The organism is Arthrobacter sp. ERGS1:01 (assembly GCF_001281315.1).
In the GTDB taxonomy this organism is placed as follows: domain Bacteria; phylum Actinomycetota; class Actinomycetes; order Actinomycetales; family Micrococcaceae; genus Specibacter.
Genome location: NZ_CP012479.1, coordinates 343542 through 458884, shown reverse-complemented (window position 1 = coordinate 458884; position 115343 = coordinate 343542). Strand labels below are relative to the sequence as shown.

Genomic DNA, 115343 nt, shown 5'->3' with positions numbered 1-115343 from the left:
CCAGGCGCCGGCCCACTTCCTCAATGGCCGTTTCGAAGCCGCCATATTTGGCCGGCACCCCACGGGTGCCGATCATCGCGATCCGGACGGGCCGGCCCGTGCGGCGGGTCACTGGACCCTCCGGCGGCCTGCGTCATCCCGGACCGCGGAATCGTTGATCCGCTCGAGGGTCTTGCGCAGCATGGTGCTGGAGGTGTGCAGCGTGTACGGGAAGTACACGATTTCCACTCCGACACTGCCAAATTGCTCCTCCAGGACGGCGCCCTTGGCGGTACCCCGCCAGTCGTCGCCCTTGAAGAAGATGTCGAAGGGGTGCTTGCGCCAGGTGTCCAGCCTGTTGGGCAGGTCCTCGACGACGGCCTCGTCCACGTAGCCGATGTTCTCCACTATCTCCAGCCGTTCCGCCAGTGGAACGATGGGAGCCTGGCCCTTGGAGGTGAGCAGCAGTTCATCGGAGACCACGCCGGCAATGAGGTAGTCGCACTGCGACTTCGCCTGCCGCAGGAGGTTCAGGTGTCCTATGTGGAAGAGGTCGAACGCCCCTGCCGCATATCCAATTCGCTCGTTCATGTCATCCCCCTAGTAGGCGCCGACAGGCGCGTAAACGGCTTTGATGGTTCGCCACAAGATGATGAAGTCGCCGGTCAGGGACCAGTTCTCCACGTAATACAAATCGAGGCGGACCGACTCTTCCCACGGCAGGTTCGACCGGCCGCTGACTTGCCACAATCCGGTGATGCCGGGCTTGATGAGCAGGCGCCGATGGGTTGGCTTCTCATACTCATCCACTTCCTTCTTCAGCGGCGGCCGCGGTCCCACCAGGCTCATGTCCCCCTTGAGCACGTTCCAGAACTGCGGCAGCTCATCGAGGGAGAACTTGCGCATCCAGGTCCCGCAGCGGGTGACGCGCGGATCGTGGGCAATCTTGAAGGTCACGCCGTCGGACTCGTTGGCGTCCGCCAGGTCCGGCAGTTGCGCCTCCGCGTCCCTGACCATGGAGCGGAACTTGAACATCTTGAAGACTTCACCGTTGCGGCCCACGCGTTCCTGACGGAACAGGGCCGGGCCGGTGCTGTCCAGGCGGACAATGACGGCCAGGGCTGCCAGGACCGGTGCCAGGATCAGGAGGGCGGCCGCGGAGAGGCCAATATCCATGGCCCGCTTGAAGACGTGTCGCACGCCGGCGTATTGGGGCAGTTCAACGTGCATCAGCGGCAGTCCTTCCACTGGACGGAAATGGACGCGGGGTCCGGCTACGTTGGTCAGGCTCGAGGCCAGGACAAGTTCGGTGGACATGTCCTCAAGGCGCCAGCCGAGTTCCTGGATCGTCTCGGGGCCGCCCGGGAGCGCCCCGGCCACCACCACGGTGGAGGCCCCGGTCACGCGGACCACGCGGGAGATATCGGCCATGGTCGAGAGGACCGGAATCTTGTACCAGGGCGGGCGAAGCTCCATCTTTTCCTCGAGCGTTGTCAGGGCGACACCTGCCACCCGGTATCCGACGCTGAGGTGGTTCTTCAGCTGGCCGATCACGTATTCGACGTCGACGGCGTTGCCCAGGACCACCACGTCGCTCAGGAACCGTCCGGAGGACCGTTGCCGGGCCAGCCACTGCCGCCAGATCCAACGGGCCGCAACGAGCGAAATCATGCCCAACGGCAGGGCCACGGCGAAGAAGCCGCGGACCACGTCAACCTTGAAGACGAGCATCAGGATCGCGACGGCGCCAAAGACGCGGAGCGAGGATTGGAGCACGCGCCGGTACTCGGCGGCGCCGGCGCCAAACACTTGCCGGTCCCGGCTCCGGGACAGTTCAAGGTCGGCCATCCAGACCAGCAGGATGATTCCGGCGAGCCAGCCGTAGTTGACCGTGCCGTCTCCGTCGCCGTCGACCATGGTCGAGTTGTCAAGGCCGAACCGGCCAAGGAAGGCGACGGCCAGGACGGCGGCAATGACCACGACGTCGGTCAGCCGGATGCACCAGCTGTAGGTCTTCCACCACTCACGGGATGCGGATTGGCTGCGCTGTTCCGAGGCCCAAGTCTTCGCATCCCAAACTGCATGCTTGGGACGGTCCAGCTTGGTTGCCGGGATGGTTTTGTGGGATTTTCCGGTCAGGGTGTTCCGCTTCCCCAGGGGAGCGTGGATCTTGATCTGGGTCATCGTGAGGCCGTCCATTGGATGCCTGCCGGCATCGGCGAGCGAACCGCGCTGCTGCTTTGCATCGCGGAGCGCGCAAGAAATACGGAGGGAGCCGGCGACGGCTGGGGGAAAGCCTTGGTCTCAGAAGGCTTATCCGCCGCCGGCTCCGAATGGGGAGCTTGGTGGCTGCCACCAAGCTGTTTTTGTGACTCGCGCAGGGTTACAGCGATGGGGGTAGCTGGGTACCGGTGCGCTTCGGGGGCCGGCATGCCGGCCCCGGGGAGGTGCACCACCGTTTGCATTGACTGAGACATTTGAGACCAACTCATCCTTCGTATCCGGTGGGATGACTCAAGTTAACGTCTCTCTGACCATTGCCACATCAGTGGCGGGTACCCGTTAAGTGGGTTGATCCGGCCACCCGCAAGCAAGTACTACTTGGTTTTCTACCTACTCGAGTACTTGCAGGTACTTGGTTTAAGGGTGTTTTTTGGCAGAATTTCCCGAGTACAAACGCCGCGGGGCGTTGTTATGGTTGCCATCTGCTTTCCACTCGGATAGTCGATGCGAGTGGTGAGTGGAGTGTTTAGGCGGTGAAAACGAGCGAGAGCTCGCTGCGACCCGCGATGCCGAGCTTGGCATAACTGCGGTACAGGTGGCCCTCGACCGTGCGGACGGACACCTGCAGCTGCTCGGCGATGTCCTTGTCCGTCAGGCCCGTGGCGGCCAGCCTGGAAACCTCGCGTTCACGCGTCGTGAGGTCATCCGGCACGGCCGGTACCTGTACCTGCACGGGCGCGGCGGCGGCAAGGGCTGAGGGGGCGAGCTCCGCGGCGGCCGCGGCGAGCCCGGTCCGTGCGGCCTGGGCCAAGGTACCCTGCCGGTCATGGATGGAAAGGCTGATGCCGTGCCGAAAAACAGCCGCCGCGTGGGCGAACATCCTCGCCGCCAGCAATCGTTCCCCGGCGTCCACGGCCACGGCTCCGTCGCTTGCCGTCATGGCTTTCGCAAAATCCGCCAGCGCCGCACTCCAGCGGCCGTCCACGAGCCCCGCCGCGGCCTTCAGTTTCGGCAGGACGGCGACGGCGTCGAAATCCATGGCCAGCGCCAGCGCGTTCAGTTCGGCCAGGTGGTGCCCGGCCGCCGCGGCCGTGGCGGCGACGGCCATGAGCCGGCCCGCGCCGTCGCCCCTCAGATGCCCCAGTCCCGCGGCCAGGTAGGCGCGTTCATGGGTCGTGACAACGTACATCCCGGTGCTCTCCCGGTACAGGCCGTGCAACCGCTCCGCCTCGGCTTTCCGCCCGAGCACGGCGGCCGAGTAAAACGCCATGGCCGTGCCGTATCCGGCCAGGTGCTGGGGGTCGCTGACCGCCAACGCCTCGATTCCCGGCAGCAGCGCTTCAAGGGCGTCGGAGATCTTGCCCTGGCGCAGCAGGATCATGCCGCGGGCCACGTTCGCGCTGCCGCCAAATGAGACAATGGCCGGCCCCAGGTCCACCTCGGTGGCCCGCAGGACACTTTCCACCTCATCCCATGCCCCGGCCGCAAGGGATGCCGTCAGTGCCCGCCCCAGGATCATTTCAGGCAGGAAGAATACGTCGTGCCCCTCCCATTGCGGGATGGCCAGTGCCTGCCCTGCGCGGGCCATGCCTTCGGCGGGCCTGCCAAGAGCTGTGAGCCGTTCGGCGTCGATGGCCAGGACAATGGCCCGGTTGAGCCAAAAGTCGCCGTCGCCGGCACGCTCCTCCCGGGCGAGCATGGCCCCAATCGCCGCAACCATCTCCTCGCCGTAGTTGCCGGTGCGCGACAGCACCAGGATGTCCAGCACGGTGGCCCGCTCGGCGGACTGCAGCAGGATCTCGGCAGAATGCTCCGGATCAGCCGCGGCAAGCCGTATCCCGGTGGCCCGCAGGGTCTGCGCGTCGCGGTCGATGAGCAGGGCCGGCTCCCCCAGCGCCTCGCGCGTGGCGGAGTGCAGGATGGCGCCAAAGACCAGCTCGGACAGACTCTCCGCCTGTGCCTCGGCACCGTCTAGGAACTTCGCGGCGGCCTCGTACTCGCCCATGTCGTAGTGTGCGCGGGCCTTGACGGCGCGGGCCCGCACCACAAACTCCGTGCCCGTGATTGAATCGGCAAGCGACATTGCCAGTTGTGGCCGGAACAGCTTGCACGCGTAGATGCCGGCCAGCAACAACCGCTCGGGGGCAACATGGCCCCCGCTTTCCAACGACCACACCACGCGGCGGACCACGGCCTGCGGGTTGGAATCGTCGGATTCGAGCCTGTCCATCAGCTGTTGGTGCAGCAACAGGCTCTCGGTGCGCGAGACCATGTTCCGGATGACGTCGCCATAGACCGGGTTGATGAGCTGCAGCTCCCCCGGCCGGCCCGTTGGCTCGTGGATAAGGTGGCGTTCCTGGAGCTCCCGGACCGGATCGTGCCCGAGCATCTCGGCAATGACCGCTTCCGGAACGGGTTCGGACAGCGCCACAAGGTTGAGCGCCTGCCGGGCAACCGGGGAAATCCCGCGCAGCTGTTCGCGCACCACGTCCTGCAACTGGTGGCCGCGCGGCATGGCCGTCATGTCAATCGTCCACGCGCCGCCCTTTTTCCGCAGCAGGCCGCCGGCGTGGGCCTCCGCCATGATCAGCGACATCAGCAGCGGGTTGCCGCCGGCCGTGGACCACAGGTACCAGCTGGTGCCGGCCATGGTCCGCCCGCCCAGTGCCGCATCACAGAATTCCCGGCCCTCCTGGAGCGTGAGCGGGTGCAGGTGGATGCGTTCGGCCAGGCCGGCGTCCCAGAGTTGCGGGAGGGGGTGGACCAGGTCGCGGGCACTCCTGTGCGAGACCACAAGCTTCATTTGACCGGCCTGGACCAGCCTGACCACCAACTCCGCCGTGGCGCCGTCAATGTAGTCGGCCTCGTCGATGATGAAGAGTGGGAGCCCGAGAGGGGTGTCCGGGCCAAGGGTTTGGCGCAGTTCCGCTTCCTTTTCCGCCAGCAGGGCGAGCATTTCCCGGATCGCGTCGACGGCGGAGACAACCAATGCGCTTGAGTCCCGTTGCAGATACGGTGTCAGGACGCCGAACGGCACCCCGGCCAGGGACGGGGTGCCCTGGATGAAGATGACGGCGGTGTTGGGCCTGGATTCCTTCGCCAATTCGCGCAGCAGCGACGTGATGCCCAGTCCCATTTCGGCGCTGAGGAACACGGCCCGGCATTCGTCCCCGTGAAGTTGTTGGGTGATTTGGGCAAGCTCGGCCTTCCGACAAAACGGCGTGAGCGGGCCGGCCCCACTTCCTCCAAATGCCCGGTCCTTAAGCACCATCGATCACAGTTCCGCATCCTGTTCCAGCTCGGAGCGGGTGGTGATTCCCAGCTTGCTGTAGACCTGATAGAGGTGGCCCTCAACGGTACGCACGGAAACACCGATCCTGTCCGCAATGGCCCGGTTACCCAGTCCGCGCTTGGCAAGCTTGGCAACCTGCAACTCGCGCTGGGTCAGTTTGATCCCGGAATTCTGTGGCACCATCGGCATTTTCGCCAGATCGCCCCTGAGCCGGTCAAGGCGTGCCTTCGCTTCCCGGGCCAGCGCATTCTGGCCTTGCTCCCGGGCAAAGTCCAGGGCGACCACGGCGCAACGGGACTCCACGGCGTCGAGCTTGAGCTCCTGGGCGATCGCGGCGGCCTCCAACGCGGCGGCGGGGTCGCGGGTCCGGCAGCTTCTGGCCAGGGCGACGACGACGTTGGGCATGGGTCCCTGGCGGCGCAGCGAGATTTCCTCCAGCAGCGCGTAGTCCTTTTCGCTGGCCTGGACCGTGCCGCCAAACAGGGACATGGAGGCCGTGGTGACCCGCTGCTTGCCGATGTCCGTGGCTGCCGAATCGTGCAGCTTGCCCACGGCACGGGGATCGTCAAGCCAGCGCAGGGCCATGAGGCGGAAGAACTTGGCCATCGCGCGGTTGGTCCACTGTGTGGGTCCGTCGAGGGAGCCGGCAAACGCCAGGCACCGGGCCGCTTCTTCCTCATTGTTGATTTGCGCGTAGGAGAATGCCAGCGCCGAGTAGGCAAGCCCCAGCGCGTTGTCGCTTTCGCGGACCTCCAACTGCGCGGCCGCGGCCAGCAGCACCTCTACGGCTTCGGCGCCCCGGCCGGCGTAGGTGTGGGCGAGTCCCAGGTTCAACTCGATCAGGCCGCCGCGGTACTGCGCCGGTTGCGGCATGTTCTCGAGTTCCTCGCGCAGCATGTCTACGCACTCGACCCACTGTCCGCTCCAGATCAGGGCACAGGCCAGGCCGTCGCGGAAATAGTCGGTGAACAGCGGCGGCACGTCCTCCGCCACCATGGCCCGCTCCAGGCGCCGCGCCAGGGCGATGGCCTCCAATTCCCGGCCCAGGACCGCCAGGGTGGGCACCAGCAGGCATGCACAGTTGATGCCGAATTCACTGCCAAGGTCCGTGCCGGCTCCTTCGAGTTCCCGGGCAATCTCGGCAAACTCGCCGCTGTGCACCTGGTATTCAAAGGTCGCCAGGAGGATACGCCGGCGGGCTACCAGGAGGTCCGCGTGGGTGCTTGATCCTTCCGCTGCCGCAATGTGTTCCTCCGCATCCGCCAGCAATGCCGGGATCCGTTCGTAACCCCGCGGCACCCACAGCAGCGCCCCGGTCAGGGACAGCACCCAGGAGCCATAGTCGGCCACGCCCAACGCCTCCACCACGGTGTCCGGTACGGCGTCGAGCTCTCCCACCGCCCGCCCGTAGTCGGCCGTGATCCGGAAGGCTGCGCTGCGAGCCTGCACGGCCTTGACCCGCAGGGAATGGCCGACGGGGATTTCCGCCGTGCACCGCAGTGCCAGCAGGGGGTCAAAGTGCCGGATGGCCCGGGCCGCCGCGGCAAGCCCAAAGTCGGGGTCCAGGACCAGCCCGGCGTCCAGCGTCCAGGCCGCAAGGGACATGACCTCCTGGGCGTCCAGCTGGTCAAGGTCACGACTGGCATGCGTGGCGATTTCACTGAAGAGTTCGGCCTTGCGGTCGGCGGAGAGCCAGCCGCGCACAATGTCCCCCACATAGCGTTCACTCAGGTAGGCGCGGTGGCGGCCCATGGAGCTGATCTCCAGGAATCCGCGCTCCTCCAACTCGGAGACGGCATCCTGACCGACCACGGAAAGCACCACCGAGAGCGGGGCCGTGCCCAACAGTGCCATCTTCTCGATACCCAGCCGGACGACGTCGGACTCCCGGGCCAGCCTGGAGCGCACAATCCCGGCCAAGGCGCTGCTGGACTCGACGTTGAGCGGGCCGGAAATGACCCACACGCCGCTCTTCGTCTTCAGGTTCCCGTTGGCCACCTGCTCATGGAAGAGGGCCTGCAGGACGAGCGGAATTCCGTTGCTGGCCTTGTACAGGGCGGAGATGGCCGATTCAGAGGCGGGCGTGTTGGTGGCCTTGGTGACCAGGGTGCCCACTTCGGCGCGGCTGAAATAGTTCAGCCGCATTTCCCGCAGCAGGCCGTCCTTGACCAGCCAGACCAGGTCCTCGGGCAGCTGGCCGGCCTCGCGGGCCAGCACCAGCACCTTGGCGGTGCCGCGCAGCAGCATGTGCATGACCACGCCAACGGTGCCCGGATCCAATTCGGGAAGGTCGTCGATCACCAAGAGGACTTCCTTGCCCGCGGCGTCGTTGCGGATGAGGTCGTCGACGCCGTGGATGATGCCGGCCGGGGACTCGGAGGCGGTGGCGGGCAGCCGGGCCATGAGCAGGGCAAGCGCCCCATAAGAGACCTGGGTTTCGGCGGATGAGCCGAAGAGCCGCACCACATGCGTGGTCGGGGCAAGGGCGGTTTCCACGGCGCGGGCCAGGGTGGTTTTTCCAACGCCCCAGGGGCCCACCACAACGACTCCGTAGCTTTCGGCGGCACCAATGGCCCGGACAACGTCGTCGATCTCGGTTTGGCGTACGAACGACGACCAGAGCCGCCTGTCGGCGGCCCCCAAAGCATCGAACGCTTGCGTTTTCCCACCACTCACCCAGGAGCGGGAAACGACAACATTGTCTATCGTCATGCCGAGACCTCAGTATCCTGCCGGCGGCAATGACCTTGGTCACATTGTCGACGGCACCTGTTGAGATCATAACAGGACGAGGACCCGATTTGAACGATTTTTACGCTTCGGGGCTACCCCTTGGCAGGGTGGAATTTCTCCTGTGCCGCCGCGAGGCCCTGGGAAATAAGCAGCTCGGCGGCGTCCGCCGCGGCGTCGATCAGGAACGGCAAATCCTTGGACTCGGTGCTCGAGAAGTCGCGCAGCACGTGGCTTGCGGCGTCGGCCCGGCCGGGCGGGCGGCCAACGCCTGCACGTACCCGGTAGTAGTCCTTGGTGCCGAGCACTTTGGAGATGTCCCGCAGGCCGTTGTGTCCGCCCTCGCCGCCGCCCATTTTCAGCCTGACGGAGTCGAAGGGGATGTCGATTTCGTCGTGGATCGCGACCACGTGGTCCGGGGTGAGGTTGTAGAACTTCGCCAGGGACGCCGTCGGGCCTCCGCTGAGGTTCATGAAAACTGTTGGCTTGGCCAGGATGACCTTGGGTCCGCCCGCGCCCAAACGGCCCGTGGCAACGAGTGCGCGGGCCTTGTGGGTCTTGAAGGAGGCGCCAAGGCGGGAGGCAAGTTCCTCGACCACCATGAAGCCAATATTGTGCCGGTTACGGATGTAGCCGGGCCCGGGGTTCCCGAGCCCGACTACAAGCCAGGTATCACTCATGGAGTGGAGACTACTCGGCAGCCGGAGCTTCTTCAGCAACGACGGCCGGCTCGGCCAGGTGCACGAGCAGCATGGCGGGATCGTTGAGCAGCTCAACGTTGGCCGGCAGGACCAGGTCGCTGGCGTGGATGTGCTGACCGGCGGTGCGGCCGGCCAGGTCGATCTCAACCTTGACGGGCAGGTGCGTGGCGTCGGCGGACAGGCTGACGGACATTTCTTCCTGGTTCACGACGACGGAAGCTGCTGCTTCGCCAACGAGTACGAGGGGAACGTCAACGGTAACCTTCTCGCCCTTCTGGACGGTCAGCAGGTCGATGTGCTCGACGATCTGCAGCAGCGGGTCGCGCTGGACGTCCTTGACCAGGGCCAGGTGCTCGACGCCGTCGACCGTGACGGTCAGCAGGGCGTTGGCGCCGCGGATGGCGCGAACGGTTGCGCGCTCCGGCAGGACGATGTGGAGGGGGGCAACGCCGTGGCCGTAAACGACTGCGGGGATCTGGGCTGCGCGGCGGATGCGGCGGGCAGCGCCCTTGCCGAACTCGGTGCGGAGTTCGCCGGTGAGGTTAAGGTCAGACATAAAAAATGCTCCTTGCGTCTTTGATGGGCGTGGACAAAACAGGTCACACAATCCATCATCAAAGTTCAGGAGCTGCGAGACCCAGTCGATCACGGACATTCCACAAGTGGAGCGTCCCTCGCCAAGGTTTACTGCACAAGTTTAGCAGACCGCCGGGCCGCAAGTTTATGCGCCGAACCCGCACCCGGTTTGGCGCCACCGACGCGACTACGCCACACCCAGCCCCAGTTCACCGCATAACGTTGACCCACCCCGGACCACATGGCTACGCCACGAGTTTATGCGCCCAACCCGCACCCGGTTTGGCGCCACCGACGCGGCTGCGCCACACCCAGCCCCAATTCACCGCATAACGTTGACCCACCCCGGACCACATGGCTACGCCACGAGTTTATGCGCCCAACCCGCACCCGGTTTGGCGCCACCGACGCGGCTGCGCCACACCCAGCCCCAATTCACCGCATAACGTTGACCCACCCTGGACCGCAAGGCTACGCCGCAACCCTATGCGCCGGATTGGCAGACGGCTTTGGTGCAGAACAGATCATTGCAAGCGCTTGGCGCACCCAGCCGAGCATGACGTCCGGCCGCCCCAGGACCACCCTCGCCGGAATGCGAAGGCACCACTGCCCCTTGATGACCAGCAGATTGTCCCGCCGAAGGTCCTCCGCCCATCCCTGGGGCGTGTTGTGGAATTGCTCCCCGTCCGTTTCAACGCAAAGCACGCCCTCCACGAGCAGGTCCAGGTGGCCCACGTCCTTGACGTAGTACTGGCCCTGGACGTTGAGCCCGTCCTTTTTCAGGTAGTACCGTGCCACGGTTTCCGCAATGGACATGGATTGGGGGTCGATCATGTCAATGGTGGCTCGTGCCCGGGCGTCTTCACGTCCGGCAAAGGCAACACGCAGTTCGGGAATGGTGCACAGACCCAGCACGACGGCGGATTCCATCACCGCCAGTCCGTCCACTTCGGAGCCGCACTTGACGCATTGGCGCAGGATGTCCATCAGGGTCTGCGGTCCCTTGACCTTGTGGACCACGCAGCCCGGGACCGGCCGTCCATGGGCCGCGGCCACATGAGGCATGGCGGGCGCCTTGATGATCCACAGGCCCAGTTGCTCTGCCTTGGTGAAGCACGTCCGCCGCGCTTGGTGAAGGGCAAGGCGAACGTCCAAGGGGTCGGCGTCCGGAAGCGCGTAGTAGCCCCGGTCGATCCGCCGAAGCTGCCCCTCGCTGACGGCCTTGCGGATCTGCCACTCGGTGCAGCCGCGGGCCATCAGGTCCTTGCGGCGGGCTACTTTTCCGTACCACGCCACTTCTTCAACAACGGTTCGCATCCTTGTATCGGTCATGCACCCATGGTGTCCCCGCAGCGGGCGCCGCGGCAGCCCCGCCGTCGTAAGTGGGGACAAGTACGTACTCGACGAGGGTTGTGGAGGGACAAACGGGCCCGTTTACGCGAAAAACCCGCCGCGAGTCCCGCGCATAAGCCACTTGGTGGGAGCTTATGCGCGCGACCCGCAGCGGGTTTTGCGCCAGTGACGCGGCAGCGCCACACTCACAACGAGTGTGGCGCATAAACGCGAGAAAGGCAGTTGTTAGGCGTTGCCGTCGAACAGCGAGGTGACCGAGCCGTCCTCGAAGACTTCCTTGATGGCCTGGGCCAGCAGCGGTGCAATGGAGAGCACGGTCAGCGTCGGGAAGCGCTTGGATTCCGGGATGGGCAGCGTGTTGGTGACCACCACTTCGCGGGCGCCACAATTGGCGAGGCGTTCGGCGGCGGGGTCGGAGAACACCGCGTGCGTGGCGGCGATGATGACGTCCTTGGCGCCGGCGTCCTTGAGCACGCGCACGGCGCCGGCAATGGTTCCACCGGTGTCGATCATGTCGTCGATGAGCACACAGGTGCGCCCCTCAACCTGGCCCACCACGGTCTTGGACACGGCCTGGTTCGGCACGGTCAGATCGCGCGACTTGTGCACGAACGCCAGCGGCGCCCCGCCCAGGCGCTCGGCCCACTGCTCAGCCACGCGCACGCGGCCGGTGTCCGGCGAAACCACTGTGACGGCGTCGTCCCCCACCATGTCACGGATGTGGTCGGCCAGCAGCGGGATGGCGAACAGGTGGTCCACGGGGCCGTCGAAGAAGCCCTGGATCTGTGCCGTGTGCAGGTCAACGCTCATGATGCGGTCGGCGCCGGCCGTCTTGTACAGGTCAGCGACGAGGCGGGCGGAGATCGGCTCGCGGCCGCGGCCCTTCTTGTCCTGGCGGGCGTACGGGTAGAACGGGGAGACCACGGTGATGCCGCGGGCGGAGGCGCGCTTCATGGAATCGACCATGATCAGCTGCTCCATGAGCCAGTTGTTCATCGGCGCCGGGTGCGACTGGATGATGAACACTTCCTTGCCGCGCACGCTCTCGCCGGAGCGGACGTAGATCTCACCGTTCGCGAAGTCGTAGGCGGAGATGGGCAGCAGCTCCGTGTTCAAACAGCGCGCCACTTCCTCGGCCAGCTCTGGGTGGGCGCGGCCCGAGGCCACCACCAGTTTCTTGTCGACGTTGTGGCTAAGTTCGCTCATCGGATCGCTTTCTCGCAGGGGGGACGGTAGGTGAGAAGTCTTAGGAGTTTTCGGCATTTTCGGCGGCCTTTGCGGGCACGCTGCCGGGGCGGTTCGCCACGGTCCAGCCGTTCGCGTTGCGCTGCGGTGCCACGGAAAGGGTCAGTGCCCCGGCCGGGACGTCCTTGCGCACAATGGCGCCTGCACCCGTGAATGCACCGTCCCCCACGGTCACGGGTGCCACGAATACTGTGTTGGAGCCCGTGCGCACGCCCGAGCCGATCACCGTGCGGTGCTTGTTGACGCCGTCGAAGTTGGCGGTGATGTTGCCGCAGCCGATGTTGGTGTCCTCGCCGATTTCGGCGTCGCCGGCGTAGCCGAGGTGGCTGAGCTTGGAGCCGCGGCCGATCGTGACGTTCTTGGTTTCGTAGAACGCGCCGATCTTGCCGTCCGCGCCCAGGACGGTGCCGGGGCGCAGGTAGGTGAACGGGCCGACATGGGCGCCCGCGCCGATTACGGCACCGGAGCCGTGCGTGCGGGTCACTTCGGCGCCTTCGGCGATCTGCACGTTCATGAGCGTCGAGTCGGGGCCGACGACGGCGTCGCGCGCCACCGTGGTGGTGCCGTGCAGCTGGGTGCCGGGCAGGATCGTGACGTCTTCGTCGAGGACCACCGTGGAGTCGATCCAGGTGGTGGCGGGGTCGACGATGCTGACGCCGGCGCGCATCCAGCCTTCGACGATCCGGCGGTTGTGTTCGGCGCCGAGGGTGGCGAGCTGGACGCGGTCGTTGGCGCCCTCAACCTGCCAGCGGTCGGTGGTGACGACGGCGGCAACGCGGCCGCCTTCGTTCCGGGCGAGGCCCAGGACGTCGGTCAGGTACATTTCGCCCTGGTTGTTGTCCGTGGTGACATGCTTCAACGCGTCGCGGAGCACCTTGGCGTCAAAGGCGTAGATGCCGGAGTTGATCTCGCGGATTTCGCGTTCGGCGTCGCTGGCGTCCTTGTGTTCGCGGATGCCCAGGACGGTGCCGTCGGTGGCGTGGCGGAGGATGCGGCCGTAACCGGCGGCGTCGTCGAGCACGGCGGTCAACACGGTGACGGCGTTGTTGTCGGTTTCGTGGGTGGCCACGAGTTCGGTGAGGAGCTCGGTGGTCAGCAGGGGTACGTCGCCGTAGGTGACGACAACGGTGCCATCCACGGGGGCGGTGGCGTCGAGGGCGTCCAGGGCCACCTGCACTGCGCGGCCGGTGCCGGGGACGTCGTCCTGGTCAACAATGAGCGCGGTGGCATCCAATGCGGCGATGTGCGCGGCCACGATGTCCCGTTCAAACCTGACCACCACGGCAAGCCGTTCCGGGTTCAGGCCCTGCGCCGCAGCAAGTGCGTGACCCACCATGGACACCCCGCCAATGGGGTGCAGGATCTTGGGTAGCCGAGACTTCATCCGGGTGCCGGCACCGGCGGCCAGCACGATTACGGCGGCAGGATTGAATGGTTTGGTGTCTTGGGGGCTCACTAAGTGGCACTCCTACCCGGACCATGGTCCGTGATCAAACGTACGCAATTGGAAACAAGTCCATGGTACCCGTTCACGGCATGTACTTCAGATCAGGGTGTTCCGCCCATAGGACTCGAACCTATACTCCACAGCTCCAAAGGCTGGGGTGCTGCCATTACACCAGAGCGGAATGTGAGGCCTTGCCCCTATGGGAGACTCACGAGAATATAGTGTGCCACGGAGAGGGCGCATTTCGCGACTTGGCCCCGCCGGCGCGGCCAATTTTCCCGCCCGGCACGTGTCAAAGTTCACACAATTTCCGGCCGCCGGCACGTTCCACGCGGGACTGCGGGCGGGTTTTGCGTGGAACGGATCGCGGCGAGGGCCTGGGACACCCATGCGAGCATCAATTCGGGTTTGTAGAGTGCCACGGCCGCCGGTATGCGCAGCCTCCACACGCCGTTCACCACGAACATGGTGTCGCGCCGCAGGTCCTCTTCCCACCCGCTGGCGGTGTCGTGGAACTCCCGGCCGTCGAGTTCGACGCCGAGCACGCCTTCCACGAGCAGGTCAAGGTGTCCCGCGTCCTTGACATAAGCCTGGCCCTGGACGTTGTAGCCGGCCTTGCGCAGGTGGTAGCGTCCGCAGGTTTCGGCGATCGACATTGACTGCGGGTCGATCAGATCCAGGATTGCCCGGCCCGCAGCATCCTCCCGCCCGGTAAAGGCTTCCCGTAAACTTCCGATCGAGCATTTCCCTTTGACCACAGCAGATTCGACGATGACGAGGGCTTCGAGCTCGGTGCCGCATTTGACGCACTGCCGCAGCAGGTCAAGCAGTGTCTGCCCGCCCATGACCCGGTGCACCACACAGCCGGGAATCGGGTGTCCGTGCGCCGCGGCAACGTGGGGTGCCGCCGGTTCGTTGAGAAGCCACAGACCCAGCTCCGCGACTTTGCTCATGCAGCTGAGCCGGGCTTGGTTCCGGGCCAAATAGATCTCGAGTGCCTCCACGCCGGGCAGCGCGTAGTAGCCGCGGGCAACGCGAACAATGCGGCCATCGTCGAGGGCCAGGCGGATCTGCCGGGTCGACACGCCAAGTTTCAGCAGATCGCGTTGCCGCACCGCCTTGCCCAGACCGGCGATGACGGCTTCGGCGCGGAACTTTTGCGTGCTTTTTGACGTGCCCATGGCACCAGCGTGAGCCACATTGGCGGGCCGCGGCAGCCCCGGTGTCGTAGTTGTGGATGGGAGCCGGGCCGGGCTGCCCTGTGGAGGATTCAGCCGCGAAACGTTCCGCGACAAACCCGCCGCGGGTCTTGCGTGGAACACTGTCCTACGCAAAACCCGCCACGGGTTCGGCGCGGATTACTCCAGGACCTCGGAGGCCTCGAGCCATTCCAGCTCCAGGCCTTCGCGCTCGGCGGAGAGCTTGGCCAACTTGGCATTGAGGTCGGCGAGGGCGTCGTAGTCGCCCACACTGGCGGCCATCTGCGCGTGGATCTTGGCATCCGCCGCCGAGTTCTTGCCCAGCTGGCGCTCCAGGCGGTTCAGGACCTTGCGGGCCTCGCGCTTCTGGCCCTCGGAAGGTCCGGAGGAACCCCCGGCACCGGCGGCGGGGGCCGACTTGGCCGCCATGGCCGCCTCGCGCAGTTCCAGGTACTCGTCCACGCCCCTGACCAGCCCGCGCAGCTTGCCGTCGCCCAAGAGGGCCATCTGGTGGTCGGTGACGCGTTCGAGCAGGTAACGGTCGTGCGAGACCACCACGAGCGTGCCGGGCCAGCCGTCCAGCACGTCCTCCACGGCCGCCAGGGTGTCCGTGTCGAGGTCGTTGGTGGGCTCATCGAGCATGAGCACGTTCGGCTCCCCCACCAGCAGGCGCAGCAACTGCAGGCGGCGGCGCTCACCACCGGAGAGGTCCTTCACGGGCGTCCACTGCTTGTCCTTGGTGAAGCCCAGCTGCTCCACGAGCTGCCCGGCCGTCATGTCCTTGCCGCCCACGTCGAAGGAGCGCTTCTCCCGCTCGATGACCTCCAGGACGCGCAGGTTCATGACGTCGTCCAGCTCGCGCACCTCCTGGGTCAGCACGGCCGTCTGCACGGTCTTGCCGCGCTTGAGCCGCCCGGAGGTGGGCTCCACTTCGCCGTTGAGCAGGCGCAGCAGCGTGGTCTTGCCGGCGCCGTTGACGCCCACGATGCCCAGCCGCTCCCCCGGCGCCAGGCGCAGGGTGATGTTGTTGAAGAGCTCTTTTGAATTGGCACCGTCCCCGTAACTCAGTGAGACGTTCTCTAGGTCCAGTACGTCCTTGCCCTGGCGGGCCGTGGCCATCTTGGACAGGGCAACGGTGTCGCGCGGTTCCGGGACGTCGGCAATGAGCTCGTTGGCTGCCTCGATGCGGAACTTCGGCTTGGCCGTGCGGGCCGGGGCGCCGCGGCGCAGCCACGCCAGCTCCTTCTTGACGAGCTGCACGCGCTTGGATTCGATGACCGAGTTCATCCGGTCGCGCTCGGCCCGGGCCAGCACGTATGCCGCGTAGCCGCCGTCGAACGGGTCCACGATGCCGTCGTGGACCTCCCAGGTGCGGGTACACACCTCATCGAGGAACCAGCGGTCGTGGGTCACGACGACGAACGCGCCTTCGTTGGCCCGCCACCGCTGCTTGAGGTGCCTGGCCAGCCAGGCCACGCCCTCCACGTCGAGGTGGTTGGTGGGCTCGTCAAGCATGATGACGTCGTCGTCGCCGATGAGCAGCTTGGCGAGGGCAACGCGGCGTTTCTGGCCGCCCGAGAGGGAGTGGACGTTTGCGTGCCAGTCCACCTCACCCACCAGGGCGCCCATGATTTCGCGGATCTTCGGGTTGGACGCCCACTCGTGGTCGGCGGCCTCGCCAACGATCGCGAAGCCCACCGTGTGGTCGCCGTCGAGCACGTCGGACTGGTCAAGGTAGCCCACGTGCACGCCGCCGCGGACGGTCACGCGTCCGGAGTCGGCGGTTTGCCGCCCGGAGAGCAGGCGCATGAGGGTCGACTTGCCGTCGCCGTTGCGGCCCACGATGCCGATCCGATCGCCCTCTTCAAGCCCTACCGTCACGCCGTCCAAAACGGTGCGCGTCGCGAAGGCGATGCTGAGATTTTCTCCGCCAAGGAGGTGTGCCACGTCAAACCACTTTCATTAAAAGGAAAATTTGCACTAAGGAATTCATGCGTCAAAAACCAGGTGGGCCCCGTGCACGGGCCCCTCAACGGCTTGTGCCGTGTGCCCGGCGGCGGACAGCGATTCGGCCAGGAATTGGGCGTGTTCGGCGTCCTCGGCCAGCAGGGCGATGGTGGGCCCGGAACCCGAGACCATGGCAGCGAGTGCGCCACGTTCCAGCCCGGCGGCCAGCAGCTTGGCAAGTCCGGGTGCCAGGGAGACTGCGGGCTCCTGGAGATCGTTGGCGAGGAACGGCGCCAGCCCGCGAGGATCCCCGGCCCGCAGGGCGGCCAGGATGTGCGGATCGACGTGCCGCGGCGCGGCCGGCTCGTTCCCGGCCCGCTGCGCATCCAGGGCGCCAAACACGACCGGCGTGGACAGCCCGAACTCCGATTGCAGCAGCACCCAGTGCAGCGGTTCCGGCGCGAGGGCCGCGGTGAGCTTGTCCCCAATGCCAAGTCCGACGGCGGCGCCCCCCAGGAGCGCGAACGGCACGTCGGCGCCCAGTTCGGAGCCGAGAATGGAGAGCTCTTCCCGGGAGAGGCCCGTGTGCCAGAGCGCGTCGGCGGCCACGAGTGCCGCGGCGGCGTCGGCCGATCCGCCGCCCATGCCGCCGGCGATGGGGACGTGCTTGGTGATTTCCAGGTGCACGCCACAGGCATTCTCGCTGATGTCGGCCACGAGCCGGGCGGCACGGACCGCCAGGTTGGTCCCGTCCAGCGGGATGCCGGCGAGCTGCTCCGGGGACAGCGTGCTGTTGGCGCTGACGCTGATGGTGACGTCGTCGGGTGGGGTGCCGGGCTTGGCGGTCGCGGAGACTTCCTCGTACAGCGACACGGCCAGGTACGTGCTGGCCACGGAGTGGTAGCCGTCCTCGCGCAGCGGCCCCACCCGGAAGGAGACGTTGATCTTGCCGGGGGCCTTGACGCGCACGTGCCGGGGCCGGCCGGCCCAGTCGTATTCCTCGCCCAGCAGGCTGCCCGGGGTACTGGACAGGGCAGGCCGTCCTGCGCGGTCGCGGGGGCTCAACGGTTCCATGAAGGCTAGGCCATCAACGGGAGTTTGGCTTCGGCGATGCGGGCGTAGGCGGCCACGTCGATGACTTCGCCGCGCGCAGTCGGGTCGACCCCGGCAATGCGCAGGAAGCGTTCGGCCTCCGCCGCTCCCCCGGCCCAACCGGCCAGCGCGGCCCGCAGCGTCTTGCGGCGTTGGGCGAAGGCGGCGTCGATCACGGCAAAGACTTCCTGGCGGCTGGCCCGGGTGACGGGGGGTTCGCGGCGGGTGAACTCCACGAGTCCCGAGGAAATCTTCGGTGCCGGCCAGAACACGTTCATGCCGATCACGCCGGCCTTGCGCATCTGCGAGTACCAGGCTCCCTTGACTGACGGCACGCCGTACGTCTTGGAACCGGGTCCGGCCACCATGCGGTCCGCCACCTCGTCCTGGACCATGACGAGCCCGTGCTTGAGGGACGGGAAGTGCTCCAGCAGGTGCAGCACCACGGGCACGGCCACGTTGTACGGCAGGTTGGCCACCAGCGCTGTTGGCTCGGCGGGCAGCTCGGTCACGCGCATCGCGTCGGAGAGGACGACGTCGAGGTTGCCCGCCTTCTCCGGGCGGAACGCGGCCACGGTGGAGGGCAGCTTTGCGGCCAGGACGGGATCGATCTCCACGGCCACCACGCGGGCGGCGGCGTCCAGCAGCCCCAACGTCAGCGAGCCCAGTCCGGGGCCCACCTCCAGCACGGTTTCGGCGGGGTCGACGTTGGCGGCGGCGACGATCCGGCGGATTGTGTTGCCGTCGATCACAAAGTTCTGTCCCAGCGTCTTGGTGGGGCGCACGCCGATTTCCTCCGCGAGGCGGCGGATTTCGGTGGCGCCCAGAAGGGGCTGGGTGGCGGGGCTGGGTTGGGGCGAGGTCACTGCACAATCGTATCCGCTATTAAAGAACGCGCTCCCCGGCGACTGTAAAAGTCTTCCGGGGAGCGCGGGCAAAACGAGGGGTGCCAGGTGGCTGCTTATCCGGCAGCGCCGGCGCAACCCCACGGGCCGAGGCCGCGTTCGGCGTAGACCTTGTTGGCGATGGCGATCTGCTGGGCCTTGGTGGCGAGGCTGGCGTTCGGGGCGTACGCGCCACCGCCGGCGCCGATCCAGGTCTGGACGTCGAACTGGAGTCCGCCGTAGTAGCCGTTGCCGGTGTTGATGGCCCAGTTTCCGCCGGACTCGCACTGGGCGATGGCGTCCCACATGCCGGTGTTGGCCATGGCCGGGGCTGCGGCACCGGTGTTGGCGGCCGCTGCGGGGGTGGACGGGGCGGCCGTGGCCGTGGCGGTTGCCGCGGGCTTGGGGGTTGCTACCGGACGGTCCTTGCCGCCCACGGTGACCTGCGCGTCGACTGCCGCGGCGAGGACCTTGGTGCCGGTTTCGGTGCGGCTGACCACGTTGCCGTCAACGGTTACGGTGCGGAACAGCTTTTCCAGTGAACCCGCCACGCCGGCGCGGGTGGTCTTCTTCTGGTCCTTGAACATGGCCGGGTCAACGGTCTGCACTGTGGTGAACGGCACTGCGGACTTCACCGAAGCCGTGCCGGCAGTGTTGACGCGGGAAACCTTGATCACCATGTTCTCGACGACGGTGGCCACCTTGGGGGCGGAGACGAGGTCGTTCTTCCCCAGCTTCAGGCCGGATTCGGCCAGCACGTCGGAGACGGTCTGGGCGGTGGTGGTCTTGACGGTCTTCTTGCCGTCCGCGACCACGGTGACCTGCTTGGGGGTGATGATGCTGATGTCGCTGGAGCTGGCAACGAGGGCGTCCGCGGGAACGGAGACGCGGGCGTTGGCGGCGATGCCCAGCTGGTTGATCAGGCCGCTGATCTTGTTCGAGGTGGTGGTGACCGTGTGCTCTGCGCCGTCGAGGTTGACCGTGACGTGCTTGGCGGTGTTGACGGTGATGGCCGTGCCGTTGCTGACCATGGTGTCCAGTGCGGGGCTGACCTGGTCGGCCGTCCCAACCGCGACGTGGGCCTTGTCCAGGACCTGTGCCACGGACCCGCCAAAGGTGGTTACTGATGATGCCTGTCCATCCACCACGAGGGTGACTGACTTGTTGGCGCCGGTGAAGGTGAGGATTCCCGCCACGAGGGCGATGAGGACCGCAGCCTGGCCGGCAATCTTGAAGACGTTCAGCTTGCCATTGGCGGATAAGAGGTAGGTCACTTGTTCCCGTAACTACTAGAGCACCCGGGCACGGGGAATGAGGAGCATTTGGCAGGGGCATTTTTGCCCGGGTGGTACCTGGGCAAATGTCCCGCAAAATGTTCGTCGCGAACGGTCTCTGCCGGACCCCAATTGAACGGTGGATCCAGCAGCTATTCATCCGTTGGCCTTCCCCGACCACGGCTAATAGTCCTTCAGCGTAACCTAACCGTTATCAACAAGACAAGGTTTGATAACGGTCAGGGGCCTTAATCACACCGCCCAGGACCCGTAAACGGCCTCCGTATTGTTGCGCAGGAGCAACCCCAAATCGGCCAGGTCGCGGCCCATCAATTGACCCATGCTTTGCACCGTGTAGGGCAGCATATAGCTGGCATTCGGGCGTCCGCGGTGCGGATGCGGCGTCAAGAATGGTGCGTCGGTTTCCACCAGCAGAAGCGCCGGATCGGCCACCGCCAGGGCCTCGCGCAAATTCTTTGCATTCTTAAACGTCAACGTGCCCGAAAACGACATGTACCAGCCGTTGTCGTTACAAATTTTGGCCAGTTCCGCATCCCCCGAGAAGCAGTGAAAGACCACTGTCTCCGGGGCGCCTTCGGCAGCCAAAACCTCCACCACGTCGGCGTGCGCATCACGGTCGTGGATCTGCAAGGCAAGCGAGTGCTTTTTTGCGATTTCAATGTGCCGGCGGAAGGAATATTTCTGGTCCGCCACACCGTCGGGGCCTGTGCGGAAATAGTCCAGCCCGGTCTCCCCGATGGCCCTGATGCGCGGGTGCGCGGCCATCGCGTCAATTTCCGCGAGCGCGGCGTCGAGGGCGCCGACGCCGGCCAGCTCGGGTGCGTCGTTGGGGTGGATGGCGACGGCGCCCAGCACGCGCGGATCGGCGTCCACGGCGGCCACGGTGAAACGGGACGATTCCAGGTCGCAGCCCACCTGTACGGCGCCGGCAATGCCCACGGCCTCGGCGGCGTCAAGTGCATCGGCGAGCGCCACGGGTGCATCATCGAAGTCGAAGTGCGTGTGGTTGTCGTACACGGGAACGGGCAACGGCGGCGGCGCGGGGGCGTAGCGCGGGCGCGAGGTGCCGGCGTCGTCCTTCCCGGAACCGGTGTTTTCGGCGTCGATTGGGTCGCGGCGGTAGGGGCGGGGGATGTCCGTGGAGCACATGAAAGTCAACTTTACCCATCCGGAACGGTCACGTTCCTCCGTTCTCGCCGCATACTAGTAGCGTGGGTCACAGACGAACACTTCCGTGGCACCACTTGGACTCGAAAGGTTGGGCATGCACCCGCGAGAGACGCTTATGGCAGCAGATTCCTCCAGCACCCGGCACAGTATGGACGCGGACCGTTTCGCCACGGTCAGCCGCAGCATCATGGCCGCCATGAATACCGTCATTGACGGCAAGGAAGAGGCCGTGACCTTGGCCTTGACCGTGCTGCTCGCCCGGGGCCACCTGCTGCTGGAGGACGTGCCCGGGGTGGGAAAGACCCTCCTGGCCAAGACGCTCGCCCGCACTCTCGACTGCACGGTCAGCCGCATCCAGTTCACCCCCGACCTGTTGCCCAGCGACATCACCGGCGTATCCATCTACAACCAGGCCGCCCAGACCTTTGAGTTCCGGCCCGGCGCCATCTTCGCGAACCTCGTGATTGGTGACGAGATCAACCGGGCCAGCGCCAAGACCCAGGCCGCGCTGCTGGAGTCCATGGAGGAGCACCAGGTCACGGTGGACGGCACGTCCTACGGGCTCCGCGAACCGTTCATGGTGATCGCCACGCAAAACCCGATCGAGATGGAGGGCACCTACCCGCTTCCGGAGGCCCAACGGGACAGGTTCATGGCCCGGATTTCCATGGGCTACCCCGATACGACGGCGGAGCTGGCCATGCTGGAAACCCACCAGTCGGCAAACCCGCTGGACGCCGTGCGGGCGGTGGCCGGCACGGCCGACGTCGCCGCCATGCTGGACGTGGTGGCGGCCACGCATGTTTCCTCGGCCGTGAAGGAATACACGGTGGCGTTGGGGCAGGCCACCCGGTCCAGCGCCCAGCTGCGGCTCGGCGCCAGCCCGCGCGCACTGCTGCAACTGCTGCGTGCGGCGAAGGCGTCGGCGGCGTTGGCCGGGCGCGGATTTGTGCTGCCGGACGACATCCGGGACCTGGCCGAGCCGGTCCTGGCCCACAGGCTGATCGTGGAACGCAAGGCCGCCAGCATGGGCACCACGGCTGCGGGCGTCATTGCCGACGCCCTGGCCCGGATTCCCGTCCCGGCGCAGCCCGGCACCTCCCGGACCGGTGGCGCGGCCCGGCAGGTTCCCCGGGGCAGCTAGCCAATGAGCGCGATTCCCTCCAGGCTCTTCCGTCCCCGTGGCTGGCTTCTCATCGCCGCCGGCCTGCTTTCGCTCTTGTTCGCCCAGGTATTGGGCCGCCGCGACCTGCTCGTGGCGGCCCTGTTCCTGCTGGCCCTGCCCCCTTTGGCGAGCGCCGGGCTGCACCTGTTTGCCCCGGGCTTCACCGTGCGGCGCAGCTGCTCCCCCGCCTTCGTGGAAACGGGCACGACGGCGACCGTCACCCTGGAGGTGCAGGGCAGCACGCCCGGCGGCGCCCGTGCCCGGCTGGCCGAACAGCTCCCGGCACACCTTATTAACGTGCCCCGTTTTGACTACCCCCAGCCCATGGCGCCGCGCAGCCGGATCAGCCGTTACAGCTACCGACTGCACCCCACCCGGCGCGGCGTGCTCACGCTGGGCCCGTTGACGGCCAAGTTCGGCGACCCGTTCGACGTGGCCCTGCTCGAACGCAAGCTCGACGCCGGCGACACGCTCACGGTGGCCCCGGCCGCCGTCGTGCTGCCGGAAATGTCGCTGACCGGCGGGCGCGGCCAGGACGGCTCGCGCACCACCCGCCAGCAGGCGAACCCCAGCGACGACGACATCATGACGCGCGAGTACCGGCACGGCGATCCCATGCGGCGGGTCCACTGGCCGGCCACGGCGCGGCAGGGCAAACTCATGGTCCGCGCCGAGGAATCCGTCACGACCCCCGAGGCGGCCCTGGTACTCGACCAGCGGCTGTGGGCCTACGGCGGCGTCCACAAACCGGGCGGCCGGTCGGACGCACTCCTGACCACGCCCGCCTTTGAATGGGCCGTGGTGGCGGCCGTTTCCATCGCCACGCACCTGGTGGAGCGCAGCTATTCGCTGCGCGTCCTGGACGAGGAGGGGCTGCCGGGCTTCCGGTCCTCCCGCTCCGCGCCGGAACCGGACAGGGAGGACTTTGCCGGCCAGTCGGGCACCCTGGCGGTGGCCCAGGCGCTGGCCGCGCTGGAGCTCCGCACCCCCCAGCAGGCCCCCGGCCGGGGCGAGCCGGCGGCCGTGCTTTCCGACATGCTCGCCGACAAGCTGATCCAGACCCGCCGGCGGGGACCCGTCATTGCCGTCACCGGCATGCTCTCGCACTCCGACGCCATGATGCTGGCCGGCGTCATCGAGGCCACAGAGGGCGCCTACGCTCTGGTGGTCTGCCCGGATCCGGCAGCCATGGAGGAGCCGTTGGCCATTTTGCGCAGGGCCGGCTGGCAGGCTGTCGCCGCAACACCCGACACTCCCCTGCTGCAGGCCTGGTCCGAGGTCGACGCCCCCGCCCCGCTGCCCGCACCGACCACCGGCGGCCCGCACCTGCCGCGCACCCCCCGGAGAATCCCATGACCGGCACCATCCCCGGCTCCCGACCCATGCACGGCGGGTCCGACGACGACGGCCCCGGCGGCTGGCGGGGAGCGATCCGGCACAGCCTGGGCCCGCCCGCCACCGGGCCGGCCCGGTGGGTGCTTGCCCTGGTCATCTTTGGCGCCGTGATGGCCAGCTCGCTGAGCCTGAACGGTGTATTGCTGGACAACAGCTGGTTCCCGCACGCGGCCCTGGTCACGGCGTTCACCGTGCTGCCGCCGGCCTTGCTGCGCCGCTACCCGCGGCTGGCGCCTTGGGCTCCCGTGGGGGCGATTGTCGGCTTGATCATGGGCCTGACGCTGGGGTTCTTTGCCGGCACCGCCTATCTGGGCGTCATCCCGTCCTCGCACTCCCTGGACGCGGCTGCCGCCCTGGCCGGCGACGCCGCCGACACCATCATGGTCAGCAGCACGCCCGTGCCGCTGGATACCGGGATCATCTTTGTCATCTGCGCCGGGCTCGGCTTCGTGGCGATCCTGCTGGACACCCTGGCCATCACCGTGGCGTTGCCGGCGGTCAGCGGGATTGCGATCGTCCTGGTGCTGCTGCCGGCGTCGCTGACAACGGCCGACGGCGTTGGCGCGACGGGCTTTGCCGGTGCCGCCATCGGCTACCTGCTCATCCTGGGCTGCTGCCGCTGGTACGCCCCGGACGGCATCCTGCGCCCGGCCGCCAACCGGCCCCCCAGCGGAACCCTGCGCAGGGCAGCGGCCCTGGGCGCCGCCGTCGTACTGTTGATGACCCTGCTTCCCGTGGTGATCCCCGGCTTCACCCAGGGCGTGTTTCCGCAAGGATCCCGGATCGGCACGGGCGGTGACGTGTCCGGCCTGGATCCGATGATTTCGCTGGGCAACGACCTCCGCTCACAATCGGGCACGGTCACCATGACGTACCTGACCGACGCCGGCGGCGCCCAGTACATGCGCATGAGCACCCTGGAGGACTTCTCCGGAAAGGTCTGGAAACCGTCGGCCGTCCCCAAGGACCTGAGCGCGGCGCTGAGCAACTTGAGCCCCGATTTTGGGCCGAACTCGGCCGTTCCGCACACGGAAACCACCACCTCGGTGTCCATTGTGGGGCTGTCCAGCACCTGGCTGCCCACGGTCCTCTCCGCCTCCAGTGTGGAGGCCCTGCGGGGTCGGTGGACGTGGGACCCGTCCAACCAGACCATCAACGCCACGGGCAACGCCACCACGGTGGACCAGAACTATGTGCTCAAGAGCGATTTTCCGGTGCTGACCCCGGCACTGCTGGAGGCCGCCACGCAAAAACCCGGCAACGGCCTCGATTCCATCTATACGAAGCTGCCCAACAACGTCCCCTCCATCATCTCCAAGACCGCCGAACAGGTCACGGCCGGCAAGAGCACCCCGTACGACCGTGCCATGGCCATCCAGGACTACCTGCGCTCGGGCGCCTTCACCTACAGCGTGAAGACCCCCGTCAAGGAAGGCTATGACGGATCGGGGATGGACGTGCTGGCGAAGTTCCTGGAGGTCAAGGCCGGGTACTGTGTGCATTTCTCGGCCACCATGGCCGTCTTTGCCCGGGAGGTGGGCATCCCGTCCCGCATCGCCGTCGGTTTTGCGCCCGGCACGGCCACGGGCGAGACCGGCGATCTGGACGGGCTGACCCTGACCGGCTATGAGGCCAAGGGCAGTGACGCCCATGCCTGGCCCGAACTGTTCTTTGAGGGACTCGGCTGGGTGCCTTTTGAGCCGACGCCGTCCCGTGGGGACGTTCCCTCCTACGCCCAGACGGCCGTGGCTCCGGGAGGCGGCCAGGGCAACAACGGCCAGCTGAACGGTTCCAACTCCCGGGCCACGGGAACGGCTGCGGCCGCGCCGAGCGCAACCGCCACCGCCTCGGCGGCGCCGGAGAAGAAGGTGGAGCCCACCGCGAAGCCGGCCCGGATCGGCACCTCGATCCTGGCGGCCGTGCTCGTGTTGCTGGCCCTCGTGGCGCCGGCCCTGACCCGGATGGCCGTCCGACGCCGGCGCCTGGCGCTGGTGCGGGGCGTATCGCGGCGGAAATCCGGCGCGGCGTTCGATCCCCGGGACGGACCGGCCATGCTGGCGTGGCGGGAGTTGGTGGCCGACGCCGTTGACTACGGCTACCGGCACGACCCCTCACTGACCCCTGCACTCCAGGCCGCGCGGATGGCTGAGCTGCTGGGCCCCGATGAGAGCCCCGAACTGGCCCTGGTGCGTTCGGCGTACGAGAGCGCCGTGTACGGGCCGCCGGCTGCGGATGAGGCGGCCGGCCGGGACGATCTCGCCGACGCCGTGGAGCGGCTGCGGGCCCGCTTCGACTCGAGGGCCACGGCCATGATGCGGCTGGGCGCCGCGGTGCTGCCGGCGTCGCTCTTCAGGACCCTTCGCTAAGGCGACGCATCACCCCACACACCGTTGAGGGCCCAGATCATCCCCGCCACAAACAGTTGAGGGCCCGGATCACCAAGGGAAGATCTGGGCCCTCAACTGATTTGCCTACGCGTTGTGCGGGGACGGCATGCCGATGTACTGGATGTACTGGTATTCGGCGATGCCCTCGACGCTGCCCTCGCGGCCCATGCCGGACTGCTTGACGCCGCCGAACGGTGCGGCCGCGTTGGAGATGACGCCGGCGTTCAGGCCCATCATGCCAACCTCGAGGCGGTCGGCCATGCGCAGGCCGCGGTTGAGGTTCTGGGTGAACACGTAGGAGGCCAGGCCGTATTCGGTGTCGTTGGCCAGGGCCACGGCCTCGTCCTCGGTCTTGAAGGTCACGATCGGGGCGACCGGGCCGAAGATCTCCTCGGAGAGGATCCGGGCGCCGGGCTCCACGCCCTTCAGGACGGTGGGCTGGTAGAAGTAGCCGGGGCCGTCCACGGGGGCCCCTCCGGTGACGGCACTGGCGCCGTCGGCCAGCGCATCCGAGACAAGGGAGTGGACCTTGTCGCGGCTCTTGGCATCGATCAGCGGGCCCACCTTGGTGTCGGGCTCGGTGCCGCGGCCGGTGGTCATGGCGGCCATCTTGACGGCGAACTTGGCGGCGAACTCGTCGGCCACGGTGTCCTGGACGATGAAACGGTTGGCGGCCGTGCAGGCCTCGCCCATGTTGCGCATCTTCGCGGCCATGGCGCCGTCCACTGCGGCGTCAAGGTCGGCGTCCGCGAACACCAGGAACGGGGCGTTGCCGCCAAGCTCCATGGAGGTGCGCAGCACGTTCTGGGAGGCGTCGGCCAGCAGGCGGCGGCCAACGGGGGTGGAACCGGTGAAGGAAAGCTTGCGCAGGCGGTTGTCCTTGATCAACGGACCGGTCACCTCGCCGGCGGTGGACGTGGCGATGACGTTCAGGACTCCGGCGGGCAGGCCGGCATCCATCATGATCTGGGCGAACAGCTGGCTGGTCAGCGGGGTCAGGTTGGCGGGCTTGAGCACCATGGTGCAGCCGGCCGCGACTGCGGGGGCGATCTTGCGCGTGGCCATGGCCAGCGGGAAGTTCCACGGGGTGATCAGCAGGCACGGGCCCACGGGCTTCTTCTGCACCAGCAGACGGGAGGTGCCTTCCGGGGAGCTGGAGAAACGGCCGAAGGAGCGCACGGCTTCCTCGGAGAACCAGCGCAGGAACTCGGCGCCGTAGGTGACCTCGCCGCGGGCCTCGGCCAGCGGCTTGCCCATTTCCAGAGTCATCAGCAGGGCGAAGTCGTCGGCGCGGGCAATGACCATGTCGAAGGCGCGGCGCAGGATTTCGGCACGGACGCGCGGGGCGGTGGCGGCCCATTCGTCCTGGACGGCGACGGCGGCGTCCAGGGCGGCGGCACCGTCCTCGGGGCCGGCGTCGGCCAGCGTCAACAGGACCTTGCCGGTGGACGGATCCTCGACGTCGAACGTCTTGCCGGACGCGGCCGGGCGCCAAACACCCGCAATCAGCAGCCCGGTGGGGACTTCGGCCAACAGGGCAAGTTCACGCTCGGAGAGTTCGGTGGCAGCGGTCACGGTCATGATGACTCCTATGTCAGTTGGCACGATCCCCGGCGGTGCGCGCGGGGCAGTGCGGGCGCTTGTGGTGCTTTAACGTTCACGGTAGTTCTCCACCGGTAAAAGTGTCTACGCATGCGCGCACTACTGGACACGGATTTGCTGTGCACTTGTACAACGCCATCACCGCCGCCCGGCCCCGAGTCCTGCGCTGAGTTGCCATCGAACTCCGCGCCACTTTCAAAGTGGCGGACGGTTCGTGGCAAACGCCGCGCAGGAATGAACCGAATTTAGGCCCGGGCGGCCAGCACCGCGCTGTAGAGTTCCCGCTTGCTGACGTGGACGTCGTGCGCGATGACCGCCACGGCCTCCTTCAGGCGCATGCCCTGGCCGATGAGTTCGTTGACGGCGGCCACGTGGTCCTCCGGCGTTCCCGGATCCGCGTCCGGCGCGCCGGCCACCACGATGGCGATCTCGCCGCGGATGTCGGCGGCCTCGGCCCATTCCAGCAGCCCGGAGAGCGGCTTGCGGATGACTTCCTCGTACGTCTTGGTCAGCTCGCGGCACACGGCGCCGGCGCGGGCCGGGCCGAAGGCGGTGTGGAGTGCGCGGAGCATGGCCTCGAGACGGTGCGGGGCCTCAAAGAACACCATGGTGCGCTTTTCCGTGGCGAGGTCGTGCAGCCGGGCGGCCCGCTCCCCCGACTTGCGCGGCAGGAAGCCCTCAAAGCAGAAACGGTCGGTGGGCAACCCGGACAGCGCCAGGGCGGTCAGCACGGCGGACGGCCCGGGGGCTGCGGTCACGCGCACGCCCGCGGCGACGGCGGCCTCCACCAAGCGGAAGCCGGGGTCGGAGACGGACGGCATGCCGGCGTCGGTCACCATGAGCACGATCTTCCCGTCCTGGACCTGGGCGAGCAGCTCGGGAGTCTTGGCGGCCTCGTTGTGCTCGTGGTAGCTGACGATGCGCCCGGTGACGGTGATGTCCAGGGAGGTGACCAGGCGGTGCAGGCGGCGGGTGTCTTCGGCGGCGACGACGTCCGCGGTGCCCAGCCAGGTGATGAGCCGCGTGGTGGCGTCGCCCATGTTGCCGATGGGGGTGGCCGCCAGGACTATGAAGCCCTCGCCGGGGGCCACGCCGGGTGCCAGCAGGCGCTCCAACTCCGGCTCCTCCGTTTCGAGGGGTGTTTGTGCGCCGGCGGTATCCAGGTCCAGGTCATCTTCCATGACACCAGCGTAGTAGGCCATGGCTGCGGCGGCGCACTGGGTAGCATTGGCAGGGTGCAACCCAACGCCACGGACTCCGCCGCTTCCGCCCCGGATCTCCCTCCCGCCGACCGCCCCGAACCGGGCAGCGCCGCGGCCGTAGCCACCGATTCCGGCGCCGCGGCCACCATCACCGATGCCGCTCCCGGCCCGCGCTGGCTCCGCGACCCTGTGATCGCATTCACGCAGGGCAGCCTGTATTCGCGGCTGGTTGGCGCACGTGCCTCGTTCTCCGCCACCCCGGCCAGCCTGCGCCTGTGGTTCTGGCTGGCACCGGCGCTGACGGCGTTGATTGGCGGGCTGTTGAGGTTCGTCCGGCTGGGCCAGCCCGGCTCCCTCGTGTTTGACGAGACCTACTACATCAAGGACGCCTACAGCTACCTGCAGAGCGGCTACGAGCGCAACTGGGCCGACAAGGCCAACGACCTCTTTAACAAGGGTGTCTTCACGAGCCTGCAGAACACGCCGGAATACGTGGTTCACCCGCCGGTGGGCAAGTGGATGATCGCGTTTGGCATGTGGCTGTTTGGCCCGTCGAGCACGTTCGGCTGGCGGTTCACGGCCGCGCTGGTGGGCACCATTTCCATTTTCCTGGTGGCGTTGATTGCACAGAAGATGTTCCGCTCCACCATCTTGGGCGCCGTCGCGGGCCTCCTCTTTGCCGTGGACGGGCACGCGATCGTCCAGTCCCGAACCTCGCTGCTGGACATCTTTGTCATGTTTTGGGCCCTCGTGGCCTTTGGCGCGATCCTAATGGACCGTGACGACGGACGACGCCGGCTGGCCGCCCGCCTGTCGAAGCTCGCCTCCCCGGGCGGTACGGTCCCGGGCAAGGAGTTGCTGTACGGGCCGTGGCTGGGCTTCCGATGGTGGCGCCTGGTGGCGGGGATCTCGCTGGGCCTGTGCATCGGCACCAAGTGGTCCGGGTTGTTTTTCCTGGCGGCGTTTGGCCTGATGACAGTGGTCTGGGACATGAGCGCCCGCCGCATTGCCGGCATCAAGTACTGGGTCAGCGGTTCCATCCTCAAGGACGGGATCCTGGCGTTCGTCAGCATGGTGCCGGTGGCCGCCGTGACGTATCTGTCCACGTGGACGGGCTGGTTCCTGTCCAAGGACGCTTATGACAGGAATTGGGCGGCGGCGAACCCGTCAAGTACCTGGGGCTGGATCCCGGGGTCGCTGCGGTCCCTGTGGCATTACCACCTCACCGCCTACAACTTCCATACCGGGCTCGATTCCGACCACCCCTACAAGGCCAACGCGTGGTCTTGGTTGGTCATGGGCCGACCCACGTCGTTCTATGCCCAGTACCCCACCAAGGGCCAGGACGGGTGCACGGTGGACAAGTGCGCCGTCATGGTCACGAGCCTGGGCAACCCGCTGATCTGGTGGGGCGGCACGCTGGCCATCCTGTTCCTGATCGGCGTATGGGTCCTCAAGCGGGACTGGCGCGCGGGGGCGATCCTGGTGGGCTTCGCGGCCGGCTTCGTCCCGTGGCTGCTGTACCCGGAACGCACCATCTTCTTCTTCTACGCCATCGCGTACGAACCCTTCATGATCCTGGCCGTCACCATGGTGCTGGGCATGATCATGGGCAAGGTGGGCAGCCCGCCGTGGCGCCGGGCGCAGGGCGCCTTGTTCGCGGGGATCTTCGTGATCCTGGCCGTTGCCCTCAGCGCCTATTTCTACCCGCTGTGGGCCGCGGAGACCATCCCGTATGACTACTGGCGCCAGCACATGTGGCTGCCCAGCTGGATCTAGCTGTTCCCTTAGGGACGTTCGACGCCGGCCCGTTCGGTCAGGCCCGACAACAAAGGCCCCGCTGGAGCCCAGCGGGGCCTTTTCGCACCATCCACACCCACGCAGATGCCGACGACGTCAAAAATATGACGGTTAGCGGGTGGCCGCTACGGGTTGAAAGCCGTAGCGACCACCCTGGAATTGCTTACTGCGTGTTGAAGAGCTTGAAGGTGCTGAACCCGTGTCCGACATCGGATGCCGTTTGGAAGGCGCCGGCGGCCGTCAACGGGAAGTAGCGGAGTTCGCCGGTAGACCTCTGCATCATCACGCCCTTGGTGCCGCTACCCATGAAGCCCTTTGAAGCGAGGAGCCCCTTGGACGCGAATCCTTGTCCAACCTTGGAGCTTGCACCGAAACCGCCCGTGCCCGTTCCCGGGTAGAGCAGGAGGTCGCTGGCGGCGTTCACGGCAAGGACGTCGGGGAATGCGTCCGAGTTGAAATTCATCGACGTGATGCTCAGGCTGCCCCATCCCGTGCCGATTTTGACCCTCTGGGTTCCGTCAAGACCGGTTCCGGCAGGGTTGGGGTAGTAGTACAGGTCGCCGATGGAGTCCTTGGCAACGAGACCGGGGTACTTGTCGCTTGAGCGCCACTTGGCCGGGGTAATCATGTAGGAGGCCCATCCCTGGCCGATGATGGTGTACGCCCCAAACCCTCCGCTTGCCCGGCCCGGGTAGTAGCGAATGTTTCCATCGCCCCACTGGACGATCAGGTCCAGGACTCCGTCGCCGTTGAAGTCCACGGTCCAGCCGGTCTTCATGCCGGACCAGCCGCTTCCAATCATGACCTTGTCAAGAAATGTCCCGTTGCCCCGTGCAGGGTAGTTCCACAGCACGCCGGTGTCATCGACAGCCAGGATATCGGCGCTTCCAAGGACATTCTGTGAGCCTCCGCCGACTGCCGACTTTGGCCGGAGGTAACCGGCAAGTCCGGCCTTTGGCAGGTTTTGCTTGACGCACGGGCCAGTTGACTGTCCCGGATACGGGTTGCCCGCCAGGGCAGGACTCGAGTTCTGGGAGAAGACATAGAGGTTTGTTCCGGCGTCGCCAAGGACGATTGCCACATGGGAGTACGGGTAGTAGGCCTGGCCGAACTTCCAAATGGCCACATCGCCCTTCTGGGGCGCAGCCGATGCCGAGACTTGGGTGAAATAGGTGGATGCGCCGTTGGACGCATATCCGTCCCACAACCCAATCGCGTACCCCGGGTAGTTCGAATACTGCGTGCTGATTCCCGAGCAGCCAATGACGAGTCGGCAGTATTGCTCCCACAGGTCCCAGCACTGTGCGCCGTAGGACCCGTCAACGTCAATGTACTTGTTTTCGTATTGCGCGACGAAGGAATCGAACGACGTCGTTGCCGCCAATTGCTGGGCCCTCGGCTGGGCCATGGGCGAACGGAGGGTCGGTAACGACTGAGGAGAGCCGTTCGTTGCGCCGTCGAGCAATTCTTGTAGTGCGGATTCGTCGACCTGCGGCGTCATCGTCGCTTTGGTCTCGGTCGCGAATGCAGACGATGCACCGGTCAATGCAAGGCCGCCCGTGACGGCGGCAAGAGAGAGAATCGATCTGCGTGAAATTGTGCTGGTCATTGTCACACCCTTCTTATTTCGAGGTATTGTCCCCATGGATACTTCGTTAGTCTTTCGAGTGGAAGAACTGCGGCTCAGCCTACCGACCACTGGATGCTAAGTTCCACTTGCTTGAGAACATTTTGCGACGATTTAGTAAATTACATGACAGATTTGACAACTTGGATGATTTGATGACATTAAAATTTCAAATCCATGAACTTTCAAGGCCATGTGCGGCTTAAAGTAAACGGTTCACCTATGTGAAATGAATCCTTAGTTAAACAATCTTTGAGCAAAAGACCAGAGGGCCCCGCGTGCGGTGCGGGCGGCAGCGCCCCTGCATGTCGCGTGCCGGCGGCGTCCGTCGTCACCCGTGGAACAAATGGGGCCGTGGCGGTTCCCCCTTAAAGACGTTCGACGCCGGCCCCTTGGGACCGGCGTCGAACGTTTGTTGAGCGTGAAGCCAGGTGTCAGACGGCCGCGGCGCGGCGGCCCGGGTGCTTGGCCCGGGCGGAGGCCTTGCGGCGGTCCTTCGTGGGCCAGGTGAAGGCCAGGGTCAGCGAGGACACCACCAGGACGAACGCTCCGATGAAGATGCCGGCGTCGGACCAGAAATCACTGGGGAACAGCCGGATCAGTGTGTCGTCGGTGTAGAACGTCCAGGTGCCGTTGGCGAAGAACATCTCGTGGAAGTCGGTGAAGAACTGCTCCCAGCCCATCAGTGCCAGGACGCCGAGCCCGATGATCAGCACCAGGGTGGCGATGGAGCCGGCAAACAGCCCGCGCCGCACCCCACCCACGCTGCGGCGGGACAGGTAGACCATCGCGATGATCATGCCGATGGCCAGCACGGTGCCCAGGATGAATGCCAGGTCGATCAGGTGCTTGACGTCGGCCATGTGCGCCACTTCGCGGGCCAGGAACAGCGGGTTGCCCTGGGAATTCACCAGATCCCCCAAATAACGGGGCCCGGCAAAGTTCAGCAGGTAGTCGACGGTGTAGGAACCATAGGTGACCCGGTCGTCGGTGCTGAATCCGAAGGAGTCGGCAGGGAATCCGGGGCGGTGGTATTCCACCCAAAGGAAGACGGACGTGGTGACGAGGCGGATGGACAGCACCAGCAGCACAATCGGGTAGAACGCGGCGAGCAGTACCTGGAAAACGCGCGGCAGCACCGGCTTGGTGTTGGCTGCCTGCTCGCGGGCAGCGAGACGCTTGGCAACCTCGTCTTGCGGCGGGCGCATCTGCAGCATCGTGGTGGGCGAAGCTTCCACGATGACTTCCGGCTCGGGGGCGGGTTCGGGGGTCGCCGGGGTTGCCACAGGGGTTGCCGCGGAGTTTGTCTCTGGAGTTGCCGTTTCAACTGCCGCCGGTGCAGCGCCGGTGTCCAGTTCGGCGTCCGAGGGCAGCTTCGGGAGCCTGCCGGCCGGGCGCATGGGTTCGGGCTTGCTGCCGTCGGCGGGCGCCTCGACCTTGATCTTGGAGGTGCCGGATTCCTGCGGGAGGGCAGGTGTTACGGCGGGGGTCCCGGGACTGTCGGGGGTGCTGGCGGCCTCTGCCGGATTCTGGTTCTCGCTCACGGTTGAAGACTACCGGTGAGCCGCACCGCCGGGACGCTGCCACCCCGCGTCGATATGAAACTGACACCACCTTCACAGGCACACCCCAGCTGTACCCGGGCAGCACCCCATCCGGGGGTCAGACGGAAATCGCGGCAGCCCCGGCGTCGTCCGCGTCGAGGTCGCCGGTCTCCCCCGCCAGCACGGCCCGGCGACCCAACACCAGCGTGTAGCTCCAGTACGCGGCCAGCACCCCGGAGCCGATGGTGAGCTTGAGCCAGACGGGCAGCGGGCTGGGCGTGACGAACGCTTCCACCAGGCCGGAGATGAACAGTACAAAGACCAGTCCGACGGCGGTCGTCACCAGGGAGCGCCCCTCACGGGCCAGCGAGTCGAGGCGGCTGCGCGGGCCCGGGCTCACCCAGGACCAGAAGATGCGAAGACCGGCGGCGGAGGCGATGAAGATGGCCGTCAGTTCCATGAGGCCGTGCGGGAGGATGTAGCTGAAGAAGACGTCGCCGCGGTCGTAGGCAAACATCACCCCGGCCACGATGCCCGTGTTTTGGGCGTTCATGAACAGTGAATAAGGGACAAAGACGCCTGTGATGCCCAGGGCGACGCATTGGGCGGCGATCCAGGCGTTGTTGGTCCAGACGGAGCCGGCAAAGGAGGCGGCCGGATTTTCCGAGTAGTAGTCGACGAAGTCGTGGTTGACCAGTTGCTGCAGTCTCGCGTCGCCGCCCATGGCCGCCAGAACGCCCGGGTTCCCGGCCGTCCACAGCGCAAACAGCCCGCTGATCACCACAAAAACTGCGCCCACAATGATTGTCAGCCAGCGCAAGCGGTAGAACGCGGCCGGCAGGGAGATGACGAAGAACCGGGCCACGTCGGCGAAGACGTTGGATTTTGCGCCGGTGAACCGGGTGCGGGCGTTAGCCAGGACGGCGGACAACGACGCCGACAACGCGCTCTCGGCCGCCACGGAACGGATCAGGGACAGCTGGGCGGAGACGCTTTGGTATAACTCCAGGAGCTCATCCGCTTCGCTGCCGTTGAGCCGGCGTTTCCGGGCAAGCGCGGCCAGCCGCTCCCATTGCGGGCGGTGCACTGCCGTATACGCGTCCAGATCCACACCGCCAGCTTAGCGGTATTCTCGCGGCGGACGGGGTGGGAAGCGCCGCGCAGGGCGGGCTTTTATGGGCTGTGGCTAGACTGTTTTTATGTCCGCGATTATCACTGGTGAAGCCGTTGTCCTGGAACTGCGGCCGGCGTCGTTTGCCGCAAGGTCCCTGGGCGCGCTCATCGACGTGGCGGTCACCATGGCCCTCGTGATTGGCGCCGTCCTCACGGTCAGCGCCATTCCGGCCCTGACTGATTCGGCCGCCGCGAAGACCCTTTTCCTGGTGACACTGGTGGGCATTTTGGTGGTGCTGCCCATCACGGTGGAGTCGTTGTCGCGGGGCAAGTCGTTGGGCAAGCTCGCCATGGGTTTGCGGATAGTGCGCGACGACGGCGGATCCGTCCGGTTCCGGCAGGCTCTGATCCGCGGGTTGCTGGGCTTCTTTGAGATCTACATGTCGCTGGGTTCGGTGGCGTTCTTGGCGTCCCTGTTCAATGACAAGTCCAAGCGGCTCGGGGACATGTTGGCCGGCACCTACGCGATCCGCGACCGGGCGCCGGAGCCAAAGCCGCTGCAGGTCTCCGTGGTGCCCGCGCTGGCACCGTGGGCGCGGCTTGTTGACATTGGCCGCTTGCCCGACCCCCTGGCCCGCCGGATCTCGGTGTTCCTGCGGCAGGGCTCCGCGATGGCGCCGGCCTCGCGGGCAGCCATGGGCACCAGCCTGGCCATGGAGGCCAGTGCATATGTGGCGCCCCAGCCCCCGTATGGCACGCCGGCCGAGGTGTTCCTCGCTGCCCTGATTTCGGAGCGGCGCGACCGCGAGTTCAAACGGCTCACCGCCGCGGCAGAGCAGGCCGGCCGGGTGCACAGCCGGCTCGCCTCCCACGGCGTGGGGCAAAAGTAGGCCTGGCGTTCTGCGCGACTACGCAAAATAGAGTGGTGACCACTCTATTTTGGGGTGTCCTTCTGGTGTTGACTGGCAAACATCGGGCCACTTGGGTGTTGGCCATCGCTACACGCGGGGGAAGCGTTGCACGGAAAGGTTACGACATGCTCAAGCTCCACGAGTCATTGTCCGCAATCGCCGCTGCCGCCAGGACCCGCCTGGGTAATGGCGAGCGTGGCGCCACCACTGGCTGAACCGTCGCCTCTGGCACTGTGAATGTCGGCAATTAGAACGATGTAGTGCCCACAGGTGGAGCCACGCCCCAGCTACAGCAGACAATTTAGATCAGGTGTTCTAGAGATCACTCGACTGCGCCTCGTCATTGCCTCAACTTCGCCGACAATCACCCACCGTCACCGCGACCCGTCCAGCCGCCCCTGACTTCTAGGTACTTAACTCGCGTGACGAAAACACTCATACCAAGTAGCCGGCGGATCACAACCGAGTAGCGAGCGTCCGCGCTTGAAATTCTGTCAAAAAACTTCACCACTCTATTTTGGGAAAGCGCATACCGCCTTTGTTTTAAGGGATTCGGTGATGAAATTCCGTGTGCCAAAAATTAGAGTGTTGACAACTCTAGAGGCAGCCTTGGCGCCGGGTGTTTAGTTGTTCTCAACCGGGGGAACATTCTTACCGGGGGCAAGAACCGAAATAGGCGCACCAACCTTGGCAACGCTGCCAAAGGTAAGCCACCCTTTTTGGTCATTCGAATACCTTTCTGAAAGTAGGAACTTGAAATGTTGAAGATGTATGTGACCCTGCAGACTCTGTTCATCGCCGGGGTCGACCGCTTCACGAGCGAAGACCGCGAAAAGGGAGCCACTGCCGTTGAATACGGCATCATGGTATTCCTCATCGCCGTGGTCATCATCGGGGCCGTCACCCTTCTGGGCACCCAGCTCAAGGGAATTTTCAATCAGGTTGTCGTCGCACTCGGCGGCACCGCAGCTCCGTAACAATCCACCCCCAGGCGGCTCCAGCCACGGCTGGAGCCGCCTCACCGGCTTTCTGATCTAGGAGGGGAAGAGACAATGTTTCGCAGCAATTCGGAACGCGGTGCCGCGGCAGTTGAATTCGCATTCATAGTGCCCGTTCTTCTTCTGCTGGTCATGGGCATCATGAACTTTGGATATCTCTTCAATCAGCAAATCTCGGCCAGCAACGCAGCCCGCGAGGGAGCCCGCTATGCCGCAGTTCACTACTCTGATTCCGGTTTTGGCTATTCAGCAATCGAAGGCGCAGCCACTTCAGCCGCACCATCGCTGAGGATGGTCAAACCGATCAGCGTCACATACAGCGCTGGCGGCGCCTGCGCTGCCGGCACCACGGTGACAGTCAAGGTGCTCGCAGTGAAGGGCTGGCTCATAAACTTCCTTCCTTTTAGCGCACCGCAAATCACGGGTATTGGAGTCATGCAATGCGGCGGTTAGTTATTGGCTACAAGGGAAAATCCCAAGAAAATGAGCGCGGAGCCACGGCAGTAGTCACGGCAATCCTCATGGTCGTGCTCCTTGGATTTGCGGCCATTTCCGTCGATGTGGGCATGCTCTACGCAGAGCGCGCACAACTGCAGAACGGCGCCGATTCCGCGGCCCTGGCTGTGGCCTATGACTGCGCCAAATCCACCACATCAAACGGGTGTGGAAATCCTTCTTCCGCCGCTGCACCATTGGCAAATGCCAATGCCAACGATGGGAAGACAAATACCAACAGTGTGACTGTGGACCTGGTGAATCGGACAGTCAAAGTGAATGTTTCCAGCAAGAGCGTATCCAACCCAAACGGTGTCCAGCTCATGTTCGCCAGTATTTTCGGCATTCGAAGTGCATCGGTGCCGGCAACGGCGACGGCCACTTGGCCCGCCCCCGCGACTTTGACAACCATCCCATGGAGCGTTGGAAGTTGTGCGCTACAGGACTTGCTGACGCCAACCCAAAAAACGGCACTCAATAGCACTGGAAACTTCTCGGTCGACCCGTCAAAGACAGTCATCTACATACGGTCAGATACCAACGCCAACTACGCCGGATGTGACGGTACCCATGGCTATGCCAGCGGAGGGTTTGGGTGGCTAGAAGTTGTCGGCTCAGGGTGCCAGGCCGTCTCGTCTTCAGCGCCCTACATTGTTCAAGGGTGGACCGGAAATAGTTCAAATAAAGTTCTCGGAATAAGCGCCTGCGCAAACATCTTCTCTAATGGCATCGGCAAGGAAATGCTCATTCCGATTTTTTCCGGATCACTGGGTCAGGGTGGAAATAACGCACAGTACACAATCGCCGGATTCGCCGCCTTTTACCTAACCGGGTATCATTTCAACCCGCCGAATTACGACGGCATCACTCCGCCGGCCTGCAACGGGGGAAACAATTGTCGCGGGTTATACGGCTATTTCACGCATTACGTCTCCATAACCGACTACATAGCAATGCAGCCTGGTTCACCAAGCACAACAATCAGATTGATCAAATAGTCTAGGAGAATGAGTTGAAAACACGCCTTCTGGGGGGCGTCTTGGCGCTGGTGCTAGTCATCGTTGGTGCTGTCCTCCTTTCCACATACGTTCGAGCGGCTGACAGCCGCGCCCAAGCCGGGTTGAACCCATCCGAGGTACTGGTAGTCCAACAACCCATTGCCGCCGGAACGACAGTTGAACAAATGGCCTCCCTCGTAAAACTTCAGACTCTTCCCCAAGGAGCAGTGGTTTCAGGTTCCGTCAAAGATTTGTCTGGATTCGCCGGCAAAGTTGCGGCCGTGGCCCTTGTCCCTGGAGAGCAGTTGTTGTCTGCACGCTTGGTCGAGCCACAGAGCCTGGCCACTCCAAATCAGGCCAGCGTTCCCAAAGGAATGGAAGAGATAACCCTCAAGCTGGATCCGGAACGGGTCTTGGGTGGAAATCTCAAAGCCGGGGACACGGTCGGCATCTTCATTTCCTATAACGCCGGCGTCGCCCCCGGCACCTCGGACAATCCTGCTACAAAATTGCAATTCCACAAGGTTCTGGTCACCAAAGTTGGAACCAGCACAGGGACCTCCACCCAGTCCAACGGCGCAACTCAACAAGCCCAAGCTCCGGCTTCAGGCGGCCAAATCTTTGTCACCTTGGCACAGTCCGGGACCGATGCAACCAAGACGGTCCACGCTGTGGAGTTCGGCAAAATCTACTTGTCGAAGGAAAATGCTGATTCCAACACAGCACCGGTGGATACACTGCATAAGGATCAGGTGTTGAAATGAGCCGCTTCATCATCATTACGACCTCCACAGACTTTGAGCAGCGTGTTCGTCTGGCAGTATCCGATGGTCTCCACGGAAGCGTACAGAGACTCCCGGAATCTGCTATCAACGGCGCTCCCCACGACATCATGCATATTGACCCGGCAGAGCCACCCGAGGTGGTTCTTCTCGGCCCAGGGGTATCCACTGACGAAGCACTTAAGTTAGCGACGGTCATGGATCTCCAATTCCCCGAAGTCAGCGTGATCTTGGCGGCAGATTCCTCACCTGACCTTGTCCTGACCGCTATGCGTTCCGGGATCCGCGACATCGTCAGCCCGGGTGCCGACACGCCTACCATCCGCGTTATGTTGGAACGGGCATGCTTGTCATCAGCCGGCAGACGCCGGGGCCTGTCCGTTCAAGGCAATTCCGAGCACGAGACGGGCCGGGTCATTGCGGTCATGTCCCCTAAGGGCGGTGTTGGCAAGACGACCGTGGCTACCAATTTGGCTATGGGCTTAGGAAAAGTCGCACCAATGAGCGTGGTTATCGTGGATCTGGACGTCCAGTTTGGCGACGTCGCGTCTGCGCTTTCGCTGAGTCCCGAGCACACTCTGGTGGATGCAGTCACCGGCGCAGCCGCACATGACGCCATGGTGCTGAAAGCCTTCCTCACGGTTCATTCGGGAGGGGTTTATGCGCTCTGCGCGCCAAGCAACCCGAACGAAGCCGACCTCGTGACGGCCGATCACATCAGCTACCTAATCGCACAGTTGGCTACGGAGTTCAAATACGTCATTGTTGACACCGCACCGGGCCTCGGCGAACTCGCACTCGCAACTCTTGAGCAGGCGACGGATGCGGTGTGGGTTGTGGGAATGGACATTCCAAGCATCAAAGGTTTGCGCAACGGACTCGGAGTACTGCATGAGCTGGGCCTGATTCCCCAGGGGCGTCATGTTGTACTGAACTTTGCCAACCGTCATGCCGGACTCAACATCCAGGACATCGAAGCAACTATTCGAGTTCCCGTGGACGTAGTCATCCCACTCTCATCCGCACTGCCTTTTGCAACCAATAAGGGGGTCCCCCTCCTCCAAGAGGGGCCGCGCAGCCCAGCAAGCAAGAACCTTCGCAAGCTGGTTGAGAGGTTTGAACCAGAGGTGAGCTCTCACATGCGGAAGCAACTCCACCGAAGGGTCGTGGTGTCGTGAACCTCTCTGATCGGCTCAACGTGGCGAGGGGGCTGTCCCCGAACCACGAGACTCCCAGGCCTTCGATCTTGGGAATTCCAGGAAGTCAGGTCCTCGGATCCTCGGACTCCCCGGCTGCCGGAAGTGCCGGCACTGCGCTCGCTGGCCTTAAGCAACGTGCAGGCGAGGCATTGTTCGAACGAATGGGCGCTCGGCTGACCGACCCCAACCTTTCGGAAGAAGATCTTCGCAATTCCGCACGGGAAGAGCTCAGTCAGGTCATTGATGAAGAGCAGGTCCCGCTGACTCCCGAAGAACGCCGCCGCTTGATTCGGGAAATCGGTGATGATGTACTTGGCTACGGACCACTTCAGCGTTTCCTGGACGACGACACGGTTACTGAAATCATGGTCAATAGGCCTGACCAGATCTACATTGAACGCGGCGGGCAGCTTTCGCTAACTGACTCACGATTTGCCACCGAGACCCACCTCCGTCGAGTGATCGAACGAATTGTTTCCAAGGTCGGGCGCCGAATTGATGAGTCGTCACCCATGGTTGATGCCCGGCTCGAGGATGGTTCTCGCGTTAACGCGATCATTCCGCCACTGGCCGTTAGCGGTCCTTCACTCACTATCCGCAAGTTCAGCCGGGTGCCCTTGACGGTCCAGAATCTGGCTGATTTCGGAACACTAACTCCAGATATGGCCGTGCTACTCGATGCTTGTGTGCGTGCCCGGTTGAACATCCTGGTGACGGGAGGTACGGGTACCGGCAAGACCACCCTGCTAAACGTGCTCTCGAGTTTTTTGCCGGCCGAGGACCGGATCGTCACGATTGAGGATGCCGTGGAGCTTCAGCTTCAGCAACGACATGTTGTGAGGTTGGAAAGTCGTCCGTCCAATATCGAGGGTCGCGGCGAAGTCTCCATCCGCGACCTTCTACGAAACTCATTGCGTATGAGACCTGATCGGATTGTGGTCGGAGAGGTCCGTGGGGGTGAAGCATTGGACATGCTTCAGGCCATGAATACCGGCCACGACGGTTCACTTTCCACCGTCCACGCAAATTCACCGCGCGATGCCATTTCGCGATTGGAAACCTTGGTGCTGATGGCCGGCATGGATCTTCCCTTGCGTGCAGTACGTGAACAGATCGCTTCAGCAGTCAATCTAATTGTCCACCTCACCCGGCTCCGTGACGGAACTAGGCGCGTTACACACATCACCGAGGTTCAAGGGATGGAAGGGGACATTGTCACCCTCCAGGACGCTTTCGTCTTTGACTATTCTGCCGGGGTGGATGCGACAGGCAGGTTCCTGGGCAAGCCAATTCCGACCGGCGTGCGGCCCCGATTTGTGGACCACTTCGCCGAAGTTGGAATCCAAGTACCCGCAAACATATTTGGAACTCGAACCCAACCTACGGGGAGGAGGTAGCCATGCCGGTCATTGTGCCGATAATCGGCTTTGTACTCTGTGGTGCGGCAATTTGGGTCCTGCTATTTGTTGTTGTCAGGCCGTGGCGCTCAGCCATTCCGCAGGAACGGCGACGTCCATTCGGGGATTCGAACAAGTCCGCTCTGTCTTCCATCACGGATTCCACGGTAGCGGCCCTGGACAAATCAATTGGCGGCGGTCCGTACAGCCCTAAGCGGCTCGAAGAAGCGGGCCTGCGGATTCCGCCGTCAAACTTCCTCATAATTATGATCGCAGCCACCGGCGTAATGGCACTTCTCGGTCTTGTCCTGGCTGGGGTCGGGCTCGCCGTTATCCTCGCGATAGTGACTCCTGTGCTCGGTTGGCTGGCATTGGCTTTGCTTGCGGACCGCAGACGGGCCAAGTTTGATAAGCAACTTAGCGACAATCTCTTACTGCTCACAGGCGGATTGCGTGCCGGCCACAGTGTACTGGCCGCCATTGACGCCGCGGCAAAGGAAGCCGCTGTGCCATCGTCTGAGGAATTCGCCCGAGTGGTCAACGAGGTCAGGATCGGCCGCGATTTGGAAGCAGCCCTTGCCGACACGGCCATCCGCATGAAGAGCGACGACTTCTCCTGGATCACCCAGGCTGTGCAGATCAATCGTGAGGTAGGCGGGGACCTCGCTGAGGTGCTCGATCACGTCGGCGAGACAATTCGTGAACGTGGGGAAATCAAAGCCCAGGTGAAGTCGCTGAGTGCTGAGGGGCGACTTTCCGCCATCATCCTGGTAGCCCTCCCTTTCGGCATGGTCCTAATGCTGATGTTGGTCAACCCGCAATATTTGAGTGCCCTGACAAGCCACTTGGTCGGCTGGGTGATGCTCGGTATGGGAGTCGTGATGATGATTATCGGCAGCCTGTGGTTGCGCAAAATTGTCCAGATCAAGTTCTGAGAGGAAATGGTCAAGATGTCTGTGCTTCCCCTGATCTTCATAGCGATCATCGTTTTGCCGATTGGTTATCTCGTCTGGTCATTTGTAAGTGTCGACTCCAAGTCGCTACTTATTATCCGAAACAACCTTGGGCGGACAAACGCTCCAGGGCAGTCAGCTCCCGCCTTCAGCGACCGTAGCTGGCTGGCAATTGCACACCGGATCACTCCGGCTGCCTACGTTGCCAAGCTGGACAAACTCCTGGCCCGGGCTGGTAGACCGGCAAGCATTCCGCTTCCACGCCTTCTCATGGCCAAGCCGTTGCTAGCGATGGCGGCAGCGGCTGTCGGGTTACTGTTCATTGCCATTAGGCCGGGAGCCTCTATGGTCTTCTTGGCGATATTCCTCACCGCGCTCTGCTACTTCATTCCAGACTTGCTGATTTACAGCAAGGGTCAGGAACGGCAACAGTCCATTCAACTTGAGCTGCCTGACACTCTGGACCAAATGCTGATCGCTGTCGAGGCTGGTTTGGGATTCGAAAGCGCCATGGCCAGGGCGGCATTGAACGGCAAGGGACCGATGGCAGAGGAACTGACACGCACCCTTCAGGATATGCAGATGGGCCGTCCACGCCGTGAGTCTTATCAGGCGCTTGCCGACCGAACAACTGTTCCTGAGCTTAAGAGTTTTGTACGTGCCGTGGTCCAAGCAGACATTTACGGGATCAGCATCGCCAAGGTGCTACGAACGCAGGCCAAGCAGTTGCGGGTTGGGCGGCGTCAAAGGGCCGAAGAAAAGGCCATGAAATTGCCTGTCCTCGTATTGTTCCCCCTGCTGTTCTTCATTTTCCCGACGCTTTTCATCGTCATCATGGGACCAGCAGTCATCAACATTATTGCCATCTTCTCACCTGGCGGTGTGATGAGCCGTTAGACCTGATTTGCTTTTGTTGGTTTCTAATTAATTGCCAACAAAATAAACGCACCGGCAAGCATAAAAGGCCCAAACGGGATTTGTGTCTTGCCGGTGCCTTTGCGTGAAATCAATAGGACGATCCCCCACATTGCGCCAAGCAGAAATGCAAGGAATGTGCCCCAAAGGAGCGCCGACCAACTGATGTAGCCCAGGTACAGGCCCAGCACAAAGGCGAGCTTTACGTCCCCATAACCCATGCCGGCCGGGTAAACGAGCCGCAGCACCACGTAAATGGCCCAAAGCACCGCTCCCCCAAGTACAGTGCGAACGGCTGCGCCGATGTCGCCCGCCACCAGCGCGGCCAGGATCAGAAGCACGCCGGCAATCGCCGCCGATGGGAACACAATCCGGTTTGGCAGCAGCTGGTGCTTGATGTCGATGACGGCCAGCCAAACCGCCATCACCACGAAGTACAGCCCGGCAAGGAGTGCGAGCCAAAAGGCCAGCGGAGCGTCAACCCACAGGCCGGCAAGATGCGTGATCATAGCCCGATGCTACGGCATCCACGGCCTCAAACCGCTCGGTTACCTACCGGTGCGCGTACTCGGCGAACGGGATGTTCCAGTCGCCAAATCCGTCGGTGGGGGCAATCGTGTTGGTTGGGTCCGGCGTGCCAACTGTGTGGACGAGGTCGCCGGGCTTCATGTTGTTGAACACCCAGGAGGCGCCCTCTCGGTCCAGGCCGATGCAGCCGTGGGAGAGGTTGACCTTGCCCAGGTACGGGATCGCGACGGGGGCTGCCAGGTGGATGAAGATGCCGCTGTTGGCCAGGCGCGTGGCGTATTCGACGTCGAGCTTGCCGTAGTAGGCAGGATCCCCGGGCTTCAAGCCAATGGTGGAGGCGTCGAAGGTTGCGAAGCGCTGCTTGTCGGCCGTGAGCACCAGGTAACCGGCAGCGGAGGGGAAGCGCTCGTCACCCATGGAGGCAAGGAACGTCTTGGTGAGTTTGTCGTTCACGTAAATGTGGACGATGTGGGCGGTCGCGTCGGCCTCCATGACCACCTTGTCACCAATGTTGATGGTGTTGGTCTTGTTGAAATTGCCGATCTGGCCGTTGCCATAGTCGACGCCAAACAGGTTGATGTCTACCTTGAGCTTGGTGTTGGCCGGCCAGTGCTCTGCGGCGCGGTAACGGACCATGGTGTCCGAGTACCAGTGGAAGGCACCCTTCTGGCCGGTGGCGGAGCTGATCTTGATGGCCTTTTCGACGGCGGTCTTGTTGGTCACCGGCTCACTGAAGTGGAATTCCAGAGGCTGGGCCACACCCACGGTGGAGTCGTTGGCCGGGTACATCCACATGTCGGCTTCGTTGGCTTCCGACACCGTGGTGAAGGTGCTGACCTGGTTGCTTTGCTTGCCGTTGTCATCGACAGCGGTGACGTCCAGCGTATAGTCCGTGTTGAATTTCAGCGGCTTGGAAGCGATCCATTTGCTGCCGCTGACGAAGAGTTCACCGTCAGTGCTCTCGCCCGTTGCGGTTTCCTTGAGCACTGCGTTGAAGATGGTGCCGTTCTTGACTTCGGCCACCACCTGGTCCGCGGGGTTCACCAAAGTGGCCCCGGTCTTCGGTGCCAGGGTCATCGAAACGGGCAGCGCGGGAGCCTCGGTGGTGGGAGCCGCCGTCGGCGTGGCCAAGGAGGAGCCGACGAGCGCATCCGCGGCCGGCTTCCAGGTGGTGGCAGTCGCCGCACCAACGCCGCCAACGGCAATGACTGCCGCAACGACGGAAATGACGGCAATCTTCCAGCCCCGGCGAGGCTTCTTGGTTGAATCCAACTCAGGCATCCATACTCCCAATTCGGTGGACTTATTCCACGGTGGAGGCCGGTGCGCAGCACGCGGCTAAGCCTCAATTTTACGGTACTGCCCCGTGATTCCGGGCCAAGTGACGCCGTGGGCCGGTTGCGATTGGGTAACCACTGCGGCATTGGGTGTCCCCAAACATTTCATTCACCGAGCTCTCACGCCATCTTGTGCGATCAGCAAATTCACCGGATTCATACGGTCACCACCAAGGCTGCACCAAGGATGCGAAGGTGTCGGCGGGCAACGTCCCAAAAAAACGTGTTGTTAGGAGAACCCAGGACATTGCGCATTCAAACCGGGCTGGAAACACGGTGATAAAAACGGTCGATATTACAGAACCTCGAAGTTCACCTCGAAAGATGATTCGCGGTCTATGGACCTGAATAATATAAATGAAGTAGGCTCACGGCACATCCTTGACGGAAATGAGCAGAAGAAATGACAAACGTCCCCCAACGACCTGAAAATGGCTGGCCGTCCGAGTACGTGAACGCTCCACTACAACTCCCCCGCCTGCAGAACCGCGCGCCATTCAGCAAGGCCGCCATTGCAGGATTTATCGTCGGAATAGTCGGGCTGATTGTCTTCGCCATGGCCGGTCCGCTCGCTACTGCCCTCTCCGGGATAGGTTTCCGGAACGCCAGGGACAAAGGGTTGCGCGGGCGCGGGCTCGCCATTGCAGGCATGATCCTTGGAGTCGTCGATTTTGCCTTCTACATCGTGGCCCGGTTCCTGCTCCATTCCTAGGTCGGGGACGCCCGACCGCTACTTGAGCGGAGCGGCCCCTGGTAATTAGGCACTAAACGTCGGAACTGGAGCTGCTTGGCGTGCACTCCACCCGCGCATGCCAAAGTACTAGGCTCGGGCAAGGTACCTATAACGCTGCCATTGCATTCGGCCATGGTGAGGCCTTTCGACAATCGTGGCTGCCTGGATCGCTCCAGATACGACAAGGTGCCTAAACTTCTCGAGGGAATCCGCCAAATGACCAGCTGGACATCTTATGTTTTCGCCGGGTTGGTGGGGCTTTCGGCAGCGCACTGGGGCAGGTTCCGCCACCCCCTCAAGCGGGGCTCAAGGATGGACCGGGTTTTTGGACTCATCAACGTCTTCACAAATGCCGCATTGGGTCTCTGGGCAGCGGCGGTGCCAGTCATCAACGGATTCGTTGGAGTGCCGGCCTTTGGGTCCACTGCGGCAGTGCTGTTCCTATCTCCATTGTTCCTCTATCGGGTAATGGCGCAAGATCTGAGAACGGCATTCTCCACCCCTGCAGGGCGCCGGAGTGTGCCAAATGACGAGCTGAGGAAAACGCGATGGCCCTACACACTTGTCTATTCGACGGGGTACTTCTTCCTGCTTGCCTACATCCTTACAATCCATCGCTACATGTGACGGCGAATTTCACAACGGACATGAGGCGTGGATGGGAACGCTGCGACAGTTGGCCCGCAATTGACGGAAATATCGGCGATTTTGGGAGATTGGCTGGCCGAAAAATTGCACAACTGCACGACTGCGATGAGGGGACAATGAAGCCGGAATTCGTTCAACTCACCAAGTCTGTGCGGTTGCGATCCGATGGACGCACGACCGTCAAACCACCAGTGTGGAAAGACCTGCCGCTCCGCCGAAGACTAGGACAGCTCAGGGTCATAACAACTTCTTTTTTCGCCTTTGCAGTAGTCATTTCGGCAATCGCGATCGTGCAAAGCACCCACCCCTATTGGCATGGACACGTCACAGTACCGGCAACCGTGACCAGCCGGCACTTTTACTCCACCCGTGGCGCCCATTGCGATCTGAATGTGAGCTTTACCCTTGCCAGCCAGCTGCACACCGCCACCTACGATCCGGCGACAGACAGCACGGAGCTCCCTATTCCAGGATCGGCAGTCGTCGTCAGTGTTAGCCCAGCAGACCCCAGCAGGGTCGTCATCGTTGGCCTCGATGGATACCGGAGGAGTCTTGATGTTCTCTACTTCTTTGTTTTCGCAGTGTTTCCGTCATTCGCGGGCTGAGTGCTTTGGGTCGTCACATCCACGTACCGGAATCTCCGGGCCTTAGTTGAGAACGAACCCTGGAGACAACTAACCACCGAAGTTGAACTTGTCAGTCTGCGCCCCAAAAGGACAACTCGGCTGAGCCTCCAGGCCTTCGATAGGAATGGGACGAGCCAAACGTTTCAAATCTCCTATCCCGAACCCGGTCCTTGGAATGAAGCGCCCCAGCAAGGGGAGACTCTCAGCTTTTGGATCCTCGCCAATGGCTCCCGACAAGCCTTTCTTGCAAACCAAGAACTCAACTCCATTGCCCGCGCGCAGATATCCGTGCCGAAGTTAATTAAACCGCGCGGCGACTCATCCGGCTGCTCCCTCATAAAACGACGGCGCACCCGCGAGCGCCAGGATTTCCCCGGCCCGGGCACGGGCCCTCTCCGCGTCGGCTGGGACGAACGCCAGCCGGGTGCGCCGCTCCAGCAGGTCCTCCACAGTCGACGCTCCCTCGGCGCGCACCGCGAACAACAATTCGGCGCCGGTAATTTCAGTTCCCTCAAAGAGGGGCGCGGCCAGCAACGGATCCAGCCGCCCCAACGCCAGGACCTCGGCGGCGTCGGTGCCGTATTTCCCCACCAACCGGGCCGGCGCATCAACGGCGTCCAGCTCAGACGCGGATGCGGCGCCCACCAGCGGGAGTTTCCTGGTGCGGCACCGGGCCTCGACGCCAAGCCGCGCAGTCACGGCATCAACCGCGTCCTGCGCCATCCGCCGGTAGGTGGTCATCTTCCCGCCCACAACAGTGATGGGAGCACCCGGGACATCCGTGACCAGGTGCCTGCGGGAGATGTCGGCGGTACCGCCGGGGCCGTCGTCGTGCGCGGCCTCCACGAGGGGCCTCAGCCCCGCGAATGATCCCACCACGTCATCACGCGTCAGCGGAACCGCCAGGGTCGCGTTGACAATGTCCAGGAGGAAGTCGACGTCGTGCGCGGGAACCAGCGGGTAGTGTCCGTCGGCGCTGTGGTCCTCCTGATCCGTCAGCCCTATGTACACGACGCCGGAGGGCTGCGGCAGCACAAACACGTACCGGCCAAAGTGTCCCGGCACGGCCACTGTGTGCGCGGCGTGCGGGTTGCCCAGCCGCTCCGCCCGGACCACCAGATGCGTGCCCCTGCTGGGCGTCACCGTCAGCTTCGGCTCAAAGTCGGCCGCCCACACGCCGGTCGCGTTGACCACTACACGCGCCGCCACCGTCACCGGCTCCCCCGTCCGGGTGTCCACAGCGGAGACCATAGCGTCCGTCAATGAAGTGGCCTTCACATCGCGGAGCACATGCGCCCCCAATCCGGCGGCAGTGCGCACCACGCCCAACACCAGCCGGGCGTCGTCCACCACCTGTCCGTCCCAATACAGGATGCCGCGCCGCAGGGCATCAGCGTCCAGGGCGGGCACCAGGGCGGCCACCGCCTGGCTGGAGAGCAGTTGGGGTCTGGGCAGCACCCGCCCGCGCAGCCCGGAAAGCCGGCGCAGCACGTCATAGATCACGACGCCGGCACCCGCGGCCGCGGCCTCCCACTGCGCGGCGCTGCGGGCATCCGGAATGACGAATCCCAGCGGGTGCACCAGGTGCGGGGCGATCCTGTCCATGAGCCAGCGCCGCTCCATAGCCGATTCCCACGCCACCGCGAAGTCCATCTTGGCCAGGTACCGCAGGCCGCCGTGGATGAGCTTGGAGCTGTAGCCGCTGGTCCCCGAGCCGAAGTCATCACCCTCCACCAGGACCACGCTCAAACCCCGACTCACGGCATCCAGCGCCACCCCGGCCCCCGTGATGCCGCCACCCACCACCGCCACGTCCACGGTGTGCCCGGCCACGTGCTCCAGCGAGCGCCGGCGGGTGGCGTCGTTGATCCAGCTGGGATTTGGCACGCTCATGCCATTATCCTTTCGCTCCCGAACCTGTCGAACTCGATTCTGAAAATTCGGCGCCCGGCGGCGTGAGGTAGCGTTCCAGCATTTTCCGCAGTTCCGCCAGGGCACCGTCGAAAGTGTCCATCTTCAGCAGCACCCGCGAGGACAGGGCCACGCCCTGCAGCGCCAGCAGCAGCGTGATGGCGGAGCCGTCCGAGGCCTCGACGCTGCCGTCCGCGACGCCGTCGTCGAGCAGCCCGCGCAACTGCTCAAGGATGATCTGCTGGCTGGCCCCGAACCGGTCCGTCACGTACGGGATCAGGAACTCGGGGTCGCGCTCGGCAATCGAGGCGATCAGCTCCGAGGTGGCAAACACGCGCACACTCTCGACGGCAAAGTGCACCAGGCGTTCGCGCCCCGATCCGGCGGGCATGTCCGAGCGCATGCTGCCGGCATGGCTGCGGAACTCGTGAGTCAGGGTGGCCAGCACGGCGTTCTCCACTGAGCCCATGCGCCGGTAGAAGGTCATGCGGGAGATTCCGGCACGCTCGGCGATGTCGTTGGCCGTGGTGCGCCGGACCCCGTGCAGCACCACGGCGTCCCGCGTGGCGGCGAGCACCTTCTCGTCAGCCTGGGCGATGCTGTCGGCGTGGGCGCTGTTGTCGGAATGGCCGGTGGTACGTTGTGACGTCATATGTCACACTGTATCTCATGGTGACCCACCTCACAGAAGAAGTCCCCCGGTCCGTTTGGTATGGCTGGGGCGACCCCGCCCGCGCGCGGCCACTGAGTCGCGGCGCCCTGGAGTTCCTGCGCCGCACGCTCCGGCTGGACGCCGTAGCGGTAAACCACCCGCCCGTCAGCCTTGCGGATGTACGGCTGGGCCCCGCCACTCTCGACGACGCCGTCCTGGCGGAACTGGCCGCCATTACGGGCCCCGAGAACGTCGCCACGGATCGCACGGAACGCATCCTCCACGCGGGCGGCAAGAGCACCCCCGACCTGTTGCGCCGCCGCAGCGGGGACGCGCTGGACGCCCCCGATGCCGTCGTCTTTCCCGGCAATAGCGGGGAGGTGGGGCAAATCCTGGCCCTGTGCGTGAAACGGCAGCTTGCCGTGGTGGCCTTTGGCGGCGGAACTTCGGTGGTGGGCGGGGTGGAACCGCTGCGCGGCCGCTTTGCCGGCGTCATCACCCTCGACCTGCGCCGCATGAACCGCCTGCTGCACGTTGACCCCGTCTCCCGCACGGCCAGTTTTGAGGCCGGCATCCGCGGCCCGGCCATCGAGGCGGCCCTGGCCCCTTACGGCTTCACGCTGGGCCACTTTCCGCAAAGCCACCAGGAGGCAACCCTGGGCGGCTACGTGGCCACCCGCTCCGCGGGCCAGGCCTCCACCGGCTACGGCCGCTCAGATGACTTGGTCAAGGCCGTGCACCTGGAAACCCCGGCAGGCCCGTTCGACGCCGGCTCGCCCGCCCCCGGTACCGCCGCCGGACCCAAGCTGCTCGACGTCGTCGTCGGCAGCGAGGGCGCCCTGGGCGTCATCACGAGCGCAACGCTCAAGGTGTCCCCCGCCCCGGCGGAGAAGGTCTATGGCGCCTGGTCCTTCCCGTCCTTTGAGGCCGGCGCGCAGGCCCTGCGAAAGCTCCGGCACGACGGCGGCCGGGGCGACATGCCGCACGTGTGCCGGTTGAGCGACACGGATGAAACGGCGTCGACGTTCAAGCTGGGCGGCTGGAAGACCGGCGCCCTGGCCCGCTACCTTGCGCTTCGCGGCCAAAGGAATCCGGCGCTGGCACTCTTTGTTTGGGAGGGCGACGGACGCCAGGCGCGGGCCCGCATGCGGCGCAGCGCGCGGCTCCTCCGCCGGGCCGGCGGCATCCCGCTCGGCCCGCTGCCCGGAAGGTCCTGGGAACACGGCCGGTTCGCCGGCCCGTACCTGCGCGATGAGCTGCTGAGTCGCGGGGTCTTCGTGGAGACGCTGGAAACGGCCGCCACGTGGAGCCGGCTCGAGGAAACGTACACCAGCGTTCGCCGGGCCATCCTCACCGCCCTCGAGTCCAAGGGCGGGGCCGCGTTCGTCCAGACGCACATTTCCCATGTCTATTCCGACGGCGCCTCGCTGTACTTCACGTTCCTGGCCGGGCTCGAGGCGGACGGACTTGCGCAATACACCCGCGTCAAGGCCGCGGCGTCGGCAGCAATCGTTGCGGCCTGCGCCACCATCACGCACCACCACGGCGTCGGTACCGACCATGCGCCGTATATGGGCGCCGAGATCGGCGAGCTTGGCGTCAAGGTCCTGGCCGGGATCAAGCGCACCCTGGACCCCGAAGGAATCATGAACCCGGGCAAACTCATCCCCACAGCACCCATCCCCGATGAAACCATCCCCACAGCACCGGAGGCACTGCAATGAACGGCACCCTGGAATCCCTGGCCGGCACGAGCGTCCTGATCACCGGCGCCGCCATGGGCATGGGCAAGATGTACGCCCAGCTGGCCGTCCGCGACCATGCCGCGCACGTGGTCCTGTGGGACGTGAATGCCGAGCTCCTGGAGCAGGCCGTTGCGGAACTAGACGGCTGCGGCTCGCAGATCCACAGCTACGTGGTGGATGTGAGCCGGCTCGAGGCGATCGAGGAGGCCGCGGAGAAAGTGCGCAATGACGTCGGCACCCCGGACATCCTGGTCAACAACGCCGGGATCGTGCGCGGCAAGTACTTTTGGGAGCACGATCAGCGCACCGACATTGCCGCGACCATGGCCATCAACTCGCTGGCGCTGATGCACATCACCCGCGAGTTCCTGCCCGCCATGATCGCCGGCGGCCGGCCGTCCCGGATCGTCAACGTGGCGTCGGCCGCGGGGCTGCTGGCCAACCCGCGCATGAGCGTGTATTCGTCCTCCAAGTGGGCCGTGATCGGCTGGAGCGATTCGCTGCGGCTGGAATTGAAGCAGGCCGGTCACGGCCACATCAAGGTGACCACGTTCTGCCCGTCCTACATCAAGACGGGCATGTTCGAGGGGGCCCGCGGGCCCCTGCTGACCCCGCTCATGGAACCGGCCGACGTCACGGAGCGCGTGTGGCGGGCCATGAAGGAGGGCACCCCGATCCTCATGATGCCGTGGACCGTAAAGCTGAGCACGGCCCTGCGCGGGGTGCTGCCGATCGCCGCCTGGGACGTGGTGGCCGGGCGCGTGTTTGGCGTCTACAAGTCCATGGAGCACTTCACGGGGCGGAAGTAGCGCCCCGCAAGTAGTCCAGCTGGGCTTCCACCGAGAGCTGCGCCGCGCCCTGGAGATTTGCCGGCACGTCCCCGTACACCTCCGCCGTCACGGACTCGGCAGTTGCCTCCCTGCCGTCCTTTTCCAAAAGTTCGACGGCGGCGCGCACCTGGGCGAGCCGGTCCTGCCTGTGTGCCTGGTAGGCGGCGGCGATGGCGGCCAAATCCGGCAGCACGGGCCCGTGTCCGGGCAGCACCGTGACGGGAGCTCCCTGGGCTCCGATGGCCCGCAGCTTCTCCAGCGATGCCAAATAGTCGCCCAGGCGGCCGTCGGGGTAGCAGATGACCGTGCTGCCCTGGCCCAGCACGGTGTCGCCGGTCAGCACCTGGACGGCACCGGCGTCGTCGTTCGGGGCGCCGTCGTTCGGGGAAGTGTCCTTCAAGGCGGGGTCCGTGAGGACAAAGCACACGGAATCGGCGGTGTGGCCCGGCGTGGCCAGCACCGTGATCTCCACCCCGGCGGCGCGGATCACCTCGCCGTCGCGCAGTGGCTCTCCCCCATGGCAATAATCGGCACTGGCGGCCCGGACGGGGGCGCCCGTCAACTCGTGGAGCCGGGCGCTGCCCTCCGTGTGGTCGGGATGCTCATGCGTCACGAGGATGAGCTCCACCGGCCCTGCCGCGGCCAGCGCCGCCAGATGGTCCTCCAGGAGTGGGCCCGGATCCACCACGACGGTGCCGGAGCCGGGCGCGCCCAGGAGGTAGGTGTTGGTGCCGTCAAGGGTCATGGGGCCGGGGTTGGCTGCCCGCAGGCTGCGGCTGAGCGGGCCCGTGCGTTCAATGTCTGCCATGGATTTAGTACCTGTAATGTTCGGGCTTGTAGGGGCCGGCGGGGTCAAGGTCGAGGTAGGCGGCCTGGGCGGGCGTAAGCTCGGTCAGTTCCACGCCCAGGGCGGCCAGGTGCAGGCGGGCCACCTTCTCGTCGAGGATCTTGGGCAGCACGTACACGTCCTTGCCATATTCGTCGGTGCCGGTCTTCGTGAAGATTTCAATCTGCGCGATGACCTGATTCGTGAACGAGTTGGACATGACGAACGACGGGTGCCCCGTGGCGTTGCCCAGGTTGAGCAGGCGGCCCTCGGAAAGCACGATGATGGAGCGTTCGGAGCCGGCGCCCTTGTCAAAGCCCCATTCGTGGACCTGAGGCTTGATCTCCACCTTCTCCACGCCGGGCACCCTGGCGAGCCCGGCCATGTCGATTTCGTTGTCGAAGTGGCCCACATTGCCCACGATGGCCTTGTTCTTCATGCGCAGCATGTCGGCGGCCAGGATGATGTCCCGGCCGCCCGTGGTGGTGATGAAGATGTCGCCGCGCTCCAGCACGGAGTCGAGCCGGGCCACCTGGAAGCCGTCCATGGCAGCCTGCAGGGCGCAGATGGGGTCGATCTCGGTGACGATCACGCGGGCGCCCTGGCCGCGCAGCGCCTCCGCCGCACCCTTGCCGACGTCGCCGTAACCGCAAATGACGGCGACCTTGCCGCCCAGCAGTACGTCGGTGGCGCGCATCAGCCCATCGGGCAGGGAGTGCCGGATCCCGTATTTGTTGTCGAACTTGGACTTCGTGACGGAGTCGTTGACATTGATGGCCGGGAAGAGCAGCTTGCCTTCGGCAGCCAGCTGGTACAGCCGGTGCACGCCCGTGGTGGTTTCCTCGGTGACGCCGTGGATTTGGGCCGCGATGCGCGTCCACTTCTGCGGATCCGCGGCCAGCGACTCGCGCAGTGCGGCCAGGAAGATCGCGCCCTCCTCCGAGTCGGCGTCGGTGGTGGCCGGGACGGCGCCGGCAGCCTCGAACTCGGCACCCTTGTGGACCAGCATGGTGGCGTCGCCGCCGTCGTCGAGGATCATGTTCGGCCCCAGCGCAGGGTCGGCATCGGCGCCGGGCCAGCTGAGGATTTGCTGCGCCGTCCACCAGTAGTCGGTGAGGGACTCGCCCTTCCAGGCGAAGACGGGCACGCCCTGCGGGTTCTCGGGGGTACCGTCGCCCACCACCACGGCTGCGGCGGCCTCGTCCTGGGTGGAGAAGATGTTGCAGGAGGCCCAGCGGACTTCCGCGCCGAGGGCCGTCAGGGTCTCAATGAGCACCGCCGTCTGGACCGTCATGTGCAGGGACCCGGCAATCCGGGCACCGCGCAGCGGCTGGCTGTCCGCATACTCGCGCCGCAGGCTCATCAACCCCGGCATCTCAAATTCCGCCAAACGGATTTGGTGCCGGCCGGCCGCCGCCAGCCCAATATTCGCAACCTTGTAGTCGGCGGTGCTGAGGGTGGTGCCTGTGGTGGTGCTCATGGGCTTGTCCTTTGCTGTGCGTTATGCGGCGGAAATGACGGCTGGGATGCCGGTGCAGTTCCTCGCCCACACCGGCTCAAGCGGGGTGTGGATCAGGCGGTCAGCTGTTCGGGTCGCAGGAGCAGGGCGATTCCCTCGTCGATACGGTAGTGGAGGGGCTGGCCGTCGGGTCCGGGATCGGTGCTGAGGAGTTCCTCGCCCACCTGGTGCAGCCGGGAGCCGGTGACCGGGCAGCGCAGCACTTCCATGAGCTCTTCACTGAGTTTCGCCATGATTTTTGTTTCTCCTTGCCGGTGTTGCGAAGGGCAGCTGCCCTTGACGCATCAGTCTAGCCTTGGCGCCCGCAATGGCGCAGGCGGTGTTCGCGGAATTTAGTCGCGCAGCACGTGGAGGTGGGCACGGCGGCCGCTGGCCGTGGTGCGGCTCGGGCCCTGGCCGGGTACCGGCTGGGGTCGTTCGAGCGAGGCGCGGGGTTCGCGCTGGGCGGCGGGTGCGACGTCGTCGGCCTCGGGTTTCGCCGCTTCACGCACGGCGTCGGCCAGGGCCAGCAGGTCATCGGGGCCGGGTCCGGGAGGTGTGTCCGAGCGTGCCAGGCGGATGACGTCCCAGCCCAGCGGGGCCGTCAGCCGGGCGGAGTGTTTGGCACACAGGTCGTAGCAGTGCGGTTCGGCGAAAGTGGCCAGCGGTCCCAGGACTGCGGTGGAATCGGCATAGACGTACGTCAAGGTGGCGACTGCCGACTCGCGGCAGGCCGACCGGGTGCATTGACGAAGGGTTCCCACGGTTCCCAAGATTACCCGCAGTTGACCCATTTCCGCTCCACGGCTCACGAGCATAGAGTGAAATGATGCAGTTCAATGCGCAGGAATCAGGGTTCACCGTCTCGTTCAACGACGACGCCGGCCCACGGGCGGACGCCCCGGGCGGCTCTCCCGGCCGCCCCTTTGCGCAGCGGCGGCGCAACCGCCACGGCCGCGGACTGCGCGGACCCCTGTTGCTGCCGGGGCTGCCCGGCGCCCGCTCGCGCAGCGAAAAGTTCGAGGACCTCGTGGTGGATTCCGCCGAACGCCTGCGCGAACTGTGGGTCGGGGTCCTGGAGAACGTTGAATACCTCGTGGAGGAAGTTCCCGACAACCTGGAGGCGCTGGTCGCCTCCGGTGCCCAGGCACCGCTGGGCAAGTACAGCCCCGCGGTCAAGGGCACGTCCGGCACCACCGCAGAGCAGGCCGTCATCGTCATCTACCGCCACCCCGTGGAGGCGCTGTGCGACGCCCCGTGGCAGGTCCGTGAACTGGTCCACGAGGTGCTCATCGAGCAGGTTGCGGGCCTGCTGAACATTGATCCGGACACGGTGGACCCGCTGTTCCGGCGCTTCCGCGGGCACTAAGCCCGCGAGTCAAGGCCCGCGGGCTCCAACAGGCTCCCGCGGACCTTCCTAGTGCACCGTGCTTAGTAGCCCGTGGTGATGTTCAGGGCGCTGGAATCGGCGGCCGCACCGGCGATGGGCAGCACGGCAATGTTCGCCGAGTCCTTGGCGCCGAGCAGCTCGGTGCCGTAGACGGGTTCGCCCGTGGCCGAGATCAGCACGGCTGCGGCGTCCGGGCCAAGCAGCGCGGTGGGATCCACCAGGGTGGTGATTCCTGCCTTGAGCTCCATGGTCTTCGCGGCACCCAGTGCGCCGGCGGCGGAAACGGGCACCAGGGACACCGTGGCGGCACCCGTGGGTGCCGTGAACGCGAAACTTGAGGTGACGCCGTCGGGCAGCAGGGCCAGGTGGCTGTCGCCGAGGCGGCTGGTGCTCGGGGCAAAGGCAAGATCGACGGCGCTGCCGGGTTTCGTGGCGTTGATGAGCCGGACTCCGGCCGTCACGGCGGAGTCGGCGGTGACGCTCAGCGAATACGTGCCCTGGGCCAGGCCCACAAGCGACAATTCGGTGACCTTGCCGGCCTGCGCGGTGAACACGCCGCCGTTGGGCAGCGCCACCTGCCCGGACGGACCGAACGCCTTGACCTCGACGATGGCGTCGCGGGCTCCGGGAACCGTGACGTCCAGCGCTGTGGTGGCGTCCGAGTAGCCGTTTTGGGCGGAGATCTTGGCCGCGGCGTCCGGCGCCTGGACGCGCACGCCGGGAACGACCTGGGCCGTGGCCGGGGACTGCACGGGCGCCAGGTAGTCCACGCCGCCGGGGGTCAGCCCGCGCAGCACCGACTGCTGGATCACGGCGGAGACCGCGCCTCCCGTGCTCTTTACGTGGACGGCCAGCTGGGCCTGGTCCGGTGCCAAGCCGGCAAGCACCACCGATCGTGACGTTCCGGGAGCCACCACGAGGCCCTTGCCGCCGGGAGCGTTGACGGTGCCGTTGGTGCCAAAGAGGTCGAGGGAGACGGTTGCGGGGCTCTTGGTCGAATTTGTCAGGCTCAGCACGGCGGTGCGGCCAACGGTGGTGCTGGCGCCGGCCAGCCACAGGTCGTTGGAAGGAGCCTGGCAGGTGGCCGCCGCCATGCCCTGGAGGTCGCCGTCGTTGGAGGTGACCACCACGGAGCCGGCGGCAAGGGTGCCCTGCCCGTTCAGCGGCTGGGTTTCAAGCACTGACTGCGCCGTGACGCCCTGGCCGGAGACGACGCCGGCCTTGGACTTGGCCACGCCGGTCACGGGGGCCACCGTGGCCTTGGCTGTGGGGTTGGCGGACGCTGCGGCGGCGGAGTTTGCCGGCGCCTTCGCGATGGTCAGGAACGGGGCGGAACCCTGGCCCAGGGCCCGGACCTCGGAGCCGGGGAGCACGCCGTCGGGGTTGCTGAGCACCACGGCGCCCAGCAGGGCCTTCGTGGAGGAGGAGTTGGGAGAGAATTCGGGATCGGCTCCGGCCGCCGAGCCGGAGAGCAGTTGGGTGGGTCCCACGCAGTTGGCCAGGGACGACCCGACGGGCAGCACCTGGGCGGGCATGTCCACCCGGGCGGTGGCGTCGGCGCCGGGCAACACGGTGCCCGCGGCTACGGCAGCAGCGGCAAGCAACGCCGTGGCCGAACCGGCCACGACCAACGGCCAGCGACGTGCGCGCGTGCGCTGCTTCCGGCGGGGGGCCGCCGCTGTTTGCTTCGGAGCGCCGTCCGGGCCACTAGACGAAATTTGGTCCTCAGACACCACTGCCCACCTTTTTCAATGACGCCTCGTCCCGGTAGGCACCGGTCCGTCCGCGCCGCGCCCGCACCGGGACGGCCAGCAGCACTGTCAGTCCCAGGAGGACGATCTGCACCAGGCTCATCACCGTGTTCCACGGCTGCTCATAACGAATTTCCAATTTTCCGGACGCGGCGGGAAGATCAAAGGCCTGGGCCCAGCCCTGCGCCACCGGCTTGACTTCCTTGCCGTCGAACCAGGCGCGCCAACCGGCGTCGAAGCGCTCGGCCAGCACCACGCGGCGGCCGTCGCTGCCCTTGGGCACGGTCGTGTTCACGCCGAGTCCGTCCGATGCCACGGGGGCAATTGCGGCGCCGCCGGCGTCGACCAGGCGGACCCGGTTCACGACGTCGGTGGTGCCCACGGTCGCATAGCCGGGCTTGACCCGCCAGAGCCAGCCGGAATCGGTGGGCCCCACGGTGTCCAGGCCGGGCACGGCCTCGAGTTCATTGGCCAGCAGCTCCGCGGCGGTGTCGCCGTTTTGCAGCACCACGAAGCCCACACCCAATTGCGTCAGTTGCGGTCGCGGGTCGATGCCCGAGGCGGCCATCATGGCGGCCACGGTTTCGCGCAGCATGGCCGTGGCCGGGTCCGGATCCTTGACGGTTTCCTTGCCCGGGGCCCCGGTGATGCGGTCGGCGGCGGCAATGCCGGAGAGCGTGTCCAAGGTGGTGCCGGCGCCCTGCATGAGGGTGGCCTGCACACCGTTGCCGGGCATGACGCGCAGCACGATGGTGCGGCTCTCCTCGGGTCCGGTGCCGCGGTCGGCCGCGGTGGCCGGAATGGAGCCCACGTTCATGGGCTTGACCGCCTGGCTCCCCGTCAGGGCGGAGTCGGATCCGTTGATGCCGTTGGCGGCCCACAGTCCCAGGCTCGCGGCCGGGGCGGCCACCAACAAGAGTGAAACGGCCACGGCGGTCGCCTTGCTGGCGCGGTGCCGGCCGGCGCCGGGTCCGGCGGGATCGTAGGCGCGGCGGTAGACGGCGTCGAAGCCCAGGAGCGCGGCGGCCAGCAGGGCAAAGAATGCCACGGAGACGGCGGGTCCGTTGAAGGGCGTCACGAGGGTGGTGCCGTCGAGGGCCACCGCGATGAGCTTGGATCCGTAGGAGACGGCCAGGGCCAGCAGGGCAACAAGCCACAGGGTGCGCACGGTTCCGGCCCGGCGCAGCGGTGCCAGCAGTGCGAACACGGCCACCACCACCACGGGGGCACCGATCAGTATTACGGCAATCCAGGTCCACAGCGGCTCGGCCGCCGGCGCACCCGCACCCAGCAGCCCGGTGGCCGGGGTCACCGCGGACGGGAAGCCCAGCAGCTGCTGCCACACGGGCGCCTGGGCGGACGCCAACGGCAGTCCGGGGTCACCGAGCAGTGCGCGCGGATTGGCCATGGCCGACCAGGCATACGGGAAGTACAGTGCCAGCGACGGCACCAGGGACCACCAGAGCGTCTTGCCGCGGCGGCCCAGGAACAACGTGGCGCCGAGGACGGCGACCACGGCCAGCGGGAAGAGCGTGGGCGCGGCGGCCGTGACGGCGGCCAGGGCCAGGCCCGCGGCGGCGGCAGCCGTCCAGGACGGGTTGCCGTCGACGCCGGGGCGGCCCATCTTGGTGCCGGCCGCGGCCCGGCGGGCAGCGGCGCGCGCGCCGTCCTTGGCGCTCACGGCCCCGCCCGCGGCGCGGACAAGTCCCAATGCGACCAGCGGGATCAGCACGTGGGCCAGCAGGGAACCGATCCGGCCCTGGCCCATGGCGGTCTGCAAAACGGGCGCACCGGCCCACACCAGGGCGGCCACGATGCGCGGCCACCTGCTGCGGGAAAACGCGCCGGAGGCCAGCCAGGCCGTCAGGGCGGACAGCGGGATGGCGAAGATGAACAGCCACATCACTGCGGCGGAGCCGTTGCCCAGACCCAGTGCGGCCAGCAGCCACAGCACATAGTTGAAGGGCTCGCCGCGTCCGGGCAGGCCGGAGCCGAGGGAGATCCACCAGTCCGTGGCGTGCTGCCACAGGCTGCCGATCTGGGTGGCCACGGGCAGCAGCGATCCGCCCGTCAGTGCGGGAGCGCCCAACAACCGGGACAGCGTAATAAGCGAAAGCAGCGCCAACACCAGGGCCAGGCCGATGGCGCTGACCACGGGGGAGGTCTTGACGTGGGCCAGCGGCGTGACTGCTTGCTGGTGGACGTCGCCGGTGGGTTCAAGGATCGACGGCGCCGGCAGGGACGCCTCGGACCCGTCGTCGTCGGGGCCCACGGCCTCGCGCAGTTCCTTCAGGTGGTTGCGGGATTCCTCCCGCCCCGCCATCAGGTCCTTGTAGGCGGAACGGGGCTGTACGCGGGTGTGGGCCAAGGCGCGGCGGCTGCGGGCCAAAGCGGCGGGACGCAGCAGGCCGGCGCAGGTGGCGGCAAACATGCTCACGGCATGGCCCGGGGCCTTCAACAGGAAGCCGGCAAAGAGCCAGAAGATGCCGGAAAAGAATGCACCGGCGGCCAGCAGCGGCACCTGCCACAGCGGGGCGTGCTTGAGCCGGAGGAAGACCGCCGCCTTGCGTGCGGCGGTGGGCGAACCCAGCGGGTTGTGCCGGTCGGTGACCTGGAACATCCTGGCGGCCGGAACCACCAGGACCCGGTGCCCGGCAAGCCGGACCCGGGCACAAAAGTCGAGGTCGTCGCCGGGACCGGGCACGGCCGGGTCAAAGCCGCCCAGCTTCTCCCAAACATCCCGGCGCACCAGCATGCCGGCGGCGTTGACAGCGAAAATATCCGAATGGCCGTCGTACTGGCCCTGGTCGAGCTCGTCGAGGCTGATCATGGAATAGCGGTCAAACCATGGGCCCGGTTTCAGGCCCACGTCCACGAGCCGGCGCGGATGGTCCCAATCAAGTTGCTTGCAGCCCACCACCGTGGCCGTCGTGGAGCGCTCCACGGCGTCCAGCAGCCGTTCCAGCGCGTCGGGGCCGGGGCGGCGTCGTCGGTGAGGAGCCAAATCCATTCCTGGGTGGCGGCGGCCGGGCCGGCGTCGAGCCCGGCAGCGGGAACAGCACCCGCAGAAACCGCACCTGCCGGAACCGTGGCCGGCAGGGGGTTCCGGGTCCGCACCTGGTGGGCCAGGGCCGCCTTCACGGCGGCACCGTAACCGCCCTTGCGGCCCTCAAAGGAGATGACGTTGCACTCCCCCAGGGCCTTGCGCAGCATTTCGCCGGACGCGTCGGAGGAGGCGACGTCGGCAGCCACCACTGAGGTGGCCGGCCGCGTCTGCTCCGCCAGGGCGGTTAAGACCGTGGGAAGGTAGGCACTGCCGTTGTGGGCAACCACAACGGCAGTGACGTTTACTGCTTCAAGAATTAGACCGCTCGCTTCCGCAGCCGCCGGCGTTCACGCTCGGACAGGCCGCCCCAGATTCCAAACCGCTCATCGTTCGCCAGAGCGTATTCCAGACACTGCGCCTTGACGTTGCAGGAGCCGCATACCTTCTTGGCGTCCCGCGTGGATCCGCCCTTTTCCGGGAAAAACGCCTCGGGATCGGTCTGCGCGCACAAGGCGTCCGTTTGCCAGCCTAGTTCACCTTCGTCGCTGAAGTCGTCAAGACCGGGCCGCAAACCAATCCATACCGGTGCCGGCGCGCCGGCCACGTCCCCCACAAGGGACGTTTCGGCGTCGTCGAGGTCCGTGCCGTGGGCCGCCAGGAACGCCGTGCCGGCGTCCTCCAGGGACTCCTTGGCGGAGCGCTCAATCGAGTCCGCCGCGTTCGGATCTGCCGGGTCAACGAACCAGTCGTTCGGAACGCCCCGCATGCGGTAACGTGCCGTGGCCTGACCCTCAACAGTGCCGTCAATTTCATTTGTCACACTCAGCTGCGCTTGCCCCATAATCGTCCTCCTGAATGTTGCCGTCTTGGCTGCCATAGATGTGCAGATCCCGCGACGTGCGGTTCCGCATGCCCATGGCAGCGGTTCGTGCGTCTAATTACATCCATGTAAGTCCGCAACGTCAAGCGGCGGGCGATCATAACCACTGGCGGCACCGTTCAAGCTGCGCGCCACGCCAGCGCAATTCATACCGTTATGCACCGCCCTGGAGGGAAATTGCGTCGCATACTGTGAATACTCTGGGAATCTCCACGCAAACCCGCGTATTTCGCCGCATTTCACATGACGTGAATGTGACGCAACTCACCGGCGGATTTGCAATTTGTACATTCGAGGGAATTATCTTTCGAGCCGTTGCGTGGAAAGATCACACCATGGCTCCCCTTCCCAGCACAGTCCCCCTCCTCCTGCAGGCCCTGCGTACCGCCAACCCCACAGTGCCGCGGCTTACCTGGTACGGCCCCGATTCCGAACGCGTGGAACTCTCCGGGCGGGTCCTGGAAAACTGGGTCGCGAAGACGGCGAACTTCCTGGTGGACGAGCTCGACGGCGAACCCGGGACCACCGTGGCCGTGGACATGCCGGTGCACTGGCGTTCATTGGTGTGGCTGCTGGCCACCTGGGCCGTGGGCGGCACCGCGCTGTCCCAGTGCCCCATTTCGGGCGCAAATGTGCGTGAAACGGGCGACGCCGGCGCTTCCCACCCGAACATCGTGGCCACCACCAACCCGGACGCGGCCTTTGCCCGCGCCGAACAGGCAAGCAGGTCACCGTTCATCGTGGCCGTCGCACTGCCCGCCCTGGCCATGCGCTGGACGGAACCCCTGCCGGCGGATGCCCTGGACTACTCCGGCGGGGTGCGGGCTCACGCGGATGTCTTTTATCCCAACGACTCCCCCGAGGACGACGCCATCGCCTGGGAGTCGCCCATGCGCTCGCTCAGCTACGCGGAATTGCTGGCTGCGGCGCCCGTGGCTGCCGACGGCTCCACCGTCACGCTTCCGGCAACCGGCACCGGCGGCCACAGGGTGCTGCTGGCCGCGGCGAACGGTTGGGACGCCGTGGTTCCCGCAGCCCTGCAAACGTGGGCCGACGGCGGCTCGGTGGTGCTGCTGGATCCCTCGGTGGAGGCCACCGAGCACCTGCGCACCATGGAAAACGTCACGAACTAGGACAAGCGCGGCGGACTACGGCGCCGTGGGGTCCGATTCGATCAACTTGCGGTCGTCCGCAAAGGCGGGGTCGGCGTCGAGCTCTTCGGTGAAGACCCAGAAACGGTAGGCAAAGAAGCGGAAGATGGTGCCCAGCACCAGGCCCACCACGGAGCCGGCGATGAAGTCGGCGTAGGCCGAGTCGAAGCCGAGGATCCAGTGCGAGACATACACGCAGGCGCCGGCGATGGCGATACCCACGCCGTTCATGATGATGAACATTGTCACTTCGCGCAGCATGTTGGCCTGGCGGCGGTGGCGGAACGTCCAGTACCTGTTGGCGACCCAGGAAAACACCGTGGCCACGGCGGCGGAAATGATCTTCGCCTTCGTGGGGTGCCCGCTCATGGAACTGCTGAGCAGCCAGATGTAGATGCCGGAGTCGATGACGAACGCGAGACCGCCCACCACGCCGAACTTGGCCACTTCGCGCCAAAACAGGCCAAAGAGCCCCCTGATGCGTGTTGTGAGTGCCTGGTACATGTTCCTCCGTGCTAAGACTTGGCCAATAAACGCGTAAGTCACGTTCCGGCCTGTGCTAATTCTAAGTCAGCCAAGCTACCGGACGAATCTGCGAACGCGCATGGAATGCCCAAAAGCGGGTTTGTGCATACTCTTTCGGTAGTCTGGGGACTGTGACTTTTCCTGTAATCGGCGTCGTAGGCGGCGGGCAGCTGGCCCGCATGATGGCCCCGGCGGCCGTAGCCCTTGGTTTTCATTTGCGTGTCCTGGCCGAAGCGCCGGACGTCTCCGCGGTCTCCGCCGTGGCACAAGCCCCGGTGGGTGACTACCGCGACCTGGCGACGTTGCGGGAGTTTGCTCGCGGCGTCGACGTGCTCACCTTCGACCACGAGCACGTCCCCAGCGAGCACCTGCAGACCCTGATTGCCGAGGGTGTGAACGTCCAGCCACGCCCCGACGCGCTGATCAACGCCCAGGACAAGCTCGTGATGCGCGCCGCCATTGAGCGCCTGGGCCTGCCCAACCCGGCCTGGGCCGCCGTGTCCTCGGTGGCGGACATCACCGCGTTCGGCGACACGCACGGCTGGCCCGTCGTGTTGAAGATGCCGCGCGGCGGCTATGACGGCAAGGGCGTGAAGGTGCTGCGCAGCACCGAGGACGCCGCTGCCGCCGCCGACTGGTTTGAGGCCATGAGCCCGCTGCTGGTCGAGGAGATGGTGACGTTCTCCCGCGAGCTCTCCGCCCTGGTGGCCCGCACCCCGTCGGGCGAGGCCCGCGCCTGGCCCGTAGCCGAATCCATCCAGGTGGACGGCGTCTGCGACGAGGTCATTGCCCCCGCCCCCGGCATCCCGGCTGCCGTTGCCGCCCAGGCCCAGGACGCCGCGTTGCGGATCGCCGGGGACCTTGGCGTCACGGGCGTCATGGCCGCGGAACTGTTCGAGACGCCCGGCCGCGGCGTGGGCTACCTCATCAACGAGCTGGCCATGCGCCCGCACAACACCGGCCACTGGACCATGGACGGGGCCGTGACGGGCCAGTTCGAGCAGCACCTGCGCGCCGTCCTGGACCTCCCACTGGGCGCCACCGACGCCCTGGGCGCCATTGTGGTCATGAAGAACTTCCTGGGCGGCGCCAACTTGGATCTGTACGCCGCCTACGGCCAGGCGTTGGCCGCCGAACCCACCGTCAAGGTGCACAGCTACGGCAAGTCCGTACGCCCGGGCCGGAAGATCGGCCACGTGAACGTGATCGGCTCCCCGGCCGACGACGTCGCCGCCGTCCGCGCCCGCGCCACCACCGTGGCCACCATCATCCGAGACGGACACTAGAGCAAATGAGCGAGAACAGCATGAGCGAAACAACCGCCCAGCCCCTGGTGGGCATCGTGATGGGATCGGACTCCGACTGGCCCGTCATGGAACTGGCCGCCGCGGCATTGTCCGAGTTCGGCATCCCCTTTGAGACCGACGTCGTCTCCGCGCACCGGATGCCCACCGAAATGATCGCCTACGGCACCAACGCGGCGGCCCGCGGCCTCCGCGTCATCATCGCCGGCGCCGGCGGGGCCGCGCACCTGCCCGGCATGCTCGCCTCCGTCACCACGTTGCCCGTGGTGGGCGTGCCCGTGCCGTTGAAGACCCTCGACGGCATGGATTCGCTGCTGTCCATCGTGCAGATGCCCGCCGGCGTCCCGGTGGCCACCGTCTCCATTGGCGGGGCCCGCAACGCCGGCCTGCTGGCCGTGCGCATCCTGGCCTCCGGCACCGATCCACTCGCTGCCGAGCTGGCCGCCAAGCTGGCCGATTTTGCCCGTGAACTGAACAACCAGGCCTCCGCAAAGGGTGCCGCGCTGCGTGAAAAAGCCGGCGCCGACTACCCGTTGGCCGTCCTGCCGGACCGCGGATAACAAGGACATTCATGAGTTTTAGCAGCCCCAAGGTTTCCCGCGCGTCCAACCGCCCTCCCGTGTTAACGGACCCCGTCCGCTACCCTGAGTCGGCGTCGTCGCCCATGCGCTCCCTGCGAGCCTGGATGCTGCTGTTGCTCACCCTTGTCCTGCCCGGCAGCGCCCAGCTCGTGGCCGGCAACAAGCGCCTGGGCCGGCTGGCCCTGCGCTGCACCCTGACGGTCTGGGCCCTGGTGATTGCCGGCGTCGTACTGGCCGCGCTGAACCGGGAAGAATTCCTGAACCTGTTCACGAACCCCGTCTCCTCGCTGGTGATCATCGTGCTGCTGGCCGCCGTGGCGGTGGGCTGGGCCATCATGTTCCTGAACACGCTGGCGATCATCCGCCCGTCCCTGCTGGCGCCGGGCATGCGCGCCTTTGTCAGCGGGGCGCTGGTGGTCCTCATGGTGGTCACGAGCGGCTCGCTGGGCTACACGGCCTACCTGGTGAACTCGGGCCGCAACGCGATCACCGACATCTTTGGCGGCGGCCCGGACATGAAGCCCGTGGACGGCCGCTACAACTTCCTGGTCATGGGCGGCGACGCCGGCGAGGCCAGGTCGGGCCGGCGCCCGGACTCGATCATCGTGGTCAGCGTGGACGCCAAGACCGGCGAATCGGCCACCATCAGCATCCCGCGCAACCTGCAAAACGCGCAGTTCTCCCCCAATTCCCCGCTGTGGAGCGTCTACCCCGACGGCTACAACTGCGGCGACGACTGCATCATCAACTTCCTGTACACGGACGTCACGAACGACCACAAGGACCTCTACCCCAACGCTCCGGATCCCGGCGCCGCGGCCATGATGGACGCCGCCGGCGGCATCCTGGGCCTGACCATCCAGGGCTACGTGCTCGTGGACATGGCAGGGTTCTCCAAGCTCGTGGACGCCCTGGGCGGGGTCAAGATCAATGCCGGCGGCTGGGTTCCGCTGACCGGCGACGACATCCCCGGCACAACGCAGCATGCGCCTCCCACGGGCTGGATCCATCCGGGTGTACAGACCCTCGACGGTTACCACGCGCTCTGGTACGCCCGCTCGCGCCAGTGGGTCCTTGAGTACTCGCGCAGCCAGCGCCAGCAGTGCATCCAGTCCGCCATGCTCAAGCAAATGGACCCGGCCACCGTGCTGACCAAGTTCAACGCCATCGCCGACGCCGGCGCCAAGGTCATCGAATCCGATCTGCCGGCCGGGCAACTGGGCAGCTTTGTCTCGCTGGCCATCAAGGCCAAGGGGCACGACCTCAAGCGCCTCACGATCGGCCCGCCGGACTTCCCGGTGGCGTTCTCCACCTACCCGGACTTCAAGGTCATCCACAACCGGGTGCAGGCGCTGCTGAAGCCGGCCGCCCCCACCCCGGCCAAGACCGCCGCGCCCAAGAAGAGCACCGCGGGCTCCTCCGGTTCTTCGGGCTCTTCGGCGCCCAAGGCCCCGGCCGCGCCCGCCAGCCCCGTCACGCCGGACACCTCGGCGCCAGCCGCGCCCAGCACACAGGCGGACACTCCCCCGATCACCCAGGCGTACCTGCAGCAGTTGGCCGTCAACGGCGACGACGTCACGTTGTCCTCGCTGCTGGCCAACAACGGGACCTGCTCCGCCGGATAGCAACAGAACACAAACCCAACGCTTGCCACCTACCTTGCAGGAGTGAATATGTTTGCGCTCACCAACGTCATGCGTGACTACCCGTGGGGATCCGCCACGGCCATCGCCGAGCTTCTGGGCACGGAGCCCGGCGGCGGCCCCGAGGCCGAACTGTGGATGGGCGCCCACCCGGATTCGCCGTCAACCGCCAACACCCCCGACGGCCCCGTGGCCCTTGATGCGCTCATCGCCGCGCACCCGGACGCCATGCTGGGTGCGGAGGTCCACGCGGCCTTTGGCGCCAAGCTGCCGTTCCTGACGAAATTGTTGGCCGCCGATTCGGCGTTGTCCCTGCAGGTGCACCCCACCCTCTCGCGTGCCCGCGAACGCTTTGCCGACGAGGAAGCTGCCGGCGTGGCCAAGGATGCAACTGACCGCAACTACAAGGACGACAACCACAAGCCGGAAATGCTGTTTGCGCTGAGCAACTTCGAGGCGTTGTGCGGCTTCCGTCCCTGCGCCGAGGCTGCGGATCTCTTCCGCGAGGTTTCCACCGCCATTTCCACGACGGGTGCCGGCATTCCGGAGCTGCTGAACCGTGTGATCATGACGCTGAATTCCCGCATGGTCGAGCCCATGGTGATCCGCGGCGCCTTCGAGGCATTGATCGACGGCGGCGCCGAGGCGCGCGCCCTGGTCGATCTGGCGGCGTCCGCGCTTGCAGACGCACCCGGCGGAGTCGGCGGGCTGTCCGCGCCGCTGCGCACCGTCGTCGACCTTGCCAGGCAGTACCCGTCGGATCCGGGCGTACTGATTTCGCTGCTGCTGAACCGGGTGTCGCTGGCGCCCGGGCAGGCCGTGTACCTGCCGGCCGGCAACATCCACGCCTACCTGTCCGGGTTGGGGCTGGAGGTCATGGCGTCCTCGGACAACGTGATGCGCGGCGGGTTGACGGGCAAGCATGTGGACGTGGCCGAGTTGATGGCCACCGTGGACTTCGCCCCTGTGGCCGTCCCGCACGTGCCGACGCGCACCACGGATCTGGGCCAGTCGGTGTGGGAGCCGCCGTTTGCCGAATTCGCACTCCAGCGCGTGGAGCTTGGCCCGGGTTCGGAGCCGGTGCCGCTGGTGCAGAACGGGCCGCTGCTGGTGCTGGCGGTGTCCGGTTCGGTGCTCCTTGATTCGCCGCGCGGCGATGCGATCCTCGCCCGCGGCGGCTCCGTGTTCGTGCCCGCCGCCGAGAATCCGGTCATGGTCCACCCGCACGTTGGCGACGACGGCGAATCCGCCGTGGTCTTCGCCGTCACCGTCGCCGGGTAGTCCGTCCGAAGACGAGGCCCCCGTTTCGGGGTCGCAGGATCGGTGGGGCAGCTCCTGCGACCTCATGTGGCCGGGGCCCGCAGGAGCTGCACCACCGAATCCAAAGCCGCCCCACAACCCGCAGGAGCTGCACCACGAATCTGTCGCGTGCTGCGTTGACTAGCGGGAATTCCAGCCTTGCCGCAGGAGGGCCTGCCGGAATAGGCCAACCACCCAGTCCTCCCCGCGCCGGATGTCATTGTTAAACACTTTGACCTGGAGCCAACCGCGGGCCGCAGTTCGGGTGTCCCGGTTGCGGTCGTACAACTGCTTCTCGGTCGTTTGGTGGATTTCACCCTCATATTCGCCGCAGACTCGGAATTCTTCGCAGCCAAGGTCGGGGTAGACAATCGGCTCGCCGGGCCCGCCGGGAATTTCATAGTTTGTGCAGAATTCTGGGAGCCCCGCCCTCAGCAGCACGAGTCGAAGCTTGGTCTCCGGCGGTGAGTCCGCACCAACCCGCATCAGTTCCATGGCTTCCCTTGCGTTTGCCAGTCCGCGGAGGAACCGTTTGGACAGGACGTAGGCAGCCAGTTCCGAGTCCTTGACGATTGCCGGCTTGGGTTCCTCGAAGTTCCGGCGATGTTCACAGATGAGGAAGTCTGCGGCCGCCACCAGGTCATCAAGTTCCAGGATTGCGGCCAAATCCAGCAGTGTTCTGGCAGGCGCCGTGACAGGTACGCCATCGATCAGCATCCATTCGCCGGCAGCCAACTCCCGTTTGTGGCCGATGACGCCCTTTCGCCGGGGAATCATGGTTCCTGCCGGCCGGGTCAGGTGGATTGTCTTTGGTTGCTCATGGACGTACGGCATAGGAATCCCATGAATGAGTGCCGCCGTCGTATGGGAGACATAGCTTTCGATTCCGAGCTCGGTGTAGGGCCGGACCCGGTTCAAAAGTGTTTGCGCACAACCAAGTGGGACCCTGATTTCCCTGCTGGGAAGGAATAGGTCCTTGGCTCGCATCCGGCTGGCAGTCAGACCGGACTGGATTCCCTCACGACACGTGAAGGAACGCAAGGCCAGCTCTGGCGGAAGTTCCGGGCGGTTTCCCATGCCCAAATTCTTCGGCAATTGTTGAATTCCTGCCGAAAGTTATCCACAGTTGGTCGATCCACACAGCCGTTGAAAATCGGTGGTGCAGCTTCTGCGGGCCAGCCTGGCCGGAGCCCGCAGAAGCTGCACCACCGAATTGGCAACCCGCAGGAGCTGCACCACCGATCCCGAAACCGCCGGGTTCGGGCGCCGGCTTAGCGCTTGAGCAGTCCGCGCGCCTTCTTGACTGCCTTCCGGGCCAGCGGGAGCGCCTTGGCAAACACCGGGTACAGCGGCGAGAGCCCCTTGTCCCAGGTTCCGGCCAGCATGTTCTCGTGGTCGGCGAAGCCAAACTTGAATTGGGAGACCCCGTCGTTGAGCAGTCCGTTGAAGTCGTAGCGGGTGATGCCGCGGGCCTTCATCTCCTGGATGGCCAGCCATTTGAGTGAGAAGTTGGCACGCAGCCGGCTGCCTTCATCGCTCATGCCGCCGTACAGTTCAAACGCGGTCGCATCGCTCGCCGCGAGCCACAGGAAGGAGACCACGGCGTCGCCGTCGAACGCGGCAAATACGGGCGAACCATTGCCCAGGTTGTTGAAGATGTCCAAGTAGTAGCCGTCCTGGTGGATGCCGAAGCCGGCCCGCTCCGCCGTTTCCTTGTACACGGCCAGGCATGCCGGCAGCTCGGCGGCCGTGACGGCACGGTATTCCAGCGCCTCGCGGCCGGATTTGCGGATGTACTGGCGGGTCTTCTTCGCCATCGGAGCGAGGAGCTCGTCCTCGCTGCGGGAGAGATCGAGGATCAGCGTGCGCGGGATCAGGATCGTGGACGCGCTGCGCTGCCACCCGGCCGCGGGCAGCGACGCCGACGCCACGGTGTCCGCATCCCAGTCAGGTTCAATGCTCAGCGCCACCGACTTGTGGGTTGCCTTCACATAACGGGCGACGGCGTCGAGTACGTCGATCTCCCGGCCCGGCACAGCCTGTGGGCCGCGGGCCAGGTAGGCCAGCGAGCGGAACGGGAACGGCAGCGCCCGCAGCAGGATCTGCGCCGAGCCGACCAGCGTGCCGTCCGCGTCCTTGACAAGGACGCGGTCGACCCGCCAATTGTGCGCCGCCTTCGTTTCGCCCCAACCCCACAGCTGCATGGGGTGCCCCTGCTGGCTGTTGACGGCGGCATCCCACTCGTCGCGGACAGGGCAGGGCAGCACACTCAAAGTCATGCCTCAACCCTACCGGCTGACGATGGTGGAGCCTCATCCGGCGGCGCCCAACCTCGAGAGGTGGCGGGGCCGGCGTTTTTTGTAGTCCGACGTAAAGGAGACCGTAAGGCCGCCCGCGGCCGTCGGTCGGATAGTCGGACGAAAAAACGCCGGACCGCCACCGGAGGTGAGTCAGTCGCCGCCGGGGTGGGTTCTAGCTGCGGCGGGCGTAGCTCTCCCACTTGGCTGCCTGGTGCTCGCCCTCCACGAAACGGACCGTGCCGGACTTGGAGCGCATGACGATCGACTGGGTCAGCACGCGGCCCTTGTCGTAGCGCACGCCCTTGAGCAGGTCGCCGTCGGTGATGCCCGTGGCGGCGAAGTAGCAGTTGTCGCTGGTGACCAGGTCATTCGTGGACAGCACGCGGTCCAGGTCGTGGCCGGCGTCGAGCGCCTTCTGCTTTTCGTCGTCGTCGGTGGGCCAAAGGCGGCCCTGGATGACGCCGCCCAGAGTCTTGATGGCGCAAGCCGCCACGATGCCCTCGGGCGTGCCGCCGATGCCCATGAGTGCGTCGACGCCGGTGCCGGAGCGGGCGGCGGCGATGGCGCCGGCCACGTCACCGTCGAGGATGATCTTGGTGCGGGCGCCGGCGTCGCGGATGTCCTGGATCAGCGGCTGGTGGCGGTCGCGGTCAAGGACCATGACGGTGAGCTGGTTGACCTTCACGCCCTTGGCCTTGGCGATCAGGTGCAGGTTCTGCTTGACGGGCAGGCGCAGGTCCACCATGTCGGCGGCTTCCGGGCCCGTGACGAGCTTCTCCATGTAGAACACGGCGGAGGGGTCGAACATGGTGCCGCGCTCGGCCACGGCCAGAACGGCCAGGGCGTTGTTGATGCCCATCGCGGTCAGCCGGGTGCCGTCGATCGGGTCAACGGCGACGTCGCACTCGGGGCCCGAGCCGTCGCCAACCACCTCGCCGTTGTAGAGCATGGGGGCCTCGTCCTTTTCGCCCTCACCAATGACCACGACGCCGTTGAAGTGGACGGTGGAGAGCAGGGACCGCATGGCGTCAACGGCTGCGCCGTCGGCCAGGTTCTTCTCACCGAAACCCACCCAGTGGCCACCGGCGATGGCCGCGGCCTCGGTGACGCGAACCAGCTCGAGCGCAAGGTTCCGGTCCGGCTCGTCGTCACCGACAGCCAGGGACGGTGACAAGTGCGAATACTGTGCGTGTGATGCTTTTTCAGCCACGTAAAAACCTCATTTTCAAAGCAGGAATAGGGTCTTTGCGTGCGACGGTGCACGCCCCTCCCGTATGGTCACCTACGCACCAATCATAGATGCACGGCCCCCGCAGGCCCCAAGATTGACCCCGCATGACCTGTCACGGACCCCCGGCTGGCACTCGGTCCGCGCCATATCTGGGACAATGGGGGACGTGAGTGAATCCCCCAGAATGCCCCCGTCAAGCCCGTCATCACCGCCGGAGCGGCAAAACGCGCCAACGCATCGATCATTGGCATGCTGCTGGCGCTGCTCTCCACGATTGCCATTGTGATGACCATTGTGTGGCTCAACCCGCAGCAGAAAGCCGATGCGTACCGCCAGCCGATCGACGTCGCCGCGGTGTCCAAGAACGCCGCGGAAGTTGCCGGGTTCACGCCCGCAGCTCCCGTGCTGCCGTCGGGCTGGTACGCGAACTATGCCCGTTGGAACTCCGCGGGGAACGACGGCGTGGCGTTCTGGGATGTCGGCTTCGTCACCTCCGCCGACACCTTCATTGCCGTCAAGCAGTCCATCACGGCGAACCCCACCTGGATTTCGTCCCAGACGCAGGACGCCCCTGTGACGGGAACGCGCAACATTGATGGGCGCACCTGGGAACTGCGTGATAAACCTGAGGGGGATCGCAGCCTGGTGCTCAAGAGTGGCGCCATGGTCATCATCCTGACCGGTCAGGCCGACTTCAAGGAATTTGACCTCCTTGCGGCCGCATCGACCCACAACCTGGCATCATCGGCCATGTCCACCGAGGCAGCAACGAAGGGCGCACCATAAACATGAGCAGCGACGACGACACCACCGGCACGGTTTCCTCCGCCATGAAGTCCCCCTCGGAGGCGTGGACCACGCTCATGGACGGCAACCGGCGTTTTGTGGAAAGCAGTTCCTCACACCCCAACCAGGACGCCGCCCGCCGCACCTCACTGCTGTCGCAGCAAAACCCGTTCGCCGTCATCTTCGGCTGCTCCGACTCCCGCCTTGCCGCGGAAATCATCTTCGACCTGGGCCTGGGCGACGCTTTCGTGGTCCGCACCGCCGGCCACGTGATCGACAACACCGTCCTGGGTTCGCTGGAATACAGCGTTGAATACCTCAACGTGCCCCTGATCGTGGTGCTGGGCCACGACAACTGCGGCGCCGTGACCGCCACCAAGGCCGCCGTCGCCACGGGCGACATGCCGGTCGGCTTCATCCGCGACCTCGTGGAGCGCATCACCCCGTCCGTGCTGACGTCCCTGCGCAAGGACGCCAACAGCGACGTGAGCGAAATGATCGAAGAACACGTCAAGCAGACGGCCGCCCGCCTGGTGGAGAACTCCCCCATCATCGCCAACGCCGTTGCCCGCCAAAAGACCGCCGTGGTGGGCCTGACCTACCGCCTCAGCGACGGCCGCGCCGACCTTGTTTACAGCAACGGCTCCATCACCTCCTAAGCCGCACCGCGGCTGCCCCGCCGCAACCCGGCCACAGCGTGAGCCAAGGGACGACGCCGGAACCCGGGTTCCGGCGTCGTCCCTTGCCGTTTAAGCGTGTTTGGGCCGGGAAACGGGTTTTTGGCTGCGCGGGCGGCGGCGATAAGGTTGAAGCATGACTGAAACTGCCGCGGCCACCGCACAAGAGTTCCGCATTGAACACGACACGATGGGCGAGGTCCGGGTTCCGGTCAACGCCCTCTACAGCGCCCAGACGCAGCGCGCCGTTGAGAATTTCCCCATCTCCGGCATGACGCTGGAACGGGCCCACATCGAGGCCCTGGCCCGCATCAAGAAGGCCGCCGCCACGACCAACGCCGAACTCGGTGTGTTGGATGCCGAGCTGGCCGGCGCCATTGAAGCCGCCGCCGATTTGGTTGCCGCGGGCGATTTCGACGGCGACTTCCCGATCGACGTTTTCCAGACCGGGTCCGGCACGTCGTCGAACATGAACATGAACGAGGTCCTGGCGTCGCTGGCCAACCGCGCGCTTGCCGCGGCGGGCAGCGAGAAGACCGTTCACCCGAACGACCACGTCAACGCCTCCCAGTCCTCCAACGACGTCTTCCCGACGTCCGTGCACGTTGCGGCCACCTCGGCCCTGATCAACGACCTCATCCCGGCGCTGGCCCACCTGGCCGAGTCCCTGGAGCGCAAGGAAGCCGAGTTCGCCACCGTCGTGAAGTCCGGCCGCACCCACCTGATGGATGCCACCCCCGTCACGCTCGGCCAGGAATTTGGCGGCTATGCAGCACAGATCCGCTATGGCATCGAGCGCGTCGAGTCGGCACTGCCCCGCGTGGCCGAGGTTCCCCTGGGCGGCACCGCCGTCGGCACCGGCATCAACACCCCGGCCGGCTTCCCGCAGCGCGTGATCGCCCTGCTCGCCGAGGACACGGGACTGCCTCTGACGGAGGCCCGCAACCACTTCGAGGCACAGGCCAACCGCGACGGCCTCATCGAAGCGTCCGGCCAGCTGCGCAACATCGCGTACTCGATCATGAAGATCAACAACGATCTGCGCTGGCTCGGCTCCGGTCCCAACACGGGCCTGGGCGAAATCGCGATCCCCGATCTGCAGCCCGGCTCCTCGATCATGCCCGGCAAGGTCAACCCGGTCATCTGCGAGGCCTCCATCATGGTCGCCGCCCAGGTCATCGGCAACGACACCACCATCGCCCTGTCCTCCACGAACGGAGCCTTCGAGCTGAACGTCGGCATCCCCGTGATGGCCGCGAACCTGCTGCAGTCCATCCGCCTGCTGACCAACACCTCGCGCGTCATGGCCGACAAGATGATCGACGGCCTCACCGCCAACGTGGAGCGCGCCCGCTTCCTGGCCGAGGCCTCCCCCTCGATCGTGACGCCGCTGAACAAGTACATCGGCTATGAAAACGCCGCCAAGATCGCCAAGCACGCCGTCAAGGAAGGCATGACCATCCGCGAAACCGTGCTGGCCCTTGGCTTCGTGGACCGCGGCGAACTGACCATGGAGCAGTTGGACAAGGGCCTCGACGTGCTGGCCATGACCCGCCCGCCGCAGTAATCCCCACGCCCTCCCAACCTCGCGGTTGTGGGCCCAGGTATTGGACCCGGAACGCGCATCTGAATGCCTGGGTCTCGACAGGCTCGACCACCGGTGGTCGAGCCTGTCGAGACCCAGGCATTCCGCGTTAACAACCCAGTGACAAACGCCACATCCAGAAAACTTTGCACTCTGCCATAAATAGTGCAAACTTTTACTTTGTGACTGAAAGTGCAAAATCTTGCGCCGCGCATGGCTTGCGCGCCCGCAAACGTGAGGCAACCCGATCCGCCATCACCACGGCGGCCCGGCTGGCCACTGCCCAAAAAGGCCTCAACGGCTTCACCATTGAGCAGCTGTGCGAGGAGGTCGGTATCTCCCGCCGCACCTTCTTCAACTACTTCCCGTCCAAGGAAGACGCCATCGTGGGGCACCTGTTGGATGAGTTCCCCGCCGACGCCATGAACGTCTTCCTGGCCGGCGCCGGCGTCGAATCCGGAGCCGAGCGCGGACCCAACGGGCTCACCACCACCTTGTTGCGCGATCTTTTCGAGCTCACCTGCGCCATGGTGGACGAAATGGACTTCACCCGGGAGCACCTCCACGACCTCCTCGCCGCGATGAAGGTCGAGCCGCAACTCATGATGAAGATGATGGGCAGCGCCGTCACCCGCGAACACGAGTTCGCCTCCCTCATCGCCCAACGCGAGGGCCTGCCCCTGGAGGACCCCGTGGCACTCCTGGCCGCCAACGTATTTGGCGCCCTGACCCGCCGGTCCAGCCAGACCTTCTTCTCGGAACACAACACGCGCAGCTACCGCGAAATCCTCTCCGACGATCTTGCCTCGGTCCACCAATTCTTCGTTTATTCGCACTTATCCGCCAAAGGGGCTTCATGAGTACAGCCATCAAGGCAGGGCAACCGCTCCTGCTGACCCAAAAGAGAATTTGGATCATCTTCTCCGCGCTCATCGCGGGGATGCTGCTCTCCAGCCTCGACCAGACAATTGTTTCCACCGCCATGCCCACCATCGTGGGCAAGCTGGGCGGCGTGGAGCACCAGACCTGGATCACCACCGCCTACCTGCTGGCCACCACCATCGTGATGCCCATCTACGGCAAGTTCGGTGACGTCCTGGGCCGCCGCAACCTCTTCCTGGCCGCGATCGCCATCTTCACGCTCGCGTCCATCGGTTGTGCCTTCGCCACCGACTTCTGGGGCTTCGTGATCTTCCGTGCCATCCAGGGCCTGGGTGGCGGCGGTTTGATGATCCTCTCGCAGGCCATCATCGCCGACATTGTTCCCGCCAATGAGCGCGGCAAGTACATGGGCCCGCTGGGCGCCATCTTCGGCCTCGCCGCCGTCGCCGGCCCGCTGCTGGGCGGCTACTTCGTGGACCACCTGACGTGGGAATGGTGCTTCTACATAAACATCCCCGTGGGCATCATCGCCTTCGTAATCGCGTTCTTCACGCTGACCCTGCCCAATAAGAAGGCGGAGAAGAAGATCGACTACATGGGCGTGCTGTTCCTGTCCATCGCCACCACCTGCCTGATCTTCTTCACCGACTTTGGCGGCAAGACCGACGGCTGGACCTCCATCGTGACGTGGACATGGGGTGCGGGCCTGATCGCCGCCGTCGCGCTCTTCATCTTCACCGAGTCCCGGGCACAGGATCCGATCATCCCGCTGTCGCTGTTCAAGAACCCGATCTTCCTGAATTCCACGGCCATCGGCTTCGTGCTGGGCATGGGCATGTTCGCCGCCCTGGCGTTCGTGCCGACGTTCCTGCAAATGTCCGCCGGGACCTCGGCCGCCGAATCCGGCCTGCTGATGCTGCCGATGATGGTGGGCCTGATGGGTACGTCCATCTACTCCGGTATCCGCATGTCCAAGACCGGCAAGTACAAGATCTACCCGATCGTGGGCTCCGTCCTGACCATCATCACCATGTGGTGGATGACCACGCTGACCGCCGACACCCCGATCTGGGTCATCTGCGCCCAGCTGTTCGTGTTCGGTGCGGGCCTGGGCTGCATCATGCAGGTTGTGGTGCTCGTGGTGCAGAACTCGGTTCCGGCCAGCCAGATCGGTACCGCGACTAGCACGAACAACTACTTCCGCGAAGTGGGTTCGGCCCTGGGCGTTGCCGTCTTCGGCGCCATGTTCACCACACGCCTGGCCACGTCCCTGAAGGATGTCTTCGCCGCCGCGGGTGCCAACCCGGAGCAGGCGCAGAACTCGACGTCGTCGCTGGACCCGCAGGCCATGGCGCAGCTGCCCGCGGCCATCCGTGACGGCATCATCAACGCCTACGCCAACTCCCTGGCTCCGGTGTTCTGGTACCTGATCCCGTTCATGGTGGTGGCGCTGATCCTGGCCCTGACCATGAAGGTCATCCCGTTGTCGGACACCTCCGGCATGGTGGCCCGTGGCGAGGCGATTGGCGGCGAGGAGGCCGAGCGCCTCGAGGCCGAACGCCTGGGCGGCACCCCTTCCCCGGCCGCCGCCCTGGATGCCGAAGGCACGGACACGCTGTTGCTGGAGAAGGAAGACTCCGGGGAACCGGCCGAAAAGTAGCCTTGCACCCTTGAGGGCGCGTGCCGCCGTCGTACTGAAAAGTCCGACGCCGGCACGCGCCTTTTGCGTGCTGCGGCCGATTCGGGGATCCCCGGTTGGGAAAAGGACGGCGTTCGCGCTTTCGGCCGGTGGTCTAACGCCGTCCGAATGCGCAAGCGCCGTCCTTTTTTGCGGGGGCATCAGCCCGGCGGGTGGTTGGGCCCACGCCCGCCAGGTTCCCGGAAAATTGCGCCAGCAATTTTGCGGGCCGGCGGGTGGTTGGGCCCACGCCCGCCAGGTTCCCGGAAAATTGCGCCAGCAATTTTGCGGGCCGGCGGGTGGGGATCAGCGCTGGAAGTGCGGCTCGCCGTCGAACGCCAGGGCCCGCTGGATGCAGGCGAGGTGCCCGGGGCGCAAAGGCGGGAGCTCGTCGACGGCGAACCAGCCCACGGCGGTCGATTCGTCGTCATTGACGCGGGCGTCACCGCTGACCTTGCGGCAGATGAATTCGACGTTGAGGAAGTCGCACACGTCCCCGTTGGGGAACGTCACGGGGCCGACGGCGGCCAGGCCCAGCAGCTGCTCGATCTCGGCAACCACGCCCGTCTCCTCCAGGATTTCCCGCAACATGCCGGGGCCCGGCTCCTCGCCGGGCTCCAGGATGCCGGTGATGAGGGCCCAACCGCCGGTGTCGGAGCGCTCGCCCAGCAGCACGCGGCCGTGTTCGTCAAACACCACTCCGCGCACGCCCGGCAGCCACAGGGGGTCGTGGCCGATCTTGTTGCGGAGGTTGACGATGAATTCCGGTGTGCCCATGCCTCCAGCCTAGCGGGGCTTGAATTGACTCAGCCCGCACCCGGCTACGCGGGCAGCAGGAGCATGGCCGCCAGCGCACCGGTCATCATGGACGGGCCAAACGGAATGCTTGATTTGGCCGTGCCCCGCCGAGCAACGATGAGCGCCACGCCCCACAGGCCGCCCACCACGAACCCGGCTGCGGCACCCAGGAGCACATGGTGCCAGCTCAGGAATCCCAAATACAGCCCCAGCACGCCGGCAAGCTTGACGTCGCCAAACCCCATGCCGGCCGGGTGGACGGCCCACAGGATCCAGTAGAGGCCGCCGACGGCCGCCGCTCCCCCGATGCTGCGCAGCAGGTGCACGGGAACGCCGGCCAGCACCGCGCTCAGGCCCAGCAGCAGCGCGGCCACGGGATAGGCCGGGAGCACATGACGATCGGGCAGCTTGTGGGTGCGGATATCGATGATACTGAGCACCACGGCCAGGTACAGCAGGTACGCACACGCCCCGAGCGCGCAATAAAGCGCCAGGGGGTTCAGCTCCCACAAATCCGCCAGTCGTGTGACCATAGGCGTGATGCTACGCCATGGCGGGACGACGTGGGCACGTCCGTGCAGGCTCCGGCGTAAGCTGTGGATATGACCGGCCAATTGCTCACTCCGGATACATTTCGCCACCTGTGCAGGTCCTCGCCTTGGCGCTGGCAGAGCCTGCGTTTTGAACTGCGCCGCCACGATCCGGACGCCGCCGGCGAGTCCGTCTGGGACACAACTCGGGAGGCCGGCGAAGCCCCCAGTGAGCCCGGGAGGCGCTCCGCGGAGCGCCTGATTCCGGCGTCGGAGGTGGCCGCCATGAACTGCTGGGTGCGCCGCCCCGGAGCCCTGCGGGTCGAAACGCTCGATGGCCTGCTGCTGGCCAGCACCACGAAGATCAACAATTCCAAGGACTCGCTGTTCATCAGCGGCAACCGCAAGCCGTGGCTGCTCCCGCCCACCATGGCCAACCCGGTCAAGGACGGGAACGGCTATGTGGTGCGCCGCCCCGAGGCCCTGTACGGCGAACCAGCCTTCGGCTCGGGACGTTTTGCCGCAGCGCTGGACCCCGCGGAGCTGGCCGGCGAACGACCCGTCCCGCTGGAGGTGCCGTTTGCCAACGTCGCCGAGGTCGAGGCCATCAGCATGGTGGAACACAACGGCCGGACCGCAATGGATGCGATCCTGACGCCAAACCCGTCCTACACCCCGCTGTTCCCCGCCGCCCCGCTGCTCTACCCGGGACGGACGGCCGTGCGGATCGACCTGGAAACGGCGGTGTGCGTGGCGAGCCGGTCACTGGACGGGGAAACGGCCGGTGCCGGGCATGCGATCCTGATCCGCGGCATTGACGAGTACATGCTCGATGACCTCTTCGAGGAGGTCAGCATGGGCCTGACGGACGTGCGGGCCCACATCCCCTGGGACCTGGGCCCGCACTCATAAGAATCCAAGCCGCGAGGGCCCCAACAGGAAACGCGCCCGCGGGTCCTGTTGGGGCCCCTCGGCGGGTCAGATTTCGGCCCGCTCCAGCATCTCCGTCACGAGGGCGGCGATGGGTGAGCGCTCCGAACGGGTGAGCGTGACGTGGCCAAAGAGCGGGTGCCCCTTGAGCGTCTCGACGACGGCGGCCACGCCGTCGTGCCGGCCCACCCGGAGGTTGTCGCGCTGGGCGACGTCGTGGGTGAGGACAATCTTGGAGTTTTGCCCGATCCGGCTCATGACCGTCAGCAGCACGTTCTTCTCCAACGACTGTGCCTCGTCGACAATCACGAACGAGTCGTGCAGGGAACGTCCGCGGATGTGCGTCAGCGGCAGCACCTCCAGCAGCCCGCGTTCCATGACCTCGTCCATGACGCGGTCACTCACCACGGAGCCCAGGGTGTCGAAGACGGCCTGCGCCCAGGGGTTCATCTTTTCGCTCTCGGAGCCGGGCAGGTAGCCCAGTTCCTGCCCGCCCACGGCGTACAGCGGCCGGAACACCACCACCTTGCGGTGCTCGTTGCGTTCCAGCACGGCTTCGAGCCCGGCACACAGTGCAAGGGCGCTCTTGCCCGTGCCGGCGCGGCCGCCCAGGGACACGATGCCGACGTCGGGATCCATCAGCAGGTCCAGGGCCAGGCGCTGCTCGGCGGAACGCCCGTGCAGGCCAAACACCTCCCGGTCGCCCTTCACCAGGCGCACCTGCTGGTCGGCGCCCACCCGGCCCAGGGCCGAGCCGCGGTTGCTGGTCAACACCAGCCCCGTGTTGGTGGGCAGGATCGATGCCTCGGGGACGGCGACGGCGTCATGGTTGTACAGGGCGGCCATCTCCGACTCGGTCACCTCGATTTCAGCCACGCCGGTCCAGCCGGAATCCTGCACCAGCTCGTTGCGGTACTCGTCCGCGGCCAGGCCCATGGCGGACGCCTTCACCCGCATGGGCACGTCCTTGGACACCACCGTGACGTCCTTGCCTTCATTCGCAAGGTTCTTGGCCACCGCCAGGATCCGGGAGTCGTTGTCGGTTCCGCGGATTCCCGCCGGCAATACGTCGGCGGAGACATGGTTCAGTTCCACCCGGAACGTCCCGCCCTCGGTGCCCAGGCTGATGGGCGTGGCCAGGCCGCCGTGTTTGGTGCGGAGGTCATCAAGCAACCTCAGCGCGGTCCGGGCAAAATACCCGAGCTCGGGATCGTGCCGTTTGGCTTCGAGTTCGGAAATCACCACGATCGGCACAACCACCTCATGCTCGGCAAATCGCATGATGGCCCGTGGATCCGAAAGCAGCACCGAGGTGTCAATGATGTAGGTGCGCAGTTTTAGCCCCGCACCACCTTGTGTCCGCTGCGAATCCTGCCCCAATTGCGTCATCTCAACCACGTCGGCTCCAGCCTTCCGGGTCAGTGCCACGCCCGGAAATTCATCGGTACGGCGAGCGGAGTTGCCCTCCGTTAGTGCCTAACCTACGCCGTTTTGGGTGGCTGTGATGCATCTTTTGCGCGCGCGTCCGGTGTCCTTTGGGTAAACACTCGATGTTCGACGCCGGTGCCCCGGTTTTGTGGGTCAGCTGCCGAAGCGCCGACTGCGGCCGGCGTAGTCGCGCAGGGCGCGCAGGAAGTCGATCTTGCGGAACGCGGGCCAGAGGGCCTCGCAAAAATAGAACTCGCTGTAGGCGCTTTGCCACATCAGGAAGCCGGACAGCCGTTGTTCGCCGGAGGTCCTGATCACCAGGTCCGGATCGGGCTGGCCGCGCGTGTATAGGTACTTGGAGATGTCGTCGACGCTGAGGCCGTCCGCGACCTCGGCCATGGACCGGCCGGCGCCGTCGGCGTCGTGCAGGAGCTCGCGAACGGCGTCGACGATCTCCCGGCGGCCGCCGTAGCCGATGGCCATGTTGACGTGGATGCGTTCCTTGGCGGGGACCCGGGTGGTCAGCGTGGAGAGGCGGTCGGCCAGGTAGCTGGGCAGCAGCTCGGGGGCGCCCATGGCATGGACGCTGATGTCGGCGTCGGCGTCGAGCAGGTCAAGGGTGTTGGCGATGATGCCCATGAGCTCGTCGAGTTCCTCGGGCGAGCGGTTCATGTTGTCGGTGGAGAGCATGTAGAGCGTGACCACCTTGATGCCCAGGTCCTGGCACCAATCAAGGAATTCCAGGATCTTGTCGGCGCCGGCCTGGTGGCCCTCGCTGGTGGGGGCGTTGAACTGCCTGGCCCAGCGGCGGTTGCCGTCCACCATGACGCCGATGTGCCGGGGCACCGTGCTCAGGTCGAGGGACTTGGTGAGGCGATGTTCATAGTAGTTGTACAGCGCCGCGGGCATCCGGACAGGCCTGGCAAACAACTGCATCAGCGTGCACCAAACCTTTGCGGACAGTGGCCGGGAGGCCGGGGAAAATTGCTAGTCCTAGATTACCCGCCGGTGCCGCGGATTCCTGACAGCCGGACCCCAACCGCTTGTTACCCGCTAGTAACATACCGCTGGCTAAGTTATGCTCATGGCTATGACGAGCACCCTGCCCGCCGATCACAAACCCAGCTGGCGCGGCTGGCTGCACGCGGCAACCGCTCCCCTGGTATTGATTGCCGGAACCCTCCTGGTCCTGCTGGCGCCGGGCACGGACGCCAAAATTACCACCGCAATCTACGCGTTTACGGGCGTCATGCTTTTTGGCACCAGCGCGCTATATCACCGCGGCAACTGGACGCCGCGGACCAAGATCCTCCTCAAACGCCTTGACCACAGCAACATCATGCTGGTCATCGCCGGTTCCTACACACCGTTGTCGGCGCTGCTGCTGCCCCGGTCCACGGCCACGTTGCTGCTGTGGCTCATCTGGTCCGGCGCCGTGGGCGGCGTGCTGTTCCGGGTGCTGTGGGTGGGGGCACCGCGATGGCTGTACGTCCCCATCTATGTGCTGCTAGGCGTGACGGCGCTGTTCTTCCTGCCCCAGTTTTGGGCCGCCGACACCCTCGCCACCATATTGATTTGCCTGGGCGGTGCGTTCTACATCGCCGGCGCCGTCATTTACGGCATCAAGAAACCAAACTTCAGCGCCCGGCACTTTGGCTTCCACGAACTGTTCCACGCGCTCACCGTGGCCGGATTCGCGGCGCAGTTCGTGGCCGTTGCGCTTGCCGTGTTTGCTTAGCGCCTGACTACGGGGACTGCTTGCCGGGATTGCTTGCCGGAGTGCCAAATTTCGGGCCGACACCGTTATTCCTCCACACCGTCACCTAGTTCGAGTGTTGCCCACATCTTCGATTATTACCCGAAAAATGTCGGCGGTCCCGCCTAAAATTAAGGCATGGAAGCAACGGCAAGGATGCCGGGAAGCCCCGGCTCCACACGGCACGGCAACAGCGCCGGTGATCACATTCACCGGCTCCTGGACCTTGCCGAGGCGCTGGCCAGGGCGGCCTCGCACGGCTCCGGCGCCGACTTTGGAGACCACCCCGGCACCCGCGCGGGAGAACCTGTCGCAGCCACTCCCCTGGGCCTTGAACTTGGCTCGCTGCCGGACCGTGAACTTGTGGCCTGGGCCCAAACGGCCGAGCACCTCAACCATTTTCTGCAGGGCGTATTGGTTCAAGCCGCCGGCGAGCTGGCCACGCGGACCCGCGCCGGACGCTTCACCGCCAAGGGGGTCACGGATCCGGCCGGCATGCTCGTCGCAACCCTGAAGCTTGGCAAGGCCGAGGCCTACCGGCGCATGCGCCTGGCCGAACACCTCCTGCCCGTCCCGGATGCCATTGGCCCCGTCCTGGCACCGCCGCGCCAGCCGGCCTTGGGCACCGCGTTCTTCGGCGGGCAGCTGTCCGCCGAGCAGGCCCTGATCGTGTCGGCTTTCACCGACGACGCCGCCCACCTCGCCAATGCCGGCCGCATTGACCCCGGTATGGTCACCGAACTGGAGGAGACGCTCACGGAGTACGCCCGGGACCAGGCCCCCGACTTCCTGCACCGTGTGGGCGTCCGGGCCGTGAACCTACTGGACCCCGACGGGCAACAGCCCACCGACGGCGAACTCCTTGCCAAGCAAGGGATCTTCTTCCGCCGTGCCCGCCGCGGTCTGGTGCACTTCGACGGGCATCTGACGCTTGCCCAGTACGAGCAGATGATGGCAGGCATCGGGCAGGCCACCAACCCGCGCGACCATGCGGACATCAATGACCGGCTGATGCGTGGAATACCGCTCACCACGGCCAAGGCACAGCCGGCCACCGCCCCCGAAACCGAGCCTGCGTGGCCGCACCGGGTGGATGGCATCAGCATTCCGGAACCCGGCTCCGACGCGGAGTTGCCGGGCCTTGATCCGATAGCGCCTGCCGGCATCGATCCGGCGGTAAAAGACCGTCGCACCCACGGCCAGCGGCTCCTCGACGGCATGATCGACTGCATCAAGCTCGCGGCCCGCACAGGCAAACTGCCCTTGAATGGTGGGCTCAAGCCCCAGGTGTTTATCACCATCGCCCGTGAAGATCTCAGCAACGGCAAGGGCACCGCCCTTGCCCCGTACTGTGGCCCTTCCCCACTGGCCGACTTCGAGGAACTCATCTGCGATGCCGAGATCACGGAAATTACCTTCGGCAAGGGGCAGCGGATCATCAACGTCGGCCGTACCCGGCGCCTGTTCACCGCGGCCCAACGCAAGATCCTCGTGGCCCGCGACATGGGCTGCGCCTTTCCTGATTGCACGCGCCCGGCGCCCTGGACTGAGGCCCACCACATCATCGCGTGGAAGGACGGCGGCGAAACGTCCCTCGAGAACGGTGTGCTCCTCTGCACCCCGCACCATCACCTGCTCCACGGCAGTGACTGGCAAGTCGCCATGGTCGACGGGATACCGTTTTTCACCCCGCCACCCTTGCTCGATCCCACTGGACGGGCCCGTCGCAACACCTACCATCACGGATATCCAAGAGCCGGGGCGCCGGCCGGCACGGAGGCTGAAACGGATGCGGGATGAGCGAATTACCGCCCGGACAGCAGTGCGTCCAGGTCCGCGGGCGCCGCCACGGGTCTGGCGCACACCATGTTGCGGCACACGTACGCCAAGGCCGGGCCGGAAGAGGTGCCGGCGGGCGAACCGCCTGTAGGGGCGCGTCCCTCAAGCAACGGCACGGGAGGCGTGCCGTGTCCGTCCCACACGGCGATGACCATCCCGGGCGACGGCGAGGCCCAGGCTCGGCGAACCAGGGCGTCCCTGTCGGGCCCCGGCTCGCCCACAATGGCCACCTCTGCAGGCCCGGCCGTCATGGCTTCGGCAACGGCCAGCATCCCGCCGGCAGATCGCGGGGCCCGCCGGACCAGCTCCGGCAAGGAACCGAGCAGGTTTTCGGCCAGCCGGCGGGACTCCGCAGATCCCGTGTATCCCGAGGCAGTGACCATCACGTCGGCCAACAAGGCCACGGGGCTGGCGGTGGCGTTGTCAAAGGGGTCGGCGAAACGGGCACCCGCCGGAGCGCCGGCCATGGCGGGCTGCTCCCCGGCGCTGCTGGCCACGCTTCCGTCCTTCAGGAACCGCCCCGCAGCATCCACGAGGGTGCCCGCGAAATCGAACCATTGGGAGTCCGCCGTCGCGGCGTAAAGGGCGAAGAATCCGTCCGCGCAGGCCGCATAGTCCTCAAGCAGGCCCTCAATCCCCCGGGGTTCGCCGTGGTGGGACACCCTGCGCAGGGTGGCGCCGTCCCAGTGGACGCGCCGCAGGTACGTCCCCAGTTCGACGGCGGTCGCCAGATAATCTGCCCGCTCCAGCACCATGGCGGCTTCCGCCAGGGCGGCCAGCAGCATGCCGTTCCAGGCTGCGACCACTTTGTCATCCCGGGCGGGCATGGCCCGGCCTCCTCGAATGGTCGTCAGCGCGGGACGCAGCTGCCGCCATAGGGTGCGTTCGGCCCCGGTCAGTTCGCGACCGGGGTGGAACGGTCCGGGTGCACCCGTCGCCGGAAGGTTCATAAACCCTGCCACCCGGGCAGCCAGTTCGCTTGCGTCAAGGCCGTCGGCCGGCGCCAGCTGCCTGGCCGCCTCGAGCAGCTCCGAGGACGCCCACAGGTAGCTGGCACCTTCGTGGTGGACCCCGTCGATCACGGTGTCCGCGTCGAGGGAGGAGGCAAAGGCGCCGTCGGGCAGGCGAAGCTCGTTCAGCAGCCAACCGACCGTGAGTTCGGCAGCCTGCCGCGCATCGCCCGGGGAGATACTTGTGGAAATGGCCGCGGAACTGCCGGCCGGGCCGGGCGGGCCGGCAACCGCCGCGTCGAGCCGGATCCAATGCACCAGGACCCGCAGGAGCCCGGCATTGTCGTAAAGCATTTTCTCGTAGTGCGGTTCGGACCAGTCGGCGGTGACGCTGTACCGGGCAAAACCGCCGCCCAGCCGATCGAAAAGTGCCGAATTCACCATGGCGCCCAACGTCCGCCCGGCCAGACCGCGGGCTGTGTGAGACGATTCTCCGCGCCCTCGGGCGGCGTGCCGGATCAGGAACTCCAGTGCCGGGGTCGGCGGGAATTTAGGGGCCTGGCCAAACCCGCCGTGGACGGGATCCTCGGCGTGGACCATCGCGGCAACGGCGGCCGGCACCAGTACGTCGAGCGAATCCGCCCAGTCCTCGGGGTTACCTGCGCCCGGTGCAATGGCCGCATCCGCGGACGCCGGGGCCCCGGTATGGACCCGCCAGAGCGGGTCGGCCAGCGCCAGGGACAGCGCCCGGGCCGTCGAGAGGACTTCCTCCGGTCGGCTTTCCCACGCATCTGTCACGGCCTCGAGCACCTGCCGAAACGACGGCCTGCCCGTCACGGGGCGGGGTGGGAAATAGGTGCCGGCGTAGAACGCCTGGCCCTGCGGCGTCAGGAAGACACTCATGGGCCATCCGCCCTCGCCGCTCAACGCCTGGGTCGCCGCCATGTAGGCGTCGTCGACGTCGGGGCGTTCCTCCCGGTCCACCTTGATGGCGACAAAGTTACTGTTCAGGTAAGCGCCAATGGCCGGATCCTCAAAGGATTCATGTGCCATGACGTGGCACCAGTGGCAGGCGGCGTAGCCGACCGACAAAAAAACCGGAACATTGCGTTCGCGTGCTTCGGCAAAGGCGGCGTCGTCAAAGGGCTGCCAATTGACGGGATTACCGGCATGCTGGCGAAGGTAGGCACTCGGTTCGCCGGCAAGCCGATTCATCGGTGGAGCCTAGGACTTGTCCGTGTCCGGATCGGCCACGGAAACCGGGCCCAGGGGTGCGCCGCCCGAGAACGAGGCGGGGACGTCGTCGTTCCTGATGGGAATGCCCATGTACTCGGCGTCGGGGCCGTGCGAACCGCCCGTGTGGGCCTCTTCAACCTGGGCACGGTAGCGGACGCGCCGCACGCGCTTGACCATGTCGCGGATCACGAAAAACATGATCGCGACAATGAAGGCCATGGCCAGGAAGCCCAGGAATCCGGGGCCCACCTGATCGTCCGTGAGCCCCGCCTGCAGGGAGGGGGTCGGTACGGGCGTGTTGGCGGCGATCAAAATCAGTGAATGCACAATTCGTCTTTCGTTTCATCCCGGCAGGGAAGGTGGCTCCGGGAAACGTCCACTACCTATCGTAAGCCAGCAAACAGATCGTTTTCTGGGAACGAGGTGGGTACGCGGGATTCAATGAGCGAATAGTCCTCCCACGGCCAGACCTTGCGCTGCATATCGGGGCTGACGGCGAAGAAGAATCCCTCCGGGTCAACCTGGGTGGCATGGGCGCGCAGGGCGTCGTCACGCTTTTCAAAGAACTCACCGCAGTCAACCTGAGTGGTGGTGGGGTGGGTGCCGGCCGGCGGGGTGTGGCCCTCGGAGTCGGCTTCCAGCCAGGCCGCCAGGCGCTGCGCGTACGGCGAGGCAATCCCGGCCTCCTCCAGCGCAAAGTGCAGGGCCCGGAATCGCTGCGGGTTGAACGCCAGGTCGTAATACAGCTTCTGCGGCTCCCAGGCCGGGCCCGCCTCCGGGTAGCGTTCGGGATCGCCGGCAGCGTGGAAGGCCTCCACCGTCACCTTGTGGGCCATGATGTGGTCCGGGTGCGGGTAGCCGCCGTTTTCGTCGTAGGAGACAATCACGTGCGGGCGGAAACGGCGCACCAGGCGCACCAGCGGCGCCGCGGCGATTTCCAACGGCTTCAATGCAAAGCAGTTGGCCGGCAGGGCGGGCAGCGGATCGCCCTCGGGCAGGCCGGAATCGGTAAAGCCCAGCCACTGGTGCTCAATGCCCAGGATCTCAGCTGCCCGGGCCATTTCCAGCCGGCGGGCGCCACCCATGTCGCGCAGGGAGTGGGCGTCGCCCTCCATGGCGGGATTCTGGATGCCTCCGCGTTCGCCGCCCGTGCAGCTGGCCACCATGACGCGGTCCCCTGCTGCGACGTAGGAAGCCATCATGGCGGCACCCTTGCTGGCCTCGTCATCGGGATGGGCGTGGACCGCCAGCAGGCGGAGCGGTTCGGCGGAGTGCCCCTGGTTGACGGTCACGTCGGCTACCTTCGATTCTTTGGTCAGTACCTGCGAAAAAATGTAAGCCGGAATGAACGCTAAACTTGACCTTGTCCGATGCCCCGTTCACGGGGCGGCCAGCCCGCGGCGCAACCGCGGAACAAGACACCAGTGGATGCAGTGACAAATTCTGATTCTCCAGCAGCTACCAGCGTAGCCAATCGATACGGCACGCCCAAGCGAGCGCTCTCCAAAAAAGCCAAAATAATTTGGCTGTCCTCACTCGGCCTCGTGGGTTTGGTCTGGATTTTGTGGGCCACACTGGGCGGGAACACGGGCGTGGACCAAAAACTGATCAGCTACCAAGTGGCGGATCCCACTATGACCACGGTGGATGTGGCCATCACCAAGGACCCCGGAGCCACGGCGCAGTGCGCCATCCAGGCTCTGAATTCCTCCTTCGCCGTGGTGGGTTGGAACGTCCTCACCGTGGGTCCCAACGGCACCGGTACCGGCGACGACAACGGCCGCACGACGACGGTCCGCGGCGAGGTCCGCACCGACTCCCTGGCCGTCACGGGAGTCGTGGACAGCTGCTGGATTGTGCCCGGGACGTAACACGCGCCACATGTGATTCTTGGGTTTATCCGTCTTATTGACTAAACTGTCAATTATTATCTTTTCCCCGCTGGGTCAACCTGCGATGGTTCCTTGCCCGGATGGCGCGCATCGATCGATGTGACCGCCGGCCGTGGACCATCACTGGAAGCGCCGTTAGCGGGGTCTTTGCTTTTTATGTACATTCGAGGAGAACTCCGTGCCTACCACTAACAGTGCGTCCGCTGCCTGGCTGACCCAGGAAGCCTATGATCGTCTCCAGGCTGAACTGACGCACCTTTCCGGCCCCGGCCGTGCCGAAATCGTCAGCAAGATCGAACAGGCCCGCTCCGAAGGTGACCTGAAGGAAAACGGCGGCTACCACGCGGCCAAGGACGAGCAGGGCAAGATCGAGGCCCGCATCCGCCAGCTGACCGAACTGCTGCGCGACGCCCACGTGGGTGAATCGCCGGCCGACGACGGCATTGTGGAACAGGGCATGGTGGTGGGCGCCACGATCGCGGGCGACGAAACCACGTTCCTGCTGGGCAGCCGCGAAGTCGGCGCCGACGACATGGACGTCTTTAGCGAGCGTTCCCCGCTGGGCGCGGCCATCATGGGCCACAAGATCGGCGACAAGCTCAGCTACGTCGCCCCCAACGGCCGCACCATCGACGTGGAGATCCTCTCCGCCACGCCGTACCAGGGCTAAGACCCCCAACGCTTAAACAAAAGTTCCCGCGCTCCGCACCCGATTTCTTCGGGCGCCGAGCGCGGGAACTTTTGGTTTAACTCCCCTAGTGCGTGCGCGTGCGACGGCGGAGCATCAGCAGGGCGCCGGCGCCGGCCAGCAGCAGCGTCCCGGCGGCAAGCCCGGCCGCGGCAACGCCGTTGGCGCCGGTGTTGGCCAGGCTGCCGGCCACGGCAACCTCGACGACGGCCGGTGCCGAGGGGCTAGCGCTCGGAGCGGCGGCGGCCGTCGTCGGCACGACTGCCGCCGGGGCGCCGGCCACGGTGACGTGGACCGTGGTGCCGGTGTTGGCGACGCCGGACAAACTTGTCTGCACCGGAGTCAGCGAATGGCTGCCCGGGCTGAAATCGGCCGCGGCGACGCACGAAAAAGCGCCCTTGACGTCGGCCTTGACCGTGCACACGGTCTTGCCGTTCTCGTCCAGGATGGTCACCGTGGAGAACGCCCCGGCGACGCCTTCAATCATGGGAGAGGCGGGCATGGTGCCGCCATCGACGGGGCTGGTGATCTTCGGGGTGACCCGCACGTCCACGGTGATCATCATCCCGCTCACCGAATCCAACTGTCCCCAGTTCAGTGCCGGGAAAACGTCAAGGCTGCCCACGAGCAACTTGCGGGTCATGGGACAGCTGAACGTGCCGTCCGCCCCGACCTTTGCCGAGCACAGCGAGAGCCCGCTGTGTCCGCCCACAATGTCAACGGCGGCGCCCGGGTAACCGGTCCCGGTGAAGACCGGCAGGTCGCCGATCGCCTCGCCGCCCTGGGGGCTCGTGATGACGGGAGAGGCAATGACCGTCCAGGTGGCGGGATCGCCCTCGACGGCTGCGCCCTCGGTCGGGGTCATGGACGGGGTCAGCGTGAGCGGGCCCAGTGCAAATGACTTCCCGGGAATGCATTGGAAGTTGCCAAACTCATCCGCGGTCGTGGTGCAGACCGGATTGTGTGCGGTGTCGAGCATCCGAACCGTGGCCCCGGGCAGTGCCGAGCCATTGAAGGCCTGCGTGGTCGAGACCAGGGCCCCGGGTGTCGGGAAGGACAGGCTGGGCAGGGTGCCACCGGCATCCTGGACGGCAAGGTCCGGGGCAGCCGTCCCGCTCGGCTCGGCCGTGGCAGTGTCGGTGGCCGTTGAGGTCTCCGTAGCCGAATCGGTAGCTACATCTGTGGCCGTGTCGGTGGCTGCATCAGTGGCCGCTTCCGTGGCGGTCGCGGCATCTGTTGCCATATCGGTAGCCGTATCGCTTGCGGTGGCCGTAGCGTCGGCTGCCGGCAGCGGATTCGCTGCCGCCGGAAGGGCCGCAAAACCGGCGGTGGCTGTGAGGAGTCCGGCCAACGACAGCGCGGCCAAACCGCGCCGTGAACGCCTCAAAGTAGTCATCAACAAAATAAAGTCCCCCTATGCTCTGATGTCCGGCCGGTCTTGGCCTGTTTGAAGTATTCACTGCAGGGGGCAAAAAGGGAAGCCGTTTTCCCGGCAGGGCCCGTGGGAGGGGTCCTGCCGGGCACGCTGCGGTGAACCGCTGCCGGGAAGTACGGGTTAGTGCACCACGATGGGTTGGAAGCCCTCGGCGCGCAGGGCGGTGAGGACCAGTTCGCAGTGGTCGTGGCCCTTGGTTTCCAGGTTCACGGTGATGGAGACATCGCCCATCGAGATGGAGCCGCCCACGCGGGTGTGGTCCACGCCGGTGACGTTGGCGTCGTTCTCGGCGATGATGCGCGAGATCGTGGCGAGCGAGCCGGGACGGTCGTTGAGCATCATGCGCACCGTCATGAAACGGCCCGCGGCTGCCAGACCGCGCTGGATCACCTTGAGCATGAGCATGGGGTCGATGTTGCCGCCGGAGAGGATCACCGCCGTCGTGCCCGGGTTTTCAATCTTGCCTTCCATGAGCGCCGCAACGCCCACGGCCCCGGCCGGCTCCACCACGAGCTTGGAGCGCTCCAGCAGGAAGACCAGGGCGCGGGCCAGCGAATCCTCGCTGACCGTGACGACGTCGTCCACCAGTTCACGGATGATCGAGAACGGCAGCTGGCCGGGGCTGCCCACGGCGATGCCGTCCGCCATGGTCGAGACCTTTTTCAGCGGAACCAGGGCGTCCGCGGCCAGGGAGGGAGGGTAGGCGGCCGCGTTTTCGGCCTGCACGCCGATCACCCGGATCTCACGGCCCAGTTCCTTGGCGCGCGCCTTGACGGCCACGGCCACCCCGGCGAGCAGGCCGCCACCGCCAACGCCCATGATGATGGTGTCGACGTTGGGCACCTGTTCGAGGATTTCCAGGCCGATGGTGCCCTGGCCGGAGACCACGTCCACGTTGTTGAAGGGGTGCACAAACACGGCGCCGGTTTCATTGGCGAAGCGTTCGGCCTCGGCCAGCGACTCGTCCACGTTGTAGCCGTGCAGCACCACTTCGGCGCCGTGCCCGCGGGTGGCGGCAAGCTTGGGCAGGGCCACGCCGACGGGCATGTAGATCCGGGCCTTGATGCCCAGCGCCTTGGCCGCCACGGCGACGCCCTGCGCATGGTTTCCGGCAGAGGCCGCCACCACGCCGCGGGCGCGTTCCTCGGCCGTCAGCCGGGCCATGCGGACGTAGGCGCCGCGGACCTTGAAGGAGCCGGCGCGCTGCAGGTTCTCACACTTGAAGAAGACCTCCGAGCCCGTCATCCGCCCCAGCGCCCGTGAACTTTCAATGGGGGTCAGCGCCGTAATGTCCGCCAACAGCTCCCGTGCTGCTTCAACATCGGCAAGGGTTACGGGCAATTCGCTGCTTGCATTCACGGTGCTTTTCTCTTTCTCTGGGTGTCGGGTGGTGCAAAAATTTGGTGGGGTGCCGCTGTGCTAGGGCGCGGACGACGCCGGCTGGCCGGGTCCGCCGTCGGGCTCGCCCCGGGTGGGGCTCCCCGGGGCGGTGTCTCCGGGAGCCGGTGCTGCTGTGGTGGAACCACCGGAGGCGGCATCGTCGCGGGCGGGGCCGTCCGCCGTCGGGCCTTCGGGAACGGTGCGCGGCAGCCCGTAGACGTCGGGGAGCTCGGGATCGTGTTCCCAACCGCGTCCGGCCACATAGCGGATGAAGGAGTTTGCCACGGCCAGCACGGGCACGGCGAACAAGGCGCCCAGGATGCCGGCGACGGTGGATCCCGCCGCGACGGCCATGATGACGGCCACGGGGTGCAGGGACACGGCCCGGCCCATGATGAAGGGCTGGAGCAGGTGGCTTTCCAGCTGCTGGACGAGCAACACGATCCCGAGCATGATCAGGGCGTTGACCCAGCCGTTGGCCACGAGGGCCAGCAGCACGGCAACAGCCCCGGTGACGAGGGCGCCTACGACCGGAATGAACGATCCCAGGAAGACCAGCACGCCCAGCGGCAGTGCCAGCGGGACCTGGATGATCGCGGCGCCGGCACCAATGCCGACGGCGTCAACGGCGGCCACCAGGATCTGCACGCGCACGTAGTTGCCCAGCGACAGCCAGCCGCGGCGACCGGCACCGTCCACGGCGGGGCGGGCCCGGCGCGGGAAGAAGCGGACGATGAAAGCCCAGATCTTGTCCCCTCCAGCAGGAAGAAGATCAGGATGAAGAGCGTCAGCAACAGCCCGGCGGTGAAATGCCCAAAGCCGCTGCCGATGCCCAAGACCTTGGCGAAGATCGTCGAGCTGTTGTTTTGCAGCGAGTCCAGGGCGTCCTGGAGGTACTTGCTGATTTGGTCGTTGCTGATGCCCAGTGGGCCGGAGGTGACCCAGTCCTGGACCTGGATCAGGCCGGTAACTGCCTGCTTGCCCAGATCGGCGATGCCGGAAACCATCTGCCGGCCCACCAGGAACAGTCCGCCCAGCACCAGGGCAAGGAGGCCGACTTCCGTGACGGCCACGGCCAGTCCGCGCGGCACCCCGGCCTTGGCCAGCCGGTTCACCACGGGCCGGAGCAGGGCGGCAAACAAGGCGGCAACCATGATGGGGACGATCAGCAGGCTCACCTGGCTCAACAGCCAGATCAGCATGGCTCCCACGATGAGGATCACGCCAACCCGCCAGGCCCAGGCACCGGCCACTTGCATGCCAACGGGGACCCCCGGTTGTGCGGTGGCTAGGGGGCGCTCTGGTACCTGCTGCGAGGGCGTCATGACCCAATACTTCCCCATGGGGCAAAAATACGTAAAACCGCGTCCATTTTGGCAGCCCCGCAGGGGTCCGGGACGGCAGCTTTCGCGCGGCCGTCCGCGGGGTCCGCCACCGGCCCGGCCGCGCGGAAACTAGCCGAGTTCGGAGTCGATGCCCCAGTTCATCGTGAACGCCGCACCGGGTTCCAGCCAGCGCAGGCCGTCACCGGAATTGAAGGCGTTTGCCGGGCCCGTCATCGGCTCCATGGCCACGGCCAGGCTCCGGCCGGGGAAATCCGGAGTGACGTAGACGTGGACGTAAGAAACGGTGGCGTCGTGCCACAAGCTCACGGTGCGCCCGTCCGGGGCGGACAGCGTGTGCCGGGCGACACCGTCGTCCGTGGCAAGGTCGGTGAAGGCGGTGTCCATGAGGGACTCCCCCAACGGCCGGCCGCCGCGCAGATCGTATTTGCCGTCCACCGGCACGGCGTCCGTGGGGATCATCCGCTCGGTCGCGGCCAGCCGCGTTGCGGCGTCCACCGTGATCCGCACTTCAGCGGGGGCGGTATCGCCGATCCGGAAGTAGGGGTGCGCGCCCAGCACGAAGGGTGCCTTCGCGGCGGAGTCGTTGAAGAGGGTCTGGGCCACCCGCAGCGAGCCCTCTACCGTGAGCTCGTAGCGGACCTGGTGCCGGGCCAGGAACGGGTAGCCGTGCTGCGGGTAGATGACGGCCTCGAGCAGCACATGGGCTTCGGAGGACTCCAGCACGGCGTAGCCGGTGTTGCGCAGCAGGCCATGGATCGCGTTGTTCCGGGCCACCTCGGTGATGTCCAACTGCTGGGCGGCGCCGTCGAGCTCCCACAGGCCGCCGTCGACGCGGTTGGCAAAGGGGGCCAGCGTGATGCCTGCTGCGCCCGGGGCGATCGCGGCGGCGTCGTATCCTTCCACCAACTCCACGCCGTCGCGCTCATAGTGGCGGATTCCGGCGGCCAGCGAGGCGATGATCGCGACGGCTCCGCCACGGCGCAGGGTGAACTGTGGACCGGTCGCTGCCCGGCCCGCTTCCGTGGTGTTCGAACTGCTCATGGTGCCTACGCTACCTTCTTGCGTGCGCGGATTCCGCGAATTCACAGCTTTGTTACCCCCAAAACCGTCCGCTTAATGTAAGATTTTGTTTGAAACTATTGTTTTTAATCGTTCACAGAGTAGGGGTTTCCCATGTTGGCACCGGAGCGTCAGGCACGGATTCTGAAGGAACTTCAACTCCATGAGGCGGTGCGGGTGGCCGATGTCGCCGCCACGCTGAACGTCAGCGAGATGACCATCCGCCGCGACATCGAGGCCCTTGACCAGAACGGCCTGGCCCGCAAGATCCACGGCGGGGCCATGCGCCTGGCCCGGCTCAGCGCCCTGGAACCGGGCTTCCTGCTGAACGTCGACAAGGAGCTTGACGCCAAGCTTGCCATCGCCCGCGAGGCACTGTCCCTGATCCAGCCGGGCATGACCCTGGCCATGACCGGCGGCACCACCACCTACCAACTGGCCGTTTACCTGGCCGCCGAGCTGGAGCAGATCCGCAGCCTGACCGTGGTGACGAACTCACTGAAGGTGGCGGACCTTTTGTACCAGCAGCAGGGAAATTCCGACTGCAAGGTCATCGTCACCGGTGGCGAACGCACGCCGTCGGAGGCCCTCGTGGGCCCCGTGGCCCGCAGCGCCCTGCGCAGCCTGAACACCGACCTTTGCTTCATGGGCGTGCACGGCATCGACGCGGACCGCGGACTGACCAGCCCCAACCTGCTCGAGGCGGAGACCAACGCCGCGTTCATCGAATCCACGGGCCGCCTGGTGGTCCTGGCCGACAGCACCAAGTTCCAGGTCAGGTCGCTGGCCACCATTGCCCCGCTGAGTGCCGTGGACACCGTCATCACCGACGACGGCGTCAGCGCCTCCACCCGCGAGCTGTTCGCCGCCAAGGTCCCCACGCTCACCGTGGTATCCGCCGGACCGGCCGCCTCGACCCAAACCCAAAGCAGGAAGACTTCATGACAATCGCCACCACCACCCAACTGGCCGATGGCCGGGAGCTGATCTACTTCGACGACGGCGGCCGCGTCCACGATCACTCCGCCGTCGACACCCGTCCCCTGGATCCGCGCTCGGAGGCGAACACCGGCGAGCTGCGCTTTGACGCGCTGACCGGCGATTGGGTTGCCATTGCCGCGCACCGCAACACGCGCACCTATCTGCCCCCGGCCGACCAGTGCCCGCTGTGCCCCACCACGGGTGCCAACCTGTCCGAGATTCCCGGTTCCAGCTACGACGTGGCCGTCTTTGAAAACCGCTTCCCGTCGCTGGGCCCGGCCGTTGGCGCCATTGGCGAATTCCCACAGTGGGGCACCAAGGACCGCGCGTTCGGACGCTGCGAAGTGGTGGCGTTCACCCCGGAGCACACGGGGTCCTTCGGCGCCCTGTCCACCGAACGCGCCCGCACCGTGATTGACGCCTGGGCGCACCGCACCGAGGCGCTCAGTGCGCTGCCCGGGATCAAGCAGGTCTTCCCGTTTGAAAACCGCGGCCAGGACATCGGGGTGACCCTGCACCACCCGCACGGGCAGATCTACGCGTACTCCTATGTTCCCCCGCGCAGCGCCGTCATGGCCGCCGCCGCCCGCACGTTCTACGATGCCCACGACGGCCGCGAGACCCTGCTCGGCTCCATCGTGGCCAGGGAGTCCGAGTCCGGCGAACGCATGGTGGCCCAGGGCCGGCACTTTAGCGCCTATGTGCCCTTCGCCGCCCACATGCCGCTGGAAATCCACATCACCCCGCATCGCCACGTTCCCGACTTTGCCGCACTCACGGGCGAGGAGCGGGACGAGCTGGCCGTCATGTACCTTGACGTGCTGCGCCGCCTCGACAATCTCTACGACACCCCGACGCCCTACATCGCCGCCTGGCACCAGGCGCCGCTGGATTCCCTGCTGCGCCCGGCGGGCCGCTTCCACCTGGAATTGACGTCCCCGCGCCGGGCCGCCGACAAGCTGAAGTTCCTGGCCGGATCCGAGGCCGCCATGGGCGCGTTCATCAACGACACCACCCCGGAACAAACGGCAGCCGTCCTGCGCGACGTGTCCGCGGAGCTGCCCATCCCTACTGCCAAGAAAGTCTCCGTCTCATGACCGAATCCCTGAGCGCCGCCTCCATTTCGGCGGCGTTTGAGTCCGCCTTTGGCCATGCCCCCGACGGCGTGTGGTCCGCGCCCGGCCGGGTCAACCTGATTGGCGAGCACACCGACTACAACGAAGGCTTTGTGCTTCCCTTCGCCATCGACCGGGCCGCCGGCGTGGCGGTGCGGCTCCGCACCGACTCCACGGCGCGCCTGCTCTCCAGCTACGGCAACCAGGGTGTTGTCACGGTGGATCTGGACACCCTCAGCCACGACACCATGACCGGCTGGACCGCCTACCCCCTGGGGGTGGTGTGGGTGCTGCGCCAGATGGGCGTGAAGATCGGCGGTTTCGACCTGTACCTGCATTCCACCGTCCCCACCGGGGCCGGGCTGTCGTCGTCGGCCGCCATCGAGTGCGCCGTTGCGTCGGCGTTCAACGAACTGAGCGGTGCCGCGCTGTCCGCGAACGAGCTGGTCCTGGTCGGCCAGCGGGCAGAGAACGAGGTGGTCGGTGCGCCCACCGGCATCCTTGACCAGTCGGCGTCGTTGCTGGCCACGGACGGCCATGCCGTGTTCCTCGACTGCCGCACCCAGGAATCCACCCTGGTGCCGCTGGACCTGGCCGCCTCCGGGCTGTTGATCCTGGTGGTGGACACGAAGGTTTCGCACGCACACGCCACGGGCGGATATGCGGCGCGCCGCGCGTCCTGCGAGCTGGGCGCCGAGGTGCTTGGCGTGGCCGCCCTGCGCGACGTCGCTGCCGCGGACCTCGCCGAGGCCGCCGGGTTGCTCGACGCCGAGACGTACCGCCGGGTGCGCCACATCGTGACCGAGGACCAGCGCGTGCTGGACACCGTTGCCGTGCTGGGCAGTGAGGGGCCGGCCGCGATCGGCGAGCTGCTCACGGCAAGCCACGCCTCCATGCGCGACGACTTTGAGATCTCCTGCCCCGAGCTGGACCTGGCCGTGGACACGGCCCTGGCCAACGGCGCGTTGGGTGCCCGGATGACCGGTGGTGGTTTTGGCGGATCTGCGATTGCGCTGATCCCGGCTGCCGCTGAAACCGCCGTGCGCGACGCCGTCATGGCGGCCTTTGCCGGCTCCGGATTCAGTGCTCCGGACATCTTCGCCGTCTCCCCCGCGCCGGGAGCCCGGCGGATCGCGTAGCTACCTGAGTTAACGCGAAAGGGTCTCGACGGGCTCGACCACCGGTGGTCGAGCCCGTCGAGACCGTTTTGTCATTCTGTGGGCTCAAATGCCCACGCGATCCCAATGCCGCGGGGCCCGATTGCGAGGGCCCCGGGCCGAGGCACGAGGCCTGGGAGCGATTGGGGACTAGTCGTTGCCGCGGAGGATGGCCAGCAGGCGCAGGATCTCCACGTACAGCCACACGAGCGTCACGGTCAGGCCGAAGGCGGCCGTCCAGGAGTACTTGGCGGGCAGGCCGTTCTTGACGCCCTGCTCAATGGAGGTGAAGTCCACGATCAGCGAGAACGCGGCCAGGCCGATCGCGAGCAGGCCCAGGATCAGGCCGAACGGGATGTTCGTGCCGGGGATGTGCATGCTGTTGATGCCCCAGGGGCTGTTGGTGGCTCCGAAGAGCATCAGGCCTAGGTTGATCAGCGAGAACAGCGCGTAACCGGCCATCGCGATGATGAAGAAGCGGGTGAGCTTGGGGGTGGCGCGGACCTTGCCGTTGCGGAACAGCACCAAGGTCACGACGAACACGCTCAGGGTGCCCAGCACGGCCTGGACCACGATGCCCGGGTACAGTCCTTCGAGGAAGCCCGACAGGCCGCCCAGGAACATGCCTTCAAAGGCGGCGTAGCAAAGGATCAGCGCCGGTGAGGGCTGCTTCTTGAAGGAGTTCACGAGGCCCAGCACCAGGCCAACGATCATGCCCGGAAGCATCAGGACCGGAACGATCCAGCCCAGGGCCGCGCCGGCCAGCACCAGGGCCAGGGTCAGCACGGTCTTGATGATGACGTCGTCGTACGTCATGCGGCCGGTCTGCCCGGCGGTTGCTGAGGGCTTGTTGTACAGGTCCTGCAACTGCTCGGCCGAGAACTGGCCGGTTCCGGCCATGGTGTCCGTGCCGGCGCTCAAGTATCCGCGCTGTACAGCCGGGGAGTCCTTGAAGTTTTTGTTGTTGGCAAAGACCGGGTTTCCACCAAGTGCCATTGTGCTGATTCCTCCAAATTAGGGGGTAAATAGTCTTCTAACCCTACCAATAAAGGACGAACGGCCGCTAAGTTTGGTTCCCTGCGCAGGCACTGCTGCACGATATGCGGTACCCCAGGTCGGACTCGAACCGACACTGAATGGATTTTAAGTCCACTGCCTCTGCCATTGGGCTACTGGGGCGCTAGGACGGTTGTGGCGTCCTGCCGGGTTAACACTACTAGCCCGGCGAGGGTGGCAAAAACCGCCGTTCAGAGGTCGTTGAACGGTTCCGCGTACCTGAAATGCCCGCGAATGCCGGGGTGGAAGCCCGGCAGCGGCAACGCCATGAAGTGCGAGCCCCAGGACGGGTCCGGAGAGATGATGCCCACGGAGTCGGCCGGGACAAAACCAAAGCGCGGGTAGTATTCGGTGCTGCCCAGCAGCACGATGGCCGGCTCGCCCAGCCCGGTGGCGGCGTCGATGCTGGCCCGCATCAGGGCCGAGCCGATGCCCTGGCCTTGAAGTTCGGGCAGCACGCCGATGGGTCCAAGCCCCAGCGCCGGGGTCTCCCCTATCCAGCCGCGGGTGCTGATCACGTGGCCCACGATGCGCCCGTCCGCATCCTCGGCCACCAGGGAGAGCTCGGGGATGTATTCGCGGGTGGCAAACAGCTCCCGCAGCAGCCGCACCTCCACCGGTTCGGGGAAGGCGGCCTCGATCACGGCCTCGATTTCGGGCCTGTCGGCGGCCGTTTCGCGTCGAATGATCATGGCCCCAGTGTATTCCGAGGTCGCTGGCTCCGAATACCCGGTTCGGCGGTGCAGCTCCTGCGGGCTCCGGCCCACATGGCCCGCACTAGCTGCACCATCGAATCCGGCAGTTCCGGGTTTGGGCTTAAACGGCCGACGGCGGCCCTCCCGCAAGTGGGGAGGACCGCCGTCGTGCGTGCCGGAGCGCGCTCACTACTTCGAAGCGGGTGCGTCCTGCTTGGCCTCGGCTGCTGCCGGGGCGGCGGCCGGAACTGCCGGAGCTTCGGCCGGCTTGGCGGCGGGCTTCGGGGCCGGGGTGGCGGCCGTGACGAAGGCGCTGCGCGGGGCCTGCAGGTTTTCCAGTTGGGCCAGGTCGCGGCTCGTGATCATGGTGACGAACCAGTCCATGAGGACACGGATCTTGCGCTCCACGGTGGGCATGGCCAGGCCGTGGTAGCCGCGGTGTGCCAGCCAGGCCGGTGCACCCTTGAGCTGGATGCCCATGATCTTGGCAACGCCCTTCCACTGGCCGAAGCCGGCGACGGCGCCAAGGTTCTTGTGCTTGTAGCCCTTCAGCGGCTTGTTGAAGCGGCTGGCCCACAGGTTCTTCGCGAGGCGCTTGGCCTGGCGCAGCGCGTGCTGGGCGTTGGGAACACAGGTACCGTCGGGCAGCCCGCCGGTGACATCCGGCACGGCGGCAACGTCGCCGGCAGCCCAGGCGTTCGGGATGACGCCGAATTCGCCGGTGATCTGCAGGTTCACGTTGGTGGAGACGCGGCCGCGGGGCTCGATCGGGAAGTCGGTGGAGCGCACCATCGGGTTGGCCATGACACCGGCCGTCCAGATGAGGGTGTCTGCATCGAATTCCTGGGCGACGGACTTGTCCGGCAGGTTGATGAGCTTGAGGTTGTTGTTCTCGGCGTTGTCGAGGGAGGTGTTCAGCAGCACCTCGACGCCGCGGCCGCGCAGGTGCTCGACGACCCACAGCGCCTGGCTCTCGGTGACCTCGGGCATGATCCGGCCCATGGCCTCAACCAGCACGAAGCGCAGTTCGGACTGCTCGACGCGGGGGTTGATCTTGACGGCCGCACGGGCCATGTCCTCGAGCTCGGCGATGGTCTCGATGCCGGCGAAGCCGCCACCGACCACAACGAACGTCAGGTGACGCTTGCGCAGTTCGGGGTCGGTCTCGGTGGAGGCCAGCTCGATCAGGGAGAGAACCTGGTTGCGCAGTGCAACGGCTTCCTCGATGGTCTTCAGGCCGATGCCGGACTCCGCCAGGCCCTTGATGGGGAAGGTGCGGGTTACGGCACCCGCAGCCACGACGACGTCGTGGTAGGGGATCTCGAACGGCTCGCCGCCGTCGGCCGGTGCAATCACGGCCGTGCGGTTCTCGTGGTCGATGTTGGTGACGGAGCCCTGGATGAGCTCGGTCTCCTTGAGGTGCTTGCGGTGGGAAACCACTGCGTGGCGTGCCTCGATGTTACCGCCGGCCACCTCGGGCAGGAACGGCTGGTACGTCATGTACGGCAGGGGATCAACGAGGGTGACGATGCCACCGGACTTCGCGATCTTCTTCTGCAGGTTGAAAGCCGTGTACAGGCCAACGTAACCGCCACCTACAACGAGGACTCGCGGACGGGATGAAAATGTGGGAGTGAGTGCCATATCTCCATGATACAACCGTTTGTGAAAACATTCACTAATGCATTACGAGGCGTGCGTAACGCACTTTGCGGACGTGGGCAGGGCGTGGGTGGGCCGGCAAGTGGTGGGGCCCCGCGCCCGAGGGGCCCCACCCCGGCTCGCTCTGGCGAGCTGGGCTGGGGAGGGCGTGGGGACTAGTGCTTGTGGCCGGATTTTCCGGCCAGGCGGCGTTCGGGCGCCCCGCCGGGTTCGTAGGCGTCCGGGTCACCGGAATCCGTGGCCGGGTCGGCCGACGGCGTGCCCGGGCCCTTCGGCGGCCGCGGCGGGTCCGCGGGGTCCTCGCCGTCGTCGTCCGGGCCTGCCGCGTCGAGGCGGCGCCTGACCAGCAGGAGGTGGGTGGCGCCGGCCACGACGATCAGCACCAATAGTCCCAGGAAGCCCAGCACGATTGCGGCCGGTCCGAAGCCCGTGAGATCGGCGGCGGGCAGCGCCTGGGGCACCTCCCGGTCCTGCAGGGTGGGTTTGGGCTGCGGGACGGTGGTGGCCGGGGCCGCACCTTTCGTGGGTTGCGCTGCCTGGCCGCGTCGGTGCACGCGGATCCAGTCGGTGATGCTGCCGAGCGGGTTCTTCTCCACCAGGGGGACATCGGCCGTGAGGGCTGCGTTGGCGTCGAGGATTCCGTAGCCGTAGATCGCGTTGGGCACGGGGCCGCCCTTGGGCTTGGCCGTGGAAATGATCCTGTTGATGACCTGGGCGGCCGACATATCCGGGTACTTGGCGCGGATGAGTGCCGCGACGCCGGAGACGATGGGGGCCGCGCCGCTGGTGCCGCTCCACCGCGCGTACCCGCCGCCGGGCAGGCCGCCGGCCAGGTCCTCGGCGGGGGCGCTGACGCCGATGCTGATGCCTTGCGAGGAGGAGTCCACGCTGGCGGTTCCGTCCTTGTCCAGGCCGCCCACGGCCAGGACGCCGGGGATCGTGGCCGGGGCTCCGACCTGTTCGCTGCCGGACTTCCGGTTTCCCGCGGCGGCCACAATGACCACGTCCTTGGCTTCGGCGTAGGCAAACGCGTCGTCCCAGCTCTGTGGCCAGGCCGTCGACGTGCTGCCCAGGGACATGTTGATGACCTTGGCGCCATGGTCCACGGCCCACTTCACGGCGGCCGGGATTTGATCGTCAATGTTCTTACCGGACGGGTTTTCGCTGCCCAGCCAGACGGAAATGCTGAGCAGTTCGGCCTTGGGGGCCACCCCGATGACCCCGTCGGGGCCGTTGCCGACGCCCGGGGCCCCGGCGGACGCCGTCGCACTGCTCTTGGCGGACGCGCTGGCCTTGGCGGAAGCGGACGCGGAACTGGAAGCGCTGGCGGAGGAGTCGCTGTGGCCGCGCCCGGCCAGCATGGTGGCCACGAGCGTGCCGTGTTCGGGTTCGGCACCAACGCCCTTGGTGCCCTTGGCGTCGCCGGAGCCGGACATGTCGACACCGCCCACCACGGCGCCCTTGAGGTCCTGGTGGCTGGAGTCGATGCCGCTGTCAATCACTGCAACCTTGACACCGGCGCCCTGGGAGACGTCCCAGGCCTTCGTGATGCCCGACTGGCCGAGCCAGTATTCGCGGTTGCGGATGTCGTCGGCGGACGCTGACGGCGCCGCCACCAGGGCGATCGAGCCGGCCATGGCAACGGCCAGCGCGGCGGCACCAAGGCGGCGCAGGCGTGACGTTGCACGGGGTGTCGCGGGCAGGCGGTTCTTGGGCAACCGTGTCAGTTCCGGCATGGAAGCTCGTTTCCGTCGAGGGCGTCGGTAAGTCAGTTAGTTCCTCCGGCCGCGCCTAGTGCGATTCCATCCAGAATATCGTGCTCGCTGGTGGTTGCCGATTCCAGAGCTCCCCCGGTCAGCACGGCCAGCCTGCGCAGCACCGTCCGCCAAATGAGCGACCCGGCGCCAATCACGTCAACCCGGCCGGGGTGCATATACCCCAGTGCGGCGCGTTGCTCGCGGGTCATGGCCAGCAGATCGCCCGCCGCCCGTTCCAGCGTATCCAGGGGTACGACGGCGGCATGAATCGCGTCCCGTTCGTAGGTCGCCAGGCCGAGGGCGCGGGCCGTGATGGTGGTGATGGTGCCGGCCACGCCGACCACCTCGGTCACGTCCGCCAGTGGAACCTCGGCGAGGACCTCCGTCAATTTTGCCTCGACGGCGGCCTCGGCGGCCGCAATTTCGGCAGCCGTGGGCGGGTCGCTCTTCAGGTAGCGCTCGGTAAACCGCACGCAGCCCATGTCGGTGCTGAGGGCGGCCTGGACCCCGCGGGCGTTTCCGACCACGAATTCGGTGCTGCCGCCGCCCAGGTCGACCACGAGGACAAGGCCGTCGTCGAGCACGGGGAGTACGCTGGCGGCCCCGGCGAACGAGAGCCCTGCTTCTTCGGCGCCCGAGACGACCTCCGGTTCCACGCCGAGGCGGGCCTTGATGCCGTCGACGAACACGGCCCGGTTGCCGGCGTCGCGCGTGGCGCTCGTCGCGACGAAGCGGATCCGCTCCACGGCGTTGGCACGGATGGTCGCGGCGTAGTCTTCGGTGGCCGCGAAGGTGCGCTCCAACGCTTCCGGGGCCAGCATTCCCGTGGCGTCCACGCCGGCACCCAGCCGCACCACGCGCATTTCGCGGTGCACATCGGTCAGCGTCGTGACGCCGGCGTCGGACGTGTCAACGTCGGCGATCAGCAGGCGGATGGAGTTTGTTCCACAGTCGATGGCGGCTACGCGCATGGGTGAGACCTTCCCTGGGCTTAGGCGTTGAGGTGCTTGACGTGGCGGCTGAGATCCTTGTTCGGCACCGGCGCGGCGTCATCCCAGGCGCCGTCGCAGTAGCACTTTTCCGCGGTCCACCAGGGCTCCAGCGCGGCAAGGGCCTCGTCGCCGAGCGGGTTCACGCCGGGGCCCGCGGCCAGGGCGTGGCCCACCAATACGTGCAGGCACTTCACGCGGGTGGGCATGCCGCCGGCGGAGATGCCGGCAATTTCGGGAACGGGACCGGTGCCGGCGCGGTCGCCGATCTCGGTGCGTGCCTGGATGTAGGCCTCATGGGCTTTTTGGTAGGCCGCGGCCAGGTCGGTGTCCTCGGCCAGGCGTGCCGTCATGTCGTTCATCATGCCGGCGGCCTCGAGGCGGGAAGCCGCGGCCGTCAGGACCGGGTGCGTGAGGTAGAACGTGGTGGGAAACGGGATCCCGTTGCTGAGCCGGGGGGCCGTTGCGGCCACGAGCGGGTTGCCGCACACGCAGCGTGCCGGGATTTCAACGACGTCGCGCACCGGCCGGTGGAGCTGGCGGCTGAGGGTGTCGAGATCGTGTTGCGAGGGTACGCGCCCGCTTGTCGCGGAGCTTGCTGATGCGGGCACCGGCGTCCTTCCATGGGAATTCTTCGTGGCCGGCCCCGTGCGACTGCGGGCCGCAATTAAGCGACGCAGGTGCGCGGATGGCCGGACTGTTCAACCATCCATTTTACCGTGCGCAGGCTCCCACCGATTTCGCGCCCGTTTTTTCCCGGCTATTTCCCGGTTGAGGTGGAGCTTCCATTGGGCTTGGCTGCGGCTGGGGAAGGCGCGGTCTTGACCTCGGCGGACTTCTCGATGGACGTCCACAGTGCGTCCAACCAGGGTTCGGTGGTCACCTCGGTGGCGTTCTTGGCCGAGCTCGCCGCGGATGCGGCAACCTTGGCGGCGTCGGCGGGGTTGCCGGTGGACTCCACGCCGTCGGCGCCGTAGACCCAGTAGCCGGTCTCCCCCGGCATCAGCATGCTCACCCTGTCACGGGCCTGCTGCTTGACATAGGCGGGGTCGTCCCAGCGGGCTAATTCCGACTTGAACGCCCCTTGTTGGGCCGATTCGGCGGCAATGCTCGCCTTGAGGTCGGAGATTTCCGCGCGCTGTTCCAGGAACGTGTGCACATTGGGGGCCAGCATGACGGTAATGGCCGCCATGGCCAGGCCCACCACCAGGAGCCGGCCGGAAAACGAGCGGGCCGGGACCGGCGTGCCCGCGGTGCCGTGGATGACGCCCTCGCGGTGGCTGCGCCGGTTCCCGTCGGCCTCCGCCGCCGGTTTGGCGGCTTTGGCCGTGGAGTTCGTTCCGGCAGAGTTTGATCCGGCGGCGTTTGTTCCGGCGGCGGGGTGGGCGTTGTTCCTGTGGCCGTGGCGTCCCGGCTCGTTGTGAACCGACGCCGGCTTCCCTGCGGCCGGCTTGCCTGTCACCGGTTTTCCGGCAGCTGACTTGCCTGACGCGGCGGTGACGGGGGCACCCGGGCCGTGGTCCGGCGTCGTCCGGCCTGTTGATGCGGGCCCGGCGTCATGGACGGCGGGCGTGTTCTTCGTCCCGGCGCTGAACTGTGCGCTGGGCACTTTGGGACGACGCGTGGCCATGATTCTCCTGGTACTTCAGCTGCGGCTGCCCCGTTGGCTTAAACGGAACGGCCGGCAACTCGGCTTTGGTGTGTAACCCACCTTAGCCAGTTGCCGGCCGCCCTGCGTTATTTACGCCTTGAAACGCGGGAAAGCGCTGGTTCCGGCGTAGCGTGCGGCGTCTTCGAGGTCTTCTTCGATGCGCAGCAGCTGGTTGTACTTGGCGACGCGCTCGGAGCGGGCCGGGGCACCGGTCTTGATCTGGCCGGCGTTGGTGGCAACGGCGATGTCGGCGATGGTGGTGTCCTCGGTTTCGCCGGAGCGGTGCGAGGTGATGGTGGTGTAGCCGGCACGCTGGGCCATGGACACGGCGTCCAGGGTCTCGGTCAGCGAACCGATCTGGTTCACCTTCACGAGCAGCGAGTTGGCGGTCTTGGTCTCAATGCCGCGGGCCAGGCGCTCGGGGTTGGTCACGAACAGGTCGTCACCAACAATCTGGACCTTGTCGCCGATGGCGTCGGTGAGGGTCTTCCAACCTTCCCAGTCGTCCTCATCCAGCGGGTCCTCGATGGAAACCAGCGGGTAGTCGCGAACCAGTTCCGCGTAGTAGGCGCTCATCTCGGCGGCAGTCAGGGACTTGCCTTCGAACTGGTAGGTGCCGTCCTTGTAGAACTCGGAGGAGGCAACGTCCAGCGCCAGGGCCACGTCCTTGCCTGCCTCGTAGCCGGCACGCTTGATGGCTTCCAGGATCAGGTCGAGGGCTGCACGGTTGGACGGCAGGTTCGGCGCGAAGCCGCCCTCGTCGCCCAGGCCCGTGGAGAGGCCCTTTTCCTGCAGGACGGACTTGAGGTTGTGGTAGACCTCAACGCCCCAGCGCAGGCCCTCGGAGAACGTGGAGGCACCCAGCGGCACAACCATGAATTCCTGGATGTCGACGTCGGAGTCGGCGTGCGAGCCACCGTTGAGGATGTTCATCAGCGGCACCGGCAGCACGTGTGCGTTGGGGCCGCCCAGGTAGCGGTACAGGGGCAGGTCCGCGGAAACCGCGGCTGCGCTGGCCACGGCCAGGGAGACGCCCAGGATGGCGTTGGCGCCAAGCTTGGACTTGTTCGGGGTGCCGTCCAGCTCCAACATCATGGAGTCGATCAGGCGCTGCTCGGTTGCGTCGATGCCTTCGATTTCCGGGGCGATTGCCTCCAGAACGGCCTCGACGGCCTGCAGGACACCCTTGCCCTGGTAGCGGGCCTTGTCGCCGTCGCGACGCTCCACGGCTTCAAAGGCGCCGGTGGATGCACCGGAGGGAACGCCGGCACGGCCTACCGAACCGTCCTCCAGGAGAACCTCGACCTCAACGGTCGGGTTTCCACGGGAATCCAAAATTTCGCGTGCGTGAATGGCTTCAATAAGTGCCACGTAATGCTCCTCGTCTGAGCTTCTAGCGGATAAATGTCGACCTCGCTGTCGGCACAATCCTAGCCGGTCGGGGTGACGGGGCACTCATTGCGACGGACCGGGCGGCAACTTCCCGGCAAACTTGTGGCGAACTTGCACCAATGCCGCAACGCAGCCTCAACATGCGCGGGCGCCGCCGAGCTGTTAATTGGCTGGGAATCTTGCTTCGGGCCTTCCCCCTGCCGAATATAGCGATATATCTTTAACTATCGAAGCAGCTCGGTGTGGGAACAAGTCCCGACCGCGGCGCACCACCAATCAGGAACCACAAAACAAGGAATAGACACCATGAAAAACTTCAATGAACACGACGACTCCGGCCACTCCCCTCACCCCGGCCACGGGCCCGGCGATGCCCACGGCGGACACGGCGGATTCCCCGGCGAATCCGGCCATGACCACCACGAACACCACCACGGCGGCCCCGAAGAGGGCGGATTTGGCGACGGCGGTTTCGGCCCCGGCGACCGGGGCGAGGGCGGTTTCGGTCCTGGCGGCTTTGGCCGACGCGGGCCGGGATCACGCGGCGGCTTTGGCGGCGGCGGATTCGGTCCGGGATTTGGTCCGGGCGGTTTCGGCCCCGGATTTGGTCCCGGCGGTCGGGGCGGCTTTGGCCGCGGCGGGCGGGTGCGCAAGGGCAATGTCCGCAGCGCCATCCTCTCGCTGCTGAGCCAGCACGCCTTCAACGGCTATGGCCTGATCGGCGCCATCGCCATGCACACCGACGGCGCGTGGCGGCCCAGCCCGGGCTCCGTCTACCCGGCCCTGGCAGCCCTGCAGGCCGAGGGACTCATTGAGTCGACCGGCAAAGGCAAGCGCACCGAATTTGGCCTGACCGAGGCCGGCCGCGAGTACGTCTCCACGCACGCCGACGAGATGGCCGCCGTCTGGGCGGACGTCAGCGAGGAGGCGGGTGCCGGCAGCGATCTGCGCCAAAGCGTCCGCAAGCTCGTCGGTGCCGTGCAACAAATCGGCATGGGCGGTACGGAGGAGCAGGTCAAGGCCGCCACCGAGGCGCTCGACACCGCCCGGCGCACCATTTACAAGCTACTGTCGGACTAGATCACAGCTCCAGCACGGCACGAGGGGGCCGTTGTGGTGATTCGCCCCATGGTGCACCGTGGGCGAATCACCACAACGGCCCCCTCGCGCGTCTAGTGCCCCTCCTGGAAGCGGCGCACCGCCAGGCGCAGGGCACGTTCCGGGTCCAGGCCACGGGAATGGGCGCCCCGGACGACGTCGAACAGCAGCTCCCCGAGCTCGGCCTCGGTCTGCGGGTTCTCACCAGACGAGCGGGGGCCGGACTTGTCGAGGCCCGGGTCCCGGTCCAGGGTCTTGGCCGCCAGGGCAAGGGCGGGCAGCGACGCCGGCAGGCTGTCAAAGACGCCTGCCGAAACGTCAGGAATCCCGGGCCGCTCGGCGGCCTTGGCCGCGGCGTAGTTGCGTTCGATCTCGGCGATGGTCTTCGGAAACGAATCCTGCAGGGACCCGTCGGGGCGGAAAACGTGGCTGTTGCGGCGCACCAGCTTGTTCCGCAGGTGGTCGGCGACATCCGCGAGCGTGAACGCCTTTGACTCCTCCGCCAGGGTCGAGTGCAGCACCACCTGGTAGAGGATGTCGCCCAGTTCACCCTTGAGTTCGGCCATGTCCGCCGGGCCGTCGGATTCCACCACGTCGGCGAGCTCGTACGATTCCTCGATCAGGTACGTGATGAGGGATTCGTGGGTCAGCGCAGCGGTCCAGAGGCAGTGTTCGCGGAGCTCGGCGATGACGGCCACCAGCCGTTCGACGGACTCGCCCGCCGACGCGGATGCGTCGGCGGGCGAGTCGGCAAAGAGCGGCGGATCAGTCCTCGTCATCAACGTCCAGGACGTCGTCGTAGCACTCGATGATGTAGTCGGCCAGCTGTTCGCGGGCCTCGATCGGCAGGAAGGCCGCGTGCACGGCGTTCAGCGTGAGCTCCAGAATGGTTTCCAGGTCGTAGCCAAACGTGTCGCGCAGCAGCTCAAATTCGCCGGTCAGGGTCACGCCGCTCATGAGGCGGTTGTCGGTGTTGACCGTGATGTTGAAGCCGAGCTGGTGCAGCAGGTCGATCGGGTGCTCGGAAATGGTGGTGCCGAACGCGGAGATCGCGCCGGTCTGCAGGTTCGACGACGGGCACAGCTCCAGCGGGATCTGCCGGTCACGCACCCACTGGGCCAAATCGCCCAGGCTGACGGTGCCGACGTCGTGCCCGTCCTCTTCCTGCACGTCAAGGTGGATGTCCTCGGCGATGCGCACGCCGTGGCCCAGGCGCAGCGCCCGGCCGTGCACCAGCGCGTCCTGGATGCTGTCCAGGCCCGCGGCCTCGCCGGCGTGGACCGTGGCGGGGAAGTTGTTCTCGGCCAGGTAGGTGAACGCCTCGGTGAAGCGGGAGGGCAGGAAGCCGTCCTCGGCGCCGGCAATGTCAAAGCCCACCACGCCGTTGTCGCGGTGGCGCACGGCCAGCTGGGCGATCTCGGAGCCGCGGTCGGCGTGGCGCATGGCCGTGACCAGCTGGCCCACCTCGATGTAGCCGCCGGCCTCGTCGACGGCGTCCATGCCGGCTTCCAGGCCTTCCTGGACGGCTTCGACGGCGTCGTCGAGGCTCAAGCCCTTGCTCAGGTGCTGCTCGGGTGCCCAGCGCACCTCGCCGTAGACGACGCCGTCGTCGGCCAGGTCCTCGACAAACTCGCGGGCCACACGCACCAGCGCGTCATGGGTCTGCATGACGGCGATCGTGTGGTCAAACGTTTCCAGGTAGCGCACAAGCGACCCGGAGTCGGCGGAGTCCAGGAACCACTGGCGCAATTCCTCGGGATCGGTGGCCGGCAGGGTGTGGCCCACCTCGGCAGCGAGCTCGATGATGGTTTCCGGTCGCAAGCCGCCGTCAAGATGGTCGTGCAGGGAGACCTTGGGCAGGGATTTCAGGTCCACGGTGGGGGCGGAATTGGACGACTGGGGCTCAGTTAGGTTAGTCACATCCCCACTTTAGGGATCGAAGCGGCGCCCGCGCTAGTTCTGGACGGTCCCGTGCGCTATGGGCGTATCCGTTGCCCCCGGCGCCGTTTTGGTGGAAGGCGCGACGTCGGCCTCCTCGCCCGCCGTTGAGGGGCCGGCTCCGTCGGTGCCCGGTTGGGCGACGGGCGGCCGTGCGGCCGTGGCCGGCTCCGCCGTCTCTCGGGCCTGGGCGGCGAGCTGTGCGGCGGTGACGCCCGGCTCTGCGCGCGGGGCCAGCTTGCCGCGCTTTTCCAGCTCGTGGTGCAGGAATTTCATGGCGTGGTCCACGATGAAGCCGATCACGATGGCAAAGGTAATGGCGATGCCCACGCCCAGCAGGGGGTTGTGGTGCACCCAGCGGCCGGCAAAGGTGCCCACGGCCACCGAATAGCAGGCCCAGGTCACCACGGCCACGCCGTCGAGCGCCACGAAGCGCCGCCACGGGAACCCGGTGGCGCCGGCGGTGAAGTTGACGGCGATGCGGCCCACGGGAATGTAGCGGGCCGTGAAGATCAGGATCGCCCCGCGCTTCTCAAGTTCCCGGCCGGCCCAGGAGAATGCCTTGGCGCCGCGGGGTTTGCGCATCCACTTGAACCGGGTCGTGCCCAATTTCCGGCCCATGTAGTAGGCGATGTTGTCGCCAATCATGGCGCCGATCGTTGCCCCGATAATGAGCAGCCAAATGTTGGGCGAGCCGGTCCGGGCCGAGATGGAGGCCAGCGCCACGATGGCGGTTTCGCTGGGCAGGAAGAGGAAGAAACCGTCGATCAGGCAAAACAAGCTGACCAGGGGGATGATCCACCACTGGGCTGAAGAATGAGCAATGACAAAATTGATCTGATCGATGATGTGCAAAAAATCCACCGGGGATGGTTCCTCTCCTCTGGCGGGGTGTCATTCACTAGTTTCCCACGCCGCAGGGGGTCCGGGTATCCATCTTGCGGGCGACATTTGCCGCGCGCCCTCACACCACGGGATGACGTCCCCCACGCCGTATCACTTTTGGCACACCTTGGCTCAACGCCGTATCACTTTTGGCGCACCCTGAACCAACGCCGTATCACTTTTGGCACACCCTGGCTCTACGCCGTATCACTTTTGGCTCACCCAGAACCAACGCCGTATCACCAAGGGTCGGCCAAAAGCCCACCAAAGGTGATACGTCGTCGGCGAAAAGGGCGCCAAAAGTGATACGGCGTCGGTGGCTAGGAGATCCGGTCGATGATCAACCGGGTCGCCGGGCGGGATCCCTCGGGGGCGATCGTGACGGCATCCGCCAGCGCCTCCTTGGCCCGGTCAAACTTCTCCGGGGTGTCGGTCAGCAGCGTCATGAGCGGCTGTCCGGCACGGACGGTGTCGCCGGGCTTGGCGTGCATGCGCACGCCGGCCCCGGCCTGGACGATGTCTTCCTTGCGGGCGCGGCCGGCGCCCAGGCGCCAGGCTGCGACGCCCACGCCCAGTGCGTCCAGGCCCACCAGCACGCCGTCGGCCGGAGCGTAGACGACCTCGGACTCCCTGGCCACGGCCATCGCGGCGTCGGGGTCGCCGCCCTGGGCGGAGATCATCCGGCGCCAAACATCCATGGCCCTGCCGTCCTTGAGCGCTGCGGCGGGGTCGGCGTCGTTGATGCCGGCGGCCGCCAGCATTTCCTCGGCCAGGCGCACCGTGAGTTCGACGACGTCGGCCGGGCCGCCGCCGGCGAGCACCTCCACCGACTCCTCGACCTCGATGGCGTTTCCGGCGGTCAACCCCAGCGGGGCGGACATGTCGGTGAGCAGGGCGACGGTGTTGACACCGGCGTCCTTGCCCAGCGCCACCATGGTGCGGGCCAGTTCGCGGGCCATGTCGGCGTCCTTCATGAACGCTCCCGAGCCCACCTTGACGTCGAGGACCAGCGCACCGGTGCCCTCGGCGATCTTCTTGCTCATGATCGAGGAGGCGATCAGCGGGATCGCCTCGACGGTTCCCGTGACGTCGCGCAGCGCGTAGAGCTTCTTGTCGGCGGGAGCCAGTCCGGCACCGGCGGCGCAGATCACGGCGCCAACCTCGGAGAGCTGGCGCATCATGTCCTCGTTGCTGAGGTCCGCCCGCCAACCGGGGATGGCTTCGAGCTTGTCCAGGGTGCCGCCGGTGTGGCCCAGCCCGCGGCCCGAAAGCTGCGGGACGGCCACGCCGAACACGGCCACCAGGGGTGCCAGCGGCAAGGTGATCTTGTCGCCCACACCACCCGTGGAGTGCTTGTCGGTGGTGCGCATGGGCGCGCCGGCCGGCGTGCGAAGGCCGGAAAAGTCCATCCGCTCCCCCGAATCGATCATGGCCGCCGTCCACTGGGCGATCTCGGCCCGGTCCATGCCGTTGAGCAGGATCGCCATGTTCAGGGCGGCCATTTGCTCGTCGGCGATGGCCCCGTGCGTGTAGGCGTCGATGGTCCAGGCGATCTGGTCGGCGCTGAGCGTGCCGCGGTCCCGCTTGGTCATAATGATGTCGACGGCGTCGAAGGCCGGCCCCGCGTAACGGGTCCCATAGCTTGCGCTCATTGCTGGTTCTCCAAATTCTCCGGGCCAAAGGCGTCGGGCAGGACTTCGTCCATGGTCTTGATCCCGTGGCTGGTCATGAGCACCATCTGCGGGGACCGGAATTCGTACAGGAGCTGGCGGCAGCGCCCGCACGGCATGAGCACGGCGCCGGCGCCATCCACGCAATAAAATGCGCGGATCCGCCCGCCCCCGCCCATCTGCAACGCACCCACGAGGGTGCATTCGGCGCACAGGGTGAGCCCGTAGCTGGCGTTCTCCACGTTGCAGCCGCTGATGACGCGGCCGTCCTCGAGCAGCGCGGCCGCGCCCACCGGGAACTTCGAGTACGGCGAGTAGGACCTTGCCATGGCCGCCGTGGCGGCCTCGCGCAGGGACTCCCAGACGACGTCGTCGATCTCAGTAGTCATGACCGGCCCCTAGCCCTTGATGTAGGGTTCGCCATCGGCGGCTGGTGCGCGGGACTTGCCCACGAACCCGGAGACCGCCAGGATGGTCAGCGCGTACGGCAGCATGGCCAGGAACTGCCCGTCGATGGGCGTGCCGGCCAGCGACAGGATGCTCTGCAGGTTGCCGGCGACGCCGAACAGCAGGGCCGCGAGGGCCGCACCGATCGGGTTCCAGCGGCCGAAGATCAGTGCCGCCAGGGCGATGAAGCCCAGGCCGCCCGTCATGTCCTTGCTGAAGCTGCTCACGGCCACGAGGGTGAAGTAGGCCCCGCCGACGCCGGCGATGGCACCGCCGGCCAGCACGTTCAAGAAGCGCGTGCGGTTGACGTTGATGCCCACGGTGTCGGCGGCCTTGGGGTGCTCGCCGACGGCGCGGATGCGCAGGCCCCAGCGGGTGCGGAACAGGCCGAACCAGATGGCAATGACCAGCACGATCATCAGGTACCCGATCAGGGACTGGCGGAACAGGGTGGGCCCGAGGATCGGAATCTCGGACAGGAGCGGGATGGGCAGGTCCGGCAGGTGGGCCGGCTGGTTGTAGATGGCCGAGCCGTTGACAGTGGTCTTCATGATCTTTTCGAACAGGAAGCCCGTCAGGCCCGAGACCAGCACGTTGAGCACCACGCCGACGATGATCTGGTTGACCACGTACTTGATGCTGAACACGGCCAGCAGGAAGGACACCAGCACACCGGCGACGGCGGCCGCGAACAGGCCCGCGAAGGCGTTGTTCGTGATGGAGGCCACGAGGGCCGCCGTGAACGCGCCGGCCAGCAGCTGGCCCTCGATGGCGATGTTGACGACGCCGGAACGCTCACACAGCACGCCCGAGAGCGAGCCGAAGACCAGCGGGGTGGTGATCAGCATGGCGCCGGTGAACAGGCCCACCAGGGTGATGTTCTGGGTGGTGGTGCCGCCGATGATCCAGACGAGCAGGCCCACCACGAACACGATGGAGAACGTCATGGTCACCCATTTGGCGACGCGGGCCTCGTTCTTCATCTGCAAATAGGCCAGCACCGCCAGGGCGATGCAGATCAGCGCCGCGACCCAGCCGAAGGCCTTGGCCGGCAGCACCAGGTTGGGCACCTGCCAGGCGTCGTTGTCCTGCGAGATGCGGAAGGTGGCGTTGCCGCCGGGGCCGAAGATGGCGAAGGCGACCAGCGCAACAAGGGCCAGGACACCGAGCAGGGCAGGGGTCCGCCAGCTGCGGATTGCCAGCCGGTTGTCCAGGCTGGGCTTTTCTAGGGTGGCGGCGCTCATGCGTTGACTCCTTCACGGCGGGTGGCCTTGATGCGGAAGATGGCCCGGATCAACGGCGGGGCGGCAATGAACAGCACGATCAGTGACTGCACCACGGCAACGATGTCGATGGAAACGTCGGCGTTGACGGCCATGGAGGTGCCGCCGGCCTTGAACGCACCGAACAGGATCGCCGCGAAGAAGGTTCCCCACGGCTTGGAGCGGCCCAGCAGGGCCACGGTGATGGCGTCGAAGCCGATGCTTCCGGCGATGTCCGAGTTCAAGGACTTCTCGGTTCCGGCGATCTGCACGACGCCGGCAAGTCCGGCCAGGGCGCCGGAGATCAGCATGACGACGATGTAGCCGCGGGAGACCAGCATGCCGGCGGTTTGTGCAGCCTTCGGGTTGGCGCCGATGGCCCGGAATTCAAAGCCCATGGTGGAGCGGTTGAGCAGCCAGGCCACACCGATAACGGCGAGGATGGCGATGATGAACCCGGCGTTCAGGCGCAGGTTCGGCCCCAGGATCTGCGGCAGCAGCGCGGAGTCGGGCATGGCCGGGCTGACCGGGTTGGTCTTGGCCGGGTCGCGCAGCTGGTTCTTCAGCAGGTACAGGACCAGCGACGCCGCGATGTAGTTGAGCATGATCGTCACGATCACCTCGTGCGCACCGGTGCGGGCCTTCAGGACACCGGCAATGCC

At 66.0% G+C, this 115343-nt stretch carries 100 protein-coding genes, 2 tRNA genes and 1 pseudogene (2 of these 103 cut by a window edge); 38 read left to right on the top strand and 65 right to left on the bottom strand.

The genetic code is table 11. From position 1 onward, the window contains the following. The 17 genes from AL755_RS06065 to AL755_RS05985 form a co-directional block, all read right to left on the bottom strand. Nucleotides 1-76, bottom strand: partial view of a DUF1972 domain-containing protein gene (locus AL755_RS06065; protein ID WP_082369523.1) — the beginning only. Its footprint begins 1124 nt before the window's first position; 76 of the gene's 1200 nt are visible here — the first part of the coding sequence; it begins with the start codon at nt 74-76; its stop codon lies off the left edge, out of view. A 32-nt stretch (nt 77-108) separates the two neighbouring features. Continuing rightward, on the bottom strand, nt 109-570 hold the full coding sequence (locus AL755_RS06060; RefSeq protein ID WP_054010238.1) for an adenylyltransferase/cytidyltransferase family protein: 462 nt from the start codon (nt 568-570) through the stop codon (nt 109-111). Nucleotides 571-579: 9 nt separating this feature from the next. After that, nucleotides 580-2178: a sugar transferase gene (locus AL755_RS06055; RefSeq protein WP_237762604.1), complete on the bottom strand. Its 1599-nt coding sequence runs from the start codon at nt 2176-2178 to the stop codon at nt 580-582. Between the two features lie 550 nt (nt 2179-2728). Next, nucleotides 2729-5356, bottom strand: coding sequence for a helix-turn-helix transcriptional regulator (locus AL755_RS06050; protein ID WP_150117055.1), 2628 nt, complete (start codon nt 5354-5356; stop codon nt 2729-2731). Between the two features lie 120 nt (nt 5357-5476). Further along, on the bottom strand, nt 5477-8206 hold the full coding sequence (locus AL755_RS06045) for a helix-turn-helix transcriptional regulator (protein WP_150117054.1): 2730 nt from the start codon (nt 8204-8206) through the stop codon (nt 5477-5479). A gap of 113 nt (nt 8207-8319) precedes the next feature. Next, nucleotides 8320-8904 carry an aminoacyl-tRNA hydrolase gene (pth, locus tag AL755_RS06040; RefSeq protein WP_054010235.1) on the bottom strand — a complete coding sequence of 195 codons (585 nt, stop codon included), beginning with the start codon at nt 8902-8904 and terminating at the stop codon, nt 8320-8322. A gap of 10 nt (nt 8905-8914) precedes the next feature. Then, entirely contained in the window at nt 8915-9481 is a 567-nt protein-coding gene (locus tag AL755_RS06035; RefSeq protein ID WP_054010234.1) for a 50S ribosomal protein L25/general stress protein Ctc, read from the bottom strand. Between the two features lie 491 nt (nt 9482-9972). Beyond that, entirely contained in the window at nt 9973-10818 is an 846-nt protein-coding gene (locus AL755_RS06030) for a type IV toxin-antitoxin system AbiEi family antitoxin domain-containing protein (RefSeq protein ID WP_160318865.1), read from the bottom strand. A gap of 261 nt (nt 10819-11079) precedes the next feature. Beyond that, nucleotides 11080-12060, bottom strand: coding sequence for a ribose-phosphate diphosphokinase (locus tag AL755_RS06025; protein WP_054010232.1), 981 nt, complete (start codon nt 12058-12060; stop codon nt 11080-11082). Between the two features lie 40 nt (nt 12061-12100). After that, nucleotides 12101-13555, bottom strand: coding sequence for a bifunctional UDP-N-acetylglucosamine diphosphorylase/glucosamine-1-phosphate N-acetyltransferase GlmU (gene glmU / locus AL755_RS06020; RefSeq protein WP_054010231.1), 1455 nt, complete (start codon nt 13553-13555; stop codon nt 12101-12103). Between the two features lie 100 nt (nt 13556-13655). Then, nucleotides 13656-13727, bottom strand: a tRNA-Gln gene (locus tag AL755_RS06015). 118 nt (nt 13728-13845) lie between these two features. Beyond that, nucleotides 13846-14727, bottom strand: a complete 882-nt coding sequence (locus AL755_RS06010) for a type IV toxin-antitoxin system AbiEi family antitoxin domain-containing protein (RefSeq protein WP_054010230.1) — start codon at nt 14725-14727, stop codon at nt 13846-13848. A gap of 177 nt (nt 14728-14904) precedes the next feature. Beyond that, entirely contained in the window at nt 14905-16692 is a 1788-nt protein-coding gene (locus AL755_RS06005) for an ABC-F family ATP-binding cassette domain-containing protein (RefSeq protein WP_054010229.1), read from the bottom strand. A gap of 42 nt (nt 16693-16734) precedes the next feature. Next, a complete protein-coding gene (locus AL755_RS06000) occupies nt 16735-17766 on the bottom strand; it encodes a 4-(cytidine 5'-diphospho)-2-C-methyl-D-erythritol kinase (protein WP_192841653.1) in 1032 nt (343 codons plus the stop codon). A gap of 5 nt (nt 17767-17771) precedes the next feature. Further along, nucleotides 17772-18650, bottom strand: a complete 879-nt coding sequence (rsmA, locus tag AL755_RS05995; RefSeq protein WP_054010227.1) for a 16S rRNA (adenine(1518)-N(6)/adenine(1519)-N(6))-dimethyltransferase RsmA — start codon at nt 18648-18650, stop codon at nt 17772-17774. A gap of 95 nt (nt 18651-18745) precedes the next feature. After that, entirely contained in the window at nt 18746-19942 is a 1197-nt protein-coding gene (locus AL755_RS05990) for a resuscitation-promoting factor (RefSeq protein WP_054010226.1), read from the bottom strand. 252 nt (nt 19943-20194) lie between these two features. After that, on the bottom strand, nt 20195-21112 hold the full coding sequence (locus tag AL755_RS05985) for a TatD family hydrolase (protein ID WP_054010225.1): 918 nt from the start codon (nt 21110-21112) through the stop codon (nt 20195-20197). Nucleotides 21113-21248: 136 nt separating this feature from the next. Here AL755_RS05985 and AL755_RS05980 point away from each other — a divergent pair, with 136 nt between their 5' ends. From AL755_RS05980 to AL755_RS05970, 3 genes are read left to right on the top strand one after another with little or no spacing between them, the layout of a single operon-like run. Then, entirely contained in the window at nt 21249-22277 is a 1029-nt protein-coding gene (locus AL755_RS05980; protein ID WP_237762603.1) for an AAA family ATPase, read from the top strand. A gap of 3 nt (nt 22278-22280) precedes the next feature. Further along, entirely contained in the window at nt 22281-23654 is a 1374-nt protein-coding gene (locus AL755_RS05975) for a DUF58 domain-containing protein (RefSeq protein ID WP_054010224.1), read from the top strand. Continuing rightward, nucleotides 23651-26059 (top strand): transglutaminase TgpA family protein, encoded by a 2409-nt coding sequence (locus AL755_RS05970; protein WP_054010223.1) that lies wholly within the window; start codon nt 23651-23653, stop codon nt 26057-26059. The genes AL755_RS05975 and AL755_RS05970 overlap by 4 nt, the downstream gene beginning before the upstream one ends. Nucleotides 26060-26164: 105 nt before the next feature. Here AL755_RS05970 and AL755_RS05965 read toward each other — a convergent pair whose 3' ends face one another. Both AL755_RS05965 and rsmI read right to left on the bottom strand, forming a co-directional pair. Next, nucleotides 26165-27661 (bottom strand): NAD-dependent succinate-semialdehyde dehydrogenase, encoded by a 1497-nt coding sequence (locus AL755_RS05965; protein WP_054010222.1) that lies wholly within the window; start codon nt 27659-27661, stop codon nt 26165-26167. Nucleotides 27662-27927: 266 nt separating this feature from the next. Continuing rightward, entirely contained in the window at nt 27928-28863 is a 936-nt protein-coding gene (gene rsmI, locus AL755_RS05960) for a 16S rRNA (cytidine(1402)-2'-O)-methyltransferase (RefSeq protein ID WP_082369521.1), read from the bottom strand. A gap of 54 nt (nt 28864-28917) precedes the next feature. On the opposite strand from rsmI, the gene AL755_RS05955 reads away from it, so the two are divergent. Next, nucleotides 28918-30663: a dolichyl-phosphate-mannose--protein mannosyltransferase gene (locus AL755_RS05955; protein ID WP_054010221.1), complete on the top strand. Its 1746-nt coding sequence runs from the start codon at nt 28918-28920 to the stop codon at nt 30661-30663. A gap of 184 nt (nt 30664-30847) precedes the next feature. On the opposite strand, the gene AL755_RS05950 is transcribed toward AL755_RS05955, so the two are convergent. The 3 genes from AL755_RS05950 to AL755_RS05940 form a co-directional block, all read right to left on the bottom strand. After that, nucleotides 30848-32293: a CHAP domain-containing protein gene (locus tag AL755_RS05950; protein ID WP_160318864.1), complete on the bottom strand. Its 1446-nt coding sequence runs from the start codon at nt 32291-32293 to the stop codon at nt 30848-30850. A 452-nt stretch (nt 32294-32745) separates the two neighbouring features. Then, nucleotides 32746-33855 carry a TIGR01906 family membrane protein gene (locus tag AL755_RS05945; RefSeq protein WP_054010219.1) on the bottom strand — a complete coding sequence of 370 codons (1110 nt, stop codon included), beginning with the start codon at nt 33853-33855 and terminating at the stop codon, nt 32746-32748. 118 nt (nt 33856-33973) lie between these two features. After that, nucleotides 33974-34966 (bottom strand): stage II sporulation protein M, encoded by a 993-nt coding sequence (locus AL755_RS05940; RefSeq protein WP_192841652.1) that lies wholly within the window; start codon nt 34964-34966, stop codon nt 33974-33976. Between the two features lie 88 nt (nt 34967-35054). Here AL755_RS05940 and AL755_RS05935 point away from each other — a divergent pair, with 88 nt between their 5' ends. The 9 genes from AL755_RS05935 to AL755_RS05900 all read left to right on the top strand — a co-directional run bounded on the left by AL755_RS05935 (nt 35055) and on the right by AL755_RS05900 (nt 43598). Further along, entirely contained in the window at nt 35055-35858 is an 804-nt protein-coding gene (locus AL755_RS05935) for an RDD family protein (RefSeq protein ID WP_054010218.1), read from the top strand. A gap of 779 nt (nt 35859-36637) precedes the next feature. Next, nucleotides 36638-36856 carry a Flp family type IVb pilin gene (locus tag AL755_RS05930; protein WP_054010217.1) on the top strand — a complete coding sequence of 73 codons (219 nt, stop codon included), beginning with the start codon at nt 36638-36640 and terminating at the stop codon, nt 36854-36856. A gap of 75 nt (nt 36857-36931) precedes the next feature. Continuing rightward, nucleotides 36932-37330 (top strand): TadE/TadG family type IV pilus assembly protein, encoded by a 399-nt coding sequence (locus AL755_RS05925; protein WP_054010216.1) that lies wholly within the window; start codon nt 36932-36934, stop codon nt 37328-37330. Continuing rightward, nucleotides 37318-38370 (top strand): pilus assembly protein TadG-related protein, encoded by a 1053-nt coding sequence (locus tag AL755_RS22310; RefSeq protein WP_082368949.1) that lies wholly within the window; start codon nt 37318-37320, stop codon nt 38368-38370. The genes AL755_RS05925 and AL755_RS22310 overlap by 13 nt, the downstream gene beginning before the upstream one ends. Before the next feature lie 14 nt (nt 38371-38384). Then, a complete protein-coding gene (gene cpaB, locus AL755_RS05920; protein ID WP_054010215.1) occupies nt 38385-39134 on the top strand; it encodes a Flp pilus assembly protein CpaB in 750 nt (249 codons plus the stop codon). Then, nucleotides 39131-40330 carry an AAA family ATPase gene (locus AL755_RS05915; protein WP_054010214.1) on the top strand — a complete coding sequence of 400 codons (1200 nt, stop codon included), beginning with the start codon at nt 39131-39133 and terminating at the stop codon, nt 40328-40330. Before cpaB ends, AL755_RS05915 begins: the two co-directional genes overlap by 4 nt. Then, on the top strand, nt 40327-41748 hold the full coding sequence (locus AL755_RS05910; protein ID WP_054010213.1) for a CpaF family protein: 1422 nt from the start codon (nt 40327-40329) through the stop codon (nt 41746-41748). The genes AL755_RS05915 and AL755_RS05910 overlap by 4 nt, the downstream gene beginning before the upstream one ends. A gap of 2 nt (nt 41749-41750) precedes the next feature. Beyond that, entirely contained in the window at nt 41751-42683 is a 933-nt protein-coding gene (locus AL755_RS05905) for a type II secretion system F family protein (protein ID WP_054010212.1), read from the top strand. 15 nt (nt 42684-42698) lie between these two features. Further along, entirely contained in the window at nt 42699-43598 is a 900-nt protein-coding gene (locus tag AL755_RS05900) for a type II secretion system F family protein (protein ID WP_054012892.1), read from the top strand. Between the two features lie 23 nt (nt 43599-43621). Here AL755_RS05900 and AL755_RS05895 read toward each other — a convergent pair whose 3' ends face one another. Both AL755_RS05895 and AL755_RS05890 read right to left on the bottom strand, forming a co-directional pair. Further along, a complete protein-coding gene (locus AL755_RS05895; RefSeq protein WP_054010211.1) occupies nt 43622-44125 on the bottom strand; it encodes a prepilin peptidase in 504 nt (167 codons plus the stop codon). Nucleotides 44126-44168: 43 nt separating this feature from the next. After that, nucleotides 44169-45425 carry an Ig-like domain-containing protein gene (locus AL755_RS05890; RefSeq protein WP_054010210.1) on the bottom strand — a complete coding sequence of 419 codons (1257 nt, stop codon included), beginning with the start codon at nt 45423-45425 and terminating at the stop codon, nt 44169-44171. Nucleotides 45426-45884: 459 nt separating this feature from the next. Here AL755_RS05890 and AL755_RS05885 point away from each other — a divergent pair, with 459 nt between their 5' ends. From AL755_RS05885 to AL755_RS23185, 3 genes are all read left to right on the top strand, one after another. Further along, nucleotides 45885-46193 (top strand): DUF4190 domain-containing protein, encoded by a 309-nt coding sequence (locus AL755_RS05885; RefSeq protein ID WP_054010209.1) that lies wholly within the window; start codon nt 45885-45887, stop codon nt 46191-46193. A gap of 237 nt (nt 46194-46430) precedes the next feature. Next, entirely contained in the window at nt 46431-46841 is a 411-nt protein-coding gene (locus AL755_RS05880; RefSeq protein ID WP_150117053.1) for a hypothetical protein, read from the top strand. A gap of 137 nt (nt 46842-46978) precedes the next feature. After that, nucleotides 46979-47467, top strand: a complete 489-nt coding sequence (locus AL755_RS23185; protein ID WP_150117052.1) for a hypothetical protein — start codon at nt 46979-46981, stop codon at nt 47465-47467. Nucleotides 47468-47806: 339 nt separating this feature from the next. Here AL755_RS23185 and AL755_RS05875 read toward each other — a convergent pair whose 3' ends face one another. After that, nucleotides 47807-49381, bottom strand: a complete 1575-nt coding sequence (locus tag AL755_RS05875) for a glycerol-3-phosphate dehydrogenase/oxidase (RefSeq protein ID WP_054010207.1) — start codon at nt 49379-49381, stop codon at nt 47807-47809. 4 nt (nt 49382-49385) lie between these two features. After that, complete coding sequence (locus AL755_RS05870; protein ID WP_054010206.1) at nt 49386-50051, bottom strand: TetR/AcrR family transcriptional regulator; 666 nt, start codon at nt 50049-50051, stop codon at nt 49386-49388. A gap of 17 nt (nt 50052-50068) precedes the next feature. Here AL755_RS05870 and AL755_RS05865 point away from each other — a divergent pair, with 17 nt between their 5' ends. Both AL755_RS05865 and AL755_RS05860 read left to right on the top strand, forming a co-directional pair. Then, nucleotides 50069-51775, top strand: coding sequence for an FAD-binding oxidoreductase (locus AL755_RS05865; RefSeq protein WP_054010205.1), 1707 nt, complete (start codon nt 50069-50071; stop codon nt 51773-51775). Next, nucleotides 51772-52605, top strand: coding sequence for an SDR family oxidoreductase (locus AL755_RS05860; protein WP_054010204.1), 834 nt, complete (start codon nt 51772-51774; stop codon nt 52603-52605). Before AL755_RS05865 ends, AL755_RS05860 begins: the two co-directional genes overlap by 4 nt. Here AL755_RS05860 and AL755_RS05855 read toward each other — a convergent pair. The 4 genes from AL755_RS05855 to AL755_RS05840 all read right to left on the bottom strand — a co-directional run bounded on the left by AL755_RS05855 (nt 52589) and on the right by AL755_RS05840 (nt 55714). Then, the gene (locus AL755_RS05855) at nt 52589-53434 is read right to left on the bottom strand and encodes an MBL fold metallo-hydrolase (protein ID WP_054010203.1); all 846 of its coding nucleotides are present in this window, start codon (nt 53432-53434) and stop codon (nt 52589-52591) included. The genes AL755_RS05860 and AL755_RS05855 overlap by 17 nt on opposite strands. A gap of 4 nt (nt 53435-53438) precedes the next feature. Then, entirely contained in the window at nt 53439-54932 is a 1494-nt protein-coding gene (gene ahcY, locus AL755_RS05850) for an adenosylhomocysteinase (RefSeq protein ID WP_054010202.1), read from the bottom strand. Nucleotides 54933-55024: 92 nt separating this feature from the next. Further along, on the bottom strand, nt 55025-55204 hold the full coding sequence (locus AL755_RS05845; protein WP_054010201.1) for a hypothetical protein: 180 nt from the start codon (nt 55202-55204) through the stop codon (nt 55025-55027). Between the two features lie 99 nt (nt 55205-55303). Continuing rightward, nucleotides 55304-55714 (bottom strand): DUF3499 domain-containing protein, encoded by a 411-nt coding sequence (locus tag AL755_RS05840; RefSeq protein ID WP_054012891.1) that lies wholly within the window; start codon nt 55712-55714, stop codon nt 55304-55306. A gap of 62 nt (nt 55715-55776) precedes the next feature. Between AL755_RS05840 and AL755_RS05835 the strand changes: the two genes are divergently transcribed. Further along, nucleotides 55777-56319, top strand: coding sequence for a metallopeptidase family protein (locus AL755_RS05835; RefSeq protein ID WP_054010200.1), 543 nt, complete (start codon nt 55777-55779; stop codon nt 56317-56319). A 62-nt stretch (nt 56320-56381) separates the two neighbouring features. Here the strand turns inward: AL755_RS05835 and AL755_RS05830 are convergent, their stop codons facing one another. The 4 genes from AL755_RS05830 to AL755_RS22305 all read right to left on the bottom strand — a co-directional run bounded on the left by AL755_RS05830 (nt 56382) and on the right by AL755_RS22305 (nt 61978). Then, nucleotides 56382-57965 carry a DUF5719 family protein gene (locus AL755_RS05830; RefSeq protein ID WP_150117051.1) on the bottom strand — a complete coding sequence of 528 codons (1584 nt, stop codon included), beginning with the start codon at nt 57963-57965 and terminating at the stop codon, nt 56382-56384. Between the two features lie 100 nt (nt 57966-58065). Then, complete coding sequence (locus tag AL755_RS05825) at nt 58066-61008, bottom strand: glycosyltransferase family 2 protein (protein WP_237762689.1); 2943 nt, start codon at nt 61006-61008, stop codon at nt 58066-58068. Further along, nucleotides 60951-61424: a glycosyltransferase family 2 protein gene (locus tag AL755_RS23975; RefSeq protein ID WP_054010197.1), complete on the bottom strand. Its 474-nt coding sequence runs from the start codon at nt 61422-61424 to the stop codon at nt 60951-60953. Before AL755_RS23975 ends, AL755_RS05825 begins: the two co-directional genes overlap by 58 nt. Nucleotides 61425-61453: 29 nt before the next feature. Next, entirely contained in the window at nt 61454-61978 is a 525-nt protein-coding gene (locus AL755_RS22305; protein ID WP_082368948.1) for a WhiB family transcriptional regulator, read from the bottom strand. 374 nt (nt 61979-62352) lie between these two features. Here AL755_RS22305 and AL755_RS05810 point away from each other — a divergent pair, with 374 nt between their 5' ends. After that, nucleotides 62353-63150: a TIGR03089 family protein gene (locus AL755_RS05810; protein WP_054010196.1), complete on the top strand. Its 798-nt coding sequence runs from the start codon at nt 62353-62355 to the stop codon at nt 63148-63150. A 15-nt stretch (nt 63151-63165) separates the two neighbouring features. Here the strand turns inward: AL755_RS05810 and AL755_RS05805 are convergent, their stop codons facing one another. Then, nucleotides 63166-63672 (bottom strand): GtrA family protein, encoded by a 507-nt coding sequence (locus tag AL755_RS05805; RefSeq protein ID WP_054010195.1) that lies wholly within the window; start codon nt 63670-63672, stop codon nt 63166-63168. 152 nt (nt 63673-63824) lie between these two features. Between AL755_RS05805 and AL755_RS05800 the strand changes: the two genes are divergently transcribed. From AL755_RS05800 to manA, 4 genes are read left to right on the top strand one after another with little or no spacing between them, the layout of a single operon-like run. Beyond that, complete coding sequence (locus AL755_RS05800) at nt 63825-64979, top strand: 5-(carboxyamino)imidazole ribonucleotide synthase (protein ID WP_082368947.1); 1155 nt, start codon at nt 63825-63827, stop codon at nt 64977-64979. A gap of 20 nt (nt 64980-64999) precedes the next feature. Then, on the top strand, nt 65000-65557 hold the full coding sequence (gene purE / locus AL755_RS05795) for a 5-(carboxyamino)imidazole ribonucleotide mutase (protein ID WP_054010193.1): 558 nt from the start codon (nt 65000-65002) through the stop codon (nt 65555-65557). An 11-nt stretch (nt 65558-65568) separates the two neighbouring features. Then, on the top strand, nt 65569-67203 hold the full coding sequence (locus AL755_RS05790) for an LCP family protein (protein WP_054010192.1): 1635 nt from the start codon (nt 65569-65571) through the stop codon (nt 67201-67203). A gap of 48 nt (nt 67204-67251) precedes the next feature. Then, a complete protein-coding gene (manA, locus tag AL755_RS05785) occupies nt 67252-68502 on the top strand; it encodes a mannose-6-phosphate isomerase, class I (protein ID WP_054010191.1) in 1251 nt (416 codons plus the stop codon). Nucleotides 68503-68661: 159 nt separating this feature from the next. On the opposite strand, the gene AL755_RS05780 is transcribed toward manA, so the two are convergent. The 3 genes from AL755_RS05780 to glpX form a co-directional block, all read right to left on the bottom strand. Further along, nucleotides 68662-69297, bottom strand: coding sequence for an endonuclease domain-containing protein (locus tag AL755_RS05780; protein ID WP_237762602.1), 636 nt, complete (start codon nt 69295-69297; stop codon nt 68662-68664). A gap of 494 nt (nt 69298-69791) precedes the next feature. Beyond that, nucleotides 69792-70799: a lipid II:glycine glycyltransferase FemX gene (locus AL755_RS05775; RefSeq protein WP_054010190.1), complete on the bottom strand. Its 1008-nt coding sequence runs from the start codon at nt 70797-70799 to the stop codon at nt 69792-69794. Nucleotides 70800-70992: 193 nt separating this feature from the next. Then, complete coding sequence (glpX, locus tag AL755_RS05770) at nt 70993-72030, bottom strand: class II fructose-bisphosphatase (protein ID WP_054010189.1); 1038 nt, start codon at nt 72028-72030, stop codon at nt 70993-70995. A gap of 195 nt (nt 72031-72225) precedes the next feature. Here glpX and AL755_RS05765 point away from each other — a divergent pair, with 195 nt between their 5' ends. The 5 genes from AL755_RS05765 to AL755_RS05745 all read left to right on the top strand — a co-directional run bounded on the left by AL755_RS05765 (nt 72226) and on the right by AL755_RS05745 (nt 77641). Beyond that, nucleotides 72226-72837, top strand: coding sequence for a DUF4245 domain-containing protein (locus tag AL755_RS05765; RefSeq protein ID WP_337589596.1), 612 nt, complete (start codon nt 72226-72228; stop codon nt 72835-72837). 2 nt (nt 72838-72839) lie between these two features. After that, the gene (locus AL755_RS05760; protein ID WP_082368946.1) at nt 72840-73496 is read left to right on the top strand and encodes a carbonic anhydrase; all 657 of its coding nucleotides are present in this window, start codon (nt 72840-72842) and stop codon (nt 73494-73496) included. Nucleotides 73497-73650: 154 nt separating this feature from the next. Continuing rightward, the gene (locus tag AL755_RS05755; RefSeq protein WP_082368945.1) at nt 73651-75081 is read left to right on the top strand and encodes a class II fumarate hydratase; all 1431 of its coding nucleotides are present in this window, start codon (nt 73651-73653) and stop codon (nt 75079-75081) included. Between the two features lie 200 nt (nt 75082-75281). Then, nucleotides 75282-75959 (top strand): TetR/AcrR family transcriptional regulator, encoded by a 678-nt coding sequence (locus AL755_RS05750; protein WP_160318862.1) that lies wholly within the window; start codon nt 75282-75284, stop codon nt 75957-75959. Continuing rightward, nucleotides 75956-77641, top strand: coding sequence for an MDR family MFS transporter (locus AL755_RS05745; RefSeq protein ID WP_054010186.1), 1686 nt, complete (start codon nt 75956-75958; stop codon nt 77639-77641). The genes AL755_RS05750 and AL755_RS05745 overlap by 4 nt, the downstream gene beginning before the upstream one ends. Before the next feature lie 324 nt (nt 77642-77965). Here the strand turns inward: AL755_RS05745 and AL755_RS05740 are convergent, their stop codons facing one another. Beyond that, nucleotides 77966-78436 carry an NUDIX hydrolase gene (locus tag AL755_RS05740; protein WP_054010185.1) on the bottom strand — a complete coding sequence of 157 codons (471 nt, stop codon included), beginning with the start codon at nt 78434-78436 and terminating at the stop codon, nt 77966-77968. A gap of 44 nt (nt 78437-78480) precedes the next feature. After that, nucleotides 78481-78990 carry a prepilin peptidase gene (locus tag AL755_RS05735; RefSeq protein WP_054010184.1) on the bottom strand — a complete coding sequence of 170 codons (510 nt, stop codon included), beginning with the start codon at nt 78988-78990 and terminating at the stop codon, nt 78481-78483. A gap of 69 nt (nt 78991-79059) precedes the next feature. Here AL755_RS05735 and AL755_RS05730 point away from each other — a divergent pair, with 69 nt between their 5' ends. Further along, complete coding sequence (locus AL755_RS05730) at nt 79060-79899, top strand: hypothetical protein (protein WP_054010183.1); 840 nt, start codon at nt 79060-79062, stop codon at nt 79897-79899. 66 nt (nt 79900-79965) lie between these two features. Here the strand turns inward: AL755_RS05730 and AL755_RS05725 are convergent, their stop codons facing one another. After that, complete coding sequence (locus tag AL755_RS05725; protein WP_082369516.1) at nt 79966-81306, bottom strand: PhoH family protein; 1341 nt, start codon at nt 81304-81306, stop codon at nt 79966-79968. A gap of 192 nt (nt 81307-81498) precedes the next feature. Then, nucleotides 81499-82281 carry an isoprenyl transferase gene (locus AL755_RS05720; RefSeq protein WP_054010182.1) on the bottom strand — a complete coding sequence of 261 codons (783 nt, stop codon included), beginning with the start codon at nt 82279-82281 and terminating at the stop codon, nt 81499-81501. Between the two features lie 148 nt (nt 82282-82429). On the opposite strand from AL755_RS05720, the gene trhA reads away from it, so the two are divergent. Together trhA and AL755_RS05710 are read left to right on the top strand one after the other, a co-directional pair. Then, complete coding sequence (trhA, locus tag AL755_RS05715) at nt 82430-83083, top strand: PAQR family membrane homeostasis protein TrhA (protein ID WP_445290493.1); 654 nt, start codon at nt 82430-82432, stop codon at nt 83081-83083. 156 nt (nt 83084-83239) lie between these two features. Beyond that, nucleotides 83240-84901, top strand: a complete 1662-nt coding sequence (locus AL755_RS05710; protein WP_082368943.1) for an HNH endonuclease signature motif containing protein — start codon at nt 83240-83242, stop codon at nt 84899-84901. Nucleotides 84902-84906: 5 nt separating this feature from the next. Here AL755_RS05710 and AL755_RS05705 read toward each other — a convergent pair whose 3' ends face one another. The 3 genes from AL755_RS05705 to mca are packed head-to-tail and all read right to left on the bottom strand — an operon-like array spanning nt 84907 to nt 88418. After that, nucleotides 84907-87105: a thioredoxin domain-containing protein gene (locus tag AL755_RS05705; RefSeq protein ID WP_054010179.1), complete on the bottom strand. Its 2199-nt coding sequence runs from the start codon at nt 87103-87105 to the stop codon at nt 84907-84909. 9 nt (nt 87106-87114) lie between these two features. Continuing rightward, nucleotides 87115-87453 (bottom strand): hypothetical protein, encoded by a 339-nt coding sequence (locus AL755_RS05700; RefSeq protein ID WP_192841651.1) that lies wholly within the window; start codon nt 87451-87453, stop codon nt 87115-87117. A gap of 56 nt (nt 87454-87509) precedes the next feature. Further along, nucleotides 87510-88418, bottom strand: a complete 909-nt coding sequence (mca, locus tag AL755_RS05695; RefSeq protein WP_054010178.1) for a mycothiol conjugate amidase Mca — start codon at nt 88416-88418, stop codon at nt 87510-87512. A 78-nt stretch (nt 88419-88496) separates the two neighbouring features. On the opposite strand from mca, the gene AL755_RS23970 reads away from it, so the two are divergent. Both AL755_RS23970 and greA read left to right on the top strand, forming a co-directional pair. Then, a complete protein-coding gene (locus tag AL755_RS23970) occupies nt 88497-88997 on the top strand; it encodes a DUF4307 domain-containing protein (protein ID WP_082368942.1) in 501 nt (166 codons plus the stop codon). A 199-nt stretch (nt 88998-89196) separates the two neighbouring features. Further along, nucleotides 89197-89688: a transcription elongation factor GreA gene (gene greA / locus AL755_RS05685; protein WP_054010176.1), complete on the top strand. Its 492-nt coding sequence runs from the start codon at nt 89197-89199 to the stop codon at nt 89686-89688. Nucleotides 89689-89773: 85 nt separating this feature from the next. Here the strand turns inward: greA and AL755_RS05680 are convergent, their stop codons facing one another. The 4 genes and pseudogenes from AL755_RS05680 to AL755_RS05660 all read right to left on the bottom strand — a co-directional run bounded on the left by AL755_RS05680 (nt 89774) and on the right by AL755_RS05660 (nt 94908). Next, the gene (locus tag AL755_RS05680; RefSeq protein ID WP_150117050.1) at nt 89774-91102 is read right to left on the bottom strand and encodes a hypothetical protein; all 1329 of its coding nucleotides are present in this window, start codon (nt 91100-91102) and stop codon (nt 89774-89776) included. Nucleotides 91103-91261: 159 nt separating this feature from the next. Next, nucleotides 91262-92500 carry a threonine ammonia-lyase gene (gene ilvA / locus AL755_RS05675; RefSeq protein WP_054010174.1) on the bottom strand — a complete coding sequence of 413 codons (1239 nt, stop codon included), beginning with the start codon at nt 92498-92500 and terminating at the stop codon, nt 91262-91264. A gap of 60 nt (nt 92501-92560) precedes the next feature. Beyond that, nucleotides 92561-93723, bottom strand: a pseudogene (locus AL755_RS22295) (AI-2E family transporter). A 252-nt stretch (nt 93724-93975) separates the two neighbouring features. Continuing rightward, on the bottom strand, nt 93976-94908 hold the full coding sequence (locus tag AL755_RS05660) for an aldose 1-epimerase family protein (protein WP_054010171.1): 933 nt from the start codon (nt 94906-94908) through the stop codon (nt 93976-93978). A 132-nt stretch (nt 94909-95040) separates the two neighbouring features. On the opposite strand from AL755_RS05660, the gene AL755_RS05655 reads away from it, so the two are divergent. Genes AL755_RS05655 through galK form a run of 3 tightly spaced genes read left to right on the top strand, consistent with a single transcriptional unit; the run spans nt 95041 to nt 98161 of the window. After that, a complete protein-coding gene (locus AL755_RS05655) occupies nt 95041-95871 on the top strand; it encodes a DeoR/GlpR family DNA-binding transcription regulator (protein WP_054010170.1) in 831 nt (276 codons plus the stop codon). Continuing rightward, nucleotides 95868-97004 carry a galactose-1-phosphate uridylyltransferase gene (gene galT, locus AL755_RS05650; protein WP_054010169.1) on the top strand — a complete coding sequence of 379 codons (1137 nt, stop codon included), beginning with the start codon at nt 95868-95870 and terminating at the stop codon, nt 97002-97004. Before AL755_RS05655 ends, galT begins: the two co-directional genes overlap by 4 nt. Then, nucleotides 97001-98161: a galactokinase gene (gene galK, locus AL755_RS05645; RefSeq protein WP_054010168.1), complete on the top strand. Its 1161-nt coding sequence runs from the start codon at nt 97001-97003 to the stop codon at nt 98159-98161. The genes galT and galK overlap by 4 nt, the downstream gene beginning before the upstream one ends. Before the next feature lie 168 nt (nt 98162-98329). Here the strand turns inward: galK and AL755_RS05640 are convergent, their stop codons facing one another. The 9 genes from AL755_RS05640 to eno all read right to left on the bottom strand — a co-directional run bounded on the left by AL755_RS05640 (nt 98330) and on the right by eno (nt 107360). Continuing rightward, nucleotides 98330-99175, bottom strand: coding sequence for a Bax inhibitor-1/YccA family protein (locus AL755_RS05640; protein WP_054010167.1), 846 nt, complete (start codon nt 99173-99175; stop codon nt 98330-98332). A gap of 110 nt (nt 99176-99285) precedes the next feature. Then, nucleotides 99286-99358 (bottom strand) — tRNA-Leu (locus tag AL755_RS05635). A gap of 68 nt (nt 99359-99426) precedes the next feature. Continuing rightward, the gene (locus AL755_RS05630) at nt 99427-99927 is read right to left on the bottom strand and encodes a GNAT family N-acetyltransferase (RefSeq protein WP_054010166.1); all 501 of its coding nucleotides are present in this window, start codon (nt 99925-99927) and stop codon (nt 99427-99429) included. 192 nt (nt 99928-100119) lie between these two features. Further along, nucleotides 100120-101574, bottom strand: a complete 1455-nt coding sequence (locus tag AL755_RS05625; RefSeq protein ID WP_054010165.1) for an NAD(P)/FAD-dependent oxidoreductase — start codon at nt 101572-101574, stop codon at nt 100120-100122. A 173-nt stretch (nt 101575-101747) separates the two neighbouring features. After that, nucleotides 101748-103328: a S8 family peptidase gene (locus tag AL755_RS05620; protein WP_054010164.1), complete on the bottom strand. Its 1581-nt coding sequence runs from the start codon at nt 103326-103328 to the stop codon at nt 101748-101750. Between the two features lie 32 nt (nt 103329-103360). After that, a complete protein-coding gene (locus tag AL755_RS05615) occupies nt 103361-104320 on the bottom strand; it encodes a Ppx/GppA phosphatase family protein (protein ID WP_054010163.1) in 960 nt (319 codons plus the stop codon). A 20-nt stretch (nt 104321-104340) separates the two neighbouring features. Continuing rightward, nucleotides 104341-104949, bottom strand: coding sequence for a DUF501 domain-containing protein (locus AL755_RS05610; RefSeq protein ID WP_054010162.1), 609 nt, complete (start codon nt 104947-104949; stop codon nt 104341-104343). A gap of 149 nt (nt 104950-105098) precedes the next feature. Beyond that, on the bottom strand, nt 105099-105968 hold the full coding sequence (locus AL755_RS05605) for an FtsB family cell division protein (RefSeq protein ID WP_054010161.1): 870 nt from the start codon (nt 105966-105968) through the stop codon (nt 105099-105101). A gap of 111 nt (nt 105969-106079) precedes the next feature. Then, a complete protein-coding gene (gene eno / locus AL755_RS05600; RefSeq protein ID WP_054010160.1) occupies nt 106080-107360 on the bottom strand; it encodes a phosphopyruvate hydratase in 1281 nt (426 codons plus the stop codon). Between the two features lie 327 nt (nt 107361-107687). On the opposite strand from eno, the gene AL755_RS05595 reads away from it, so the two are divergent. Next, nucleotides 107688-108461, top strand: coding sequence for a PadR family transcriptional regulator (locus AL755_RS05595; RefSeq protein WP_082368940.1), 774 nt, complete (start codon nt 107688-107690; stop codon nt 108459-108461). A gap of 92 nt (nt 108462-108553) precedes the next feature. Here the strand turns inward: AL755_RS05595 and AL755_RS05590 are convergent, their stop codons facing one another. The 7 genes from AL755_RS05590 to AL755_RS05560 all read right to left on the bottom strand — a co-directional run. Beyond that, nucleotides 108554-109258: a MazG nucleotide pyrophosphohydrolase domain-containing protein gene (locus AL755_RS05590; protein ID WP_054010159.1), complete on the bottom strand. Its 705-nt coding sequence runs from the start codon at nt 109256-109258 to the stop codon at nt 108554-108556. Further along, nucleotides 109245-110399, bottom strand: a complete 1155-nt coding sequence (locus AL755_RS05585; protein WP_054010158.1) for an adenosine deaminase — start codon at nt 110397-110399, stop codon at nt 109245-109247. The genes AL755_RS05590 and AL755_RS05585 overlap by 14 nt, the downstream gene beginning before the upstream one ends. 33 nt (nt 110400-110432) lie before the next feature. Then, nucleotides 110433-111281, bottom strand: coding sequence for a DedA family protein (locus tag AL755_RS05580; protein ID WP_082368939.1), 849 nt, complete (start codon nt 111279-111281; stop codon nt 110433-110435). Nucleotides 111282-111622: 341 nt separating this feature from the next. Then, the gene (locus AL755_RS05575) at nt 111623-112954 is read right to left on the bottom strand and encodes a thymidine phosphorylase (protein WP_054010157.1); all 1332 of its coding nucleotides are present in this window, start codon (nt 112952-112954) and stop codon (nt 111623-111625) included. Continuing rightward, nucleotides 112951-113361, bottom strand: a complete 411-nt coding sequence (locus AL755_RS05570) for a cytidine deaminase (RefSeq protein ID WP_054010156.1) — start codon at nt 113359-113361, stop codon at nt 112951-112953. Before AL755_RS05570 ends, AL755_RS05575 begins: the two co-directional genes overlap by 4 nt. A gap of 9 nt (nt 113362-113370) precedes the next feature. Further along, nucleotides 113371-114663: an ABC transporter permease gene (locus AL755_RS05565; RefSeq protein WP_054010155.1), complete on the bottom strand. Its 1293-nt coding sequence runs from the start codon at nt 114661-114663 to the stop codon at nt 113371-113373. After that, nucleotides 114660-115343, bottom strand: partial view of an ABC transporter permease gene (locus tag AL755_RS05560; RefSeq protein WP_054010154.1) — the 3' portion only. It continues 528 nt past the right edge of the window; the window shows 684 of its 1212 coding nt (coding positions 529-1212); the start codon falls outside the window, past its right edge; its stop codon occupies nt 114660-114662. Before AL755_RS05560 ends, AL755_RS05565 begins: the two co-directional genes overlap by 4 nt.

Excerpts from the sequence above, each read along its gene's own strand:
- AL755_RS06060 (WP_054010238.1), bottom strand. The coding sequence starts at position 570 with ATGAACGAGCGAATTGGATATGCGGCAGGGGCGTTCGACCTCTTCCAC.
- AL755_RS06055 (WP_237762604.1), bottom strand. The coding sequence starts at position 2,178 with ATGGACGGCCTCACGATGACCCAGATCAAGATCCACGCTCCCCTGGGG.
- AL755_RS06045 (WP_150117054.1), bottom strand. The coding sequence starts at position 8,206 with ATGACGATAGACAATGTTGTCGTTTCCCGCTCCTGGGTGAGTGGTGGG.
- pth (WP_054010235.1), bottom strand. The coding sequence starts at position 8,904 with ATGAGTGATACCTGGCTTGTAGTCGGGCTCGGGAACCCCGGGCCCGGC.
- AL755_RS06035 (WP_054010234.1), bottom strand. The coding sequence starts at position 9,481 with ATGTCTGACCTTAACCTCACCGGCGAACTCCGCACCGAGTTCGGCAAG.
- AL755_RS06030 (WP_160318865.1), bottom strand. The coding sequence starts at position 10,818 with ATGCGAACCGTTGTTGAAGAAGTGGCGTGGTACGGAAAAGTAGCCCGC.
- AL755_RS06025 (WP_054010232.1), bottom strand. The coding sequence starts at position 12,060 with ATGAGCGAACTTAGCCACAACGTCGACAAGAAACTGGTGGTGGCCTCG.
- AL755_RS06010 (WP_054010230.1), bottom strand. The coding sequence starts at position 14,727 with ATGGGCACGTCAAAAAGCACGCAAAAGTTCCGCGCCGAAGCCGTCATC.
- AL755_RS06000 (WP_192841653.1), bottom strand. The coding sequence starts at position 17,766 with ATGGAACCGTTGAGCCCCCGCGACCGCGCAGGACGGCCTGCCCTGTCC.
- AL755_RS05985 (WP_054010225.1), bottom strand. The coding sequence starts at position 21,112 with ATGTGCTCCACGGACATCCCCCGCCCCTACCGCCGCGACCCAATCGAC.
- AL755_RS05980 (WP_237762603.1), top strand. The coding sequence starts at position 21,249 with ATGGCAGCAGATTCCTCCAGCACCCGGCACAGTATGGACGCGGACCGT.
- AL755_RS05975 (WP_054010224.1), top strand. The coding sequence starts at position 22,281 with ATGAGCGCGATTCCCTCCAGGCTCTTCCGTCCCCGTGGCTGGCTTCTC.
- AL755_RS05970 (WP_054010223.1), top strand. The coding sequence starts at position 23,651 with ATGACCGGCACCATCCCCGGCTCCCGACCCATGCACGGCGGGTCCGAC.
- AL755_RS05965 (WP_054010222.1), bottom strand. The coding sequence starts at position 27,661 with ATGACCGTGACCGCTGCCACCGAACTCTCCGAGCGTGAACTTGCCCTG.
- rsmI (WP_082369521.1), bottom strand. The coding sequence starts at position 28,863 with ATGGAAGATGACCTGGACCTGGATACCGCCGGCGCACAAACACCCCTC.
- AL755_RS05950 (WP_160318864.1), bottom strand. The coding sequence starts at position 32,293 with ATGACCAGCACAATTTCACGCAGATCGATTCTCTCTCTTGCCGCCGTC.
- AL755_RS05935 (WP_054010218.1), top strand. The coding sequence starts at position 35,055 with ATGTCCGCGATTATCACTGGTGAAGCCGTTGTCCTGGAACTGCGGCCG.
- AL755_RS05930 (WP_054010217.1), top strand. The coding sequence starts at position 36,638 with ATGTTGAAGATGTATGTGACCCTGCAGACTCTGTTCATCGCCGGGGTC.
- AL755_RS05925 (WP_054010216.1), top strand. The coding sequence starts at position 36,932 with ATGTTTCGCAGCAATTCGGAACGCGGTGCCGCGGCAGTTGAATTCGCA.
- AL755_RS22310 (WP_082368949.1), top strand. The coding sequence starts at position 37,318 with ATGCGGCGGTTAGTTATTGGCTACAAGGGAAAATCCCAAGAAAATGAG.
- AL755_RS05915 (WP_054010214.1), top strand. The coding sequence starts at position 39,131 with ATGAGCCGCTTCATCATCATTACGACCTCCACAGACTTTGAGCAGCGT.
- AL755_RS05905 (WP_054010212.1), top strand. The coding sequence starts at position 41,751 with ATGCCGGTCATTGTGCCGATAATCGGCTTTGTACTCTGTGGTGCGGCA.
- AL755_RS05900 (WP_054012892.1), top strand. The coding sequence starts at position 42,699 with ATGTCTGTGCTTCCCCTGATCTTCATAGCGATCATCGTTTTGCCGATT.
- AL755_RS05895 (WP_054010211.1), bottom strand. The coding sequence starts at position 44,125 with ATGATCACGCATCTTGCCGGCCTGTGGGTTGACGCTCCGCTGGCCTTT.
- AL755_RS05890 (WP_054010210.1), bottom strand. The coding sequence starts at position 45,425 with ATGCCTGAGTTGGATTCAACCAAGAAGCCTCGCCGGGGCTGGAAGATT.
- AL755_RS05885 (WP_054010209.1), top strand. The coding sequence starts at position 45,885 with ATGACAAACGTCCCCCAACGACCTGAAAATGGCTGGCCGTCCGAGTAC.
- AL755_RS05880 (WP_150117053.1), top strand. The coding sequence starts at position 46,431 with ATGACCAGCTGGACATCTTATGTTTTCGCCGGGTTGGTGGGGCTTTCG.
- AL755_RS23185 (WP_150117052.1), top strand. The coding sequence starts at position 46,979 with ATGAAGCCGGAATTCGTTCAACTCACCAAGTCTGTGCGGTTGCGATCC.
- AL755_RS05875 (WP_054010207.1), bottom strand. The coding sequence starts at position 49,381 with ATGAGCGTGCCAAATCCCAGCTGGATCAACGACGCCACCCGCCGGCGC.
- AL755_RS05870 (WP_054010206.1), bottom strand. The coding sequence starts at position 50,051 with ATGACGTCACAACGTACCACCGGCCATTCCGACAACAGCGCCCACGCC.
- AL755_RS05865 (WP_054010205.1), top strand. The coding sequence starts at position 50,069 with ATGGTGACCCACCTCACAGAAGAAGTCCCCCGGTCCGTTTGGTATGGC.
- AL755_RS05860 (WP_054010204.1), top strand. The coding sequence starts at position 51,772 with ATGAACGGCACCCTGGAATCCCTGGCCGGCACGAGCGTCCTGATCACC.
- AL755_RS05855 (WP_054010203.1), bottom strand. The coding sequence starts at position 53,434 with ATGGCAGACATTGAACGCACGGGCCCGCTCAGCCGCAGCCTGCGGGCA.
- ahcY (WP_054010202.1), bottom strand. The coding sequence starts at position 54,932 with ATGAGCACCACCACAGGCACCACCCTCAGCACCGCCGACTACAAGGTT.
- AL755_RS05845 (WP_054010201.1), bottom strand. The coding sequence starts at position 55,204 with ATGGCGAAACTCAGTGAAGAGCTCATGGAAGTGCTGCGCTGCCCGGTC.
- AL755_RS05835 (WP_054010200.1), top strand. The coding sequence starts at position 55,777 with ATGATGCAGTTCAATGCGCAGGAATCAGGGTTCACCGTCTCGTTCAAC.
- AL755_RS22305 (WP_082368948.1), bottom strand. The coding sequence starts at position 61,978 with ATGGGGCAAGCGCAGCTGAGTGTGACAAATGAAATTGACGGCACTGTT.
- AL755_RS05810 (WP_054010196.1), top strand. The coding sequence starts at position 62,353 with ATGGCTCCCCTTCCCAGCACAGTCCCCCTCCTCCTGCAGGCCCTGCGT.
- AL755_RS05805 (WP_054010195.1), bottom strand. The coding sequence starts at position 63,672 with ATGTACCAGGCACTCACAACACGCATCAGGGGGCTCTTTGGCCTGTTT.
- purE (WP_054010193.1), top strand. The coding sequence starts at position 65,000 with ATGAGCGAAACAACCGCCCAGCCCCTGGTGGGCATCGTGATGGGATCG.
- AL755_RS05790 (WP_054010192.1), top strand. The coding sequence starts at position 65,569 with ATGAGTTTTAGCAGCCCCAAGGTTTCCCGCGCGTCCAACCGCCCTCCC.
- manA (WP_054010191.1), top strand. The coding sequence starts at position 67,252 with ATGTTTGCGCTCACCAACGTCATGCGTGACTACCCGTGGGGATCCGCC.
- AL755_RS05780 (WP_237762602.1), bottom strand. The coding sequence starts at position 69,297 with ATGATTCCCCGGCGAAAGGGCGTCATCGGCCACAAACGGGAGTTGGCT.
- AL755_RS05775 (WP_054010190.1), bottom strand. The coding sequence starts at position 70,799 with ATGACTTTGAGTGTGCTGCCCTGCCCTGTCCGCGACGAGTGGGATGCC.
- AL755_RS05760 (WP_082368946.1), top strand. The coding sequence starts at position 72,840 with ATGAGCAGCGACGACGACACCACCGGCACGGTTTCCTCCGCCATGAAG.
- AL755_RS05755 (WP_082368945.1), top strand. The coding sequence starts at position 73,651 with ATGACTGAAACTGCCGCGGCCACCGCACAAGAGTTCCGCATTGAACAC.
- AL755_RS05745 (WP_054010186.1), top strand. The coding sequence starts at position 75,956 with ATGAGTACAGCCATCAAGGCAGGGCAACCGCTCCTGCTGACCCAAAAG.
- AL755_RS05740 (WP_054010185.1), bottom strand. The coding sequence starts at position 78,436 with ATGGGCACACCGGAATTCATCGTCAACCTCCGCAACAAGATCGGCCAC.
- AL755_RS05735 (WP_054010184.1), bottom strand. The coding sequence starts at position 78,990 with ATGGTCACACGACTGGCGGATTTGTGGGAGCTGAACCCCCTGGCGCTT.
- AL755_RS05730 (WP_054010183.1), top strand. The coding sequence starts at position 79,060 with ATGACCGGCCAATTGCTCACTCCGGATACATTTCGCCACCTGTGCAGG.
- AL755_RS05725 (WP_082369516.1), bottom strand. The coding sequence starts at position 81,306 with ATGACGCAATTGGGGCAGGATTCGCAGCGGACACAAGGTGGTGCGGGG.
- AL755_RS05720 (WP_054010182.1), bottom strand. The coding sequence starts at position 82,281 with ATGCAGTTGTTTGCCAGGCCTGTCCGGATGCCCGCGGCGCTGTACAAC.
- trhA (WP_445290493.1), top strand. The coding sequence starts at position 82,430 with ATGGCTATGACGAGCACCCTGCCCGCCGATCACAAACCCAGCTGGCGC.
- AL755_RS05710 (WP_082368943.1), top strand. The coding sequence starts at position 83,240 with ATGGAAGCAACGGCAAGGATGCCGGGAAGCCCCGGCTCCACACGGCAC.
- AL755_RS05705 (WP_054010179.1), bottom strand. The coding sequence starts at position 87,105 with ATGAATCGGCTTGCCGGCGAACCGAGTGCCTACCTTCGCCAGCATGCC.
- AL755_RS23970 (WP_082368942.1), top strand. The coding sequence starts at position 88,497 with ATGCCCCGTTCACGGGGCGGCCAGCCCGCGGCGCAACCGCGGAACAAG.
- AL755_RS05680 (WP_150117050.1), bottom strand. The coding sequence starts at position 91,102 with ATGACTACTTTGAGGCGTTCACGGCGCGGTTTGGCCGCGCTGTCGTTG.
- AL755_RS05660 (WP_054010171.1), bottom strand. The coding sequence starts at position 94,908 with ATGAGCAGTTCGAACACCACGGAAGCGGGCCGGGCAGCGACCGGTCCA.
- AL755_RS05655 (WP_054010170.1), top strand. The coding sequence starts at position 95,041 with ATGTTGGCACCGGAGCGTCAGGCACGGATTCTGAAGGAACTTCAACTC.
- galT (WP_054010169.1), top strand. The coding sequence starts at position 95,868 with ATGACAATCGCCACCACCACCCAACTGGCCGATGGCCGGGAGCTGATC.
- galK (WP_054010168.1), top strand. The coding sequence starts at position 97,001 with ATGACCGAATCCCTGAGCGCCGCCTCCATTTCGGCGGCGTTTGAGTCC.
- AL755_RS05640 (WP_054010167.1), bottom strand. The coding sequence starts at position 99,175 with ATGGCACTTGGTGGAAACCCGGTCTTTGCCAACAACAAAAACTTCAAG.
- AL755_RS05630 (WP_054010166.1), bottom strand. The coding sequence starts at position 99,927 with ATGATCATTCGACGCGAAACGGCCGCCGACAGGCCCGAAATCGAGGCC.
- AL755_RS05625 (WP_054010165.1), bottom strand. The coding sequence starts at position 101,574 with ATGGCACTCACTCCCACATTTTCATCCCGTCCGCGAGTCCTCGTTGTA.
- AL755_RS05620 (WP_054010164.1), bottom strand. The coding sequence starts at position 103,328 with ATGCCGGAACTGACACGGTTGCCCAAGAACCGCCTGCCCGCGACACCC.
- AL755_RS05615 (WP_054010163.1), bottom strand. The coding sequence starts at position 104,320 with ATGCGCGTAGCCGCCATCGACTGTGGAACAAACTCCATCCGCCTGCTG.
- AL755_RS05605 (WP_054010161.1), bottom strand. The coding sequence starts at position 105,968 with ATGGCCACGCGTCGTCCCAAAGTGCCCAGCGCACAGTTCAGCGCCGGG.
- AL755_RS05595 (WP_082368940.1), top strand. The coding sequence starts at position 107,688 with ATGAAAAACTTCAATGAACACGACGACTCCGGCCACTCCCCTCACCCC.
- AL755_RS05590 (WP_054010159.1), bottom strand. The coding sequence starts at position 109,258 with ATGACGAGGACTGATCCGCCGCTCTTTGCCGACTCGCCCGCCGACGCA.
- AL755_RS05575 (WP_054010157.1), bottom strand. The coding sequence starts at position 112,954 with ATGAGCGCAAGCTATGGGACCCGTTACGCGGGGCCGGCCTTCGACGCC.
- AL755_RS05570 (WP_054010156.1), bottom strand. The coding sequence starts at position 113,361 with ATGACTACTGAGATCGACGACGTCGTCTGGGAGTCCCTGCGCGAGGCC.
- AL755_RS05565 (WP_054010155.1), bottom strand. The coding sequence starts at position 114,663 with ATGAGCGCCGCCACCCTAGAAAAGCCCAGCCTGGACAACCGGCTGGCA.